The organism is Achromobacter pulmonis (genome assembly GCF_902859765.1).
Taxonomy (GTDB): domain Bacteria; phylum Pseudomonadota; class Gammaproteobacteria; order Burkholderiales; family Burkholderiaceae_B; genus Achromobacter; species Achromobacter pulmonis.
In genome coordinates this window covers 1-101,329 of record NZ_CADIJV010000020.1, presented here as the reverse complement: position 1 = coordinate 101,329, position 101,329 = coordinate 1, and the positions used below count along the sequence as shown (strand labels likewise).

At 65.9% G+C, this 101,329-nt stretch carries 116 protein-coding genes, 1 tRNA gene and 1 pseudogene; 54 read left to right on the top strand and 64 right to left on the bottom strand.

The annotated features are described in order from the left end of the window. The first annotated feature begins 718 nt into the window (after nucleotides 1–718). Nucleotides 719–1,057, top strand: coding sequence for a P-II family nitrogen regulator (locus HV701_RS17220; protein WP_006218735.1), 339 nt, complete (start codon nucleotides 719–721; stop codon nucleotides 1,055–1,057). 31 nt (nucleotides 1,058–1,088) lie between these two features. Further along, nucleotides 1,089–2,327, top strand: coding sequence for an ammonium transporter (amt, locus tag HV701_RS17215; protein WP_175134232.1), 1,239 nt, complete (start codon nucleotides 1,089–1,091; stop codon nucleotides 2,325–2,327). A gap of 175 nt (nucleotides 2,328–2,502) precedes the next feature. Here amt and ptsP read toward each other — a convergent pair whose 3' ends face one another. The 7 genes from ptsP to rfbD form a co-directional block, all read right to left on the bottom strand. After that, on the bottom strand, nucleotides 2,503–4,209 hold the full coding sequence (ptsP, locus tag HV701_RS17210) for a phosphoenolpyruvate--protein phosphotransferase (protein WP_276529852.1): 1,707 nt from the start codon (nucleotides 4,207–4,209) through the stop codon (nucleotides 2,503–2,505). A 109-nt stretch (nucleotides 4,210–4,318) separates the two neighbouring features. Next, nucleotides 4,319–4,588, bottom strand: a complete 270-nt coding sequence (locus tag HV701_RS17205) for an HPr family phosphocarrier protein (RefSeq protein ID WP_175134231.1) — start codon at nucleotides 4,586–4,588, stop codon at nucleotides 4,319–4,321. A gap of 109 nt (nucleotides 4,589–4,697) precedes the next feature. Further along, nucleotides 4,698–5,099: a PTS sugar transporter subunit IIA gene (locus tag HV701_RS17200; RefSeq protein ID WP_054432359.1), complete on the bottom strand. Its 402-nt coding sequence runs from the start codon at nucleotides 5,097–5,099 to the stop codon at nucleotides 4,698–4,700. A gap of 16 nt (nucleotides 5,100–5,115) precedes the next feature. Further along, nucleotides 5,116–6,108, bottom strand: coding sequence for a glutathione synthase (gshB, locus tag HV701_RS17195; protein ID WP_175134230.1), 993 nt, complete (start codon nucleotides 6,106–6,108; stop codon nucleotides 5,116–5,118). Nucleotides 6,109–6,271: 163 nt separating this feature from the next. Further along, a complete protein-coding gene (gene infC / locus HV701_RS17190; RefSeq protein ID WP_175134241.1) occupies nucleotides 6,272–6,823 on the bottom strand; it encodes a translation initiation factor IF-3 in 552 nt (183 codons plus the stop codon). Nucleotides 6,824–6,843: 20 nt separating this feature from the next. Beyond that, entirely contained in the window at nucleotides 6,844–8,796 is a 1,953-nt protein-coding gene (gene thrS, locus HV701_RS17185) for a threonine--tRNA ligase (protein ID WP_175134229.1), read from the bottom strand. A 334-nt stretch (nucleotides 8,797–9,130) separates the two neighbouring features. After that, on the bottom strand, nucleotides 9,131–10,045 hold the full coding sequence (gene rfbD / locus HV701_RS17180; protein WP_175134228.1) for a dTDP-4-dehydrorhamnose reductase: 915 nt from the start codon (nucleotides 10,043–10,045) through the stop codon (nucleotides 9,131–9,133). Between the two features lie 296 nt (nucleotides 10,046–10,341). Here rfbD and HV701_RS17175 point away from each other — a divergent pair, with 296 nt between their 5' ends. Next, nucleotides 10,342–11,076, top strand: a complete 735-nt coding sequence (locus tag HV701_RS17175; protein WP_175134227.1) for a response regulator transcription factor — start codon at nucleotides 10,342–10,344, stop codon at nucleotides 11,074–11,076. A gap of 51 nt (nucleotides 11,077–11,127) precedes the next feature. On the opposite strand, the gene hemN is transcribed toward HV701_RS17175, so the two are convergent. Then, nucleotides 11,128–12,552 carry an oxygen-independent coproporphyrinogen III oxidase gene (gene hemN / locus HV701_RS17170; RefSeq protein ID WP_175134226.1) on the bottom strand — a complete coding sequence of 475 codons (1,425 nt, stop codon included), beginning with the start codon at nucleotides 12,550–12,552 and terminating at the stop codon, nucleotides 11,128–11,130. Nucleotides 12,553–12,748: 196 nt separating this feature from the next. Between hemN and HV701_RS17165 the strand changes: the two genes are divergently transcribed. The 12 genes from HV701_RS17165 to HV701_RS17110 all read left to right on the top strand — a co-directional run bounded on the left by HV701_RS17165 (nucleotide 12,749) and on the right by HV701_RS17110 (nucleotide 26,488). Beyond that, nucleotides 12,749–13,012 (top strand): hypothetical protein, encoded by a 264-nt coding sequence (locus HV701_RS17165; protein WP_175134225.1) that lies wholly within the window; start codon nucleotides 12,749–12,751, stop codon nucleotides 13,010–13,012. Nucleotides 13,013–13,382: 370 nt separating this feature from the next. Continuing rightward, nucleotides 13,383–14,117, top strand: a complete 735-nt coding sequence (locus tag HV701_RS17160; protein WP_175134224.1) for a FadR/GntR family transcriptional regulator — start codon at nucleotides 13,383–13,385, stop codon at nucleotides 14,115–14,117. A gap of 102 nt (nucleotides 14,118–14,219) precedes the next feature. Next, complete coding sequence (locus HV701_RS17155; protein WP_175134223.1) at nucleotides 14,220–15,929, top strand: thiamine pyrophosphate-binding protein; 1,710 nt, start codon at nucleotides 14,220–14,222, stop codon at nucleotides 15,927–15,929. A 17-nt stretch (nucleotides 15,930–15,946) separates the two neighbouring features. Beyond that, a complete protein-coding gene (locus HV701_RS17150) occupies nucleotides 15,947–17,188 on the top strand; it encodes a Zn-dependent hydrolase (protein WP_175134222.1) in 1,242 nt (413 codons plus the stop codon). 18 nt (nucleotides 17,189–17,206) lie between these two features. Continuing rightward, nucleotides 17,207–18,706: an aldehyde dehydrogenase gene (locus HV701_RS17145; RefSeq protein WP_175134221.1), complete on the top strand. Its 1,500-nt coding sequence runs from the start codon at nucleotides 17,207–17,209 to the stop codon at nucleotides 18,704–18,706. Between the two features lie 195 nt (nucleotides 18,707–18,901). Further along, nucleotides 18,902–20,476 (top strand): ABC transporter substrate-binding protein, encoded by a 1,575-nt coding sequence (locus HV701_RS17140; protein WP_175134220.1) that lies wholly within the window; start codon nucleotides 18,902–18,904, stop codon nucleotides 20,474–20,476. A 91-nt stretch (nucleotides 20,477–20,567) separates the two neighbouring features. Then, nucleotides 20,568–21,575, top strand: a complete 1,008-nt coding sequence (locus HV701_RS17135; RefSeq protein WP_175134219.1) for an ABC transporter permease — start codon at nucleotides 20,568–20,570, stop codon at nucleotides 21,573–21,575. After that, complete coding sequence (locus tag HV701_RS17130) at nucleotides 21,572–22,411, top strand: ABC transporter permease (protein ID WP_175134218.1); 840 nt, start codon at nucleotides 21,572–21,574, stop codon at nucleotides 22,409–22,411. Before HV701_RS17135 ends, HV701_RS17130 begins: the two co-directional genes overlap by 4 nt. A gap of 9 nt (nucleotides 22,412–22,420) precedes the next feature. Beyond that, a complete protein-coding gene (locus HV701_RS17125) occupies nucleotides 22,421–24,058 on the top strand; it encodes an ABC transporter ATP-binding protein (protein ID WP_175134217.1) in 1,638 nt (545 codons plus the stop codon). A gap of 57 nt (nucleotides 24,059–24,115) precedes the next feature. Further along, nucleotides 24,116–24,433, top strand: a complete 318-nt coding sequence (locus HV701_RS17120) for a cupin domain-containing protein (protein ID WP_175134216.1) — start codon at nucleotides 24,116–24,118, stop codon at nucleotides 24,431–24,433. 92 nt (nucleotides 24,434–24,525) lie between these two features. Further along, nucleotides 24,526–25,584, top strand: a complete 1,059-nt coding sequence (locus HV701_RS17115) for a histone deacetylase family protein (RefSeq protein ID WP_175134215.1) — start codon at nucleotides 24,526–24,528, stop codon at nucleotides 25,582–25,584. Nucleotides 25,585–25,591: 7 nt separating this feature from the next. Then, the gene (locus HV701_RS17110) at nucleotides 25,592–26,488 is read left to right on the top strand and encodes a DMT family transporter (RefSeq protein ID WP_175134214.1); all 897 of its coding nucleotides are present in this window, start codon (nucleotides 25,592–25,594) and stop codon (nucleotides 26,486–26,488) included. A 14-nt stretch (nucleotides 26,489–26,502) separates the two neighbouring features. Here HV701_RS17110 and gntR read toward each other — a convergent pair whose 3' ends face one another. Next, entirely contained in the window at nucleotides 26,503–27,528 is a 1,026-nt protein-coding gene (gntR, locus tag HV701_RS17105) for an HTH-type transcriptional regulator GntR (protein WP_175134213.1), read from the bottom strand. A gap of 141 nt (nucleotides 27,529–27,669) precedes the next feature. Between gntR and HV701_RS17100 the strand changes: the two genes are divergently transcribed. The 4 genes from HV701_RS17100 (at nucleotide 27,670) to HV701_RS17085 (ending at nucleotide 32,464) form a co-directional block, all read left to right on the top strand. Beyond that, on the top strand, nucleotides 27,670–28,212 hold the full coding sequence (locus HV701_RS17100; protein WP_175134212.1) for a TRAP transporter small permease: 543 nt from the start codon (nucleotides 27,670–27,672) through the stop codon (nucleotides 28,210–28,212). A 30-nt stretch (nucleotides 28,213–28,242) separates the two neighbouring features. After that, the gene (locus tag HV701_RS17095) at nucleotides 28,243–29,523 is read left to right on the top strand and encodes a TRAP transporter large permease (RefSeq protein ID WP_175134211.1); all 1,281 of its coding nucleotides are present in this window, start codon (nucleotides 28,243–28,245) and stop codon (nucleotides 29,521–29,523) included. A 58-nt stretch (nucleotides 29,524–29,581) separates the two neighbouring features. Then, entirely contained in the window at nucleotides 29,582–30,598 is a 1,017-nt protein-coding gene (locus tag HV701_RS17090; RefSeq protein ID WP_175134210.1) for a TRAP transporter substrate-binding protein, read from the top strand. A gap of 84 nt (nucleotides 30,599–30,682) precedes the next feature. Beyond that, nucleotides 30,683–32,464 carry an IlvD/Edd family dehydratase gene (locus HV701_RS17085; RefSeq protein ID WP_175134209.1) on the top strand — a complete coding sequence of 594 codons (1,782 nt, stop codon included), beginning with the start codon at nucleotides 30,683–30,685 and terminating at the stop codon, nucleotides 32,462–32,464. 21 nt (nucleotides 32,465–32,485) lie between these two features. Here the strand turns inward: HV701_RS17085 and HV701_RS17080 are convergent, their stop codons facing one another. Continuing rightward, nucleotides 32,486–32,905, bottom strand: a complete 420-nt coding sequence (locus HV701_RS17080; protein ID WP_217467970.1) for a YbaN family protein — start codon at nucleotides 32,903–32,905, stop codon at nucleotides 32,486–32,488. A 289-nt stretch (nucleotides 32,906–33,194) separates the two neighbouring features. Here HV701_RS17080 and HV701_RS17075 point away from each other — a divergent pair, with 289 nt between their 5' ends. Further along, nucleotides 33,195–33,518 carry a TM2 domain-containing protein gene (locus HV701_RS17075; RefSeq protein ID WP_175134208.1) on the top strand — a complete coding sequence of 108 codons (324 nt, stop codon included), beginning with the start codon at nucleotides 33,195–33,197 and terminating at the stop codon, nucleotides 33,516–33,518. Further along, nucleotides 33,515–33,808: a GNAT family N-acetyltransferase gene (locus HV701_RS26810; protein WP_276512733.1), complete on the top strand. Its 294-nt coding sequence runs from the start codon at nucleotides 33,515–33,517 to the stop codon at nucleotides 33,806–33,808. Before HV701_RS17075 ends, HV701_RS26810 begins: the two co-directional genes overlap by 4 nt. On the opposite strand, the gene HV701_RS26805 is transcribed toward HV701_RS26810, so the two are convergent. Further along, the gene (locus tag HV701_RS26805) at nucleotides 33,759–34,205 is read right to left on the bottom strand and encodes a hypothetical protein (protein WP_244957926.1); all 447 of its coding nucleotides are present in this window, start codon (nucleotides 34,203–34,205) and stop codon (nucleotides 33,759–33,761) included. The genes HV701_RS26810 and HV701_RS26805 overlap by 50 nt on opposite strands. A gap of 294 nt (nucleotides 34,206–34,499) precedes the next feature. Here HV701_RS26805 and HV701_RS26800 point away from each other — a divergent pair. The 6 genes and pseudogenes from HV701_RS26800 to HV701_RS17040 all read left to right on the top strand — a co-directional run. Beyond that, nucleotides 34,500–34,610 (top strand): annotated as a pseudogene (locus HV701_RS26800) (PAAR domain-containing protein); the annotation flags it as partial. Between the two features lie 91 nt (nucleotides 34,611–34,701). Then, a complete protein-coding gene (locus HV701_RS26795) occupies nucleotides 34,702–35,028 on the top strand; it encodes a hypothetical protein (protein WP_236757108.1) in 327 nt (108 codons plus the stop codon). After that, on the top strand, nucleotides 35,025–35,762 hold the full coding sequence (locus HV701_RS17055; RefSeq protein WP_175134207.1) for a VRR-NUC domain-containing protein: 738 nt from the start codon (nucleotides 35,025–35,027) through the stop codon (nucleotides 35,760–35,762). Before HV701_RS26795 ends, HV701_RS17055 begins: the two co-directional genes overlap by 4 nt. A gap of 8 nt (nucleotides 35,763–35,770) precedes the next feature. Further along, on the top strand, nucleotides 35,771–36,868 hold the full coding sequence (locus HV701_RS17050) for a type VI immunity family protein (RefSeq protein WP_175134206.1): 1,098 nt from the start codon (nucleotides 35,771–35,773) through the stop codon (nucleotides 36,866–36,868). Nucleotides 36,869–37,618: 750 nt separating this feature from the next. Beyond that, complete coding sequence (locus HV701_RS17045) at nucleotides 37,619–38,281, top strand: SOS response-associated peptidase (RefSeq protein WP_175134205.1); 663 nt, start codon at nucleotides 37,619–37,621, stop codon at nucleotides 38,279–38,281. 48 nt (nucleotides 38,282–38,329) lie between these two features. After that, nucleotides 38,330–38,623 (top strand): hypothetical protein, encoded by a 294-nt coding sequence (locus HV701_RS17040; protein WP_175134204.1) that lies wholly within the window; start codon nucleotides 38,330–38,332, stop codon nucleotides 38,621–38,623. 7 nt (nucleotides 38,624–38,630) lie between these two features. Here HV701_RS17040 and HV701_RS17035 read toward each other — a convergent pair whose 3' ends face one another. The 5 genes from HV701_RS17035 to HV701_RS17015 all read right to left on the bottom strand — a co-directional run bounded on the left by HV701_RS17035 (nucleotide 38,631) and on the right by HV701_RS17015 (nucleotide 40,977). Continuing rightward, nucleotides 38,631–39,098, bottom strand: coding sequence for a DUF2335 domain-containing protein (locus HV701_RS17035; RefSeq protein WP_165601439.1), 468 nt, complete (start codon nucleotides 39,096–39,098; stop codon nucleotides 38,631–38,633). 67 nt (nucleotides 39,099–39,165) lie between these two features. Further along, nucleotides 39,166–39,387: a hypothetical protein gene (locus tag HV701_RS17030; protein WP_131728378.1), complete on the bottom strand. Its 222-nt coding sequence runs from the start codon at nucleotides 39,385–39,387 to the stop codon at nucleotides 39,166–39,168. A 119-nt stretch (nucleotides 39,388–39,506) separates the two neighbouring features. Next, nucleotides 39,507–40,013 (bottom strand): lysis system i-spanin subunit Rz, encoded by a 507-nt coding sequence (locus HV701_RS26640; protein WP_217467969.1) that lies wholly within the window; start codon nucleotides 40,011–40,013, stop codon nucleotides 39,507–39,509. Further along, nucleotides 40,010–40,501, bottom strand: coding sequence for a hypothetical protein (locus tag HV701_RS17020; protein ID WP_175134202.1), 492 nt, complete (start codon nucleotides 40,499–40,501; stop codon nucleotides 40,010–40,012). The genes HV701_RS26640 and HV701_RS17020 overlap by 4 nt, the downstream gene beginning before the upstream one ends. A 2-nt stretch (nucleotides 40,502–40,503) precedes the next feature. Continuing rightward, nucleotides 40,504–40,977, bottom strand: coding sequence for a hypothetical protein (locus HV701_RS17015; protein ID WP_238912676.1), 474 nt, complete (start codon nucleotides 40,975–40,977; stop codon nucleotides 40,504–40,506). Between the two features lie 96 nt (nucleotides 40,978–41,073). Here HV701_RS17015 and HV701_RS17010 point away from each other — a divergent pair, with 96 nt between their 5' ends. After that, nucleotides 41,074–42,096, top strand: a complete 1,023-nt coding sequence (locus HV701_RS17010) for a tyrosine-type recombinase/integrase (protein ID WP_175134201.1) — start codon at nucleotides 41,074–41,076, stop codon at nucleotides 42,094–42,096. A gap of 2 nt (nucleotides 42,097–42,098) precedes the next feature. Here the strand turns inward: HV701_RS17010 and HV701_RS17005 are convergent, their stop codons facing one another. From HV701_RS17005 to HV701_RS16860, 30 genes are all read right to left on the bottom strand, one after another. After that, on the bottom strand, nucleotides 42,099–42,455 hold the full coding sequence (locus HV701_RS17005) for a phage tail protein (RefSeq protein WP_175134200.1): 357 nt from the start codon (nucleotides 42,453–42,455) through the stop codon (nucleotides 42,099–42,101). A gap of 254 nt (nucleotides 42,456–42,709) precedes the next feature. Continuing rightward, a complete protein-coding gene (locus tag HV701_RS17000) occupies nucleotides 42,710–44,053 on the bottom strand; it encodes a hypothetical protein (protein WP_175134199.1) in 1,344 nt (447 codons plus the stop codon). Continuing rightward, nucleotides 44,053–44,718, bottom strand: a complete 666-nt coding sequence (locus tag HV701_RS16995; protein ID WP_175134198.1) for a baseplate wedge 1 family protein — start codon at nucleotides 44,716–44,718, stop codon at nucleotides 44,053–44,055. Before HV701_RS16995 ends, HV701_RS17000 begins: the two co-directional genes overlap by 1 nt. Then, nucleotides 44,718–46,169 (bottom strand): hypothetical protein, encoded by a 1,452-nt coding sequence (locus HV701_RS16990; RefSeq protein WP_175134197.1) that lies wholly within the window; start codon nucleotides 46,167–46,169, stop codon nucleotides 44,718–44,720. Before HV701_RS16990 ends, HV701_RS16995 begins: the two co-directional genes overlap by 1 nt. A 24-nt stretch (nucleotides 46,170–46,193) precedes the next feature. Then, nucleotides 46,194–46,562 carry a contractile injection system sheath initiator gene (locus tag HV701_RS16985; protein WP_175134196.1) on the bottom strand — a complete coding sequence of 123 codons (369 nt, stop codon included), beginning with the start codon at nucleotides 46,560–46,562 and terminating at the stop codon, nucleotides 46,194–46,196. Continuing rightward, complete coding sequence (locus tag HV701_RS16980; RefSeq protein WP_175134195.1) at nucleotides 46,562–47,260, bottom strand: Gp138 family membrane-puncturing spike protein; 699 nt, start codon at nucleotides 47,258–47,260, stop codon at nucleotides 46,562–46,564. Before HV701_RS16980 ends, HV701_RS16985 begins: the two co-directional genes overlap by 1 nt. Further along, on the bottom strand, nucleotides 47,257–48,174 hold the full coding sequence (locus tag HV701_RS16975; protein WP_175134194.1) for a phage protein: 918 nt from the start codon (nucleotides 48,172–48,174) through the stop codon (nucleotides 47,257–47,259). Before HV701_RS16975 ends, HV701_RS16980 begins: the two co-directional genes overlap by 4 nt. Continuing rightward, a complete protein-coding gene (locus HV701_RS16970) occupies nucleotides 48,161–48,493 on the bottom strand; it encodes a phage baseplate plug family protein (protein ID WP_175134193.1) in 333 nt (110 codons plus the stop codon). The genes HV701_RS16975 and HV701_RS16970 overlap by 14 nt, the downstream gene beginning before the upstream one ends. Further along, nucleotides 48,490–49,110, bottom strand: a complete 621-nt coding sequence (locus tag HV701_RS16965) for a phage baseplate protein (protein ID WP_175134192.1) — start codon at nucleotides 49,108–49,110, stop codon at nucleotides 48,490–48,492. Before HV701_RS16965 ends, HV701_RS16970 begins: the two co-directional genes overlap by 4 nt. An 8-nt stretch (nucleotides 49,111–49,118) precedes the next feature. Further along, nucleotides 49,119–51,590 carry a tape measure protein gene (locus HV701_RS16960; protein ID WP_175134191.1) on the bottom strand — a complete coding sequence of 824 codons (2,472 nt, stop codon included), beginning with the start codon at nucleotides 51,588–51,590 and terminating at the stop codon, nucleotides 49,119–49,121. A 145-nt stretch (nucleotides 51,591–51,735) separates the two neighbouring features. Further along, nucleotides 51,736–52,215 carry a phage tail assembly chaperone gene (locus HV701_RS16955; protein WP_175134190.1) on the bottom strand — a complete coding sequence of 160 codons (480 nt, stop codon included), beginning with the start codon at nucleotides 52,213–52,215 and terminating at the stop codon, nucleotides 51,736–51,738. Continuing rightward, entirely contained in the window at nucleotides 52,215–52,643 is a 429-nt protein-coding gene (locus HV701_RS16950; RefSeq protein ID WP_054432400.1) for a phage structural protein, read from the bottom strand. Before HV701_RS16950 ends, HV701_RS16955 begins: the two co-directional genes overlap by 1 nt. A 15-nt stretch (nucleotides 52,644–52,658) precedes the next feature. Then, complete coding sequence (locus HV701_RS16945) at nucleotides 52,659–54,017, bottom strand: DUF3383 family protein (protein WP_175134189.1); 1,359 nt, start codon at nucleotides 54,015–54,017, stop codon at nucleotides 52,659–52,661. 66 nt (nucleotides 54,018–54,083) lie between these two features. After that, nucleotides 54,084–54,608, bottom strand: coding sequence for a phage neck terminator protein (locus tag HV701_RS16940; protein WP_175134188.1), 525 nt, complete (start codon nucleotides 54,606–54,608; stop codon nucleotides 54,084–54,086). A gap of 125 nt (nucleotides 54,609–54,733) precedes the next feature. Next, entirely contained in the window at nucleotides 54,734–55,039 is a 306-nt protein-coding gene (locus HV701_RS16935) for a hypothetical protein (RefSeq protein ID WP_254595196.1), read from the bottom strand. Between the two features lie 112 nt (nucleotides 55,040–55,151). Then, entirely contained in the window at nucleotides 55,152–55,604 is a 453-nt protein-coding gene (locus HV701_RS16930) for a hypothetical protein (RefSeq protein ID WP_054508236.1), read from the bottom strand. After that, nucleotides 55,582–55,968 (bottom strand): DUF4054 domain-containing protein, encoded by a 387-nt coding sequence (locus HV701_RS16925; protein ID WP_175134186.1) that lies wholly within the window; start codon nucleotides 55,966–55,968, stop codon nucleotides 55,582–55,584. The genes HV701_RS16930 and HV701_RS16925 overlap by 23 nt, the downstream gene beginning before the upstream one ends. Before the next feature lie 2 nt (nucleotides 55,969–55,970). Continuing rightward, the gene (locus HV701_RS16920; protein ID WP_175134185.1) at nucleotides 55,971–56,354 is read right to left on the bottom strand and encodes a hypothetical protein; all 384 of its coding nucleotides are present in this window, start codon (nucleotides 56,352–56,354) and stop codon (nucleotides 55,971–55,973) included. Continuing rightward, complete coding sequence (locus tag HV701_RS16915) at nucleotides 56,354–57,313, bottom strand: DUF2184 domain-containing protein (protein WP_175134184.1); 960 nt, start codon at nucleotides 57,311–57,313, stop codon at nucleotides 56,354–56,356. Before HV701_RS16915 ends, HV701_RS16920 begins: the two co-directional genes overlap by 1 nt. Before the next feature lie 61 nt (nucleotides 57,314–57,374). After that, a complete protein-coding gene (locus HV701_RS16910) occupies nucleotides 57,375–57,833 on the bottom strand; it encodes a structural cement protein Gp24 (RefSeq protein ID WP_254595195.1) in 459 nt (152 codons plus the stop codon). Beyond that, nucleotides 57,830–58,912, bottom strand: coding sequence for a DUF2213 domain-containing protein (locus tag HV701_RS16905; protein ID WP_175134183.1), 1,083 nt, complete (start codon nucleotides 58,910–58,912; stop codon nucleotides 57,830–57,832). The genes HV701_RS16910 and HV701_RS16905 overlap by 4 nt, the downstream gene beginning before the upstream one ends. Before the next feature lie 9 nt (nucleotides 58,913–58,921). Further along, complete coding sequence (locus tag HV701_RS16900) at nucleotides 58,922–59,761, bottom strand: phage head morphogenesis protein (RefSeq protein ID WP_175134182.1); 840 nt, start codon at nucleotides 59,759–59,761, stop codon at nucleotides 58,922–58,924. Continuing rightward, nucleotides 59,703–60,986, bottom strand: coding sequence for a phage portal protein (locus HV701_RS16895; RefSeq protein WP_254595194.1), 1,284 nt, complete (start codon nucleotides 60,984–60,986; stop codon nucleotides 59,703–59,705). The genes HV701_RS16900 and HV701_RS16895 overlap by 59 nt, the downstream gene beginning before the upstream one ends. After that, nucleotides 60,983–62,566, bottom strand: a complete 1,584-nt coding sequence (terL, locus tag HV701_RS16890; RefSeq protein ID WP_175134181.1) for a phage terminase large subunit — start codon at nucleotides 62,564–62,566, stop codon at nucleotides 60,983–60,985. Before terL ends, HV701_RS16895 begins: the two co-directional genes overlap by 4 nt. After that, nucleotides 62,517–62,990, bottom strand: coding sequence for a DUF2280 domain-containing protein (locus tag HV701_RS16885; RefSeq protein WP_175134180.1), 474 nt, complete (start codon nucleotides 62,988–62,990; stop codon nucleotides 62,517–62,519). Before HV701_RS16885 ends, terL begins: the two co-directional genes overlap by 50 nt. A 21-nt stretch (nucleotides 62,991–63,011) precedes the next feature. Beyond that, entirely contained in the window at nucleotides 63,012–63,656 is a 645-nt protein-coding gene (locus tag HV701_RS16880; protein WP_254595193.1) for a putative metallopeptidase, read from the bottom strand. 6 nt (nucleotides 63,657–63,662) lie between these two features. Continuing rightward, nucleotides 63,663–64,283, bottom strand: coding sequence for a formyltransferase family protein (locus HV701_RS16875; RefSeq protein ID WP_175134179.1), 621 nt, complete (start codon nucleotides 64,281–64,283; stop codon nucleotides 63,663–63,665). After that, complete coding sequence (locus tag HV701_RS16870) at nucleotides 64,274–65,395, bottom strand: GNAT family N-acetyltransferase (RefSeq protein WP_175134178.1); 1,122 nt, start codon at nucleotides 65,393–65,395, stop codon at nucleotides 64,274–64,276. The genes HV701_RS16875 and HV701_RS16870 overlap by 10 nt, the downstream gene beginning before the upstream one ends. Beyond that, on the bottom strand, nucleotides 65,392–65,568 hold the full coding sequence (locus HV701_RS16865) for a hypothetical protein (RefSeq protein WP_175134177.1): 177 nt from the start codon (nucleotides 65,566–65,568) through the stop codon (nucleotides 65,392–65,394). The genes HV701_RS16870 and HV701_RS16865 overlap by 4 nt, the downstream gene beginning before the upstream one ends. After that, nucleotides 65,528–65,752, bottom strand: coding sequence for a Com family DNA-binding transcriptional regulator (locus HV701_RS16860; RefSeq protein ID WP_082381503.1), 225 nt, complete (start codon nucleotides 65,750–65,752; stop codon nucleotides 65,528–65,530). The genes HV701_RS16865 and HV701_RS16860 overlap by 41 nt, the downstream gene beginning before the upstream one ends. Nucleotides 65,753–65,941: 189 nt before the next feature. On the opposite strand from HV701_RS16860, the gene HV701_RS16855 reads away from it, so the two are divergent. Then, nucleotides 65,942–66,292, top strand: coding sequence for a hypothetical protein (locus tag HV701_RS16855; protein WP_054508243.1), 351 nt, complete (start codon nucleotides 65,942–65,944; stop codon nucleotides 66,290–66,292). A 34-nt stretch (nucleotides 66,293–66,326) separates the two neighbouring features. Here the strand turns inward: HV701_RS16855 and HV701_RS16850 are convergent, their stop codons facing one another. From HV701_RS16850 to HV701_RS16815, 8 genes are read right to left on the bottom strand one after another with little or no spacing between them, the layout of a single operon-like run. Continuing rightward, nucleotides 66,327–66,956, bottom strand: a complete 630-nt coding sequence (locus HV701_RS16850) for a hypothetical protein (protein WP_175134176.1) — start codon at nucleotides 66,954–66,956, stop codon at nucleotides 66,327–66,329. Next, nucleotides 66,946–67,440, bottom strand: coding sequence for a RusA family crossover junction endodeoxyribonuclease (locus HV701_RS16845; RefSeq protein WP_175134175.1), 495 nt, complete (start codon nucleotides 67,438–67,440; stop codon nucleotides 66,946–66,948). Before HV701_RS16845 ends, HV701_RS16850 begins: the two co-directional genes overlap by 11 nt. Then, a complete protein-coding gene (locus HV701_RS16840) occupies nucleotides 67,437–67,667 on the bottom strand; it encodes a hypothetical protein (RefSeq protein ID WP_175134174.1) in 231 nt (76 codons plus the stop codon). Before HV701_RS16840 ends, HV701_RS16845 begins: the two co-directional genes overlap by 4 nt. Then, the gene (locus HV701_RS16835) at nucleotides 67,664–68,830 is read right to left on the bottom strand and encodes a DUF1376 domain-containing protein (RefSeq protein WP_175134173.1); all 1,167 of its coding nucleotides are present in this window, start codon (nucleotides 68,828–68,830) and stop codon (nucleotides 67,664–67,666) included. Before HV701_RS16835 ends, HV701_RS16840 begins: the two co-directional genes overlap by 4 nt. Then, nucleotides 68,827–69,651, bottom strand: a complete 825-nt coding sequence (locus HV701_RS16830) for a DNA adenine methylase (RefSeq protein WP_175134172.1) — start codon at nucleotides 69,649–69,651, stop codon at nucleotides 68,827–68,829. Before HV701_RS16830 ends, HV701_RS16835 begins: the two co-directional genes overlap by 4 nt. Next, a complete protein-coding gene (locus HV701_RS16825; protein ID WP_175134171.1) occupies nucleotides 69,648–70,256 on the bottom strand; it encodes a hypothetical protein in 609 nt (202 codons plus the stop codon). Before HV701_RS16825 ends, HV701_RS16830 begins: the two co-directional genes overlap by 4 nt. Next, on the bottom strand, nucleotides 70,253–72,172 hold the full coding sequence (locus tag HV701_RS16820) for a DNA cytosine methyltransferase (protein WP_175134170.1): 1,920 nt from the start codon (nucleotides 72,170–72,172) through the stop codon (nucleotides 70,253–70,255). Before HV701_RS16820 ends, HV701_RS16825 begins: the two co-directional genes overlap by 4 nt. Next, complete coding sequence (locus HV701_RS16815; RefSeq protein WP_175134169.1) at nucleotides 72,169–72,768, bottom strand: hypothetical protein; 600 nt, start codon at nucleotides 72,766–72,768, stop codon at nucleotides 72,169–72,171. Before HV701_RS16815 ends, HV701_RS16820 begins: the two co-directional genes overlap by 4 nt. Nucleotides 72,769–72,828: 60 nt before the next feature. Between HV701_RS16815 and HV701_RS16810 the strand changes: the two genes are divergently transcribed. Continuing rightward, nucleotides 72,829–73,020, top strand: a complete 192-nt coding sequence (locus HV701_RS16810) for a hypothetical protein (RefSeq protein WP_175134168.1) — start codon at nucleotides 72,829–72,831, stop codon at nucleotides 73,018–73,020. Nucleotides 73,021–73,050: 30 nt separating this feature from the next. Here HV701_RS16810 and HV701_RS16805 read toward each other — a convergent pair whose 3' ends face one another. Further along, nucleotides 73,051–73,275, bottom strand: a complete 225-nt coding sequence (locus HV701_RS16805) for a hypothetical protein (RefSeq protein WP_175134167.1) — start codon at nucleotides 73,273–73,275, stop codon at nucleotides 73,051–73,053. A 132-nt stretch (nucleotides 73,276–73,407) separates the two neighbouring features. Here HV701_RS16805 and HV701_RS16800 point away from each other — a divergent pair, with 132 nt between their 5' ends. The 19 genes from HV701_RS16800 (at nucleotide 73,408) to HV701_RS16710 (ending at nucleotide 84,869) form a co-directional block, all read left to right on the top strand. After that, nucleotides 73,408–73,803: a hypothetical protein gene (locus HV701_RS16800; protein WP_175134166.1), complete on the top strand. Its 396-nt coding sequence runs from the start codon at nucleotides 73,408–73,410 to the stop codon at nucleotides 73,801–73,803. 58 nt (nucleotides 73,804–73,861) lie between these two features. Next, a complete protein-coding gene (locus HV701_RS16795) occupies nucleotides 73,862–74,287 on the top strand; it encodes a surface-adhesin E family protein (RefSeq protein ID WP_175134165.1) in 426 nt (141 codons plus the stop codon). Nucleotides 74,288–74,417: 130 nt separating this feature from the next. Next, complete coding sequence (locus tag HV701_RS16790; protein ID WP_254595192.1) at nucleotides 74,418–74,771, top strand: hypothetical protein; 354 nt, start codon at nucleotides 74,418–74,420, stop codon at nucleotides 74,769–74,771. 192 nt (nucleotides 74,772–74,963) lie between these two features. Continuing rightward, entirely contained in the window at nucleotides 74,964–75,464 is a 501-nt protein-coding gene (locus HV701_RS16785) for a zinc-finger-containing protein (protein WP_054461113.1), read from the top strand. Next, nucleotides 75,461–75,667, top strand: a complete 207-nt coding sequence (locus HV701_RS16780) for a hypothetical protein (RefSeq protein WP_175134164.1) — start codon at nucleotides 75,461–75,463, stop codon at nucleotides 75,665–75,667. Before HV701_RS16785 ends, HV701_RS16780 begins: the two co-directional genes overlap by 4 nt. Continuing rightward, the gene (locus HV701_RS16775) at nucleotides 75,664–75,948 is read left to right on the top strand and encodes a DUF3846 domain-containing protein (protein ID WP_175134163.1); all 285 of its coding nucleotides are present in this window, start codon (nucleotides 75,664–75,666) and stop codon (nucleotides 75,946–75,948) included. Before HV701_RS16780 ends, HV701_RS16775 begins: the two co-directional genes overlap by 4 nt. Then, complete coding sequence (locus HV701_RS16770; RefSeq protein WP_175134162.1) at nucleotides 75,945–76,142, top strand: hypothetical protein; 198 nt, start codon at nucleotides 75,945–75,947, stop codon at nucleotides 76,140–76,142. The genes HV701_RS16775 and HV701_RS16770 overlap by 4 nt, the downstream gene beginning before the upstream one ends. Before the next feature lie 16 nt (nucleotides 76,143–76,158). Beyond that, entirely contained in the window at nucleotides 76,159–76,959 is an 801-nt protein-coding gene (locus HV701_RS16765) for a RecB family exonuclease (RefSeq protein WP_175134161.1), read from the top strand. A 3-nt stretch (nucleotides 76,960–76,962) separates the two neighbouring features. Next, nucleotides 76,963–77,181, top strand: coding sequence for a hypothetical protein (locus HV701_RS16760; RefSeq protein WP_175134160.1), 219 nt, complete (start codon nucleotides 76,963–76,965; stop codon nucleotides 77,179–77,181). A 2-nt stretch (nucleotides 77,182–77,183) separates the two neighbouring features. Continuing rightward, entirely contained in the window at nucleotides 77,184–78,386 is a 1,203-nt protein-coding gene (locus tag HV701_RS16755) for a hypothetical protein (RefSeq protein WP_175134159.1), read from the top strand. A 57-nt stretch (nucleotides 78,387–78,443) separates the two neighbouring features. After that, nucleotides 78,444–79,130, top strand: coding sequence for a ribosome modulation factor (locus tag HV701_RS16750; protein ID WP_175134158.1), 687 nt, complete (start codon nucleotides 78,444–78,446; stop codon nucleotides 79,128–79,130). A 3-nt stretch (nucleotides 79,131–79,133) separates the two neighbouring features. Continuing rightward, nucleotides 79,134–80,915, top strand: a complete 1,782-nt coding sequence (locus tag HV701_RS16745; protein WP_175134157.1) for an AAA family ATPase — start codon at nucleotides 79,134–79,136, stop codon at nucleotides 80,913–80,915. Continuing rightward, entirely contained in the window at nucleotides 80,912–81,277 is a 366-nt protein-coding gene (locus tag HV701_RS16740) for a hypothetical protein (RefSeq protein WP_175134156.1), read from the top strand. Before HV701_RS16745 ends, HV701_RS16740 begins: the two co-directional genes overlap by 4 nt. Then, the gene (locus tag HV701_RS16735; RefSeq protein WP_175134155.1) at nucleotides 81,274–81,588 is read left to right on the top strand and encodes a hypothetical protein; all 315 of its coding nucleotides are present in this window, start codon (nucleotides 81,274–81,276) and stop codon (nucleotides 81,586–81,588) included. Before HV701_RS16740 ends, HV701_RS16735 begins: the two co-directional genes overlap by 4 nt. 2 nt (nucleotides 81,589–81,590) lie before the next feature. After that, a complete protein-coding gene (locus tag HV701_RS16730; protein WP_054432441.1) occupies nucleotides 81,591–81,995 on the top strand; it encodes a hypothetical protein in 405 nt (134 codons plus the stop codon). Then, on the top strand, nucleotides 81,989–82,996 hold the full coding sequence (locus tag HV701_RS16725) for a hypothetical protein (protein WP_054432442.1): 1,008 nt from the start codon (nucleotides 81,989–81,991) through the stop codon (nucleotides 82,994–82,996). Before HV701_RS16730 ends, HV701_RS16725 begins: the two co-directional genes overlap by 7 nt. Beyond that, nucleotides 82,989–83,363 (top strand): hypothetical protein, encoded by a 375-nt coding sequence (locus HV701_RS16720; protein WP_175134154.1) that lies wholly within the window; start codon nucleotides 82,989–82,991, stop codon nucleotides 83,361–83,363. The genes HV701_RS16725 and HV701_RS16720 overlap by 8 nt, the downstream gene beginning before the upstream one ends. Then, nucleotides 83,363–83,614: a helix-turn-helix transcriptional regulator gene (locus tag HV701_RS16715; RefSeq protein ID WP_054432444.1), complete on the top strand. Its 252-nt coding sequence runs from the start codon at nucleotides 83,363–83,365 to the stop codon at nucleotides 83,612–83,614. Before HV701_RS16720 ends, HV701_RS16715 begins: the two co-directional genes overlap by 1 nt. A gap of 13 nt (nucleotides 83,615–83,627) precedes the next feature. Further along, entirely contained in the window at nucleotides 83,628–84,869 is a 1,242-nt protein-coding gene (locus HV701_RS16710) for a tyrosine-type recombinase/integrase (RefSeq protein ID WP_054432445.1), read from the top strand. Nucleotides 84,870–85,033: 164 nt separating this feature from the next. On the opposite strand, the gene HV701_RS16705 is transcribed toward HV701_RS16710, so the two are convergent. The 9 genes from HV701_RS16705 to leuC form a co-directional block, all read right to left on the bottom strand. Next, a tRNA-Val gene (locus HV701_RS16705) sits at nucleotides 85,034–85,110 on the bottom strand. A 234-nt stretch (nucleotides 85,111–85,344) separates the two neighbouring features. Further along, on the bottom strand, nucleotides 85,345–86,007 hold the full coding sequence (locus HV701_RS16700; RefSeq protein WP_175134153.1) for a phosphoribosylanthranilate isomerase: 663 nt from the start codon (nucleotides 86,005–86,007) through the stop codon (nucleotides 85,345–85,347). 99 nt (nucleotides 86,008–86,106) lie between these two features. Continuing rightward, the gene (locus HV701_RS16695) at nucleotides 86,107–87,201 is read right to left on the bottom strand and encodes a TRAP transporter substrate-binding protein (RefSeq protein WP_175134152.1); all 1,095 of its coding nucleotides are present in this window, start codon (nucleotides 87,199–87,201) and stop codon (nucleotides 86,107–86,109) included. 36 nt (nucleotides 87,202–87,237) lie between these two features. Beyond that, complete coding sequence (truA, locus tag HV701_RS16690) at nucleotides 87,238–88,059, bottom strand: tRNA pseudouridine(38-40) synthase TruA (protein WP_175134151.1); 822 nt, start codon at nucleotides 88,057–88,059, stop codon at nucleotides 87,238–87,240. Nucleotides 88,060–88,062: 3 nt separating this feature from the next. Continuing rightward, nucleotides 88,063–89,784, bottom strand: coding sequence for a type IV pilus assembly protein FimV (locus HV701_RS16685; protein WP_175134150.1), 1,722 nt, complete (start codon nucleotides 89,782–89,784; stop codon nucleotides 88,063–88,065). Nucleotides 89,785–90,050: 266 nt separating this feature from the next. Next, complete coding sequence (gene asd, locus HV701_RS16680) at nucleotides 90,051–91,181, bottom strand: aspartate-semialdehyde dehydrogenase (protein ID WP_175134149.1); 1,131 nt, start codon at nucleotides 91,179–91,181, stop codon at nucleotides 90,051–90,053. A gap of 231 nt (nucleotides 91,182–91,412) precedes the next feature. After that, nucleotides 91,413–92,489 (bottom strand): 3-isopropylmalate dehydrogenase, encoded by a 1,077-nt coding sequence (leuB, locus tag HV701_RS16675; RefSeq protein ID WP_175134148.1) that lies wholly within the window; start codon nucleotides 92,487–92,489, stop codon nucleotides 91,413–91,415. A gap of 37 nt (nucleotides 92,490–92,526) precedes the next feature. Continuing rightward, complete coding sequence (gene leuD / locus HV701_RS16670) at nucleotides 92,527–93,177, bottom strand: 3-isopropylmalate dehydratase small subunit (protein ID WP_175134147.1); 651 nt, start codon at nucleotides 93,175–93,177, stop codon at nucleotides 92,527–92,529. Between the two features lie 22 nt (nucleotides 93,178–93,199). After that, nucleotides 93,200–94,603, bottom strand: a complete 1,404-nt coding sequence (gene leuC / locus HV701_RS16665) for a 3-isopropylmalate dehydratase large subunit (RefSeq protein ID WP_175134146.1) — start codon at nucleotides 94,601–94,603, stop codon at nucleotides 93,200–93,202. Between the two features lie 517 nt (nucleotides 94,604–95,120). Here leuC and HV701_RS16660 point away from each other — a divergent pair. Genes HV701_RS16660 through HV701_RS16640 form a run of 5 tightly spaced genes read left to right on the top strand, consistent with a single transcriptional unit; the run spans nucleotide 95,121 to nucleotide 101,137 of the window. After that, nucleotides 95,121–96,632 carry a TolC family outer membrane protein gene (locus tag HV701_RS16660; protein WP_175134145.1) on the top strand — a complete coding sequence of 504 codons (1,512 nt, stop codon included), beginning with the start codon at nucleotides 95,121–95,123 and terminating at the stop codon, nucleotides 96,630–96,632. Between the two features lie 23 nt (nucleotides 96,633–96,655). Further along, on the top strand, nucleotides 96,656–96,868 hold the full coding sequence (locus HV701_RS16655) for a hypothetical protein (RefSeq protein ID WP_175134144.1): 213 nt from the start codon (nucleotides 96,656–96,658) through the stop codon (nucleotides 96,866–96,868). Beyond that, nucleotides 96,852–99,017 carry a type I secretion system permease/ATPase gene (locus HV701_RS16650; protein ID WP_419761623.1) on the top strand — a complete coding sequence of 722 codons (2,166 nt, stop codon included), beginning with the start codon at nucleotides 96,852–96,854 and terminating at the stop codon, nucleotides 99,015–99,017. Before HV701_RS16655 ends, HV701_RS16650 begins: the two co-directional genes overlap by 17 nt. Before the next feature lie 7 nt (nucleotides 99,018–99,024). After that, complete coding sequence (locus tag HV701_RS16645) at nucleotides 99,025–100,461, top strand: HlyD family type I secretion periplasmic adaptor subunit (protein ID WP_236756904.1); 1,437 nt, start codon at nucleotides 99,025–99,027, stop codon at nucleotides 100,459–100,461. A gap of 19 nt (nucleotides 100,462–100,480) precedes the next feature. Further along, complete coding sequence (locus tag HV701_RS16640) at nucleotides 100,481–101,137, top strand: response regulator transcription factor (RefSeq protein ID WP_175134142.1); 657 nt, start codon at nucleotides 100,481–100,483, stop codon at nucleotides 101,135–101,137. The last annotated feature ends 192 nt before the right edge of the window (nucleotides 101,138–101,329 follow it).

Below are 101,329 nucleotides of genomic sequence, written 5' to 3'. Positions count from 1 at the left end.
GTCACAGCCGCGGGCGGCGTGCTGGCCGCCGGCGGGGCAGCCGGCGGCGTAGCGGAGGGCGCCGGCGTGGACGATGCCGCGGGCGGCGCCACCGCCTCATCGCTCTTGTTGCAGCCGGCCAGCGCGGCGGCCAGCGCCAGCATGATGCAGGCCTTGGCTTGGATCGTCCTCATGCCTCTATCCTTTATTGGTTCTTGGTATTCAGAGAGCCGCGGCGCCAGATCCCAATTGCCGCAACCCGACCAGGCCCGCATACCGCAATGAACTGGACTTGATTCTTCTTCAGCCCACCGTTCGCAACAAGCTCATCCGTGTAAACCCTCGTATCACGCCCCGCCCCCGTTTTACGCCCTGCTCCGACGCATCTGCCGGCTACCGGTCACATCGATATCTGGCACGCGAAGCCCGGCCCGCAACGCTCGGCGGCCGGCGGCCTGTGCCCGGACGCCAGCCGCGTCAACGCCAGCAAGCGTGCCGACATGCGGGCAGGCCGGCATCAACTCGCAACAAATGGCGGCGGCAAAACATATCCCGTTGCATTCCTCACCACAACCGCGCCATGCACCGCATTGATGCTGACTCCTGGTGCATGACGCACTATATTGGTGCAATCAGGCACAACCAAAGCGCCTGCCCGCCCGCCTTCCGGGCGTCACACCATATGGCATGGAATTTGCTTGATGGACGATGCCAACGTGCAACCATGAGAGGAAATGCCATGAAACTCATCATCGCCATCATCAAGCCCTTCAAGCTCGACGAAGTGCGGGTGGCTCTATCCGGGATCGGCGTCCAGGGCCTCACCGTTACCGAAGTGAAGGGATTCGGGCGCCAGAAGGGCCATACCGAGCTCTATCGCGGCGCCGAATACGCCGTCGACTTCCTGCCGAAACTGCGTGTCGAGGCCGCCGTGCCCGACCACCTTGTCGACCAGGTCATCGAAGCCATTGAGCAAGCCGCCCGCACCGGCAAGATCGGTGACGGCAAGATCTTCGCCGCCCCCCTTGAACAAGTGATCCGTATCCGGACTGGCGAAGCCGGCGAAGCTGCGCTGTAGACAAATAAGAAAGACTCATTGGAGCCTGAAAATGGATAAAGCAGATATCTCCTGGTTGCTCGTCTCTACCCTCCTCGTATTGATGATGGCCGTACCCGGTCTGGCGATGTTCTATGGCGGCCTGGTACGCAGCAAGAATGTGCTGTCGGTGCTGCTGCAAGTAATGTGCACGTTCGTGCTGGGCCTGGTCCTCTGGTTCATCTACGGTTATTCCCTCGCCTTCACCGAAGGCAACGCGTTCTTCGGCGGCCTCTCGCGTGCGTTCTTCTCCGGGATGTTCAATCCGGCCGATGGCAAGTACGCCATGTCGAACTCGCTGACCGAACTGCTGTTCGCCTCGTTCCAGGCCACGTTCGCCGGCATCACCTGCGCGCTGATCGTGGGCAGCTTCGCCGAGCGCGCCCGCTTCTCGGCGGTGCTGGTGTTCACGGTGATCTGGTTCACGTTCGCCTACGTGCCGATCGCGCACATGGTCTGGTTCGCTTCGGAAACGGCGCCCGGCCTGCTCAACGCCAAGGGCGCGCTGGACTTCGCCGGCGGCACCGTGGTGCACATCAATGCCGGCGTCGCCGGCCTGGTGGGCGCGTATGTGATCGGCAAGCGCGTCGGCTATGGCCGTGAAGCGATGCAGCCGCACAACCTGCCGATGACGTTTGTCGGCGCCGCGCTGCTGTGGGTCGGCTGGTTCGGCTTCAACGCCGGCTCCGCGCTGGCCGCCAACGAAAACGCCACCCTGGCCTTCTTCAACACCATGATCGCCACGGCTGGCGCCGTGCTGGCCTGGCTGTTCACCGAATGGGCCATCAAGGGCAAGCCCTCGATGCTGGGTGCCGCCTCCGGCGCCGTTGCCGGCCTGGTCGGCATCACCCCCGCGGCCGGCCTGGTCGGCCCGGTTGGCGCGCTCATCATCGGCGTGATTGCCGGCGTGGTCTGCGTGTGGGGCGTCAATGGCCTGAAGCGCCTGCTCCGTGCGGATGACGCGCTGGACGTGTTCGGCGTGCACGGCGTGGGCGGCATCGTCGGCGCCCTGCTGACCGGCGTCTTCAACGCCCAGGTACTGGGCGGCCCCGGCCTGGCCGAACCTGGCATGATCATGGGCCAGTTGTGGGTGCAGCTCGAAGGCGTGCTGCTGACCATCGTCTGGTCGGGCGTGGTCGCCTGGATCGCCTACAAGATCGCCAACGCCCTGTGCGGCCTGCGCGTGCCGGAAGACCAGGAACGCGAAGGGCTGGACGTCACCAGCCACGGCGAATCGGCCTACCACAGCTAATTCCGCCTCGCGCCACGGCGCGGACGGCAACAGCAAGCCCCCTGCCAGCCAGGGGGCTTTTTTTTCGGCCCGCTGGCGGCCAAGCGCCCGGGCCCGCCCTGCTCGCCCCAGAAAAAACCCGGCGCGTGCGCCGGGTTCTTGATGCGGGGCACGGCCTCGCGGGCCGCCGCCCGGGTCACAGGTCCAGGGTATCCAGATCCACCGGCAAGGCCCGGTTCAGGGCGCTGGCGACCTTCACGCGCAACGCATTGGAATGGGCGCGGCGCACCTCCCGCTTGACGTCCAGCAGCTGCTGCGGGTGCATCGAGAATTCGGTCAACCCCAAGCCCAGCAGCAAACGCGTCATGCGCGAATCGCCGGCCATTTCGCCGCACACGGCTACCGGTTTGCCCGCTCTTTCGCCCGCGTTGATGGTGTGGGCAATCAACCGCAGCACCGCCGGATGCAAGGGGTCATAGAGCGACGCCACGTCATGGTCGCCGCGGTCAATGGCCAGCGTGTACTGGATCAGGTCGTTGGTGCCGATCGAGAGAAAATCCAGCGCCTGCGCGAAGGGTTCGATGGCGATGGCGATGGCCGGCACCTCGACCATGGCGCCCACTTCCATGTGCGCCGCGTAGGGCTGGCCGCGCGCATCCAGTTCGCGCCGCGCCGACTCGATGGCCGCCCGCGTCGCCACCACCTCGTGCATGTGCGCGATCATCGGGATCAGCAGCCGCACCGGCCCGTGGGCCGACGCCCGCAGAATGGCGCGCAACTGCGTCGCGAACATCTCCGGACGCGCCAGGCAATAGCGGATGGCGCGCTGGCCCAGCGCCGGATTGGTGGCCACGGTAGCCTCGCCATCCAGCGTCTTGTCCGAGCCGATGTCCAACGTGCGGATGGTGACCGGACGGCCCGCCATCACCTTCACGACGGACGAGTAGGCCTCGTACTGCTCTTCTTCGCCCGGCAGATCCGGGCGCCCCATGAACAGGAACTCGCTGCGGAACAGGCCAATGCCGTGCGCTCCCGAGGCCAGCGCCAGCGCCGCTTCTTCCGGCAGTTCGATGTTGGCATGCAGGACGATGTCGATGCCATCCAGCGTGACGGAAGGCTCATCGCGCAACAGACTCAGTTCGGCGCGCTCGTCGGCATAGTCGGCCTGGCGACGGCGGTATTCCTGCATGATGCGTTTCGACGGATTGACCACCACCGCGCCAGCGGCGCCATCGATGATCAGCATGTCGCCGTCGCGCACCAACTCGCGCACATTGCCCATGGCCACCACGGCGGGCACCCCCATGCTGCGCGCCACGATGGCGGTATGCGAGGTCGGCCCGCCCAGGTCGGTGACGAAGGCGGCGAAGCGTCCGCCGCGCAGGCGCAGCATGTCGGCTGGCGAAATGTCATGCGCCACCACCACCAGCGCCTCGTCGCCGCCCATGTGCGACATGTCCGGCAGGATCACGGACGTGCCCGACAGCACATGCAGCACCCGCTCGATCACCTGGCGCACATCGGCGCCGCGTTCGCGCAGGTACTCGTCTTCCATGGCGTCGAACTGCTGGCCCAGGATCTGGCCCTGCGTGGTCAGCGCCCATTCGGCGTTGTAGTGCCGCTCGGCAATCAGCGCCAGCGTCTGTTCGGCCAACAGCGGATCGCCCAGCAACAGGCTGTGCACATTCAGCATGGCGCCCAGCTCGCGCGGCGCATCGGCCGGCAGGGTATCGGCCAATTGCAGCAGTTCCTGCTGGGCCGAGGCCAGCGCCTCGGTCAGGCGGCGGCTTTCGGCCGGCACGTCCTCGGGCGATATGCGGTAGTGCGCCACTTCCAGCGCCGCCGCCCCCATGACCACCGCGCGGCCGATGGCGTAGCCGCGCGCCACACCCTTGCCGTACAAACAAATAACGGGGCTGGCAGAGCCAGCCCCGTCATGCGTATCGACCGCGGTAGCGCCCGCGGACATGCCGGCCCGGACAATGTCCGGGCCGGCGGATTCGGAAGCGCTGCTATTCCTGTTCACCGAATTTGCTATCGAACAGAGTTTCAATTTCGGAGAGCGCCTGTTCGGCATCGTTGCCGGAGGCCTCCAGTTTGACCGTCACGCCCAACCCGGCGGCCAGCATCATGACCCCCATGATGCTCTTGGCATTGACACGCTGCGCGCCCCGGGAGATGAAGATCTCGCTGGAGAACTTGCTGGCAAGTTGCGTCAGTTTGGCGGCCGCCCGCGCATGCAAACCCAATTTATTGCTGATGACAATGTCTTTATTAGGCATAGGAATTATGATGACCGCGGCATCACACCGCAGTTGGTGATTGCAGCAAATTGTCCAAGCGCTCGTCGGCTTGAAATATTAGCCGAAATATAGGACAAATTCCTGCCCGTCAGTCTACCCGCAATACCCCTTGCACCCCGCCCGCGAGCGCCTTCTCGCGTGTCTCGGCCAACGAGAGATTCCGGTAGGTCAGCGCGCGCAGCAGCATGGGGGTGTTCAGGCCCGCCAGTACGCAGCACTGGATACCCTGCGCCTGCGCGTCGGCCACGGCCCGCTTGGAGATATTCGCGGGCGTGGCACCGATCAGGTCGGTCAGCACCAGCACCCCGCCGCCGTGATCCTGCTCAAGGATGTCCTTGAGCACGGCCGGAGCCAGATCGTCGGGCCGGTCCTCGGGCTGAATGTCGTGGATTGCCAACATGCCGTCAAGGTTACCCATGACGTGGCTGGCGCACTCGCGCATCGCCGCGCCCAGGGGCGCGTGCACCACAATGACGATACCCGTGGTCATGGCTGGTTCCGGCGATTCAGGCGGCGGCCGCGGCATCGGCGGCCGTCATGGCCCCGGTGGCCACGGCCTCTTCCAGCGCCTGGACGAACATGCCGGCGACGTCGAAACCGGTCTGCTCGGCGATCTCCACGAAACAGGTGGGGCTGGTGACGTTGACCTCGGTGACGTAGTCGCCGATGACATCCAGGCCGACCAGCAGCAGGCCGCGCTCGGCCAGCTTGGGCGCGACGGCCTCAGCGATCTCGCGGTCGCGCGGCGACAGCTCCTGCGCCACGCCCCGGCCACCAGCGGCCAGGTTGCCGCGGGTTTCGCCGGCCAGCGGGATGCGCGCCAGCGAATACGGGACCGGCTCGCCGCCGATCAACAGGATGCGCTTGTCACCCTTGACGATCTCGGGAATGTAACGCTGCGCCATGATGGTGCGCGCGCCGTTGTCGGTGAGCGTTTCCAGGATGGCGTTCAGGTTCGGGTCCTTGGGCTGCAGGCGGAACACGCCAGTGCCGCCCATGCCGTCCAGCGGCTTGACGATGACGTCGTGGTGCTTGTCGTGAAAGGCCTTCAGGCGCGCCATGTTGCGCGTCACCAGCGTCGGCGCGGTGAACTCGCTGATCTCGGTGATGGCCAGCTTTTCGGGATGGTTGCGGATCGCCGCACCGCCGTTGAACACCTTGGCGCCCTGCGCTTGGGCGTATTCGAGCAGGTGGGTGGAATACACGTATTCCATGTCGAAAGGCGGGTCTTTACGCATCACCACCGCGCCGAAATCGGCCAGCGGCAGGTCCTGGGAGGCAGACTCGCGCCACCAGTCGTGGCCGTGCAGGTCGGCGCCTTCCACCAGCTCGATGGGCGTGGTGACAGCCTTGACCGTGCCGGCCTCGATGTAAAGATCGCCCTGCATGGCCACACTGAGCGTATGGCCGCGCACCACCAGGGCACGCATCATGGCGACAGAACTGTCCTTGTACGCCTTCAAGAGCGGCAAGGGATCCAAAACGAACAAAACATGCATCGCGACACCCCGAACGTACGCCGCCTTCCCTTTCGGGAAGGCGGCTATCAATGACATCGTAGCGCAGAGCCGCCCAATAAGCGAACCCGCCGAACATGGGCTGGACGGCGGGTCGCGGGAAGGAACGGCCAGGCCTATCCAGAAGGAAAGGCCGGCAGGAGCTTTACGCCGCCGATTCCGGCTTGCCCGCGGGGGGAGCCTTCTTCTTGGGCGCCAGCACCATGACCATCTGACGGCCTTCGAGCTTCGGCATGGCTTCGACCTGGGCCAGTTCCAGCAGATCGTCGCGCACCCGCTCAAGTACCCGCATGCCCAGTTCCTGGTGAGCCATTTCACGGCCACGGAATCGCAGGGTCACCTTGGCCTTGTCGCCTTCCTCGAGGAAGCGGCGCAGATTGCGCAGCTTGACCTGGTAGTCGCCCTCGTCGGTGGCCGGACGGAATTTGACTTCCTTGACCTGGATGACCTTCTGCTTCGAGCGAGCTTCGGCTTGGCGCTTCTGCTCTTGGTACTTGAACTTACCGTAGTCCATCAAACGGCAGACCGGCGGCTCGGCGTTCGGCGCGATTTCCACCAGATCCACGTCGTTTTGCTCGGAAAGACGGAACGCGTCGGCGATCTTGACGATGCCCAGCTGTTCTCCGTCCAGACCTATCAGGCGCACCTCGGGGACGCGGATTTCACCGTTGATGCGATTGGCTTTTTCAGTGGCGATGTTGAAAGCTCCTAGAAATGTTAAGCAGCGCTGCCATCGGGTTGATTGACGTCGCGGCGGGTGGATACGTCTTCGGACAGGCGGGCGACGAAGTCGTCGAACGCGATGGCACCGAGGTCCAGACCGCCCAATCCGCGTACGGCGACGGTGCCGTTCTGCTTCTCCTTGTCGCCGACGACGAGGATGTACGGCACCTTCTGCAGGCTGTGCTCCCGAATTTTACGAGTGATTTTTTCACCGCGCAAATCGGACTCGACCCTAAAGCCTTGTTTTTTCAGGCTTTGCGTGATTTCGGCCGCATAATCGGCCGAAGGTTCGGAAATGCAACACACCACGGCCTGCACCGGCGCCAGCCAGGGCGGCATCGCGCCGGCGTGGTTTTCGATCAGCATGCCGATGAAACGCTCGAGCGAACCCAGGATGGCGCGGTGCAGCATCACGGGCGGACGACGCTGGTCGTTCTGGTCCACGTACTCGGCGCCCAGGCGCACAGGCATGGAAAAGTCGACCTGGATCGTACCGCACTGCCAGTGGCGGCCGATAGCGTCCTTCAGCGTGTATTCGACCTTGGGGCCGTAGAACGCGCCCTCTCCGGGGGAGATCTCGAATTCGCAGCCAGTGCGGCGCAGGCTTTCCATCAAGGCCTGTTCGGCCGTGTCCCAGACCTCGTCCGAACCGATGCGCTTTTCCGGACGCGTGGCGACCTTGTACAGCACCTCGGTGAAGCCGAAGTCGCGGTAGACCCTCTGCAACAGGGCCGTGAAGTCGGCGCATTCGTCCTGGAGCTGCTCTTCGGTACAGAAGATGTGGCCGTCGTCCTGCGTGAAACCACGCACGCGCATCATGCCGTGCAGCGAGCCGGACGGTTCGTTGCGGTGGCACTGGCCGAATTCGCCGTAGCGCAGCGGCAGCTCGCGGTAGGAATGCAGGCCGGCATTGAAGATCTGCACGTGACCCGGGCAGTTCATCGGCTTCAGGCCATAGACGCGGTTCTCGGACTCGGTCGTGAACATGTTTTCACGGTAGTTGTCCCAGTGGCCGGTCTTTTTCCAGAGCGAGATGTCCAGGATCTGCGGCGCTTTCACTTCCTGGTAGCCGTTGTCGCGGTAGACCGAGCGCATGTACTGCTCGACCTGCTGCCACAGGGCCCAGCCCTTGGGGTGCCAGAAAATCAGGCCGGGCGCTTCGTCCTGGAAGTGGAACAGGTCGAGTTCGCGGCCGATCTTGCGGTGGTCACGGCGCTCGGCCTCTTCCAGCATGTGCAGGTAGGCTTCCTGTTCTTCCTTGGTGGCCCAGGCAGTGCCGTAGATGCGCTGGAGCATCTCGTTCTTGCTGTCGCCGCGCCAGTAGGCGCCGGCCACCTTCATCAGCTTGAAGACCTTCAGCTTGCCCGTGGACGGCACGTGCGGGCCGCGGCACAGGTCGATGAACTCGCCTTCGCGATACAGGCTGAGCGGCTCGTTCGAAGGAATCGAGGCGATGATCTCCGCCTTGTACTTTTCGCCGATGCCCTTGAAGAACTCGACGGCGTCGTCGCGCGACCAGACTTCGCGCGTGACGATCTCGTCCTTCTTGGCCAGTTCGGCCATCTTCTTCTCAATGGCGGTCAGGTCTTCGGGCGTGAACGGGCGCTTGTACGAGAAGTCGTAGTAGAAACCGTTGTCGATCACCGGGCCGATGGTGACCTGGGCGTCGGGGAACAATTCCTTGACGGCGTAGGCCAGCAAGTGCGCCGTAGAATGGCGGATCATGTCCAGGCCGTCAGCGTCCTTGGCGGTCACGATGGCCAGGCGGGCGTCGCCCTCGATGCGGTAGCTGGTATCGACCAGCGTGGGGTCGGCGCCGTCAAAGGTCACGCGGCCGCCCAAGGCGGCTTTGGCCAATCCCGCGCCGATCGACTGCGCCACCTCGGCGACCGTGACCGGCCCCGGGTATTGGCGCTGCGAACCATCGGGCAATGTGATCTGTACCATCGGGAGTGCTTCCTGGGGTTCTTGGGGAAAAATCGAAATTCAGAAACGAAAAACGCGGCTGGTAGCCGCGTTTATCTGGTTGTCTTGCTGAGTCCTACCGCTGACCTGACACGGTGAAACCCGACGCACGAAAAACTAACGCGACATAGGGCGAAAGTTCCGGGTCGTAGTTCGTGCCAGCGGGAAAAACATGGTGCCTGGGCCTTGAGGGTGGACTTGGTGCCGCGCCACCGGTGCGATTGAAGCGCGGTCGGTGGAGCTTATCGTTGCCGATTGTAGCACCCTTTGCGCCTATCTCGTGACATTTGCGCGACAGCGGCGGCCCGTGACGGCTTCAGGCCAGATTGCGGCTATCCGCAATCGTGGCCAACGCGTGTCTCACACCGTCCTCCCAATGCGGCGCGAGGATACCGAAAGTGCGTTCCAGCAGCCGGCTGTCGAGCCGCGAATTGGCCGGCCGGCGCGCCTTGGCGGGATATTGGTCAGAGCGCACCGCCACGATGTCGCCTGGCGTCAGGGTGACGGCCAAGCCGGCGCGGCGCGCCTGCTGCGCGATGAAACAGGCGTACTCATGCCAACTGGCATCGCCGGTGGCGGCCAGGTGATACAGGCCGAACGGGAAAGCCGCATGCGCCGGCCGCGCCAGGTAGCGGGCCAGCATCAGCGCGGTGGCATCGGCGATGTAGGCGGCGCCGGTCGGGGCGCCGCGCTGGTCGCTCACCACCCTGAGCGTTTCTGGCTGGCGCAGCGCCAGCAACATGGTCTTGAGGAAGCTGTTGCCAAATACGCCGTAGACCCACGATGTGCGCAACACCAGGTGCGCCGGGTTCATGGCGCAGACCGCCCGCTCGCCGGCCAGCTTGCTGCGGCCATAGGCGTTCAGCGGCGCCGGCGCGTCGCACTCGTCATAGGGACCGGCCTTGGCGCCGTCGAACACGTAGTCCGATGAATAGTGGACGATGAGCGCGCCGCGCTCGGCCGCCAGGGCCGACAGTTCGCCCGCCGCCTCGGCATTGATGCGCATGGCGCGCACGGTGTCTTCCTCGGCGCGCTCGACGGCCGTGTAGGCCGCGGCATTGACGATGATGTCCGGCTTCTCGCGGCGCACCAGCCGCGCGATCTGCAGCGGATAGGTCAGGTCGCAATCGGCGCGCCCGAATGCCGCCACGCGGCCCAGCGGCGCGAGGCTGCGCCGCAGTTCGAAACCCAATTGCCCATCCCTGCCTAGTATCAGAATCTTCTTGGACATGCGCTGCCCACCGCCTTGCCTGTCTTGCGCCACCGGCCAGCGAACGCCGGGCCGGAATATCGACGCGATTTTATTCCTCGCCACGCCAGTCAAAGCATGGCCGGGATTAACGTCGCATCACGGTATCACAAACGTAGTTTTGTCTGATTCATGTTTAGTTTTGGGCAATACGACGCCGTAAGACCATAAGCTTCACACTCGAATTTCGGACTGGTTACGGCGAGTGTGCAGTCCCAGCAGCCTTCGGGCGCACACCCTTTTTACCGACGTTTTCCCGTCCATTCTGTGGAGTCTTGATGAATACTGCCTCAGCGCCGGATGCCGCCGCCTCTGCCGAGCCGCGCTCCCACGATGCAGGTGACCGCCCCAATTCCCGCAAGCACCTGCTGCTGTCGCGGCCGCCCCCTGTCATCCGGGTGGCGATCCTCGATGACCATCCCGTCGTGGCGCTGGGCCTGGGCGCCTACCTGGATGCCCGGCCCGGCTTTCGTGTCATCCACCAGGAAACCTCGGCCAGCCGGCTGCTGGACAAGCTCTCCAGCACGCCCTGCGACGTGGCCCTGATCGATTTCTACCTGCCCCAGGAACCCTGGGATGGCGTCAATTACCTGCGCCGCCTGCGGCGCTATCACCCCAACCTGGCGATCATCACCTTCTCGGCGGGCAATCGCCAGGAAACCCAGTATGCGGCGTATCGCGCCGGCGCCAACGGCTACCTGGCCAAGCAATGGGGCATGTTGCTGCTGCCCGAGATGATCCACGGCGTCCTCAGCAAGAAAGATCCTTTCCTCTCGGTGCACGACGGCAAGATCCGCCCCCTGTCGCCGCGCCCGCCCCACGCGATGCTGACCACCTCCGAGGTCGAGGTCCTGCGCCACATCAGCCAGGGAATGTCGGTGACTCAGATCGCCGCGCGCCTGAAGCGCAGCAAGAAGACCGTCAGCACCCACAAGCGCCGCGCCATGCGCAAGCTGCAACTGTCCGACGACCTGGCGCTGGCCTTGTTCCTGCGCGAGAAATTCGCCGAATAGGCCTGCGCCGCAGTCCGGCTTCGCCGGCTGCCCGCCTGGGCGGCCGGCCCGTCAGATGATGCGCGAATAGCTGGCCGCCGTGCTGGCGTTGCGCAGATAGCCATCGAAGGTCATGGCCACGGCCCTGACGAAATACCAGCCCAGGCCGGTTACGCGTAATTCGCCGGCACGCAGGTTGACCAGGCCGAGTTCGGCCAGATTGGCCACCTGCGACAGCTCCGGCCCGAAATAGTCCCCAAACCGCAAGCCATGCCGCGCCTCGACGCCGGCAAAGTCCACCCTGCCCTGGCACATGATGTCCATGATGACGTCGCGTCGCGCCAGGTCATCGGCATTGAGCGCCAGCCCCCGCTCGACGGCGAAATGGCCCGACTCGATGGCCGCGTAATAGCTGTCCAGATCCTTGGCGTTCTGGCTGTAGGTATTGCCGATGCGGCCGATGGCCGACACGCCCAGCGCCACCAGGTCGCGGTCGGGCTGGGTACTGTAGCCCTGGAAATTGCGATGCAATTGGCCGCGCTGCTTGGCGATCGCCAGGGCGTCCGTGGTCAGCGCGAAATGATCCATGCCGATGTAGGTATAGCCCTGTTTCAGGAACCCCTCGATGGCCGCGCTGAGCAGGCCGACCCGGGTGGCGCGGTCGGGCAGATCCTCCGGATTGATGCGGCGTTGCGGCTTGAAGCGCTCGGGCAGGTGGGCGTAGGCGTAGAGCGCGATACGGTCGGGCCGCAATGCGCTGACCTGCTCGATGGTGCGCGCGAACGACGCCGTGGTCTGCAGCGGCAGGCCGTAGATCAGGTCGACGTTGATCGAGGCATAGCCCAACGCCCGGGCGCTCTGCATCAGGTCGCGCACCTCTTCGAACGACTGCACGCGATGCACGGCGACCTGCACTCTGGGGTCGAAGTCCTGCACGCCGAAGCTGAGCCGATTGAAGCCCAGTGCGCGCAGCGTTGCCAGGCGCTGCGGCGTGGCCGTGCGGGGGTCCACCTCGATGGAGATCTCGGCGTCGGGCTCGAAGCGGAAGGCTGCGCGCAGGTCCGCCATCAGTCGATCAAGCTCTTCATCGGCAAGAAAGGTCGGAGTGCCGCCGCCGAAATGCAGCTGCGACACAGGCATGCCCGGCCCCAACTCGGCCACGTGCAGGGCGATTTCCCGCGCCAGCGCATCCAGGTAGCGCGCCGCGCGGTCGTGATGGCGGGTCACGACCTTGTTGCACGCGCAGTAATAGCAAACCGAATCGCAGAACGGGATATGCACGTAGAGCGACAACGGTTCCGGCGTACAGGCCGCGCGCCGCTGCCCGAGGGCCTGGCGATACTCGGCCTGGCCAAACGCCTGGTGGTAGCGGTCGGCAGTGGGATATGAGGTATAGCGGGGGCCGTTCTTGTCCAGCCGCGCGAGCAACTGGGGGGGAAAGAAAGGTTCGGCGGCGGCCGACGGGTCGGCGACTGAGGGGCTGAGGGTGGCTTGCATACCTCGAATTATTCGCCTGCGCCGACCCGCGGGGGTTGATCTGGCGCAAACGTGGCCGGCGCCTGCTGCGAGGACGCAACGCGCCAGGCGTGACACGGCCGCCGGACCCGGTCCCGCGCCGCCGGCAGCCGCGGGGCGGAACCGAGACCCATGCCCCGTAAAATGCCCACATTTCCCCATGACAAGGACATTCCCCGTGGATACCGAACTCGACGGACGCCTGCTTGCGCTGCGCCAGGCGCTGGCGATCGCCATCGCCCTTTCCACCCGCGGCAGCCCGCAAGCCACCGACATGGCCCTGGAACTGCTGGGCGACCTGAAGGCCAACCTGGACGATGCGCCGTCGGACAGCCCCTTTGAAAAGCCCGAATGGGCGGTTGGCGCGCATGACGAGCTGGAGGGCATCGCGCGCCTGGTGCGCGCTTTCACCCAGACCCCCGAACCGGGCGCTGACGCCTGATCCCTTCGGCGCCGCGTGCGCCGTCAACGCACGGCGCCGCTTGACCTTTGGGCGCCGCGCATGCGCCGCGCGGCCCGCCCGGCGCGTTTCTCTCACTGCCGCCGCGCCGATTCCACCGGGCCGGCCCGCAGGACAAGCCCCCGCGGCGCCGGGTCCTCCGGCCTTGCCGTGGCCCTGCCACGCTTGAACGCCTCCTCCCGCCTCGCATTCGGCCTCATCGATCACCAGACAACTGGCCTGACCACCAGATAGGAAGACGGGAAATCCCTCTGATCGTTTTCCCTTTATTCCCTGAATTTCGCTTCTATTTCAACGACAAGATACCTATATTGGTGGCCTGACCACCTGACCAAGATTTTGCAGTACCGCCATGAGCACCTTCCAAGCCGTCGCCGTCACCCGCCTCTATCGCATGATCGCCGACCAGATCGCCGGGCGCATCCGCGCGGGCGATTTTCCGCGCGGCGGCCGCTTGCCTTCCGAGCGCGAGCTGGCCGAACAATTGCAGGTGAGCCGGGCCTCGATCCGTGAAGCGCTGATCGCCCTGGAGATCGAGGGCTACGTGGAGGTGCGGGTGGGCACCGGCGTATTCGTCACGGCCAGCCGCGAAGCCGCCCCCGCCGCTCCAGGCGGCGCGTCTGCGGCCATCCAGGACGACATCGGCCCCTTCGACCTGCTCGAAGCGCGCATGTTGATCGAACCCGAGTGCGCGGCGCTGGCCGCGCAGCAAGGTTCCCCGGCGCAGATCGCCGCCATCCGCGCGGCCCATGAGGCCATGTCGCTGACCGACGCGCCAGGCTGGCATGACCGCGAATTCCACAGCGCCATCGCCGCCGCCTGCGGCAACGCGGCCTTGGCCGCCACGGTGGCCCATCTGTGGAACCTGAGCCTGGCCAGCCCGGTGTTCAGCCGCATGCAGGATTACTTCGTCAATACCAAGGTATGGGCGGTGGCCCACGCCGAGCACCAGCGCATCCTGACCGCCATCCTGGCGCGCGATCCGATCCGCGCGCGCCACGCCATGCATGCGCACCTGATCGGCATCCTGGCCCGGCTGCGGGAAGACTTCGGCGATGACGACGGGAGCATCCGGCCCGACATCTAGGCCCCGCCCGCCTTCGTCCCGGCGGCGCCGGCCGCCGCTTGCCTTGCCACGAACCCCAGCCCGCGCCCTGCGCGGCCAGCCCCCCCCCCCGGGAGTGTTTGCATGACGGTTGTATCCCCCCCGCTGCGCAACGGCGGCCAGATCCTGATGCAGCAACTGCGCATCCACGGCACGCGCCGGATCTTCATGATCCCCGGTGAAAGTTATCTGCCCTGCATCGACGCGCTGAACGAGCACCGTGACGCCATCGAACCGGTGGTCTGCCGGCAGGAAAGCGGCGCGGCCTACATGGCCGAGGCCTACGGCAAGCTGACCGGCGAACCCGGCGTCTGTTTCGTCACCCGCGGCCCGGGCGCCACCAACGCCAGCATCGGCGTGCACACCGCCTTCCAGGACTCGACGCCCATGATCCTGTTCGTCGGCCAGGTCGGCAACGATTTCTACGAGCGCGAAGCCTTCCAGGAAATCGACTACCGCCGCATGTTCGGCCAGATGGCCAAGTGGGTGGCACAGATCGACCGCACCGACCGCATCCCGGAATTCGTGGCGCGCGCCTATGCCACCGCCACCAGCGGCCGTCCCGGACCGGTGGTGCTGGCGCTGCCGGAAGACACGCTGTGGGGCACCGCCGCGGTGGCGGACATGCCTCGCTACCAGCGCGTCGCCGCCAGCCCCGGTCTGTCAGACCTGGAACGCATGCGTCAATTGCTAGACCAGGCCGAGCGGCCCGTGATGGTGCTGGGCGGCAGCGGCTGGAATCCCGGCGCGATCCAGCAGATCGCCGCGTTCGCCGAACGCTTCGAACTGCCGGTGGCGACGGCCTGGCGCCGGCTCGAATGCTTCGACCAGCGCCATCCCAACGCCGCCGGCCAGATGGGCTGGGGCATGACCGAAGCGCTGCGCGCGCGCATCAAGGCGGCCGATCTGATCCTGGCGGTCGGCACGCGTCTGGGCGAAGCCACCACCGAAGGCTATCAGTTGATCGAGAGCCCGCTGCCACGCCAGGCGCTGATCCACGTCTACCCGGATCCGCAGGAGCCGGGCCGCGTCTTCGCCCCGACCCAGGCGATCGCCGCCAGCGTCGCCGGCTTCGCGCAGGCGGTGGCGACGCTGCAACCGGCCCACGCCACGCCGCGCGCCGCGGCCGTGCGGGCGGCTCACGCTGAATACCTGGATTCGCTCAAGCCCTTGCCAGCGCCCGGCCCGCTGGGTCTGGACGCCGTGGCCGCGCAGGTCAACCAGCGCCTGGCCCCGGATGCCTGCATTACGGTGGGCGCAGGCAACTACGCGCTGTATCCGCACCGCTACCGCCAGTTCACCGGTCTGGGCACCAGCCTCGCGCCGACCGTGGGGTCGATGGGCTATGGCCTGCCGGCGGCCGTCTCGGCCAAGCTGGAGCACCCGGACAAGACCGTGGTCTGCTATGCCGGTGACGGCTGCTTCCAGATGAACCTGCAGGAGTTGGGCGTGGCCCAGCAGTACCGGTTGGGCATCGTGGTGCTGGTGTTCAACAACGGCATGTGGGGCACGATCCGCGCGCACCAGGAGCGCGAATTCCCCGGCCGCCCGATCGCGCTGGGCTTCGAGAACCCCGACTTCACCCAGATCGTGCGCGGCTACGGCGGCTATGGCGAGGCCGTCGAACGCACCGAGGATTTCGCCGCGGCATTCGACCGCGCGCTGGCCTACGCCGAGCGCGAACGGCGCCCCGCGCTGCTGGAAATCCGCTACGACGCCGACGGCATCGCCCCCGGCCAGACGCTTACCGCTATCCGCGAGGCGGCGCTGGCGCGCAACGCCGCCGCCCACTAACCCGAACGAGGCTCCCCATGACTACTACCCTGTCCGTCAACGGCAACCGGCTCTGGCAATCCCTGATGGATCTGGCCGAGATCGGCGCCACGCCCAAGGGCGGCAATTGCCGCCTGGCCCTGACCGCGCTCGACGGCCAGGGCCGCGATCTGGTCACCGGCTGGATGCGCGACGCCGGCCTGACGATCCGCGTGGACCAGGTGGGCAATATCTTCGCGCGCCGCGCCGGCCGCAACGACGCCCTGCCGCCGGTGATGACCGGCAGCCATATCGACACGCAGCCGACCGGCGGCAAATTCGACGGCTGCTTCGGCGTGCTGGCCGGCCTGGAAGTGATGCGCACGCTGAACGACGCGGGCGTGCAGACCGAGGCGCCGCTGGAACTGGCCATCTGGACCAACGAGGAAGGCTCGCGCTTCGTGCCTGTGATGATGGGCTCGGGCGTGTTCGCCGGCAAATTCCCGCTGGAGACCGCGCTGAGCGCGCGCGACGCCAAGGGCCTGACGGTGCGCGATGAGCTGCAGGCCATCGGCTACGCCGGCCCCGACCCCGTTGGCGGCCGCCCGGTGGATGCCTATTTCGAGGCCCACATCGAACAGGGCCCGATTCTGGAACATGAAGAAAAAGTGATCGGCGCGGTGACCGGTTCGCTCGGCCTGCGCTGGTACGACATCACCGTGACCGGCATGGAGATGCACGCCGGCCCCACGCCCATGGGCATCCGCCGCGACGCGCTGTACGCCGCCAGCTACCTGGTGCAGGCCGTCATCGACATCGCCAACGCCCACCAACCGCACGGGCGCGGCACGGTGGGCGAGATCCACGCCCACCCCGGTTCGCGCAACGTGATCCCGGGCCAGGTGCGCCTGACCGCCGACCTGCGCCACGAAGACGAAGCCACGCTCACGCACATGGACCAGCAATGGCGCCAAGCCTGCCGTGATATCGCCGAGCGGTACGGCGTGCAGGTGGACGTAAAGGACGTGCAGTACTTCCGCCCCACCCCCTTCGATCCCGACCTGGTGGATAAGGTGCGCCAGGGCGCCGCGCAGCGCGGCCTGCCGGCCATGGACATCGTCACCGGCGCCGGCCATGACGCCGTCTACATGGCCGCGGTGGCGCCCACCGCCATGATTTTCGTGCCATGCAAGGACGGCATCAGCCACAACGAAATCGAAGATGCGCAACCCGCGCACCTCGAAGCCGGCTGCAATGTGCTGCTCGATGCCATGGTGGCCCGCGCCAACGCCGCGCGCTGAAACGACGAGGACCCTGTCATGACCCTGCATACCCTCGAATACTGGCAAGCCCGCGCCGCCGCGCTGACGCTGCGCGGCCAGGCCTACATCGACGGCGCCTATGTCGACGCCGCCGACGGCGCCACCTTCGCGGCCACCAGCCCGATCGACGGCCGCAAGCTGGCCGACGTGGCCGCCTGTGGCGCGGCCGACGTCGACCGCGCCGTGGCCGCCGCCCGCCGCGCCTTCGAAGCCGGCATCTGGTCCGGCCTGGCGCCGCGCGAACGCAAGGCTCGCCTGATTCGGCTGGGTCAGCTGATCAGCGAGCACACCGAGGAACTGGCGCTGATCGAGACCCTGGACATGGGCAAGCCGATCCGCGACGCGCTGGCCTTCGACCTGCCCGAGACCGCGCACTGCTATGCCTGGTACGGCGAAGCCATCGACAAGCGCTATGACGAGATCGCGCCGACCGGCGCCAACGCGCTGGCCACGGTCACGCGCGAACCCTTGGGCGTCGTGGCGGCCGTGGTGCCGTGGAATTACCCGCTGCTGATGGCCGCCTGGAAAGTCGCGCCGGCTCTGGCCGCGGGCAATAGCGTGATCCTCAAGCCGGCCGAGCAATCCTCTTTGAGCGCGCTGCGGCTGGCCGCGCTGGCCGAGCAGGCCGGCATCCCCGCGGGCGTCTTCAACGTCGTGCCCGGCACCGGCCCGGTCGCCGGCAGCGCGCTCGGCCTGCACCCGGACGTCGACTGCGTGGCCTTCACCGGCTCCACCGCCACCGGCAAGCGCTTCATGAGCTATTCGGGCGAATCGAACCTGAAGCGCGTGTGGCTCGAATGTGGCGGCAAGTCGCCCCACATCGTGTTCGAGGACTGTCCGGACCTGGACCACGCCGCGCTGATCGCCGCGCTGGCAATCTTCTCGAACCAGGGCGAAGTCTGCATCGCCGGCTCGCGCCTGTACGTGCAGGATGCCATCTATGACACGTTCATGGAGAAAGTGGCCCGGCACGCCGCCGAGATGCGGCCAGGCAATCCGCTCGATCCGGCCACGGCCCTGGGCGCCATGGTCGACGAGCGCCAGACGCGCGCGGTCATGGCCCGCATCGCGGCCGGTCAGGCCGAAGGCGCCACGCTGCGCGTCGGCGGCCGCCAATTGCACGGCGACAGTGGCGGCTTCTACATCGAGCCGACCATCTTCGACTGCACCGACGCATCCAGCCCGCTGTTGCGCGAGGAGATCTTCGGCCCGGTGCTGGCGGCGCAACGCTTCCATACCGAGGACGAGGCCATCGCATTGGCCAATGATTCCGCGTACGGCCTGGGCGCCGGGCTCTGGACCGCCAACCTGGGGCGCGCGCACCGGCTGTCGCGGCGCCTGCGCGCCGGCCTGGTCTGGGTCAATTGCTATGCCGACGGCGACATCACCGTGCCGTTCGGCGGCGTCAAGCAATCGGGTTTCGGCCGCGACAAATCGCTGCATGCGCTCGACAAGTACAGCGACCTGAAAACCACCTGGATAGACATCACCCGATAGCGTGCCGCGCATGCACCCAGTCTATCGCCGCATTGGTGCGCGGCGCCGCATCTGCACCCATACGTAGCATTGTTGTAGCAGCTCCACCCCGCAGTTCCCCGAGAAACAGGTGGCACGAGGTTTGCTTATCACTACCGGCACGTGCCGTGTGACAGGCGGCCACCTGACAACCCTCTTCCAGCCTGGAGGCTCGCAGTGAAATCGAAGACTTGGTTCTCCCTCAGCATCGGCGCCCTGGTTCTGGCGGCCGCCTTGCCGGCCACGCAGGCCCTGGCCCAGACCAAGGGCGGTACGCTCAACATGATCGTCCAGCCCGAGCCGCCCGTGATCGTCACGGCCATCAACCAGCAGGGCCCGACGCAATTCGTCGCCGGCAAGATCTATGAAAGCCTGCTGACCTACTCGACCGACCTGAAGCCGCAACCCGGCCTGGCCAAATCGTGGGAAGCGTCGCCCGACGGCCTGACCTACACCTTCCACTTGCAGGACAACGTCAAATGGCATGACGGCAAGCCGTTCACGGCCGACGACGTGGTCTTCTCGCTGGCCGACATGCTGCCCAAGACCCATGCGCGGGCCCGCGTGATTCTCAACAAGTTCGTCGCCTCGGTGCAGGCCACCGATCCGAAAACCGTGGTCATCAAGCTGAAGACGCCGTTCCCGGCGTTCATGCTGATGTTCGAACCGGGCTTCGCGCCGATGATGCCCAAGCACATCTACGCCGGCACCGACTACATGACCAATCCGGCCAACCAGAAGCCGATCGGCACCGGCCCGTTCATGTTCAAGGAATGGAAGCGCGGCGAATACATCAAGCTGGTGCGCAACCCCGACTACTGGAAGCCGGGCAAGCCCTACCTGGACGAACTGGTGTTCAACGTGATTCCCGACGCGGCCTCGCGCGCGGTGGCGTTCGAGCGCGGCAGCGTCGACGTGCTGCGCGGCGGCGACGTCGACAACGTCGACATCAAGCGCCTGCGCGCGCTGCCCAAGGTCGAGTACACCACCGCCGGTTGGGAAATGTTCTCGCCCCAGGCCTACCTGATCTTCAACATGCGCAAGCCGCCCTTCGACAACGTCAAGGTGCGCCAGGCGGTGATGGCCGCGCTCAACCGCAAGATGGTGGTCAACAACATCTTCTTTGGCCTGGGCAAGGTGGCCACCAGCCCCTTCGTGACGACCGAGATGTTCTACGACAAGAACATGCCGCCCCTGCCGTTCGACATGAAGAAGGCGCGCGCGCTGATCAAGGAATCGGGCATCAAGCCCGAGGACTACACCATCCGCCAACTGAGCTTCCCGTATGGCTCGACCTGGGACCGCCTGGGCGAATACACCAAGCAGGCGCTCGAACAGCTGGGCTTCAAGGTCAATCTCGAATCGACCGACGCCGGCGGCTGGGCCAGCCGCACCGGCAACTGGGACTTCGACCTGACCACCAACTTCACCTACCAGTACGGCGACCCCGCGCTGGGCGTGCAGCGCCTGTACATCTCGTCCAACATCGTCAAGGGATCGCCGTTCGCCAACGTGCAGGGCTACAGCAACCCCGAGACCGACAAGCAGTGGGAAGCCGCCGCCTCCGAGGTCGATCCGGCCAAGCGCCAGGCGATCTACAGCAAGCTGCAGACCACCCTGGTCAACGAAGTCGCCAACGGCTTCCTGGTGGACATGGAGTTCCCCACGCTGTATCGCGCCAACGTCAAGAACCTGGTCAAGACGGCCATCGGCCTGAACGAATCGTTCGACGACGTCTACATCGAGAAGTAAGCGCCGCAAGCCGCGGGCGGCGCCACCCGGCCCGCCCGCGGCGCGCGGCCGCGCGACGGACGCCAGCGCCCGTCCACGGAGGATCCAGAGCATGAAATTCCTGTCTTTCCTGGTTTCACGCATCGGCAAGGCCCTGGTGGTCGTGCTGGGCGTGGTCATCATCAATTTCTTCCTGATCCGCCTGGCGCCGGGCGACCCCGCCGCCGTGCTGGCGGGCCAGGCGGGCGCGGGTGACGCCGCCTATGTCGAGCAACTACGCGTCGCGTTCGGATTGGACAAGCCCGTGCTGACGCAACTGTTCCTGTACCTGAAAGGCGTGGTCCAACTGGACCTGGGCTTTTCCTATCGCAACCATGTGCCGGTGCTGGACCTGATCGTCGAACGCCTGCCCGCCACCTTCCTGCTGATGTCCTGCGCCTTCCTGTTCTCGATCGTGCTGGGCGTGCTGCTGGGCGTGGTCGCGGCCAAGGCGCGCTACCGTAACAAGCGCCGCTGGATCGACAGCTCGGTCATGACCGGCGCCCTGCTGCTCTATGCCACGCCGCTGTTCTGGTTGTCGCTGATGGGCATCCTGCTGTTCTCCGTGGTGCTGGGCTGGCTGCCCGCCTTCGGCATGGAAACGGTAGGGGCCGGCCTGACTGGCTGGGCCCGCGCCGCCGACATCGCCCAGCACCTGATCCTGCCGACCGTGACGCTGGGCTGCTTCTTCATGGCGGTGTACGTGCGCCTGACGCGCGCTTCGATGCTGGAAGTGATCGGCATGGACTTTGTCAAGACGGCGCGCGCCAAGGGGGTGAGCCCCGGCCGCGTGATCCGCGCCCACGTGCTGCGCAATGCGCTGCTGCCGGTCATCACCTTCGCCGGCATCCAGCTGGGCCAGATGGCCGGCGGCGCGGTGCTGACCGAAACCGTGTTCGCCTGGCCCGGTATCGGCCGGCTGATGTTCGACGCGTTGCTGCAACGCGACTACCAGCTGCTGCTGGGTATTTTCCTGGTGACCTCGATCATGGTGGTGGTGTTCAACCTGTTGACCGACGTACTGTACCGCCTGATCGATCCGCGCATCAGCGCGGGCGCGCAACAAGGAGCCGCGGCATGAAGCAATTCGCCCGACGCTATATGCGCAACTATGGCGCGGTGGCCGGATTGGCCATCATGCTGGTGGTGGTCATCGTGGCGCTGGCCGCGCCCCTGCTTTATCAGGATTCGCCCTGGATGATGGTGGCCGATCCGCTGATCCCGCCTTTCACCGACGCCGCCTATCCGTTCGGCACCGACATGCTGGGCCGCGACATCACCGCCGGCCTGGTGTGGGGCGCCCGCGTCTCGCTGATGGTGGGCCTGCTGTCCACGGCGGTGGCGCTGGTGTTCGGCATCGTCGTGGGCGCCATTGCCGGCTACTGCGGCGGCCGGGTCGATGACGCGCTGATGCGCTTCACCGAGTTCTTCCAGACTATCCCGCAACTGGCGATGGCGGTGGTGCTGGTGGCGATCCTGGGCCCCTCGATGTATTCCATCATGGGCGCGATCGCGGTGGTGTCATGGCCGCCGGCGGCGCGGCTGGTCCGGTCCGAGTTCATGACCCTGAAACAACGCGAGTTCGTGCAGGCGGCCATCGTCATCGGCCAGACGCCGGCGCGCATTGTCGGCACACAGATCCTGCCGAACGCCATGTCGCCCATCATCGTGTCGGCCTCGTTCATGGTGGCTACCGCCATCCTGACCGAATCGTCGCTGTCGTTCCTGGGACTGGGCGACCGCAACGAGATGAGCTGGGGCTTCATGATCGGCGCCGCGCGCACCATGATCCGCGAAGCCTGGTGGATGAGCGTGTGGCCGGGCGTGGCGATCCTGCTGACCGTGCTGGCCATCAACCTGATCGGCGAAGGCCTGAACGACGCCCTCAACCCGCAACTGCGCAAGCGCGGCGAATAGGAGAACGGCATGAACGCACCCACGCCCCTGCTGTCCATCCAGAACCTCAGCATCGCCCTGCCCCGCGGCGGCGACCGTCCATTCGCGGTGCAGGATGTCTCCTATGACATCCATGCCGGCGAAATCCTCTGTATTGTCGGCGAGTCCGGCTCCGGCAAGTCCATGAGCGCCAACGCCATCATGGGCCTGCTGCCCGACTACCTGACGCCGCAACAGGGCCGCATCCTGTTCCGCGGCACTGATCTGTTGCGCCAGGACGAGGCCACGCTGCAAGGCATGCGCGGCAAGGACATGGCCATGATCTTCCAGGAACCGCTGTCGGCGCTGAACCCGCTGATGACGGTCGGCGAACAGATCAACGAGGTCATGCGCGTGCACAACGCCTACCCCGGCCCCGAGCGCATGCGGCGCACGCTGGAACTGCTGGCCTTCGTCGGCCTGCCGGACCCGGCCACGCTCTACCACGTCTATCCCTTCCGGCTGTCGGGCGGCCAGCGCCAGCGCGTCATGATCGCGATGGCGCTGGCGCTGGAGCCGGCGCTGCTGATCGCCGACGAGCCGACCACGGCGCTGGATGTCACCACCCAGGCCCAGATCCTGGCGCTGATCGCCCGCATCCAGAAGGAAAAAGGCATGGGCGTGATGTTCGTCACCCACGACTTCGGCGTGGTCGCCGAGATCGCGCACCGCGTGGCGGTGATGGAAAAGGGCATTCTGGTCGAGCAGGGCCCGGCCGAGGAAGTGCTGAATCGCCCCCGCCATCCCTACACCCAGCGCCTGATCGCGGCGGTGCCGCACCGCCGCGGCGAGGAACGCGCCGCCGCCACGCCGGAACAACCGGTGCTGGAGGTGAAGGATCTGAAGAAGACCTATGTCGTCGGACACGGCTGGCTGGGCGGCAAGCGCGAAGTGCATGCAGTCGACGGAGTCAGCTTCAGCGTGCGGCGCGGCGAAACGCTGGGCATCGTCGGCGAATCCGGCTCGGGCAAGTCGACCATCGGCAAGTGCCTGCTCAAGCTGGTCGGCATCAACGGCGGCCAGCTGATCTTCAACGGCCAGGACATCGCCACCCTGCCCGAGTCGCGCTTCCGGCCGCTGCGCAAGGATATCCAGATGATCTTCCAGGACCCTTTCGCCTCGCTCAACCCGCGCCATACCGTCGGCCGCATCATCAGCGACGGCCCGGTCGCCAACGGCGTGCCGCGCGCCCGGGCCGAGGCCCGCGTGCGCGAGCTGCTGTCGCTGGTGGGTCTGGACCCGTCGGCGTTCGACCGCTACCCCAACCAGTTCTCCGGCGGCCAGCGCCAGCGCATCGGCATCGCCCGCGCCCTGGCGCTGGAACCCAAGGTGCTGGTGGCCGACGAATCGGTGTCGGCGCTGGACGTCTCGGTGCAGGCCCAGGTGCTGCAACTGCTGCACGACCTGCAGCAGCGCCTGCAGATCGCGCTGGTGTTCATCACCCACGACCTGCGCGTTGCCGCCCAGATCTGCAATTCGGTGCTGGTCATGCACCGAGGCAAGGTGGTGGAATACGGATCGCCCAGCCAGATTTTCGACAACCCGCAACACGCTTACACGCAACAACTCATCGCCGCCGTGCCGGGCCAGCATTGGGACCCGACCCAGGCCCAGGTTGCGGCGGTGTAAACCGCATGACCCGCCGCGGCGCCAGCGCCCGCGGCATCACCCCCCAAGGAGACTTGCATGCAACGCCCGCCCGCCGTGCCCACCGTCCAGATCGACAATGACCAGGTCACCGTCACCGAATGGCGCTTTCCGCCCGGCGGGGAAACCGGTTGGCACCGCCATGGCATGAACTACGTCGTGGTGCCGCAGACCACCGGCCCGCTGCTGCTGGACACGCCCGAAGGCCAGGTCACCAGCCAGCTCACCACCGGCGTGGCCTACTACCGCCCGGTCGGCGTCGAGCACAACGTCATCAACCCGGGCGACACGGAATTCGTGTTCGTCGAGATCGAGATCAAGCAGGCGGGACAGCCCGCCGCCGGCTGTTCGCACTGACGACCCGTCACACACCGACCGTCACGCCCCAACAGCCGGGCATGCCCCCGCCGATCGGCGGGCCCGGTCCGGCCGACGCGCAAAGGAACACCATGAAGGCGTTTTTCTCGGAAGAACAACTGCTACACACGCCGCAGCAGTTCATGCGGCTGGGGCGTATCAGCACCCCTACCGACCTGCCCTCGCGCGCCCACAGCCTGCAAGGCGCGCTGGCGGCGCGCGGCATCGCGGTCCAGGCCCCGCCCGACTTCGGCCGCCAGCCGCTGGAAGGCATCCACAGCGCGGACTACCTGGACTACCTGGAGACCGCTTTTGCCCGCTGGCAGGCGCTCAAGGCCCCCGGCGTCGACCCCGGCCCCGAGGTACTGCCCAACCTGTCACCCTACTACAGCGGCCGGATCGAATCGGCCGGGCGCGGCCCTTGTCCGTCGCCGTCGATCGTGGCGCAGACCGGTTACTACCTGAGCGACCTGTCCTGCCCCATCGGCCCGCACACCTGGCGTTCGGCGCTGCGCTCCACGCACAGCGCGGTGGCCGCGGCCGAACACGTGGCCGCCACCGGTGAAACAGCCTACGCCCTGTGCCGCCCTTCCGGCCACCATGCGCACCGCGACCGCGCCGGCGGCTTCTGCTACCTGAACAGCAGCGCGGCCGCCGCCGCCCGCTTGTTGCAGACCTGGGCCAAAGTGGCGGTGCTGGACGTCGACGCGCACCATGGCGACGGCACCCAGAACATCTTCTACCAGCGCGCCGACGTCATGACGGTGTCGCTGCATGCCGACCCCACCGGCTACTATCCGTTCTATACCGGCTATGCGCACGAACGTGGCCACGGCGCGGGCGCCGGCTGCAACCTCAACCTGCCGCTGGCGCACGGCTCGGACAGCGACCCGTTCCTGCGGGCGCTGGACAGCGCGCTGGCGGCGCTGGCCGGCTACGGGCCGCAGGCGCTGGTGCTGGCGCTGGGCTTCGATACCTACAAGGACGATCCCATCAGCGTGCTGCGGCTGGACATCGACGCCTACCGCGACATCGGCGCGCGCGTGGCCAGCCTGGGCGTGCCCACGGTGGTCGTGCAGGAAGGCGGTTACATGGTGCAGGCCATCGGCCCGGCGCTGGACGCATTCCTGCAGGGCCTGGACCGCGCCTGACCCCGCCATGGCCACTCACCCTGCCACGGCGCCCGGCGCCATCCCGGCCAGTGGCGCGCGCCAGGCCGGCATCCTGCTGTTCTTCGCGGCGCTGCTGGCCTTTGCCACGTTTGATGCGGGCTCCAAGCAGATGCTGGCGCGCTATCCGGCGCCGTTCCTGAACATCATGCGCTATACCGCGGTCGCGGTACTGGCGCTGGCGCTGCTGTGGCGCCAGCGCTGGCCGGACCTGCGCGGCGCCTCGCACAAGCCCCTGCTGATACTGCGCGGCATCATGCTGGCCACGGTCGGCACCTGCTTCATGACGGCCCTGATCTGGATGCCCCTGTCGGAGGCCACGGCCATCTACTTCACCTCGCCCCTGATCATGGTGGCGCTGTCGCCCTGGCTGCTTGGCGAGCGCGTGCGGCCGGCACAATGGATGGCGGTGGCCGGCGGCTTCGCGGGCATGTTGTTGATCGTGCGGCCCGGCGCCGACCTGCCCTTGCTGGGAACCGTGCTGATGGCGGTCTCGGCCATCAGCTACGCCATTTTCCAGGTGCTGACCCGCAAGTTATCGGGCAAAGTGGCCGGGCCGGTGCAATATGCCTACACCGCTTTCATCTGCCTGGCCGTCACCGCGTTGCCGGCGCCCTTCTTCCTGCCGGATCCCTGGCCGGCGCCGCTCGACATGGCCTTGATCGTGGGCCTGGGCGCCTGCAGCGGCTTGGCGCAGATCCTCCTGATCGCCGCGTTCCAACGCGTTCCGGCGGCGACCCTGGCGCCGTTGAACTACTTCCAGCTGTTGCTGGCGGTGGCCTTCAGCACGTTCTGGTTCCAACGTCCGCCCGACGGCCTGGCGCTGACCGGCATTGCCATGATCATGGCCTCCGGCGTGTTCCTGGCGCTACGCCGCGCCGCCTAGACACGGCGCGCGGCTCAGGAGGTTTCGCGCTGCACCAGCGTGAAGCCCAGGTCCACATGGCGCTGCGCGATCCCCTGCCCGGCCAGGTGGCGCATCAGCAGTTGCGCCGCGGACCGGCCGATTTCATAGCGCGGCGTGGCAATGGTCGACAACGGCGGCGTGGTCCAGGCCGTGCCGGCCAAATCATGAAACCCCACCAGCGCCATCTGTCCGGGCACGCTGATGCCCAACCGCCCGCACTGGAACACCGCGCCCTGCGCCAGGTCATCGTTGCAGAAGAACACCGCATCGCAATCGGGATGGCGCGCCCGCAGCGTTTCCAGCAGCGCCGCCCCCAGCGCGATCGACGATTTCTCGGGTGTCATGATTTCCAGCGTCGGGTCATACCGTCCGGCGTCACGCAGCGCCTGCCGGCAACCTTCGCAACGGCGCAGGGAACGCGGATCGAGCTGGGCGCCGACGATGCCGATGCGCCGATAGCCGCGCTCGACCAGGTGGCGGCCGGCGGCGTAACCGGAATCGAACTGCGAGAACCCCACGCTCATGCCTTCGTCGCCGGCCAGTGTCTCGATGGTGTGGACCGTCGGAATGCCCTGCGCCCGCAATAATTCCCAGACCCCAGGGTTGTGGTCGACGCCGGTCAGGATCAGCCCGTCGGGCAGGTGCTGCAGATACTTGCGCAGCAACGCCTCCTCGGCATCAGGCGAATAACCGGTGACCCCGATCAACAGGTGATAGCCCTGTGCGTCCAGCACCTCCTTGATGCCCGTGATGATGTCGACGAACACCACATTGCTGAGCGAGGGAATCAGCACCACGATGGTCTGCGAGCGCGCCGACGCCAGCGCGCTGGCCGCATGGTTGGGGACGTAGCCCAGTTCCTGGCAGACCGCGGCAATGCGCAGGCGCACCGCCTCGGCCACTTTGTCGGGCGTGCGCAAAGCGCGCGACACGGTGATCGCGCTGACCCCGGCGCGGCGCGCGACCTCCTGCATGGTCACGCGTCCGGCGCGGGTGCTGCGGGGCTTGCGGCTGGACATCTGGTTATGCGGGCGCTGTCTGGAGATTGGCGAGCACGTAGTCTGACCGAAAGATCGGGGCTTGCCAAACCAAAAATGTTAGCGCTAACATCCGCTCCACGACATCCATAAGAATTCCGGAAAACGGAAAGGAGACAAAGCATGCATGGTTCCCCTCAGGGGCGGTCCGGCGCTGCCCGCCTGGCCCGCGCGGCGGATTGGTGCACCCGGTTGCAGACCTGGCTGATGGTGGCCTGCCTGGTCGTCATGGTCGTGCTGCTGTTCGGCAACGTCGCCCTGCGCTACCTGTTCAACTCCGGCATCAATGTCTCCGACGAGGTCTCCCGCCTGGCCTTCGTCTGGCTGATCTTCCTGGGCGCGGTGCTGGCACTGCGCGACCATCAACATATCGGCGTCACGATGCTGGTCGATCGCTTCGGCCCGGCGGCGCGCCGGGTTACGCACATCCTCTGCCAATTGCTGGTGCTGTGGACCCTGTGGCTGCTGGCCGAAGGCAGCTGGGCCCAGACCCTGATCGGACTGGACACCCGCCTGCCGGTGACGGCGATGCCGCTGGCGGTGTTCAACGCCGCCGCGCTCTACGCCGCCGTCGCGATGGGCCTGCTGACCCTGCTCGACCTGCTGCGCGTGCTGGCCGGCGGCCCGCTGCCGGCGGAGTCCCGCGCCAAAGACCCGCTGGTCTGACCCCCGTCGCCATTCGTTCGGACCCGCCCCATGATCCTGACCGTCTTCCTGCTGGTGTTGCTGGGGCTCATCGCCCTGGGCATGCCGATCGCGTTCGCGCTGCTGTTGAGCGCGATCGCCATGATGTTCCAACTCGATTTCTTCGACAGCCAGATCCTGGCGCAGAACATGCTGTCGGGCGCCAACAGCTTCACCCTGATGGCGGTGCCGCTATTCATGCTGGCCGGCGAACTGATGAATGCCGGCGGCATTTCGCGCCGCATCGTCAACCTGGCCGGCATGTTCGTCGGCCATATCCAGGGCGGGCTGGGCTATGTCGCCATTTTCGCCAGCGTGCTGCTGGCGGCCTTGTCCGGCTCGGCCGTGGCCGACGCCGCCGCGCTCGGCTCGCTGCTGATCCCCATGTTGCGCGAGAAAGGCTACGACGCCGGCCAGGCTTCGGGCCTGATCGCCGCGGGCGGCATCATCGCGCCGATCATTCCGCCGTCGATCTCGTTCATCATCTTCGGCGTCGCCACCAACATTTCCATCACCAAGCTGTTCTTCGCCGGCATCGTGCCGGGTTTGCTGATGGGCCTGACACTGGTGGCGGTATGGACCTGGATCGCGCGCCGGCATGGCGCCACCCAGGCCACGCCGCGCCAGCCCTGGCCGGCCCGCCTGCGGGCGCTGCGCGAATCGGCCTGGGCGCTGCTGCTGCCGGTCATCATCATCGGCGGCCTGCGCGGCGGCATTTTCACCCCTACCGAGGCGGCAGTGGTGGCCGCCGTCTACGCCCTGCTGATCAGCCTGTTCGTCTACCGCGAGATCGGCCTGCGGCAGTTGCTGCCGCTGTTTGTCAACGCGGCCCGCACCACCGCCGTGGTCATGTTTCTGGTGGCGGCCGCCATGGTGTCGTCCTACATGATCACGCTGGCCGACATGCCGCAAGACCTGATCGCGCTGCTGGAACCGGTACTGGACCATCCCAGGCTGCTGATGTTTGCGCTGTTGGTTCTGCTGACGCTGGTGGGCATGGTGATGGACCTGACGCCGACCATCCTGATCCTGGCGCCGGTGCTCATGCCCGTCGTCACCCGGGCCGGCATCGACCCCGTCTACTTCGGCGTCATGTTTGTCATGGTGGGCTGCGTCGGCCTGCTGACCCCGCCGGTCGGCACCGTTCTGAACGTGGTCTGCGGCGTGGCCCGCATCAATATGGAAACGATCTGCAGGGGCGTATGGCGCTATGTGCTGGCCTACTTGCTGCTGCTGATACTGCTGGTGATCTTCCCCGAGGTGATCACCGTCCCCGCGAGCTGGATGCACTGAAGCCCGCAAACAAGCGCGTCGCTCCGACGCCCCTTAGAAAACGCCAAGGAGGAACATCATGACCCCCCGTTTCAAGATCCGTTTCATCGCGTTGGCCGCGGCGCTGTCCTGCGCTTTTGCCGGCGCGGCCGCGGCCGCCGACGTCAAGCCGCGGCTGATCCGTTTCGGCTATGGCCTGAACGAGGACAGCGTGCAGGGCCGCGCCGCGCGCCATCTGGCACAAGAGCTGGAGAAAATCAGCGGCGGCAAACTCAAGATGAAGACCTTCGGCTCGGCCAACCTCGGCTCCGACGAGCAGATGCAGGGCGCGCTGGTGGGCGGCGCCCAGGAGATGATGGTCGGCTCCACCGCGCCGCTGGCCGGCATGGTCAAGGAATTCGGTGTTTTCGACCTGCCGTTCCTGTTCAACAGCGAAAAGGAGGCCGACGCCGTGCTGGACGGCCAATTGGGCCAGGACCTGCTCGACAAGCTGGAAGCCAAGGGCCTGGTCGGGCTGGTGTATTGGGAGAACGGCTTTCGCAACATGACCAACTCCAAGCACCCCATCGTGCGCGCCGAAGACCTGCAGGGCATCAAGTTGCGCGTGATGCAAAACCAGATCGCGCTGGGCGTGTTCAACACACTGGGCGCGAACGCGGTGCCGATGCCGTTCTCGGAACTGTTCACGGCGCTCGAGACGCGTACCGTCGATGGCCAGGAAAATCCCGTCACCACGATCCAGAGCAGCAAATTCTACGAAGTGCAGCCTTACCTCACGATCACCCGCCACGTCTATACGCCATGGGTGGTGATGGCCTCCAAGAAATGGTGGGACAAGCTCTCGCCCGACGAACAGCGGCTGGTGCGCCAGGCCGCCGTCGCCTCGCGCGACTTCGAGCGCAAAGACAGCCGCGCCGATTCGCTCAAGGCGATGGGCACGCTGGAAAAGGCCGGCATGAAGATCAACACCGTGTCGCCGCAGGAGGTGGCGCGCATGCGCGAGAAAGTGCAACCCGTGGTCGATAAATACACCCAGGAACTGGGCCCCGACCTGATCCAGCGGCTGAACGCCGAAATCAGCAAGGCACGCAACTAGCACGACAGGCGCCGACGGCACGCCGTCGGCGCCTGTCGTACCGGAAGCGGACAACGCCGCCCCCTTGAAGCACACGAGACATCCATGACCGACTCCCCGCGCAAGCTGCGCAGCCAGAAATGGTTCGACGATCCCGCCCACGCCGACATGACGGCGATCTACGTGGAGCGCTACCTGAACTACGGCCTGACGCGTCAGGAACTGCAATCGGGCCGCCCCATCATCGGCATCGCGCAGACTGGCAGCGACCTGGCGCCGTGCAATCGCCACCACCTGGCGCTGGCCGAACGCATCAAAGCGGGCATCCGTGACGCCGGCGGCATTCCGATGGAGTTTCCAGTGCATCCGCTGGCCGAACAGGGCCGGCGCCCGACCGCCGCCCTGGACCGCAACCTGGCCTACCTCGGCCTGGTCGAGATCCTGCACGGCTACCCGCTGGACGGCGTGGTGCTGACCACCGGCTGCGACAAGACCACGCCCGCCTGCCTGATGGCGGCGGCCACCGTCGACATTCCGGCCATCGTGCTTTCGGGCGGCCCCATGCTGGATGGCTGGCACGATGGCCAGCGGGTCGGCTCCGGCACGGTCATCTGGCACGCCCGCAACCTGATGGCGGCGGGCAAGCTGGACTACGAAGGCTTCATGACGCTGGCCACGGCGTCCTCGCCGTCCATCGGCCACTGCAACACCATGGGCACCGCGCTGTCGATGAATTCGCTGGCCGAAGCGCTGGGTATGTCGCTGCCCACCTGCGCCAGCATTCCCGCGCCCTACCGCGAGCGCGGTCAGATGGCCTATGCCACCGGCCTGCGCATCTGCGACATGGTGCGCGAGGACCTGCGCCCGTCCCACATCCTGACGCGCGAAGCATTTGAAAATGCCATTGTCGTCGCCTCGGCGCTGGGCGCCTCCAGCAACTGTCCGCCGCACCTGATCGCCATGGCCCGCCACGCCGGCATCGACCTGAGCCTGGACGACTGGCAGCGGCTGGGGGAGGACGTGCCGCTGCTGGTGAACTGCGTACCCGCGGGCGAACACCTGGGCGAAGGCTTCCACCGCGCCGGCGGCGTTCCCGCCGTGCTGCACCAATTGCTGGCCGCCGGCCGCCTGCATGCCGATTGCGCCACCGTCTCCGGCAAGACCATCGGCCAGATCGCCGCCGACGCCAAGACCCACGATACGGACGTCATCCGCAGCTGCGAAGCGCCGCTCAAGCATCGCGCCGGCTTCATCGTGCTGTCGGGCAATTTCTTCGACAGCGCGGTCATCAAGATGTCGGTGGTGGGCGAGGCATTCCGCCGCGCCTACCTGTCCGCGCCCGGCGACGAAAATGCCTTCGAGGCCCGCGCCATCGTCTTCGATGGTCCCGAGGACTACCATGCGCGCATCGAGGATCCTGCGCTGGACATCGATGAGCACTGCATCCTGGTCATCCGCGGCGCCGGCACGGTCGGCTACCCGGGCAGCGCCGAGGTCGTCAATATGGCGCCGCCTTCGCACCTGCTCAAGCGTGGCATCGACTCGCTGCCCTGCCTTGGCGACGGCCGCCAGAGCGGCACCTCGGCCAGCCCGTCGATCCTGAACCTGTCGCCCGAAGCCGCAGTGGGTGGCGGCCTGGCACTGCTGCGCACCGGCGACCGCATCCGCGTCGACTTGAACCAGCGCAGCGTCATCGCGCTGGTGGACCCGGACGAAATGGAACGGCGCCGCCAAGATCCGCCTTACCAGGCGCCGCCGGCGCAGACGCCGTGGCAGGAACTCTACCGGCAACTGGTGGGGCAGCTGTCCACCGGCGGCTGCCTGGAGCCCGCGACGCTGTATCTGAAAGTGGTCGAGACCCGCGGCGATCCGCGGCACTCGCACTGACGGCGAGCGTGCCAGCGGGCGTCAGGCGCCGGCCCCCGGCCCGTCTCGCCCGCCTGGCACTTTCTGCCGGGGATCCAGGGGTCGCGGCGTGGGCCGGGTCAGCACATAAGCGGCGCTAGCGAGAAAGAACACTCCCACCCCGCTGGCGAGCCACGGCGACGGATGCGCCCCCCACCAGAACAGACCGTATCCCACCGCCATGCCCAGCGAGGCAAACAGCTTGCCCTTGCGCGATACCGCGCCCTGCTCGCGCCAGGCGCGCAGTGACGGGCCGTAAGTCGGGCTGTCCAGCAACCAACGCTCCAGGCGCGGCGACGAACGTGAAAAGCAGGCTACCGCCAGGATCAGGAATATCGTGGTCGGCATCACCGGCAGGAAGGCGCCGATCACGCCCAGCGCCAGCATCACGCAACCCAGGATCAGCCACAGTGCTCTCATCATGATGGGATGCAGGATAACGCAGTCGGCAGATGGCGCCCGCCCAATGGCAGGCAGACTGACCGGCAGACGTCCGAACGCCTTAAGGCCGCAAGGCCGGGCACCCCGCCTGCCTGCGGATCGTTCCCTGTCCCCGGCGCCGGCCAGCACAGTGCTGTAGTCCTAAATTTGGCGCCACGCTCTAGGCGGACTTGCCGAAAGAACCAATCATTTCACGCGGCGATATCGGCACGATTCGCCTATCCATGAACGGGCTACCCCGGCCGATTCCTTGGTTCTTCCCGGAGACAGCATGAACAATCCCGCCATGCGGGCGATGATGTACGACGCCAATCGCAAAAGCGTCGGTGTGGCCTATCTCTTGTGGTTCTTCCTTGGCGGACTGGGCGGACATCGCTTTTACACCGGCAAGACCGGTACCGCCGTCGCCATGCTCGCCCTCACCATCCTCGGCATCCTTCTCGCCGCCTTGGGCGTGGGCCTTGTGCTGCTGCTCGTCGCGGCGGTCTGGGAGATCATCGACGCATTCCTGATTCCCGGCTGGATCCGCAATGCCAATATGCTGTTGGCGACAACGCTCTGCGCCGCCAATACGCCGCCACTCCAGCCGCGGTGATTCCCCGGCGCCGCGGCCCGAATCTCACTCGCGGATGCAAGCCCTACGGGCTAATCGAGAACGTAGTGACGCATGCGGCATTCCGCGGCAGAGGTCATGCAAAAGCGCTACTAGGCCATGCACTAAAAGCCGCTTGGATTGCAGGTTGCTACAAGGTCATGCTAATGACCGGACGAAAGGACGAAGCAACCCTGAAGTTTTACGAGTCTGCTGGCTTTGACCGTCAAGAGAAGCAGACATTTATCGCAAAACAGTCACATGCTCAGTTGCAAACCAATTCGGCCGGCTAACACTCCTTCCCCTGCAAAGGCGAAGCCAGGCCTCATTGACCTCCAGACCCTGGCGCCTCACCTGCGCCGGTATCTGGTCAACTTGCGCGGCTGAATCGAAGTCGATCGGTCGCGCGTGGCCGCAGTATTCAACACCCACCCTGGCCGGGGCCGCGCGCGCCCAGTCAGACTTGAGGCGATCAGAAACAGCATCATCATGCATGCTCGCCACTTCATTCTCCACATTGCGCACCTCCTGGCGAGCCTTCGCCGCCTGTTCGTTAATTTGGTCCTTGCGCTCCTGGCGCTCATCCGCGCGGCCGGCGCTGCGCCCGCGCAGGTAGATCAGCGCCACCGCAGCGACCGCCACCAGGGCGGCGACCGCGTAGCCCCATATCCGTTGTACGAATGCGGGCATGGTCAGACCTCCAAGGTAGCCATGGCCTGGGCGTACAGCGCCGGCTAGCTCTGCGGATGCGGGCGCCCAGGCCGCCAGGTGCGCAGGTACTCGACCCGTACACAGCCTAGTATTCACGCAGGGTTCCAGCCTTATGTTGTCCGTAGGCTGTCATTCTGGAGGGAGGCCATCGGCCGCCTCGCCCTTTTTTTTCGTTAGGTGTGAACCAGTCTCGAAATTCAAGTACCACCCCACTCACCTGGGGCAGAACCACATGCTGGTAAAGTTAAAGCCACCGACTTATGCCGTGGACCTATGCAAAGAGCTGTGATACGACTTGGCGACCGAACGAACCATGGTGGTGTTGTCGTCACTGGCGATCAGACCATCAATGTCTTTGGCAAGCCAGCGGCCCGCAAGGGCGATATGACGACTTGCCCGAAATGCAAAGGGGAATACCCCATTGTTGAGGGCACCCGTTCCACGGGCAGCTCGCAATGGCTCGCGCTGGAAGCGCATGCGCACCGCCTGCGGTGCAACGCTCATTGCAAGCCAATATTTCTGGCGGGAAGCGCTGGCCGAAGGCAACGGGTCTGGCGCGTCGTCCAATGCGCCACCTTCCGAGGTGACCTCGGCGCCCACGGCCTATCGCGGCCGCTTCCAAGCGATTGACGATGCAACGCGTGAATCGGTCGCGGGCCGGCATTACCGCGTAACCTCGATGAATGGCGCCGCACTGGAAGGCACAACGGACGCCGATGGCTATACCGCCTGGATCGAGAGCCAATCGCCCGATATGCTGTCGCTCGAACTGCTTGCCCATGAGCAGGAAGAAGCGTCATGAGCGGCGGAGCCCCCACCACGAGCGGCGGGATGTCCGCGGGCACCGGCACTACAACACCGGTAAGCTCTGGACTGAGCCGACTGGCGCCCCCGGATCAATCTGTGTTGTGCTCGGCGATCTGCAAGTGCCAAGCCACCCCCGGTATCGGCAAGGACGGCCGCAAGCTCAACCAAGTTTGTGTGTCCAGCCGACTCAAGGAACTGGACAAGGTTCTGCAGGGGCGCAGCCCTTACAAGCCCGAGGTCAACTACGACATGACCCAAGAGCCGCCCGAGCCCATCATGAACAGCGAAGACGCCACGCAGCCGCATGGCTGGCTACGCGGCTGGATTGACAAATACTGGGGCGATCCAGATAAGGATCGGCCAGAGTGGAAGGCCAGCCGCGGCTACGTCCGGCGTCCCGATGTAGTAATCGTGAACGATCCGACGATCTCGCCCACCCAGGACAACATCCGCATGGTGGTGGAAATCAAGTTCCCAAATGATGATCCCGGAACCAGTCAGATGAAAGCCTACGAGCGCATCGCCGGTAGCGAAGCTAAGGTCGTTCTTCTCGAATCCTCCGAATGCGACTGCAACCAAGTGGAAGAGCGCGAACGCCAGGCCGAAGAGTTAGACAAGTACGCTGTGCCAGCCAGTCAGGCGCTATACACTTTGCTGCGAGTGTATTTGCGCGGCCGCTTGCCGCCGCTGCCCGGTGGAGTCCCTGTGCCAGCGCCCGCTATACCCTGAGATAACCTATGCCAGAACTTGATCCCAACATGAGCCGCGAAGCTTTCGTGGCCGTACTTCGCGAGACAACTCAAGCTCAGCAGTTTCCCGGGGCGATGCTCATGCCTAAGAGTCGGCACGACTATGTAGGCGCGGTCATTGCCATCACCGGCACCTTATATTTTGAGGGTAGCTACACACAGTCCAAGCGGGAGGCGATCGCCCAGTGCTTTGACGAATACCGGGCTCATGTAGGTGAGGCGCTAACGTGGCTGTGGCGAGAGGAACCCGCGTCGGGCCCGCCATGTATGCCCTACGCCAAGGCCGCACCAATACGTGACTTCTTCAAGGCGCTTGACCAGAACGAGCAGATAGCCCTGCAGTACACAAGCGGCGCCAAGCGCGAGGATGCCGGGCCGTATTCCTTCTATGTCAACGCTGAACCAGCCTGGATCGCCAAGAAGACCGGTCAGCTGGACGTCTTGCAGTTCGCGCTACCCTTCGTCGACATAATAGAGCGGCCCACCGCCTTTCAGGCGATGTTCGTTGAATTTGCGCGTCGGCTCCAAGCATTTCACGGCCATGGAGGCTTCGGCTTTGTGTTGTCCCCTTCCGAATGGAATAGTAACCAGCCTACCGAGGCATTTACCTCCGAACAAGCGCGCGGGGTAGATGTCGGCGCACCAGCATTCTCAGCCGCCAAGCTCAAGCGGAATGCATTCAAGACGGTTTCTTGGTTGACTGCCATCAACCGCGACATGGTGGCGCAAGCCGGTGGGTTACACACGCTGCGCTCAGAGTTGCCACCTGACTGGTTCGCCTTCTATGACTATGGCGCAGGCATCGTCATTCAAGCGGGCAATGAGCCGGACCTCGCCGCGACCGCAATTGATGGCAAACCGCCACAGTACGTTCTTCCCAACGCGGTACTCAAACCTCTGCGTAGTTCAGCATTCTGGTTGCATCTGATCGCCAGTGCAGCTGGCGAGCCCCGTCTGACTGGCCTCAAGGGAGAAGCCTGGATCCAACGCTTTGATGTCGCAGAGGAGGAATTGCTCGACGTTAAAGCTCGACTGCTCGACACGCCTCGGTTGGATGCTGAGCACACGCTGACCGAAAGGCTGTAGGGGAAAGCCGCTACGCTGGCCAGGTATGCGGAGGATTTGGCCAGGCCGAGTTTCCGCGCCTGTTGGTAGATCTGAGTCAGAGGCCGACCCAACGCCGCAGCGATCACCGCCGTGGGCGCGTCAGGGTAGAACTTGCGCAACACGGCGCGCTCGATATCAGTCCATGGCCGCCGGATTTGACCTGGTGTTCGCTTCATGATGGATCGGCCTCCTTCGCGAACGGATCGATGCGAGGAGTCAACGGTGAGTGCGCCATGAGTACGGGCGTACTGGGCATCACCGATTACGGTAGCCAAAGTCTGGCGCGCTAAATTTCTTCCCCCAGCCGATCACGACGTAGCCAAATGGTCGGCTCCACGCCGTCACACCGGCTGGCGGGATCGCGCCATGAATAATCTCGGCCAACTCATAAATGAATCGTCCCGCGGCATCGCCAACGGGGCGAAAGGCGGCATACCCTTACCCTGAGCATTCGTACCCCCAAACGTGCCCCGAAAACTTCCTTTGTGGCACTTGGCAGCGCTTCTCGCGCGGAAAACAAAAAAGCCGCTAAGTCATTGACCTAGCGGCTTTTTCTTTGCCGTGCTTGACAGCACTTTGCAGGAATTTGGTAGGCGGTATTGGAAGCGAAAGCGAAGCGTAATCAGTTGATTTAAAAGGCGCTCCGCAAACCTAGGCCATACCCCTACCCTTATTCCTACCCTTATTCACCTATGCTTGCTCATGGAATGATTGCCTGAGGGCACCCCCATGTGCAGCCACTACCAGACCCTGAAGGACGCCGAGCTGCTGCTCAAGAAGTTCGGCGCGCCCAACAAGCCGGCCGGCGGCAAGTACGACATGTGGCCGCGCTACCCGGGCGTATTCATCCGGCGGCCGGTCGAGCATGACGCCGGTGATGATGCGGTGCCGGAGCGCGAGGCGGTCGTCGGCCGGTGGGGCCTGATCAGCGCCATGACCAAGGCGGACGGCCTGGACAAGGCCGGCAAGCTGTCCACCTTCAATGCGCGCAGCGAGACGGCGCCCAAGTCGTTTACCTTCGGCAACGCCTGGCGCCGGGCCCAGCACTGCATCATCCCGGCCGATGCCATCTTCGAACCCGACTGGCGGTCAGGCGCCACGGTGGCCACCAGGTTCACCCGGGCCGACGGCGCGCCGCTGGGCATCGCCGGCTTGTGGGACCGCTGGCGCGACGCCGCCGGCCAGCTGCAGGAGAGCTACACCATGCTCACCATCAACGCCGACCGCGACCCGCTGTTCCGAGACTACCATCAGGCCGGCAAGGAGAAACGCATGGTCGTCATCCTGCCCGAGGGCGCCTACGGCGATTGGCTCACCGCACCGGCGGATGCGACACGGGATTTCCTGGTGCCCTTCCCGGCCGACCGGCTGGTGGCAACCCCTATGAAATGACCCCGTTTATTGCGGAATATACTGGATGCACAACCAGCATTTTCCGCCATGCCGTTCAAAGCCCCCCTCACCGCCGAGCAACTGCGCGCCATCCGCGAACGCCAGCCCTGGAACCCCGATGTGATCGCCCTGCTGTGGGAGATCAAGCGCCTGCGCGCGACGCTGCTGCGCCTGCACCAGGTGTCCGGCGACCTGAAGCGGCCCGCCAGCCTGATGGGCGAGATCTACGACGACCTGCTGGCCGGCCTGGCCGCCGAGCCCTGTGTGATCGAGCGTGACCGAGATACGGCCGAGCTGCTGGAAGAGCCTCGCAAGCTGCGCAAGGGCATGGCGCCGCGGTAATGGCGCGCTATGTATCAGTTTTGGTCGGCTTGCCGGCGGCCTTTTCGCCGCGAGTTGGCTCAACCCTTCGACGGATTGCCTGGACCATCCCAAGGACGGGGAGCGACACTAGGGCGACGGGGATGGCCCAGTACCAGCGAGACGTGACGCCGTAGATCAGGCCAACAATGGCGGTTGCTGCGGCCGCGAGTAGAGCAATGCACGAAACCACCGCCCCGAGTATCTGGCCGGTCTTATCGCTGGAAAAAACACCATCGATGCGGCGCTGCTCTATGCCAGTCAGGGTTCTGCGGTGCGCTACGTCTGATTCGAGCTGCTGGCGTTCCATCTCGCGGCGATGAGCCGCCTCGCCTTCCGCCATAGTGATAATACGGTCGGCAGCACCTGGAGAAAGCTGGTCGTATTGGCGCAGCACCTCGGGATGAGGCAGCGGTCCCTGATGGATTTCCGCCTGCATCATGGTCTGGCGGCGCACCACCTCTGCGCCTTGCTGTTGCCCAGCTGGCCGCAAAGATGAAGGGGAACTTGGGCGGTGAGACGGCTTACCGCGAGCCATTGTGACGCGCTATCGAACGGCCAAAGTCGTCGCCGATGCGGCGCACGTCGCTACGCAGCGCGTCGTTGGACGAACGCGCCGGGCGATACAGCGGATTGATCTGAGGTTCTTGGACAGTCGGAGCCGAGTAGTTAGAGAACAGCGCCAGCGGAGCGGCTATGCCGCCCCAAAAACCGCCCCAGAAAGCCTTTCTGCTACGCTTTTTCATAGGTGTACCGATGTGTTCCGAGGGATCCGCATTGCACGAAAACTGCCTCACAACAGGCAAAATATAGCAGATGCTAATATTTTTCGCGCCCCTTCGGTCTTATTTGGGGTCGCACTCACCTACCGCCGCCACGCTTGGCACGCCTCCAGTTGCGCCGTTAGCCGCTGGATCCCGGCCCTGAGGGCGAAATAATCCGATCGAGCAGCGGGATCAAGTTCGGCGCGGGCTCCATGATCCACGCCGGCGGCGGCGCTGGCTTCGGGCACTCCACGGCCGGCGGCGGTGCAGGCGGCACGGACGTGCAGCCGCTGGCGCCCAGCATCAACATCAGCCCGCAGGCCATCGTCTTGAATCTGCGCATTGCGCATCCCCCCATAGGCGGCCCACTCGGCACGCCCGTTCCGTTCGTTGATTTCCGCGACGTCCGCATGGCGCCGCGCCAGAATCTCGCGGGCTTGCCGCTGGCCCTCGGCCACCTCGTCCGCCCGTGCCGCGCGCTGCTCTGCCAGTTGCTCGCCGTAGCGCCAGCCCTGCACCGTCCATGCCACAACGCCGCCCACGACGGCCGCCGCCGCGTACCCGCGCCAACCCGCGACCAGACCGGCGGCGCGCGCCAGGGCGGTCACGGGCGCACCTCGGCGGCGGCCTGACGGTACAGCTCCGCCCAGGTCTGCGGATGCGGGCGACCGGGCCGCCAGGTGCGCAGGTACAACGCCCACCCCGCGTCCGCGTCGCCCACGGCCGGCAGCGCCTTCGGATCGGTCCACAGCAGCAGCCGCGCCACACCGGCGGCCAGCACGTCGTCGTATTCGAGCGCGGCATAGATCACGTCCGGATCGCACGCCACGCTGCGGGCCTTGCACAGCGCCGGCAGGTGATCCTTGCTCGCCGCATGCAGGAACACGCCCCACACGCCGCCACGGCTCGCACGGGTGCCCTTCTCGAACTGCCAGAAGCCGCGCGCCGGTCCGCCGATCTGCTGGCGATGCATGAACCGGCTTTCCTGCAGGCCGATGGCCAGCAGCATGACGCACGCCGCCGGCGTGTCCATGCGCGCCGGCAGCAGCGCCAGCGCGGGCTTAATTGCGGCCTCGATGATCGTCTTCGGATCCATGATCAGCCCTCCCCGCCAGGCCGCGCGCCGAGCAACTTCGCCCGCACGTCAGCGATCCATTCCAGAAAACCCTTTTGCCGCATGCTCGCCATCCAGCGCATATAGGCACCCAGCACCCACCACGCCGGCAGCCCGGCCAACAGCATGCACGGCCCCAGCACGTAGAACAGGGCCAGCAGCCTCTCTTCGCCCCCGCCGCTTCTGGCTGCAACCCAGTGCGCCGTTTCCATCAACGATGGGCGCCAGGACAAGACCGCAATCGCCAGGATCGGGCCGAAGATGAAGGAACACGACACCGTGCAAATCGTGCGCTTGACGAACTCCTGCGGCGACCGCGGCGGCATGATGAGCATGCCCAGAATGGCCGCGAGAGCCGCAGGCAGCCCAAACGCCAAGGCGATTTTCACGGCCGCCCAGCCGCCCAACCCTGTGGAACTCGGTTCCATAATCTCCCTGCTCCTGTTGACGGTGTGCATGTCTGCCTCCCGTTACGTCAAAAAAAACCCGCCAGTGGCGGGGGTAGGTACAACAAGAAAAATAGAATTGCGCTACAACCTGGGGCTTTTGCCCCGATGAAACCCTGGTCCCGCCGACAGCCCCGCCGAAAGCCCGCCCCGACCCTTGCCGACGCGCTCACGCGCTATCTGGCCGAGGTTTCAGCCACCAAGAAGGGGCACGTCTCCGAACAATCCATCGCGCGGATCTGGCGCGCGACGCGCCTTGCCATCCGTCCTGTCGATCGCATCCGCAGCTCCGACCTGACGGAATTGCGCGACGAATGGCTCAAGGACCGGGCGCCGGCCACCGTGGTGCGGCGCATGGCCTTCCTGTCGCACGTCTACACGGTGATCCGCAAGGACTGGGGCTTTGACCAACTGGCCAATCCCGTCCAGCTTGTGCGGCGGCCGGCGGTCGACGACGCGCGCGACCGGCGCCTATTCGACCGGATCACGCTGCGAGGCGTCTCCGACGACGACTGCCCGCGCAAAGAGCTGGAATGGATCATTCGCGCCACCCGATCCGCAGAGCTGCCGACGATCCTGACCGTCGCCAAGGAAACCGGTATGCGCCGCTCCGAGGTCGTCGGCATTCAGCGCGAGCACCTGGACCTCATGCACGGCGTCGTCCATCTGCCGCATACGAAGAACGGCCGCGCCCGCGATGTACCCCTAACGCCTCGAGCGCGGGAGGCCCTGCGCCGCTGGGTCACAGGCAAACCGATGCGGGGCCGCATCTTCACGATGCAACCGGGCTCCGTTACCCGCGCCTTCATTCGCGCTCGCCGGCGCGCCCGGCTCCGGTATGAGGGCATCTGCCGGCTTCACGGCCGCCGGCCCAACGCCGCATACTTCCGGGACCTGCGGTTTCACGATCTGCGGCACGAAGGCACCTCACAGCTGGCGACGGTGTTCCAGATCCACGAACTGGCGAAGGTCAACGGCAACGTCGACACTCGCATGCTGCTGCGCTACTACCATCCACACGGGCGCGAGCTGGCGCAGAAGCTGGCCCGCAGTCCACTCGGCCGGAAGCAGCTTGAAGAAATGCGCCGCGAACGCGAAATCGAACTAGAGGCCATGCCGCTGGCTGCGTAGCTCTACCCCTCCGCGTCGGCACCGGCAACTTCGCGAGACGGCTCCACCGTCGTCAGCCAAGCCGGCAACGGCCCCCAACCGGGGTAGCTGACCTGTCCGGATGCGCCGTCATGCTCGCCGCCGATCGAATACGGCGCGCCCGTTTCCACCACCCAAAGAGGCGTGGTGCGATAGTCCTCGACCATGACCCATGCGCCGCCCACGCGCCTCGGCCACTTCCCGCTCAGCGGCATCGGCGGCGTATCCTCGTACGCGCCAAACGGGATATTGAACGCGCCAGGCGTGAGCGCCAGCTCGTTGGCCACCGATTTGTAAAGGTACAGGCCGTCATCATCGGTCTGAAATACGTCTTTCTGCATACTTCGTTCTCCTAGAAAATTGATACTTGCACTGCAAATGCGAGAGCGCTGGCGAGCCGCCAGACCGGTGCATTGCAGGCACATCGCCATCAGCTGCTTGGCTACTTGATGTCGGCGAACCCGGCCGGCGGCGGTCTGTTTGGGCTGAATACGGGCGCGGGATCCGGCACCAGTTCGACGTACATCGGCGAGGCGGGAGGCGCGGAGAACAGGCCCCAGAACACGGCCTATCACCCTCGCATTCATGCATAAAACTACGCATGAATTCGGGGGTAAAAAGCGACGTTGACGGGCCGAGTTTCAAGTGCCGTGCGCGCCACTCTCGCCAGGTCGTAAGAAACGGTTCTGACATTGCCGGACGTTCCGCTGGCGAACGTCGCACCCAGTCCCGCATCTACGGTAAAGGGTCCTGTCCCGGCGGCCACGGATCCGGAGAATACGACAGGGCCAAGTGTGCCAGAGCCGCCCTGGATTGCATCCGTCTGGCGGCTCGCCAGCGCTCTCGCATTTGCAGTGTCAGCGTCAGTTCCGGTGAAACGGCGGAACATATCGCGCAGATCCGGCACGCGGAACTGGGTCGCCGAATAGTCCGTGAACCAATGCGCGCCCCGGTTGGCCTGCCATACGGCCTCGGTCTTGACGAGGCCTTGTTCCTGGGCGTAGCCCCAGAGTGGCGCATAGTCAACTTTCGACAGCAGCCCGCCGATTGCGTCAACCTCGCTGGCCAGCGGCGTCGCGGTGTGCCCATCGAGCGGTCGCCCGCAAAGTGGCGAGCGGTAGCCGGTGAAATATTGGCTCACCGACCAGGTCCAGACCTCGGCGCACTCGATGACGATAATCGGGCCGACGTCCTGGGCAGGAAGCGCGGCGATCGAATAAAGCCGAGGGAAATTCCCGGCCACGAATGCGGTCGTGGCGATCCTGGTGCTGCGATCGGTCGCAGCGGGCGTGGGCGCGGTTGGCGCACCGGTCAAACCGGGAGAGTCCAGTGGCGCGCCGCCAATGTGGCTCAACACCTGGACGGGCGTCTTCGTCGCCAGCGCGCCGCCCCCAGTCCCTACCAGATAATCGCCCGCGGCCACGGCGCCGAGGCCCGTGCCACCGCGCGCCACGGCCAGGACCCCCGCATTCGCCTTGCCCACATCAAGGGCGGTCACGGTCAGTTTCACGTCCCCGGTGCCGTCGAATGCTTGCGCCGCGGCGGTTGCACCACCCTCGACGGAAAAGCTTCGGCTGACGGCCAGCTTCGTTGCCGCCCCCGCAGTCAGTGACGAAGCCGTGCCGGCGAGCCTGGCCACCGGCACGGTGCCCGCACTGAGATTGGACGCGTTGAGGTTCTGCAGCGCGAACGAAATCGCGTCATCCCCTGCCGCGGACAGCGGCCGGCCGGTCAGCGCGGCGACCGCGGCCAGTTGGCGGTAGATCCAGCCCATCTTTTCATCGTTGAGCTGCTGAACCTTGTTGAACTGCTCGACGGTCGGCGGCAACGACCCGATGTAGGTCCAGCCGGTCTTGTACTGCACGTCCGTGATCACATCGACCGTGCCGGCCTGCGCCCAGGTGACGGTGAACAGTTCGAAAAAATTGGTGTCTGCCATCAGTGAATTCCTCGCGCCAGCACGCCGACGCCAAAGCCATAGAAACCCTGCTCGCGGAAGCCAAAGGGCTTTTCCGTCGAGCCAGAGATAATTTGCACGCCGACGCCTGCGGCCTTGGGAACCCATTTGTATGGGTTTGCCATCAGAGGGTCGTTCGGCCCCGGGATGCGGCTCACCCAGATCCGGATCTTGGCGTTGCCCGCGTCCTGGACGATCACGCGCGACACGTCGAAGATCGGCTTCAGGGAGGCGGAGATCTCGGGGGTGGTCCCGTGCCCGTTGTTTAGGGCAATCTTCCAGTACAGGAGCTTTCTGTATTCGGCGTCCATCAATCTGGTCGATCCGGAAACAGGCCGCTCGTTGGCGCGGCGAAGCCTCGCCTGGCCGAACCCGGTGACGTTCGGCTGCCCGGCGAAGCCAAAGAACTGCACATAGATCGCCTCGTCGATGACGCGGGGCAGCCCCACGATCTCGCCGATGCCGTCCAATTGCTGCCCCACGGCCGTGTCCAGCCACCGTTCTTCGTACATTGCGCGCAGCGCGCCCTGCAGGCCGTTGGCGGGCTTCATGAGCGCCTTGACCAGCGCTTCGATGCGCCGCTTCCCTTGAAACTGCCCGAGCCAATGCGACCAGGCAATGCCGGCATGATCCTGTTGTAGGTCCATCAGGTCACCTTGATACGAGATAGGTCGAAGGCCGCCACCTGCGAATCCAGGATTTCAATGTTGGCGTCTACGTAGTCATCCGGGGCCGGAACGAAAGCCGGGTCGGTCGAGAAGGCCAGCCGCAGGTCGACCGAGGAAATTCCGGGCGTCCTGTATATCGCGCCGAACAGGCGCTGCCGGATCACATCGTCGCCGATGGAGAAGCCCTCTCCGGCCGCTGCGAGGTTCGCCGCGATCGTTTCGAACCCGTCAGGCGGAAACGCCTGTTCCGATGGCGGCAGCAGCGTCACAGCGCACGAAACCCACACATAGACCCTTGCGGGGCGGTCGAATCTGATCGGGTGCTTGGCTCCCTCACCATCAGTCACGATCACAAGCACCGCGCCGTGGGTATCGATGCCGCCGCCCTTGACCCGGAAAATGGCCGCCGCGACTTCATCGTCCAGGCCGCCGTCCACCACGGCATGCACAGAATGCGGCGGCCGGCCCGCGGCGTCGACCGTATCGCCATCATTCGAGAAAACGCGCAGCGCGCGCACGCCTGGCACCTTGTCTCGGATGTTGGGCGCCAGGCTCGGCAGTGTGGCGGCTCCGAGGCGGAACAACCCGGTGGGATACCGCGCCCTAAGCGCGGCGTCGTTCTCCGCCAGCCTACCCGCAACGCCGGCTTGAAGGTTATCGACGGCGTCCCAGCCTTCTACCGCCGTCACAATACCGTTCAGGTCACCAGGTGCGGCGCCCTCCTCGGACGCGCCGTCGGACAGCACCAGCGCCGGCGAACCGAGGCGGACGAGCTCGAGCTGGCTCGACCAGGTGAACGCACGCGCGATGCGCCCGTCGGTAGCCGCGCGAATAGTCGCCCCGTCGCTGGACACCGCCAAGCCGCTCGGCTCCAGTGCGGCGACCAAGCCGCCCAGGATTGCCGGAAGGTTGGTGGTGGCCATCGAGGTGTACGAATAGGGCTGGCCATCCACGGTCACCGTGTAGACGGTGCTGGGCGCCGGCGCCGGCTGCAACGTGATATCAGCCGCGGCCCCCGCCAAGATGGCGGTGTCGGCGGCGAGTTCCCATAGGTTTTGGCTCACGCGATGCCGCACACGGGCACCGGCGCGCACCATCGTCCCCGCCGCGCCGTACAGCACCACATATGCGCGGGACCGCTCGTCTGCCAGGCGCCGCACCCCGGTGAAGGACACCGACCGGTCCAGCGACGCGCCGGTGGCCGAGCCGGGGTACATGGACAGGTATACCCCCTCCATTTGCTCCCAAAGGGCCGCCTCGCGCTCGGCAAAGGTGTCGATCAGCAGGCCCGTGACACTATCGGGCCGCGTCTCCACGCTCTGGCTGTAGCCGGCGGCCAACAGCCGCGCGCGCAGGTCCTCAACAATCTCCTGCCGGACTTCCGGCAGGCGCATGCGGACGAAGCCGTCCGGCGTGACGCCGTAAGCCATAGAAAAACCTCAAGATTCAGAAATTTAGGGCGCCGAGAACTCGGCGGTTCCCCTGGCCAGCCCGTAGGCTGAATCAGCCTCAAACTCGACGCTCAATACGCGCCGCGCCCGGTCGATGGCCAGAGACAGCCGGCGAACGCGTGACACGCCTGGCACGTCCAAGATCCGCGCGCGAAACACGGCCTCGATGGCCGCGCGGTCAGGGTTCTTCACCAGGACCTGATCGAAATACGGCACGCCGAATGACGTATCCAGGAACCACTCGCCCAGGAACGCCAGCAGGGTGACTTTGATCTGTTGCGCCACTCTTTCCGCGCCGTCGACAAGGGAGGTCCGGCCGAGCAGGTCCAACGCCAGGTCATGATCGGGAGACAACTGGAGGTCTACGCTCATCAGATGGGCTCCTCCGTCGTGCCGCCCATGCCATTGGGATGCCTATGCGTGTCCCCCACGTTCTTGCCGTTGTGCGTGAGGACGCCGTTGCGGAAGTTGACGTTACCGTCGATGTTGATCGTGCCGTCGCCGCTCCCGCCAGAGCCGTTCATGCCCTGGGTGTAGGTGAGCAGCCCGTTGACGGTCACATTGCTGTCGAAAACCGTCTCATCGGCGATCACGTGCTTGCGAGGCACCTTGATGGTCAGCGCTCCATCCGGGGCGATCTTCATCGACCCCGGCCCGTACTGAATACTGACGTTCTCGGTGTCCGCTTTGCCGGCGCCAGGCCGCACAACCGGAGATGCAAAGGCGTCCGAGAGGTCGAACTGTCGCGGATCATCCGGCGGCCCGTTATCACCGGCCAGCCAGTTTTCCAACGACCTCGCAGAAAAGGACAGCGTGACGGGATCGCCGGGCTTCAGCGGTACAGAGATCAGCGCATGGGCGCCATTCACATCGCCTGAGAACCACCGGACGGGCACTCGCACGATCAACGGCGCCTGCAGCACTTCGCCATTGGCCAGACGCTTGGCCAGCGCCGGCCGCGCGGTGACCGTCACGCCGTCGTAGGACACGACTTCGCCCGGCAGCGTTGTGTAAACGTCCGCCAGTTCCGACGAGATGAGTGTGCGCAACGCGGAAATTGGGTTGTTCATGTCTTCGCCTTGGTTTTTGGCGGCGCGTACCTGTCCACCAGCTGCAGCTCGGTCTGCCAGTTGCCGCCCGCGCTATCGCCCGAATGCTGCAGCCCTTCCACCCGCAGGAAGGCCTCAACGCTCTTGCTTTCCAGCTTCACCAGATCGCCGGGATTCAGGGTCGGCAACAGCAGCGATTGCACGCGCCAGCCGTCGCGCTGCTGCTGGGCGCTGACCAGGTTGACGTTGTCGCCCGTGGTCTGGTCCTTCACCTTCGCCTTTTCGCGCGCCGCCTCCCTGGTGCGCTCGGGGAAGCCGAGTAAGCCCGTGTCGGCGGCCAGCACGACGGCCTGGCGGCGCGTCGTCCCACGGCGCTGTACAACCTGCAGCTGCTGGTTCTGGATCGACCATTCAAGGCCGGTGCCCTGCGTGACCTTGTGCAGCGCAGTTCGAGCCGCCCCATAGAACGAAAAGCCCTGTTGCCAGCGGCGGTCCGGCACGTCGTCAGCCATGACGAGCGGAAGGCCCATCTGGCGGGCAATATCCCGGATGATGGCGCTGGCCTGTGCCCCAGGCCCCAGACCAATCGAGATGGCGGTGTCCCGCACTTCGGTGTAGCCGTCCTTGACGATCAACTCGGTCACCACATCCGGCTGTTCGAACTTGGTGTAGGCGAACACCACGCTCCCTGACGCCATCAGCAGCGGCCCGCCCTCCCCCGAATAGCCCGCGTACAGCACACAGCGCAGGCCCGGCTCTTCCAGGGCGCGGCGGGTAGGCGCGGCCAGGTTGTAGACGCGGATCGTGTGGTCGTTCGGCTCCTCTTGCGTGTCCTTGCGCACGTCGAAGGTGATGCGAATCGGCTGCACGATCTCCACGCCCTTCTGGTTCGGCTTTCCCACCAGCAGCCTGTAAACCCGGTCAAAGCGCGGCATTGGGCACCTCTTCGACACTCACATACATCAGGCCCACCTCCCCACTGGGCAAAGCCGTGCGGCTGATCGTGTTGCGTCTGTCCGGCGCGAGCGCGATCAACTCCCCGGCCGGGACCGGGAGGTGGCGATATTGCGCCAGCAGCGGCGTGTCAGGCACCAGGGCGATTCCCGCAACCACAACCTCGTTGTATGCGTTCTCGATCGACATGGCCCAGGCCTCGAACTCGCTGTTCCAGCCCAGGCCCAGAAAGTACGTAACGCCGTCCAGCTCGACCTCGGTCAAGCTGTCGTTTGCGTCCAGCACCGGAATCTGAATCATTGACCGCCCCCGAGAATGCCGCTCGCCTTCTTGCCTGCGCCACTGGTGGCGCTCTTCAGGTCCGAGACCTCGCGCGGCGCCGCCTTGCCGGCGTTGGTCTTGGTCGCTCCTGCCTTGCCCGTCGCCGAGCCGCTCGTCTTGGCCGGTGGGATATCCGCCTGCCGCAGGGTGACCTTCCGGATCTTCTTGAACTCAGCGGTGATGGAAAACCGTTCTCCGCCATCAGCAGCGCGGCCGATCTCGCACCGCTCCATGACGAAATCGGTGTACACGTCCAGGCCCGTGGTCACCGTGATGGGCAGGCGGTCTGCATGGATCTGCCGCAGCGCGGCCTTGGCGCTGATGAGCTTCGAACGACCGGCTCCGGAGCCGCCCCCGCCAGCCCGGCCGGCGAGGCGCCCGCCGAGCAGCGAAACCTCGGCGGCAGTCACCCAGCCGTCCAGCTGCAGCCGCTCGGATTCCTGCACCACGTGGTCGGTGACGGGCGGCCCATCTTCCACCGGGTAGCTCGTCGCCTGGCTTTCCAGCGATGTCGACTCGCTCAACAGGGCATCCAGCGGAACGACGCCGATGCTGCTGCCGCCGTTCCAACCGAACACCAAAGACACAAAGCTCATGAATCCCCCTATCGAGGCGCTTCGACGCCGGTCGGAAACTGAAAGAACCTGGCCATGGCGTCAGCGCTGCGCTGCTGGGTCGCCTCCATGCCGCGCCGGGTGGCGCCTGCAATCGCATTGGGATCGCCACTCGGCGCGTTGATGGTGACTTCAGCGTGGTTTTGGACCGTGACCGGCCCGCGCCCGCTCGCGCCGGCGCGCATCGCCGCGGCTGGGTCGATCTGGGGGTACGCGTTGCCCATGATCGGAGACAGCCACGGCATTTTCTCCCTCAACCATGCATTGTTCGCCTGCGCGGCCTCGTTCATCGACTTGTCACGCAACATTTCGGGCAGGTAGCTTTCGATCTTCTCTGTGGCTTCATTCCATTTTTTGGAAATCCACTCCGTGATGGCTTTGCCGATGTCCTTGATCTTGGCCATCATGCGATCGCCGATTTCATCAAAGTATTTCCACAGCCCCGAGAAGGCGTTGTGCCAGTGCTTGATCGCGCCATCCCAATCCCCGGTGAAAGCTGCAACCACCCCCTTGAAAATGCCGTCCCAGAATTTCCAGATGGCCTCGATGTACTCGATGATCGGCTCCATGAAGGTGCCCTTGGCCGCGTTGCGGATGCTGTCCCAGGAATCGACGAAGAACTTCACGATGCGGTCCCAGTTCGACCAGATAAGCCACAGCGCCGCGGTAATCACCGCGACGACACGCCCGATCGGCGTCATCGCGAACGCCTTCCACAGCAAGGGCACGGCCTTGGTGGCCAGGAACATGATCAGGCCCCGGACAGGGCTCAGGATCCTCCACAGGCCGTAGGCCATAACGGCAATCGTGCCCCACTTCTTCGCCCAGGGCCCCAGCGCCTGGCCCGTGCCGCCCAGGAAGTCCTTCACCTGGACCAACACGGCCTTCACGGCCTCGATTTCGTTCCTCCAATCCTCCACGGGTCCAATCAGGTCGCCGAATACGGAGTCGCCCCCGCGGAACCACACGCCGATATCGTCCACCAGCAGGTAGATAGTGGCGAGGACCGCCGCCATGCGCAGCATGGGCGCCAAGGTGCGATTCCAGTAAGCCAGCATGCGCGCCGCGCCGGCCGGCCCGCGGCGCAGCGCCATGGCCGAATCCAGGCCGATTGCCGCGCGCGTCGCAGCCACCAATGACCGGACAAGCCCCCCAGACTGGAACGACGCCAGGCGAAGCCAGCCGCGCAGCTTCACCAGCCCCCACGCGCCGCCGCTGATCGCCAGCAGCTTGATCACGGTGGCGATGTTGTCCGCCAGAAACTCGATCGACTGGGTAACGCCCAGCACCGCGGTTCGGCCGAATGTCAGCGTCTTCCCGAAAAACCGCTGGAACGCGTCATTCCAGACGGTCATCGCGTCAGCGATTGTGACCGGCATGTCCTGCGCTTCGACGCGCATTTTTGCCAGCTGGGATTGCAGCGCGGGCAGAAAGGTGTCGGTGGTCAGCTTGCCGGCCTTGACCTGCTCCAGCAGCTTGTCGGTGGTTATGCCCAGGCCGTCGGCCAGCGCAACCTGAAGGCGGGGTGCCGCACGCATGAGCGTGCTGTACTCCTCCATCCCCAGCTTGTTCTGCATGATCGCCTTCGTCACCGAAGAGATCACCGACTCCTGGTCTTGGGCCTTCGTGCTGGACAGGGCCATGCCGAGGGACAGGCCTTCGGTCACGTCGATGGTGTCCTGCGTGGTCTTGCCCAGGTCCGCCATGGTGCGCCGGGTGCGCACGAATAGCTCTGCGCTCGACGAATAGGACTTGTAGGTCAGGCGCGACACCCTCGCCAGTTCCTGATCCACCTCGGCGTACTCCTGGGCGGAACTGGTCGCCTGCTTCATGCGGGCTTCCATCTGGCCCCAGGCGTCGATATCACCAAAAATCCTCTTGACGATCGAAACGCCGAGGACCGCGCCGATAATTCCTCGCAGCCCGGCGAATGCGCCGGCCTGCTCCTTCACCGCGCGGGTGCCCTGCCACTGCGAGCGCGTCATGCGCTCCTGTGCCTGCCGCGCGTCTTGAATACCCAGGCGGATGCCTTCCCAGGTGCCAATCCCCACTTCCCGCACAATGTGAAGGCCGGACCGTGCCCTGGCCAACAACGTGCCGTACGCAGCCTGGACCTGGCCGATCCGAGCGCGAGTCTCAGCGACGTTCACCGGAAAGGCGGCGGCTACGCCCAGGCCGGCCGCGCCAGCGGCCGGGGCGCGCACGGGCAAAGGCAAGCCAGGTTGCGCGGGCCGGGGAAGCGTGGGCGCGGGTGCGCCGCCCGTCGCCCGGCCCGCGCCCACGCTCCATGCGCCGGGCTTGAACACCGCCCCCGTCAGGGCCTGGCGCATCGACTGCACCGTCTTGGCGCTGGCCTTGCGCATGGCCTCCTGAGCGTCCTGGTAGGCGTCCTCGTACTTCTTCAGGCCCGCCTCGTCCACCTGGTACCGCAGCAGGGTGACCAGTTCACGAACAGTAGTCATGTGTTGTTCTTCCTATTCGCCTGCTCCTGGGCCGCATCCCGGGCGTCCATGAGCGCGTTCAGCTTCATGATGTCCAGGAGGTCAACATGCCCCAGGCGCACGGCTTCAAGGCTGACATGACCGGCCAGGATTGGCCGCCAGACGATCAGTTCTCGTTCGAAGGTGGGATCAAAGACCCCGACAGGTTCGCCAGCTTCTCGCGGGCCGGACCAAAGCGGCCGGCCCAGCGCACCAAAGGGCCGGAGAAGTTGTGCATCAGGACGTGGTACATCAACTCCAGGATTTCGGCGAAATCCTGGAACGCCAGCCCGCGGTGGGCGTCGGTCAGGGGCTGCGGCTCCCGGCCGTCGAGCTCGAAGCTGACGTTTTCCGGAGTCACCAGCATGCCGAACCACTTTTTCAGGTCGTCCCCGCCCAGGCGGCCGGACAACTGGCGCAACGCGTCCATGATGGCCTGCTCGTCGCGGGTTTCGCCCGGCTCACTGATCACGGCGCCGAACAGCGCTCCGGCGGACGGGATGACCTCTTTTTGCAGGTCGCCCAGCAGCTTGAGCTGGGTGAGCGCGTCGAACTTCGTGACGTGGAACGTGGTCGTCCCGATCTGGAAAGGCTTGGTGCGGCTCATCAGGTGTTACCCCCCACAATGTTCACGGCCGGGCCGGTTTCGATGACCCATTCGCGGGTTCCCACCTTGGCGGCATACCCCGCGTCGGGCGTCTTCACGATCCACGCAGAGTCGGACGCGTGCAGCGACTTCCCACGCAGGTCGGTAACGGCGACCGGCACCGCGCCATCGCCGTCGGTCGTCTTGTCAGCTTGGTGCAGTGCCGACAACAGGGCGTTGCTGGTGCTGGTCTGCAACAGCGTCACCGTGATGCGCAGGCGCGAATCGCGCGACATCGAACGCGCGACCTCGCCGTCGACGCCGGCGACGGAGGCGATTCCCTCGCCGATCTCGGACACGGTCACGAACGTGTCTTCGGCCAGGCCGCTCAAGGCGATAGCGCCCATCACGATCTTCACCCTGTTGGGTGCATAGGTTTTCACAGCCATGCTGGATTTCTCCGCTTAGAGTTGCTGGTAGGTCAGGTTGCCCTTGATGTCGGCAACGTGGATGGCACCGGCCAGGCGGGCGCTGAACTTGAGGTCGCGCAGGATCCGGTTGGCCTTGTCGTTGGTGGAAATGTTCATCGACAGCGGCGCCGTGATGACGAACCCCGGAATCATCTTTCCGCTGGCGTCCATTTCGTCGGGCGCCACCAGGCCGCGTGACTGGCCGAGCATCAGCGCCTTGCGCACGCCGGTCACCAGGATCTGGATACCGTCGTCAGTGAAGGGCACCTTGCCGTTGGCGTTGATCAGTTGCGTGGCGACCTCGATCTTGATCTGCTCGGCCAGCCAGTCGCGCCCGCGGATCACGTCGATCCACTCACCCGCCGCCACCTTGCCGTTCTGCGTCACGGCGAAGTTGCGCATCTGCTCGAAGGTGTTGGCGTTCTTGGCGCGGGCGGCCAGGGCCTGCCCCTCGCTGAGGTTGTCATAGCTGATGCCCGCCAAGCGCGTGTTGGCCCACGTCTCGCCGCCGGGATAGAAGGTGAAGCGGTTGGCGGTAACGGCGGCTTCCAGCGCCTCGGTGCCGGCCTGGCCATGGAACCAAACGTGGGTCCGGAAATACTGCTTCCGCTGGCACTTCGAAGCCAGGTCGTCCGTGACCGCCGCGTCGATGATCCCGGCTTGGTCGCTCGAAACACCGAACAGGCGCCCATTGGATTCGACCCACTCGGCCGCGTCCAGAACATCCGCTTCGACGCGACTGGCCAGCGCGACGCCATACCAGTCGCCGCTCTCTTTCAGGCAGGCCGAGAGCGCCGCAGTGGGCGTTTCCGTGCTGGTGGGGACGCCCACCGACAGGTTTCCCTTGACCGAGACGGCCACGGCGGTGCCGGCGGTGCTGGCGGTGATGGAAACCTCGGCGCCGACCGACGTGGCGGACACGGGAGCGCCGCTCGCGGTGATCGCGGCTACCAGCCCCACGGCGATGTCGTCAGGCGTGCTTGCCGCCAGGCCCGTGAACTTGGGCGAGGCCGATTGCACCGCGCCGTCCTGGGCACGCCAGCGCAGCGTGACCTCGTAGTCCGCGACGCCGGCGCGCGTAACGGTGACACGGGTCGTGTCGACCTGGCGACGGCCAACGAAGACGCGCGTCACCGTCGGAATCTGCTTGAAGGCGTCGCGCACCGCAATGTACAGCGGGTCGGTCTGGCTGATGCCCAGGTCCAGCAGCTCGGAGGCCTCCGTAACCACCAGGATCCGGTTCACCGAAAGAACGTGCGCGCCCAGCACCAGGATGTCGGAGAAATTCTGCTCTTTGATGGCTGTAGTGTTCAGGGAGATCGCCACATTGACGATCCGATCGAGGTTTGCCATATGTGGCTCCAATGAAAGCGGCCTCCGGGCGGAGGCCATGTAGGGAAAGAACGGGCGATGGCGACGCTACGGCGCGTCGCCATCGGTGACGGAAAAGGTCGTCTCGACCGGCGGCGTCAGCCCACCGGAGGTGACACCGGCCCCAGCCACCGTGGCAATGAAGCTGGTGTCGCCCCCAAAGGATGTGGCGTACCGGACGCCAAGCTCGAGCACCGCGCGCTGCTCGTAGCGGGCGCCATCCCGCAACACGGGGACGTTTTCCAGGCGGCCCAGATCGAACACAGCCAGGCCCAGCGCTTCGGCCCGATCTTCAAAGAGGGGGTGCTGCAGCCGCAGCTGCATGCCGGCCAGCCCCTCGAAGGCGCCGACGCCGTAGCCCTGCAATTCGACGATGGCGTCCGTGTGGTGTGAAACTGCCATCAAGCCGTCGTCACCGACGCTGCCCCGCTCGGCGGGGCCGGCTTGCGACCAGCGCACCGCCATGGCGATATATGGCTGGCGCGGGCGGTTGCCGTTCTCGTTGGCAAATATCACGGGCACGCCAGCGGCGGCCGCCTCTATCAGCTCGAAAATCGCGTCCTCTGGTGCCATGTCTCGTTCCATAGAATTCTGCGCCGATGGGACTATCAGCCAACGCTACAGCGTGGCCGACTCGGCGCTGCCCTCTCCGGTGGCCTGGAATGCCCGGCCGGACCCGGGAAAGACCCTGCGGACGTTTAGCCCCGTCCGCCCCCGTTCCAGGTAGCCGGGGAATCCTGGGCTTGCATCAATTCGTTGTCGGCCAGCAGCACGGCCAGGTAGCGGAAATGCGGGATGACGCCGGATTGCCAGGGCGCCACGCCCACCAGCAGGTATTCGCCCGCCATTGGCGCGGCGTCCCAAACCAGTCGGTCGCCGCCGGTCCAGTCCTGACCGGCCACTGCCAACTGCGCCGTGGTGTAGACGCGAACGGCCGCGCGCACGCGGCGCCCTTCAGGGTTCGCCTGCAGTTGCTCGTAGTCGGCCGCCTTTGCCGGCTGCACTGACGCGGAGATCTGTTTCTCCGGCCCCGGCTCGCCCTCGATCCAATGGCCGCGTTCTCGCCGCCCGGGGAGGCGCGTCCGGACAATATGAGGTTTTCTGAAGCTCATGGACCTACACCTTCTGGTATCTGACGGCGTTGACCAGGAGACCGTCATCAATCAAGGGAACGTCGCTGCCTTTCTTGGCAATGGTCGACTCCGCATTGGGCTTGGCCCATTTCTTGGAGTTGCGGATATGGGCCTTCTGGTGCTTCTCGGCAAACGTGCCGAGCTGGTCCAGGGCCTGGTCGGTGGTCAACCGGCCATCCTCGACGGCGGTCGCCATTCGATCCATGGCCTGCCCCAGCACCTCCCCGTTCTTCTCCGCAAAGTCACGCATCGCCGGCCGCGCCTCGATCGTCTCGGTTCCGAACTCGTTCCAGATCGCTATGTCCAGCAGATCCGCCTGCGTGTCGGGATCCTTGCCGGCATCGGCCTGTATGCCGAACTTCACGCCGCGACCTTGCAACGACCTGGCCAGGCGGGCGTGCAACGCCAGGCCTCTATCGATCGCCTTCACAGACACGGGGATGGCTCCTGACGGTTGCCGCGCCGACGGCGCACACGCGCGCCAGCTGCTGGTAGTGGCCGAGGAAGCCGGCGGGGTCGTCGGCGCCTTCCACGCGCCCGTAGGTACGCTGCAGGTCGCCCTCTTTCTCGCTCACCACTCCCGGCCTGGCCAACACGCCGTCGGCCTCCGCCGACCGCTGCATCTTGATGCCATACAGCAGCCACGCCGCGTACCACAGCTGGGCCTCGTCCTGCTTCTTTTCTGGAAGGCAGGCCGGGCGGTAGCCAGCCGCGAATGCGAGAGCCCGCTCCTTGTCCTCTGGCGGCATGCCGGCCACCGCCGGCGCCAGGAAATCCAGATCGTCGACGGTGGCGGCCATGCTTACGACTCCTGCGAGCCGCCGGCGCCCGGCGTGTCCTCGCCGCCCTGGCCCGCGGCGGTGGCCTTCAGGGCTTCGTACAGGCCCTGCAGCTCCGGCTTCGACGCCGACGGCGAGTACTGGGCGCCCTGCTCATCCAGCCAGGCTTTCAGTTCCTTGACCGTGGACGGCTCCTTGTCTTCGGCAGGCGCCGCCTGGGCGGCCTCGGCGCCCTTCTTCGGCGCCTTGTCCCCTTCCGGCGCCTCGCCCGGGACCAGCAGTTCGCGGTCGATCAGGTCCTGCACCCCGCGGATCTCCGGGTCGACCCAGGCGCCCGTCGTCGGAGCGATCACAGTGTGCCCGCCGATGTTGATGACGGCCTTCGTGGTGTTGACGCAGTACTTCATCAGATTTCCCCCTTCGCCATCGACAGCGGGTAGTAAATGACGACCCCGCCGGCGCGCGCCAGGCACGGCACCACCAGTTCGAGGCCACGCGCCTGCGCCGCCAGTTGGTTGAACGGCATGGGCAGTTCCATGGCGAGGTTTTCCTCGCTGTACTCGTAGGCCAGGATCAGGTCCTTGCCGCCGGCGCCCGCGCCCTTGAACTCGGACGCGGCCATGATCTGCAGGCCAGGGTGCTTGTCCTGGAAGAACTGGCCCACCGTCTTGCCGTTTGTATCGGGCACGCGCCGCGAGAAAATCACGCTGCGCTGCTCCGTCGGCATGACGATGCGGGTGGGCTTGTGCACATCCTTGGACTGATTGGGGACCGCGTCGTAGATCATGTCCAGGTCGGCCAGGATCTGATCCGCCGTCGTGCTCGGGTTCAGCCAATCACCGTGCAGGCCAACCACCAGCGGCACGTTCGGATGGTTCACCAGGCCGTAAAGACCGAACTTCGTGTCGCCGATCAGCGCCATCTGGTTCAGCTTGATTTCGACCGCCTTGCGCGCTGCCATCGACTTGCGCGTCGGCAGGTCGGTGCGGTTGGCCGCGGCAGCGCGCAGTTCCATCACGCTGTAGCCGTACGAATCGCCGATGTTCTTGATCTGCGCGATCTTTTCCTGGCCCTTGACGTCCGCGCGCGGCAGGTCATCGGCGTAGTTCGAGACGATCTTGGCCATACCGACCTCGTCGTACATGGAGTACGTGAAGGTCTCGGCCCACTCGGGCACCTCGGTGGAGATCGGGACCAGCTGCAGCCCGACCATGGGCGGCAGCTTCTTGTCATAGGTGCGCGTCTTGACGTAGTCCAGCTGGCGCGCGGTGTAGAGGCCTTCGTCCTCGCGCATGCCGGCCAGCGCCACGACGATGGTTTTCACGGCCGGCAGGTCGGCCTCGTCGTAATGCTCGTGTTTGCTCATGGTTTTCCCAATGAAAAAGGCCCCCAAAAGGGCCTAGGGTTGTTCTTGAAGGCGCGGGGGATCAGGGCGCCGCGGAGGCCGTTGCGAACGGCGCGTGCAACTCGATCAAGGCGATCTTGCCGCCGGCGGTGTCCACCGCCGAAGAGCGAAAAACCGCATTCGGCACCGGCGTGGCGCCGCCGTCCGAAACCGCGCCGTCGGCGCCGCACTTCACCGGGCCGTCCTTGGTGACGGTGCCGCCGTTGGCAACCTTCGCCCAGCCACGGCGCACGCGCAGCACGCTGACGGCGTCGAACTCGCGGTAGCCGCCATCGCGGGGGATGGTATGCGTGTGCAAGGCCAGGCCGCGGATGCGCGAGCCGGGGCCGGCGACGATACGGTCGTTCGTGGTGTCACCCACAATCACGCCCGGCGCGATGCTGCCGGCCGCGGCGCAGGTTTCGACATCGTCGTAACCCAGGTCCGCCTTCATGCCGGCGTAGGCAACATCCATGCGGTCATCGTAAACGGGGGGCATCATTCGCCTCCTTTGGTCAGGTTCGAAAGGTAGGCCTCGCGGGCCGAGCGGGCCGTCGCCGGCGACTCGGCGCCGTCCGCGCGATGTTGCGCGTTGGGCTGCTGCTGCCCGCCCATCTGCCGGCGCTGGTCGGCGACGGCGTCCGCGCGGGACTTGTCCTCGCCGACTGCGAGGTCGAACGCGGCTTCCACGTAACCGTCCGACTTACCCGCCAGGTCGAACGAGTCGCCGCGGATGGCCTTGATCACGCCCTCGCGCAGCGCGCGGTCGGCGGTGTCGGCCTTGAATTCCACCTTGTGCTGCGCAGCCACCGCTTCCAGCTGCACGCGCGCCAGGGCGGCCCCGTGAGCGTCCGCGCGCGCCTTGGCGACACCGGCCTCGGCCTTGTCGGCGCGGTCCTTCTCGGTGTCCGCGCGCGCCGCTTCGGCGTCAGCCCGGGCCGCCGCGGTCTTTGCCTCGGCGCGCAGGCGCTCCAGCTCGTTCGCCACTTCCGGCGCCGCGTCATACGACAGGCCGGAATCGAGGCGGATTTTGACCATGCTCATGTCATGTTCCTCTTCGGTTTTCGTTACGGCGTCTGCCGCGTCAAGGTTCAGCCGCGCGTTGCCCGCGCGACCGCGTTTCACCACCGCGAGGTGGTTGTATCGGATGTTTCGCTGGATAGCGTCGTAGGGTTCGCCGCCCGGCGTCACGCCCGGCATCTCGTCCAGTTCCAGCTCGTAGCCCAGCGACAATTCCTTGTTGCCGGCGTCGACCGGCGCTGTGTCGAAAATGTGGATATCCCCGAGCATGTTCTCGGGGCCGTCCTGGCGGCCTCCAGACAGGGCCGTGCCGATCATGTGCTGGCGCACATTCTTGGCCGTGACCTTGCCGGGGTGCCCGTCCGTGATCGGCTTGCCGCGCAGGCTTGCCATGGAATCGGCGTTGAACACCTCTTCCGGCGGCCGGTACTCGCGCCGGGTGCGCCCAGCGCCATCGCTGTACACGAAGACGCCTGTGCGGGTCAGCACCGGCGTATCGACGAGATACCCCTCGTCTGTCCTGGTCGCCTTCAGTGGCGCCCGGTCATATCGCATTACCATGGTTTTTCCTCAATGAACGATCATCGCGTCCAGATCGTCGAGCGCCGGCAGGACAGCCTCCGCCCAGCACCTGCAGCGGATGGGCTTGCCTGGGTGACCGTCGGCGGGCGGCTTGTCCCATTCGAACTCTTGACCCTCACGCGCCACATGTTCGTCGCGCTCCCTGTCATCCAGCACGCCCCGCCATCGGTACTTCTTGACGCCGATGTTGGTCTGCCGGTATTCGGTCAGGTCGCCGTTCAGCTTGCCAATCTGGTCCCGGGCGATCAGCTCTGCGCGCTTGCGTGGCAGATCAAAGGTTTCCCGCACCTGTTTAGTCATGTCACGCAGCGACGTTCCCTGACGTACCGCGGCGACCACCCGCCCATGAAGGTTGCTCAGGTACTGTTCCGGGATGGACTTGATCAGGCCAATGTTCTCGGCTTCCCACGGGCGCAGCACGCGGGCCAGGCCGGGCTCGGCCTTGAACACGTCCACGCCGTAGGCACGCCGCAGCATCCGGTGGTACTGCTCCTGGTTGTACTTCTCGACCCGCCGCGCAACGAGCGCGGCCAGGCCCTGCGCGCTGCTGTCGGCCACCACCGCAGCGCCCAGCGCCTCCATGAAGGCCCGGCGCAGCGACTCGAACCAGCCGTCGTCGCCGGCCGGGGTGTTGCGCAGATCATCCTGGCGCAGTACCTGCGGCAACGCCGGCAAGACATGCGCGACGACGGCCGCAATGGCCGCATCCGCCGTGGCCCGCAGCGCCCGGGCATAGTCCTGCTCAGCGCCCAGCGGATAGCGCCATTGCTTAGGTGGACGCGGCGTACGACTTCGCCGACTCGCCGCCGGCGTCGGGGGTGAGGCCATAGAGCCCTTCCTGTTTCATGAATCGGACCGCCTGGTCCTGGCTGAGGCCGTTGTCCACGGCCGCGCTCAGGGCATCCATTTCGCGGGCCGACGCCTCGGCGTTAGCCTTGCGGACTTCGGCTTCCTCTTTCGCCGTGGCCGGCTTGAGCGGCGGCCAGACAATAGACCAGGCCTCGCCCCGCGCGGCACCGTAGCCATCCAGTGACCGTTGCGCCCGGATCAACGACACCATGCGCTCCAGCGCTGGGTTCAGCTTCACGCCGCGCCCCATGGCCACCGTGTTGTAGAACCCCTCAAGGTCACCGTCGCCGGTGGCGTTCAGGCCGGCGGCTGACCGCCCGAACAGGACACTCGCGGGATAGCCGGCCTCAGCCGACACAGCGATTTGGAACTCCGCCAGGGTGTCCTTGATGCCGCCCATGTCGGAGCTGAGCACCTGGTAGTCGTCTTCCGCATCGACGGCTACGCCGTTCAAAGCGTTGCGCGCGGCGTCGACCATTTCCACCCGCTTTCGGATGGCGGCCTCCATTTCGGCCACGATGGCATCGGCCAAGCCCTTCATCTTGTGGACAGCCTGCTGCTTCTTTTCCAGCAAGCGCAGCGCCCAGTGCAGGCCATCGCCATAGCGACGGATGGCGTGGAACGCCCTGCTCACCGCCGGCCGCCCGGCCCACGGGATGCCCTTGCGATTGAGCTTTGCCGGCACCGGGTCCCCTGGAATCTCGATCAGCCGACTTTCGTGAACGAAGAACTCCGCAGAGGGCACGCCCGCGGCCTGCGTGCGTACCCGGTACAACTCGGGCATACCGTAGTTGGCCTCGTTCGGATCCGCATATCGCTTTTCGGTGGCCGACACGTCGTCCAACGTGAAAACCTTCAGTTCGAGCAGCTGATCCAGGGACTCAAGGTTGAGCGGGTCCCTCAGCGCGCCCCCGTCCCTGGCGATGACCACGATGGCGCCACCGCCGGTCAGACGCGCCCATCGCCAGGCATCGGCAAGCGCGGGCAGCACTTTCAGCCGGTCCAACTCGCCGCCCACGCGGTCATCGCCCTCGATCGCCACGCCGCGCGAGACGGCAGTGTCCGGGATCATGTCCACCACGCGGGCAGGCAGGCCGCCTTCGGCGTACATAGCCAGGTCATCCAGCCCGCCGAGGCCGGCGATCGAAGTTCCGAGCAGGGCGTGGCCCAGCACCGCGCTCAGGTAGCCGTCTTGGTTCATCATGTGCTTGCCAGCGCCTGGAAGCGCCCTAGGTTGCTGCCCGCTGTGGCGAGCATGTCGTTGATTGCATCGACCATCGGGTCGACCTGGTCGTCGTGGGCGTGCGTGTCGTCCGCCGTGAAGGCCTCGCACTCGGCCACGAAATCGGCCACGAACGGCGCATCCTTGGGGATGCACACCAGACCGGCCTCGATGTAGCTCTGCACATCCATGAGCCGGGTGAGCTTGTCCCTGTCCCGCTCTACCCCCTTTACGGGGATCTTGCCGTCTGCGCCGATATCTTGGATCAGGCCGGTTCCGCTGGACTTGTCCTCGATGAGGAGCTGCCGCAGCGGTGCCGACAGTTTCGGATTGAACGGCTTGTTCTTGGCCCAGAAGTCCACGGCGCGCCGCTTGAGCTCGGGTGCCTGCCATTTCCCGCGCAGTAGGTCCAGCAGGTAGATCTTGCCGTCGTCGCCCAGTCCCCAGCATTCGAAAACGCTGTAGTCGTTGCGCTCGGCGGTCTTCTGCGCGGTGTCGGCAAACACCTTGCGCGCGAGGATCCGGGGCGGCACTTCGTACCGGCCGAACCAGGCCCCCTTGATCAGGTCGCCACCCAGCGGCGCCGGGCGCTGCTGGTACTGCGCCGAGAATACGTACCGGCTGACGCGCGCGCCCTCCTGGTCCGCCCCGGCGCCCGCCTCCATAGCCAACAGGTCCGCCAGCGGCTCCTTGTAGGGCCAGTAGCTGAAGCGCCCCTTCTCGTCCCGGACGCTGCTGTCGACCTTGGCCTGCAGCTCGGCCGGCAGGCCCGCCACATAGGCGTCGTCGATCAGGGCCGGGATGACGATCTGTTCCCAGTCCGGGCCGAGGTTTCCGGCCTCGATAAAGCCGGTCACGTCCTCCTGCGCCAGGCGCTGCATGATCACGATGATCGGCGTGTCGGGGTTGGCCCGACGGCTTTTCACCGTGGCGATCAGGTCGCGGTTCGCTTTGGCGCGCCGCGGCTTGCTGTAGGCGTCGCCGACCTTGAGCGGGTCGTCGATGACGATGGCGCCCTGCCACCCTTCCGCCATATGGCCGGCGCGAAAGCCGGTGATTTGGCCGCCGAGCGACACCGCGTAGACGCCGCCGGCCTTGCGGCCGTCGACCTCGATGTTCCAGCGCTTCTTGCTCTTCGCGTCCGCCGCGACCTTCAGCGGCCACAGTTCCTGAAATTCGTCTGACTGGACCAGTTCCTTGGCCGTCTGCGAGTTCAGCAGCGCCAGATCGTCGGAGTAGCTGATGTGCAGGAACCGGGCGCGCGGATTCAGCACCAGGCCGCGCGCCATCAGGTTGATGGCGACCAACTCGGTCTTCGACGAGCCCGGGGGCACGTTGATGACCAGGTTCTTGATTCGGCCGTCGATGACGGCCTGCACCTTTTCGGCAATCAGCTCATGGTGCCAGTTGACCCGGAATTTGATCGCCTGGCGGTGCTTGAAAAAGTACCGGCTGAAGAACAGGTGATCCTGCTCGCACATGGCCTTGGCCGTGGCGCGCAGGACCCCCGGGTCAGTAGTCGCTTTGGAGTTTGGCGACGGCGGCGGCGACTTGTGTTTCATCGACCACCACCGTTTTCTGTTCGATCGGACCGCCGCCGACGCCCGTATGCTCCCGCCTGTTCGTGAATGCGCCGCCCACTTCCTTGGCGGCCTGTTCCAAAACGCCGGCCGCGCCGATCACGTTTCCGCGGCTGATGTGCCGCTCGTAGATCTTGCCGAGCTGCCGCAGGCGATACGCCTGGTCAGCGATGGGGATCTCGGCCACTTCCTCGCGGAAGCGCTTGCGCGTGGCTTCGAACAGGTCCCGCCATTTCTTGGCGAGGTCCTTCCCCGCCACCTTGGTTGGGTCGTACTGCGCCACCTGCATGCGCGGCACGTCGATGCCGAACTGGTCGCGCAGCGCCTCCGAAACTTCGGTAGGAGGATCCCAGCAAGCCAGGGCCTGGACGATGAAAGTCTTGTGCGCGTCGGTGAGCTTTGCCATGTTGTCGGTCCTGCCTGGTCGCTATGCCGCCTTCAGGCAGCACCCGCACGCCCTGGAGATGTCCAGCCGGGGCACGGCCGGTGCGGCGCCGGCGGCCGCGGCCAGCCGCCGAACATCCGCCGACGGCCCATACCGGGCCACCACTCCCACGAATTCCTCGACGTCGTGCCCAACGATGCGCAGCTTCGGCAGGCCCACCTTGTCGAACGCCGGTGCGCCGTAGGGATCCGGCGCATGACCGATGTGGTACAGCTCATGTTCCACCAGGGCGCAGAACTCGGCATCGCTGCAGGCGGCGCAGTAGTCTGCCGCCAGGGTGATCAAGAAGGCCGGCACGCGGCCAAACCACTCGATCATCTGCTGTTCCTGGCGCGCCTTCTGCCAGCCGCCGGCGCGGAACATCACCTGTTCGGCCTGGCCCAGCACCACGCGCCCGGCTTTCTGGAAGCCGGACGACGCCCAAAGGAACGCCAGGTCGGCGTCAACCAGGTGGGCATGGTCGGGGTTGTGGAGCGGCCCGTCCGCGGCGAATATCACTCGTTCGATCCATTCGAGCAGCTCAGGCGCCGGCGCCAACAGGCCGCCGGCAGCCTCCGCGCGTGCCAGCCACTCGGTGGGCGGCCCGGGCCGCGCCTGACCGTCCGATCGTGCCCGCTTTCCCTTCATGCTGAATCACCCTGGAAGTTCGGCCAGCTTTGCCGCGCTGAATGCGGGTTCCCACGTGGCCAGGTCTTCATCCTGCGGCCGCCCCGGCAGCGCTTCACCGCGCGCCAGCCGCGCCAGCGCCTCGGAAAAGAGCCGCAGACCCAACGGGGCAAGATCGCGGCGCCACAGCACCGCCGGGGTGTCCCCCGGCCGGACGTGGCACCAGTCCTGCGCGATGATTGGCCCTGTGTCGGCGCCGTCGTCCATGCGGTACAACGTGCCCCCGGTGACGGGCTCGCGCATGTGCAATGCCCACCTTATCGCGTCCCGCCCCCGGTGGAGGGGCAACAGCGAGGGGTGATACCCCAGCGCGCCGTGCTTCGCCCGCGTCCGCGCGGCCGCGTCGATGAAGCAATGCGCGTGCGCCGCCAACAGCACCTCGCAGCCCGCCGGGACGTCGCCCGCCACCAACCGCCCGCGTACCGCGCGCACGGGAATGCCCAACTGCTGCGCGGCGGCGTAGAGCCGGTCGTATTCCTCGTCCACGGCGGGCGGCGCTGCGGCGGCTATCACCTGGTGGCCCTCCGCGACGCATTGGCGGAGCAGCGCCGCGCCCAGCCACTTCTGGCCCACGATCATCACGCGCATGGCGGCTCCCCCAGGTAGCGGAACCCCTGCACGGCGCGGAAGTGGCCGCCGTAGCCGCTGCCGGCGGCCTGCTGGCCCTTGCGCGCGGCGCTCAGGCGCAGCGACTCTGTACACCGTGCCTTGCTCTCGCCGTGCAGGGTGCCCGAGACTTGCGTCCACCGCCGATCGCGGCGCAGCGCCGCGGCCAGGCCGGGGTGGCTTGTGTGGAACAGCGTCCGCAGAGGCAAGCCGTACCGGTTCTTGCCCTCCAGCCAGGCGGCGCAGACCGCATTGAGGAAGCGCATGCCCACGCCGGCGCCCTGCCATTCCGGCATGACCACCAGGCGGCAGGCGCGAGCCTCGATCAGGCCCGGCCTGGTGCTGACGGCCAGGTGCGCGACAGGCTCGCCGCCAATCCAGGCCACGTAATTGTTGGCCGCGATCATCTTGGGCAGCTTCAGATAGTGATGCGGCTCAAAATGGGGCCACCAGCGCCAGTCGGTTTGCTCGATCTCCAGGTCCAGGCGCGGCCGGCGTCGAACCGACCCCCGATCAAACTGGCCGGTGGCCGTGTCGAACACCCAGTCCGGCTGCAGCCAATCCAGCACGTCATAGTGGCAGGACAACAGCACGGCCTGGCCACCAGTGCGCCGCCACGCCTTGGCGAACGCGCCGGCGCCGACGCGCGCAATCTGCCGGTCAACGACCGAGCTGAACTCGTCCACGACCGTCAGCGCGGGCGCCTCGACGACCAGGCGCGCCAGGTTGGCGCGGAACTGCTCGCCATTGGACAGGACGCCGTAGGGCCGCATCCACGCGGGCACACTGCCCAGGCCGACCGCGGACAGTGCTGCCGTCACATCATCGAAGGCGCCAGTGGGCGCGATCGCGTCAATGATGGGCGTGTCCGTCGGCCAGGCCGGCGCGTACAGCGGTGCGATCGCGCGCCCGATGCTGGTCTTTCCCGAGCCGGATGGCCCCACCACGACGCCAATACGCCAGCCGTCGTCATCGATCGCCAGGTCTGCGTCCAGGTCGAAGGCGGCGCCCGACTCCACGTTGAAGAGGGATTTCACGCGCGCCGCGCGGTAGCTTTCTGCTTCCGGGCAGCGGTGTTGGATGGACACTTTCATACGGCCACCACCTTCGGGCGGTGGCCCTGTGCGCGCAGCTCGTCGAATACGCGCTGCTGGTGACCTTCGTCATCGCACAACACGATCACGCCGAAGCGCGGCTTGTACTTGAAACCGTTGGCGCCCGGCTGCTTACGCGCCGGCGCCGTGGTGATATGGCCGTTGGCCTCCATGCCTGTGTTCCTCTGGGCTGGATGCTCGGCGGCATGCTGGTTTGTGGCTCTCGGCGCTCTGGGCGCTCTCGGCCATCGAAAACGCGTTCACGGTCTTGCACCGCGAACATTTGATGCTGAGCCGGGCGTAGCCGGCGGCTTCGGCGAGCTTGCGCCCGCAGTTGACACAACGAACGGTTTCCATGTGAGCTAGTAATTTTGTGTTACCTTAGCCCCCGCCTGTACAGGTGGGACGGCCTCGGGTCGCTCACGGCCTCATTCCGTGGGTCGGCTGTCGGTCGCGCAGTTGCTGCTGCACGGCCGTCGCCGTCTTCTATTTCACACTACCCAATGGCGCGGACCAGTGCGCGCTAGCCTCGATGTAGGAGTAGAGATGACTGTGCGTGTTGTTTGCAAAGACCCGACTGCCCTCGGCCAAGCCGTCTACAGAGCCTTGATGGCCGATGAAATCGGTACGTGGGACCTCACCGGTCCGAAGAATGATCACCGCCTTGAATTCAAGGCTGACCAGTGGAAGGGCGCCGGTGCATTCCGGCTCGTAGCTAAAGCAGGCGAGCTGCATTGTGAGTTCGAATGGAAAGCCCGGCCGGAAGAAAAGCGTGCCCTACATTGCTGGGCGGCCTACCACACTGATTTGGCGCAGATGTTCCTCGTGCATTTTCAGAATGCCGCGATTGACGTCCGCATTGCGCCGCCGACGCAAGAAGACCTGAAGGCAGAATAAAAAAAGCCCCGGAGATTTGGCCGGGGCTTTTTCATCAAGACGTACTTGCTACGAGTCTGGGCGAATTTTGCTCATCTTGATTCACATTGTCAAGCGGCGTAGGCGCCACATCCCCCTCCAGGTCCACCACGATGTCGGCGTCTCGCATGCGAATGTCCAGCCGCTGTAGCGCCGCCCGGCGGGCGCCCTGCACCAGAACCCGGTAAGCGCTCGCGGGACGCTGCAGCGCCGAGTACGGCAGGTCGAACCGATCGCACAGGTCGCGCAGCCGCGGCCGGCCACGCAAGATATGCGTGGTTAGCAAGTCCGTCAGCTCCCGCTCGCGGCTGTCTACGGGCGCGCTCGGGTTCAGCCACTCCGAAACCAGGCGCGCGCTGGCCGCGCCCTCCTCGCCCGTGCCGTACTGCGCCTGCAGGATGTGAAAGCCAATCCCATCGCCCAGCGTGCGCTCCAAAACCTTGACGGTGAACACGGCCTGGGCGTGCCAGTCGTGTGGCGTCAAGCCCGACAGCGCCTTCCGCTCGTAGGTCGCGTCGAACCGCTCCTGGAGGGCCTCGCAGATGAGCTGCGTGGGGTTCTTCGGCTCGATCGGATAGGCCAGCATCAGATAGGCCACGGCGATCGCGTGCTCGGGGCACGAAAACGTTCCGGCTTCACGTTGCATGCTTCTTCACTCCTTGGGCGGGTTCCATGTCCAGGACCGTGACCACGACGGTCACGCGCGGCGTCAGGCCGTAGACCTTGCGCTTGCTGTCCTGCACCACCTGCGTGTCGTCGCGGTACACCACGCCGTTGATGCCGTCCTTGACGGCCTTCTCGACGTTGTCGGAGTCTGGTTTGACGGTAGGCGCGATCTCGCCGGCAGCGGCGCGGCGCTGGCGCACGCCCGACCAGGACGCGGGGATCGGCAGCACGATGTCCAGGTCCATGCGTATCGGCCCGGTATAGGGTTCCCGCCCGCTCATGGCTTTGGCCGCGGCAAGCTTCACCAGGCTCTCGTAGGCCGCCGTTTCCTCCGGCGTGTAATGGCGCGTGAAAACACGCGGGGCGCCAGTCCTGGGGTTGCGGCCGATACGCGAACTCGACTTGGCGCGGCCCTTCCCCCTGGGCGTGCCGGGCACTGTGAAAACGATCTGGATGGGCATCATGCTCCCTCGGCGCGCAGGTCGCGCAGCCATTCGATGCGCGCGGTGGTCTTGCCGCTCGGCGCCGGTTGATGGGTTCCGCAGGTGCGGGGATAGGTGGGGCTGACGAACGTCCCCGGGCGGTCCGTCATGGCGGTGCAGCGGCCCAGGCCCAGGTCGGCATATCTCGGTGCGTCTCGCAGCGAGAACAGCTCACACGCAACGCATTGCACGGTGGTGGTGGCGGTCATACCCGAACTCCGTAATCCGCCAGCAGCCGGCCACGGTCAGCTTCGGAGAGGCCAGCAGCGGCGTGCACCCTCGCTTTGAAATCGGGGAATTGCTCGCCGGGCAACTGCTGGACGCCCAGCTTGGCCCCCTGAGCCTCGATGCCCGAAGCGGTCAACGCCCAGCCGAGGGGGTCTACGCCCTTTGCAGGTGCGCCCCCTCCGCCAACGCCGCTGGCTGCGGTGCCGGGGTGCAGAACTTTGACCAGGAACACATCGACAAAGCCGGAATTGACCGGTCCGGCGTCGCTGCTTTTCTCACGGTCAGCCACGGCCAGGTGGTAAGCCTCGACCAGTTGCGCCCTCGTCACGCCCTGCTTTTCCCAGGCGACCAGCCGCAGGTCTGAACTGACGAACTTCGCCGTCTTGCCCCGGACCTTCTCCAGGCTGTTCAGCAGCTTGGCGTAGCCAGCGGCGCATTCTTCCTGGGCGGCAAGCCAGATGGCTTCCGACGGCGGCGGCGAATTGTCCACAGGGTCGCGGTCGCGCGCGATAGACGCCGCTGCCGCTATATCTTTTTTATTTCCTTCTCCCTGTCCCTGTCCCTTAAGAGCGTTTTCCGAAGGATTTCCGCCGGATTGCTTTTGATTCTTCCGGCCCTTTCCGACGGAATTGATGGGGATTTCCGACGGAAAAAGATCAGCTTCCAGCGGAAAGCCGGCGGCTATCCAATCCTCAAGCGACGGAACGACCCAGGGCGGAAGGTGCTGCTGCTCGCGCAGCTTGTTGGCTTTCCGGACGCGGTCCACCAACTTGTCGTGCGCGTGCTTGTGCTTGGCCTGCCAGGCGTCGCGCGCCTTTTCAGCCACGACGGGGTGATACAGGCGCCCGTCACTGCATCGAACCCAGCCGTACAGCGCGCCGTCGCGGTGCTTGCGCCATTCGGCGAGGACGCGCCCGTAGCCGGCCAGGGCCGCCAGGGCTTTGTCATCGTCCGGCAGGCTTGCCGCCGGCACCTGGTGCCACGACGCGCACCACAGCAGGACCGCCGCACGGAATTCCTCGGCTTCGATTTGGATTGCCAGGTCGCTATCGCGCAGGCGCGCGACGTCCAAGGGCATGAAGGCGAAATCCCGCAAGTCGCAGTCGGGCGGGGTCAGGGGATCGGGCAACTGCTGCTCAGTCATGTGCCCTCCGATGGAAAAAGCGTTCTGGAGGGCACCGACGGCGAAAGCCACAGCGATTCGACCCGCGGGCGCGCGCCGTCGGCATGTGCCCGTCCGTCAATTCGTGTCCAGTCAGCATAGAGCCGGTCATAGAGGTCGCAGCGATACCCGCTCAACACCACCATTCCATTCAGCCCATGCAGAGTGCTGGCCAGCGCCTCGTGCTGGTCGTCCGTCATCTCGTGGCGGTAGCAATGTGACCTGGCTCGAAACGAGCGTGTCGCGTGCACATAGGGTGGGTCCACGTAATGCAGGGTGTCAGGCGCGTCGTGGCGTGCCATGCAGTCGACCGCATCGCGGTTCTCGATCACCACGCCGCGCAAGCGCTGGATGAGGGTCCGAAGGCAGTCCGGGTAGTTCATCCAGTCATGCGCCGGTGTCGTGCCCGAGCGGTTGCTGTTCGCCCGGAATCCGCTCGCCTGGCCAGTGACAGCCGCGGACCCGAACCCCGAGAAGCTGCGGAATACGGTGCGCCGGGCCTGTTCCAGCGGGTCTTCTGCAGGGTTGTAGGCGTCGTCAAACTCGGCGCGCGCGAAAGGCGTCAGCTCGCACACGCGCGCCAGGCGCTCGCCGTCGTCACGCGCCACCCGGAACAGGTTCACGATCTCGCCGTCCAGGTCGTTGTATATCTCGGCGTACGCCCGCGGCTTGCGCAGCAGCAAGCTGGCGCCGCCGCCAAAAGGTTCGACGTAGCAGCGATGCGGCGGCAGGTGCTGGAGGATCCAGGGCGCCAGGCGCCATTTCCCGCCGTGGTAGCGAATCAAGGGGCGTTTGACGATCATGCCGCGTCCTTCTTTTCGAGGCGCGCATAGGCGTCCCACATGCGCAAGCTCGCCAGGCGCGCGATATCCACGGCGGCAGCCGGGCCGATCGGTGGCGCGTCGCCATTCGGTTGGGCACGACGTACGCACTCCACGCGCATGGCTTGGCCGACTGGGCGCGGGTAACCGTCGCGGTCCAGCAGCAGGACGCCGCTCTTGGCACTCGGAAGCGCGGCGAGCAGATCCGGGTTCCAGATATCCTTGGGCAGCGCGTAGTAGTGCTTCCAGACCTTGCGCGGCCAGTCCTTCGGTGTGCTCTTGTATCGGCCGCGCCGGTACTCGCGTTCAAGACGCAGCTCGTTCATCCGCGGGCTATGGCGCAGCTCCGAAACGGTGGGCCAGTAGCCGAGGTGTTCGCGGTGCCACCACTTCTCCTTCTTGGCGTCAGCTTTCAGGTCAGCCCGGCTAATCTTGATTTCGACGTCGATGATGCGCAGGTTCTCTGTCACCACCAGCAGGTCGCATTCGTGGCCGGTCCAATTGCAATTCGGCACCACCACCAGGTACTTCCGGTTGAACGTCTGCCGCACCAGCGCGCGGGCGATGGAATTTTCGGACCAGGTCATGCCGCCTCCCCACCTCGCACGGCCAGCGCCGTGACGATCGGCCGCACCCAGATGGGCGTGCTGCTCAGTTGGAACGATTCGCCGGCGCGCGACAGCAGGATGGCCCGGCCGATCTCCTCGGCCATGGCCTTGGCCGCCTTCTTCGGCACCGCGTTACCGATTCGCTCGCGCCAGGCTTGGTCCGAGTTGCCGTGCAGCACGAACTGCTCCGCCGCTTCGGCGTAGTCGTCTGGGTCGTAGAGGCTTTGCAGCGCCGCCAGATCGAGCGTGGTAAACGTGCGGTGCCAGGTGCCGTCCAACGCGCGGATGACGCATACCAGCTTGTCGGTCGCCTCCGGCAGGCGCCAGTCGGCGACGCTCCACCTGCCGTTGTCATGGCAGGCAGAAGCCGATACGGCGCCGGAGGGCTCCGCCGGGTCGACCACGCCGTAATGCCCGGCGGTCAGGTAGTTGTCGCCGCGACCGCGCTCCATGTTCGGCCGGGGGTCGGCCACGGCATAGGCGCCGTTGGCGTTGCCACTGATGACCGCTCGCGACGCCTCGTCCCACGCGGTCATGCGGTACTTGCCATGCTGCTCCGCCGGCAAGCGGTCCCCCAGGGGGTCCGCCACGCATTGGCCAGTTCCGTGGGCGCCCGTGACAGCGCGGGCCTGCCCATCGAAGGGCACGATGCGGAACTCGTTCGAGTGTTTGGCAGGGCCGGCATGTCGGGGGTCGGCGACGGCCTGGCCGCCGGAACTGGGCCCATGCCCGCCACCGATCACACCAACAGCGCCTTCCCACGCCACGACCCGGAACACGTTCTTATGCGTGTCGGCACCAAAGCCGCGCGGGTCGGCCACGCTGAACGTCCCCTGCCCGGGAGACTTCACGCCAATGACCGCGCCGGCGGTGTCCTCCATGCTCATGACGCCGTATTGCTGATACTGGGCGGCGCCATCCTGCGCGCGCGGGTCCGCCACGCTGTAAGCGCCGTTGGTGGGGCCGCACCGGCTTGAGACGGTGCCGCTGGCGGCATCCCAGCGCTGCACGCCCAGGGAACCATGGTGGGCCTCGGGCACGATGAGGAAATCGCGCAGATGGCCGTTCTCGACCGCCAGCCGGTTGAGGCTACGCCAATCCTTGCCCGGCTCCACGAAGGCCAGGCGTACCCAAGTCTTCCAGTTCAGGGACGGGACGCGATGCATCGGCCCCAAGGCGGGGTCCCCCGGACGGCCATAGCGGCTCAAGATCTCTCCGACAGACCGCAGCGGCCGCTTCGGCGGCTCGTAGATGAAGGGCGGCACCTTCTCCGCGTGGCGCGCGATCAGCAAGAAGCGCTTGCGGCTCTGGGCCAGGCCGCCCAGCTCGCCGCAGTCGTGCGTGGTTTCGCGCACGACATAGCCGTAATGGCGCAGCATGCCAGTGATCTGGTCGAGCAGGTGCCGGCCACGTGTGGCGATGCGCGGCACGTTCTCGAACAGGATGGTGTCGGGCGGGTCGTCGGCCCAGGCTTCCAGCATCAGCCACACGCCGCGCAGCGTCAGTCGGTTGAGCGCCTGGTACTTGGCCGTGGTGCTGCGCGTCTCCGACAGCAGACCGGAAAAGCCCTTGCAGGGCGCCGACAGAAAGACGATGTTCGGCACCTTGCCATGGGCGGCGGCGCGCACGTCCGCCGGCATCGCCTCGACCCAGCCCGGCGCCGGCTCGCGGCCATGGAAATCGCGGTACTGGCTACGGTCGAACAGATCGCGCACGACGCCGCGCACGCCCGTGAATCGGTAGAAGTCCTCCGCGCCGGCCGGGTCGACGTCCATGCCGCCGATGCAGACCATGCGGCCTTGCAGACCCGGGATTTCGGGCCGGGCTTCCTGGAACCCCGCCGCTCCACCACCGAGGCCAAAGAACAGGTGAAAGTGGTTGATATCGGAAGTCATGACGGGTCTGTCTCCTTCGCCGGAATCTGGACGCCCAGCGCGGCCATCTGCCGCTCCACCACGGCACGCGCGGCGCGCATGGCCACGATCGCCTCCGACGTCTCGCGGTGTGCCTGGATCAATTCCTCACGGGTGACCTGACCGTCCAGCAGCGCCGCCAGCGCGGCGCCGGCTTCGGCCTGCTCTCGCAGCACGTTCGACAACAAGGCGACGCACACCTCCGCGCTGCCCTCGGTGGACAAGGTGCGCACGGCCATCCCTAACGGACGCAGCAGGTCATCGACACAGTGGCGCCGCCTGTCGTGGGGCATCGCCGCCAGGACCGACTGCAGGAAATTGGAGGGCAGCAGGTTCGTGTCCTTGGTCTCGTCATCGAGCCAGCGGAACACGCGGTCGGCGTTGACCTTCATGCGCTCGAACGTGTCGCGAGTCTGCGGGTCGAACCGGATGCTGCTGGCGGCCTCGCCGCCGATGGTGCTGTGGGCTTTGACGATGTGGTCGACCATCGTCTCGCGGGACCAGCCTTCGGCCTTGCGCCAGGCCGAAAGGTGATCGCGAAGGATCGCGATCAGCGATTTGTGCGATTCATGTCGCATGCGTTAGGTGCTCCTGACGGATACAGTCCCGCCCATAGCAAATGGAACGAAGGGGCGGAAATGGATGGTGAGAACCCGGCGGCGCAAGCCACGCGCGCGCTGCTGCAGCTGGCGCGCGACATCGCCGTGGGCGTGCTGGGCAGCGCCGACGCGGAAACGGTGAGGGAGGTGTTCGCGCGCCTCTGCTACGAAGCAGACACACGCGCGAACTGCGCTGACGCGGAAGCGGCTGGACCGTCGACTGTGCATTGAGGCGGCGCGCCTCTGGCAAGCCATGGCGCGCTACTGCTTCGGCTCGGCCGCGGCGGGCGGGTTCGCGGGCGCCTGGGCGCCGGCGCCGCCCAAGCAACGAGACACCGCCTCCAACTGGCGCGATCCAGGGTTGGTGATCTTGCCCTGGGCGTACTTGGTCAGCCAGGAATAGGAAACGCCCGCCTCCTCGCAGATGGCGGGCCAGCTGCCCTTGCGTGCGAGCAGCTGCGAACGAACGGTGGTGATCATGGACATGGCGGTGGCTCGTCAGTTGGGAACGCCGCCAATCTAGCATTATGTGGCTAGATATACAAGCACCACAATGCTAGAGGGTCTCTATAAACTCGCACTATGATGCTAGACGTAAAGGAAATCCTCGCCGCGAGCGTGTCCCAACTGCTGGAAACCCGGCGGGATGTGTCGCGCCTCAACCTGTCCAAGCAGATGGACGTGGCTGACGGCACGCTGGGCCGCATCAAGTACGGCAGCGGCAACCCGAACGTCGAGACCCTGGCGCAGATCGCCCGCTTCTTCAAATTCGAGCCTTGGCAGTTGCTTGTGCCAGGCTTCAGCGTGAGTGAACCGCCGACGCTGCGCGCAGGCGACGGGAGCAGCGACAGCGGCCAGTTGGCCGGCGAGGAGGCCGAGCTGGTATCCATCTTCCGGCGCCTGAAAGAACCGGAACGCACCTACCTACTTGCGAACGCGCGCGGGTATGCCGCTTCTGTGGGGGTCACGCCGCCCATTGCACCGGTCAAAAGCCCCGGCGCCAAGGTGGCGTAGCCGAGGTAATATTATCTGGGTAAAAAACTGGAAAAAAATTTGAGGCCCGGGTGACAGGATGAAATTTCAGCTACTAGTTGTGGCCGCGCTCCTTGGCTCTTCGGCCCACGCCGCGGGCTGGCAGTACATCACGCCCGACCATAAGGCGGCGGGCCAGTTCGATGTCGACCTCACCTCGCGCTACGGCCGCTTCGCCACGGCTTGGGCGAAGTTCGAGTACGCCACGGCGCAGACTCTGCCCCGCACCGGAAAGGCATATGACCTGGTGCTTACTCGCTTTCTGTTTGACTGCGAGAGTGGGCGAGGTGGCGTCATGCAAAATCGGATGTACCTGCGTGGGCAGGAACAGGAAGTCCTGGCCATCCCATTCGACGTTGTCCGTAGCTCTATGCTGAACGGCCTCCCCGCCGCATCGCCCATCCAGCTGCTGATGAACACGGCCTGCCGGCGGCCAAGCCAACCCGGCGAACCCCAGATCGAGTAGGCCGCGTCAGCCGCGCCCAACACTAGCCGCCGTCGGGCGGCTTTTTTTCGCCCACAATCTAGCATTTCAATGCTTGACACTAGCATTTTGATGCCTATAATCTAGCACTACATTGCTAGAGAGGCATCGTATGTCACTTCATCAAATGCTAGACGACCCGGCGCGCACCGCACCCCACGGCACCTTTCGCCGCGAGGCGGCGCTGCGCTTCCCGACGCTGACGGACACCCAGATCCTCGATCGCCTGCACGACCTGTTCTCAGGCGCGGACGATGCCGCCTTCGGCAAAGACCGCGAATGGTGGGCCGACATGGTCACGGACGGCGGCCACGACGCGCTGTGCCTGTTGGCCCTGCCCGCGCTGTCGTCCGCGCCGGCGCCCACCGCTGCCCGCCGCGCCCAGGCCGAGCTGCGCCAGGCCTTGGTGGGTAGCGCCCGCGCGTTGCTCGTCAAGGCTTTCAACGAAGGCCAGGAGGTCATCTGATGGGCTTCCTGGTCGTGGGTGCCCTCGCCCTTTACTTCGAAATCCGCGACGCGATCTCCGCGGCGCGCCGGCCGGCCAGCAAATGAGCGCCGGCGACATCCTGCTGCTCGCTGCAGGCGTGTACGCGCTGGCGCGGTGCATCGATCTGATCGCGGCGCACCTGCGCCGCACTGACCCCTGGAGCCCCACCGCATGACGATCCAAGTCTATGGCGTCGACCCTCGCAGCCGGAGCAAGACGAAGCTGCAGGCGCCCGCCCCTCTACCCCATGTGTCGCGCCGCGCCCTGGCGCGGGTGCGCGATCGCATCGCGCCGCCCACGTCGTGCCACTGCTGCGGCGGCCCTGTGAAGCTCACCAACAACCGCGACGTCTACAACGGCCACTCGTTCGGCGACTGGCCCTATGTCTACAGGTGCACCCAGTGCCAGGCCTACGTCGGTCTGCACCCCGACACCGATCTGCCGCTCGGCGTAATGGCCGACCGGGGAACGATCAAGGCGCGCAAAGACGCCAAGGGCGTATTCCAGGCGCTCGTCCAGCAGCGATTTGCGGGCAAGCGCAACGAGGCCTACGCATGGCTTGCGCGTGCGCTGGGCATCTCCCCGTCCATCTGCCATTTCGCCATGTTCACTGAGCAGCAGGCTTTCCGCGCCGCCGAAGTCTGCCGCCTCGCACGCGAGGCCCGAGCATGACCGCCGCCACCATCTGGATCCTCTTTGCGTTCCTGCCGGCCAGCTACGACCGCCCGCCCGTCATGCGCATCGAACGGTTCGACACTGCCGCCGAATGCAAGCGCGTGCGCGCCATCTTCCCGCCTTCGGCCACGACCTTCTCCTGCCTGCCAAGCCGCCAGATTCGCGCCGGGCAGCGCCTGCCCCTGGAGCCCCGCCAATGAAGCCCACCCGCAAGTTGGTCCGCGCCGACGGCACGGACACCGAATTGCACGGCCCGCACGCGCTCACCGATGTCCGCCAATTGATCGGCGCCGACGCCCTCGAAATCGTCAGCCTCGGCCAGCGCCAGCACGCCATGCTCATCGACCAATCGGCCGACGCCAAGGGCCTGCCTGTCAACGCCGCGGCGTCCCACCTCTACCAGGCGGCGCGCGGCGAGCCGCGTCCCATCCACGGCGACGTCGTGATCGTGCCGGACACCGACTACGCGAGGGAAGCATGATCCGCCGCCTTCGCGTCGTCTGGCGCCGCGCGCGCCGCACCGGCCGCGACCTGGACGCCGCGGCCTATGCCGCCTTCGTCGCCGGCGGCGTGTTGTTCCTGGTCGCCTTTACCGGCGCGCTAGGTCCCTCCCTCGACGCGCACGCCGCCCCCCATTCCGCACGCTCCGCCTCCGCGGACCGCGCCACCTTCTGACCCTGGAGTCACAACCATGCAACGAATCATCTCGATCCGGGCCTCCAGCATGGCGGAGCTTTTTGACTGCCCCGCGCGCTGGGAAGCCAAGCACCTGCTGGGCATGCGGATGCCCTCGTCCGGCGCCGCTCGCCTCGGCACCGCCATCCACGCTGGCACGGCCGCCTTCGACCAAGCCCGGCTCGACGGCAATCCCATCACCTCCGACGACGCCGCCGGCGAATTCGTCAAGGCGCTGCACGACACCGACGAAGAAGTCGAGTGGGACGAGGCGAGCCCGAACGACGCCGAGCGCATCGGCCTGGCGCTGCACACGCGCTACTGCGCTCAGATCGCGCCGTATCAGGACTACGTCGCCGTGGAACTCAAGTGCGAGCGGATGGAAATCACTGACCTGGGCATCGCGCTGACGGGCACCACCGACCGCATCCGGCGCGTAGCCACCGGCGAACTGGGCATCACGGACCTGAAAAGCGGGGCGCGCGCCGTCAGCGCCGATGGCACCGTCGCCACCGCCGGCCACGGCCCACAGATGGGCGTTTACGAGATCCTCGCCCAACACGCGATCGGCGAACAGATCACCGCCCCGGCGCAGATCATCGGCCTGCAAACCGGCAAGACCGCCGCTGCGCAGCGCGTCGGAAGCGGAGAGATTTCTGGCGCGCGCGCGGCGCTTGTCGGGACCGAGGACAGCCCCGGCCTGCTCCAGCACGCCTCGCGGCTGATCCACAGCGGCAGTTTCTACGCCAATCCCAAGTCGGTCCTCTGCTCGGGCAAGTACTGCCCGCGCCATCCCACCTGCAAATTCAAAGGCTGAACCATGTCCCTTCACCCCGTCAGCCGCGACGTGTACGTCCGGCGCACCGACCAGGCCGGCAAAACGGTCATCACCCAGCACCTGGCTTGGGACCCGGCCTCGTTTCTGGTCAGCCAGGTCAAGCAGTACGACAAAGACGCCAAGCCCGCGGAGCGCCAGATCGTCGGCATGGCAACCGCCGCCGAATACCACGCCTATCGCAACCAGCAGAAGGGAAACTGACAATGTCCGAGCAAACCACCGTACAAAGCCTGCGCGCGGCGCCGGAACCGCAAATGCCCGTTGTGGCGCCCGGCTTTGACAGCCTGCAGGGCTTCGAACTGATGCAGCGCGCCGCCCGTCTGCTTTCCAGCAGCACGCTGGTCCCTGTCGCCTATCGCCAGACCATCGAGAAGGTGGACCGCTACGGCAACGTCAAGGAAAGCCGCGAGAACCCGAATGCGCTGGCTAACTCGGTCGTCGCACTGAACATGGCGCAGCGCATGGGCGCCGATCCGCTGATGGTGATGCAGAACCTCTACATCGTCGAGGGCCGGCCGTCCTGGTCCTCGCAGTGGATCATTGCCGCGATCAACGGCTGCGGCCGCTTCTCGCCCCTCCGTTTCCGCATCGAGAGCCGCGGTGAGCGCGAGGTCGAATACAAGTCGACCTATTGGGAGAACAACCAGCGGCACACCAAGGTCGAGAAGGTCAAGATCAATGACAAGGTATGCGTGGCCTGGGCGATCGAGAAGGAAACCGGCGAGGTGATCGAGTCGCCGGCCGTGTCGATCGAGATGGCCGTCCTCGAAGGTTGGTACACGAAGAACGGCAGCAAGTGGCAGACCATGGACGAGGTCATGCTGCGGTACCGGACCGCCAGCTTCTTCGGCAAGCTCTACGCGCCCGAGTTGCTGATGGGCCTGCAGACCGTCGAGGAAGCCCAGGACATCATCGAGGCTACCACCGCGCCCGACGGCACCATCAGCGTCAACGTGGACGAGCTGCGCCAAGCCAACCAGCCCGCACAGCGTCAGCCCGCGGCTACGCAGGCCAATGCGACGGACCTGGAAGCGCGCGAGCCTGCCGCAACCACCAACACCGCCCCCACTAAGGCACAAGGCGAGGCCGTGCACCCGACGCAGAGCGCGGCAACGGCCGCCCCTGCTTCCCAGACGCAGCAGGCCGACCAGCAGGGCGTCGATGCCGGCCTGGACCCGGCCAAGGTCGAGCATCAGATCCAGAACGCGAAATCCATCGACGTCCTCGACCTGGCCAGCGATTCGATCGATGGAATCGACGACCTGGGCGAGCGCGCACGGCTGCATCAACTGTATCAATCGCGCCGCCTATCCATGACCGCCGCCGCCCAGCGCGGCGCCTCCAGCGGAGGCCAGCAGGCGGCCGGCGCCCCCGCGCAGCGCCGCAGGATGCAGGCCCCCGAGTAATCCAGCCGCCACCCGCCCGCCGGTGGCGGGCGATCACGCACCGACAAGGAAACGCATATGAACGCCCGTGAACACTTCGACCCCCGCGAGATGACCGCCAACACTATCGGCCGCGACCTGCTGTCGGCCTTGGTGGCGGAACTGAAGCTGTTGCCGCAGCCCTGGGTGAAGCTCTCCCAATCCAAGCAAGACGACATCATCGATCGCCTGCGCGACCGCGTGGACGCCAACATCAAAATGGCCGTGCACCTGATCGCAAGCGAAGGCCGCACCGTGGTGCAAGGCGACCTTGACCAGGTCACGATCAAGGACGGCGCCAAGGTCGTCATCAAGATCGGCCGCGGTGCTGAATCGCTCCACGACCTCTATGACTCGCAGGGCAAGGCCGTCCTGATCGTCGTCGCCGATTCGCAACCCCACACCGGCGGCATGGACCAGGTGCGCGGCGAAGCCGATCAGCGCGCCATGAACCTGGGCAAGGAATACACCGACGAGGACGGCGACGGCATGGACGACGACAGGTCGAACATCGTCGACGCCGAGTTCCGCGAGCTGCCGCCGCCGGCGGCGCCGTCCGGCCCCACCGACGGGCAGTTGGAGCAGGCGCGCGTGGACGGCTACAACGCCGCAGCCCAGGGCCAACCCGAGTCCGATTGCCCCGTCATGGACGGTCAGCTTTGCATCCAGTGGGTGAAGGGCTGGAAGCAATGGCATGAAGAGCAAGACCCCCAAGCGGAGGAATGAGCCATGCGCATCGCCCACATCAACATCGAGAACTTTCAGGGCGCCCGCGCCGTCGATCTCGACATGCGCACGCCTGTCGCTCTGATCGCCGGCCCGAACGGCGCCGGAAAGTCCAGTATCGCCGAGGCCGTGCGCCTCGCGCTGCTGGGCACGCCCGAACGAATCGGCCTGAAGAAGGAGTTCGGCGCGCTGGTCACGGAAGGCGCAAAGGCCGGCGCCGTCGCGCTGGACCTAGACAACGGCGCCGTCGGCATCAGCCTCCCGAAGGGCACGCAGTCGGGCGAGGTGCTGGTGCCGCCGTCGCCGGCACTGCCATACGTCCTGGCGCCCGACCGGTTCGCCGCGGCCAAGCCGGATGAGCGCCGCACCCTGCTGTTTGCCTTGAGCGGAACGAATGTGAAGGCCGACGAGATTGAACGCCGCCTGCTGGCCCGTGGATGCCACGCGACGCTCGTAACGCAGATCAAGCCGATCTTTCGCACCGGCTTTTCCGCCGGCGCAGAACATGCCAAGCAGGAGGCCACGCAGGCCAAAGGCGCGTGGAAGGCCGCCACGGGCGAGCAATGGGGAAGCCAGAAGGCCGATGGCTGGGCGGCTGAGGTTCCCCCCTTCGACCAGGCCGCCCTGGTGGGCGAACGCTCGGCGCTGGCAGAGGTCGACGCCAAGCTGGAGCAGTACACCAAGGCGCTGGGCGCTCTCGAACAAAAGGCCAGGTCTTTCGCCGCGGCGCGAGATCAGGACGCGGCGCGGCAAGCGCAAGCCGCGAAGCTGCCCGCGCTGCGCCAAAAACTGGAGTTCGACCTGGACGAGCATGAAAAGGCGGCCGCCCACGTCGAAGCGTTGCAGGCCAAGGCCGGTGCTGGCCCGCGCGTGGGATTGGTCCACGATCTGGCGCTCTGCCTTTCCCAGCTCTGGAAATCCGAGGCGTCCAAGAACGTGGCCTTCGGCATCGGCCTGGACATAAAGTCGGTGCTGGCGACCTATGAGCGCCAGTACGGCAAAATCGGCGCCGCCGGCGATACGGAAGCCGCCGCGGCGTTGCCCAAGGCCATCGAAGCCCGCGACCTGATGGCGCGCAGCGTCGAGAACGACCGCCGCGATATTGCCGCAGCGGAAGCAGCGGCGGCCCAGTTGCAGGACGCCTCCGCGCCGGAGGCGATCGAGCCCGCCGACGTCGAAGCGGCCCGCGCGAAGGTGACCGCGCTGCGCGCCGAGCGCAAGGCGCTCGACGACCGCGTGCAGGCGCTGCTGAACGCCAAACAGGCCGCCACCAGCGCCGCAGAGCGCACGGCGAATGCTACGCGTTATCACGGCGACGTGCTGGCTTGGCTGGCAATCGCCGACGCGCTGTCGCCCGATGGCATCCCGGGCGAGATCCTCGCCGAAGCCCTGCAGCCATTCAACGCCAAGCTCGCCGATCTGGCCAACCTGGCTGGGTGGTGGGTTCCCTCGATCGCGGCCGACATGGGTATCACCTGGGGAGGTCGGCCCTACCGGCTGCTGTCGGAATCCGAGCGCTGGCGCGTCGACGCTCTGATCGGTGCCGCGCTGGCGGAGATCTCGGGCCTGCGCTGCCTGATCCTGGACCGCTTCGACTGCCTGGACCTGGGCGGCCGCGGCGACGCCCTGGGGCTGGTCGACGCCCTGGCCGCCGACGACCGCATGGACACCATCCTGGTGCTAGGCACGCTCAAGGCCGCGCCGGCGGCGCCGTCGGATATGTTCACAGTCGTCTGGATCGACGAGGGCCAGGTCGGCCACGCCAAGCTCCGGGAGGCCGCATGAAAGCCGCCCGCTACCACTCGGAAGAAATGCAGATTGCGCGCCGCGATGCTGGCGACCAGCTGCGTAAGCTCGGTGCCCCGGTGAAGGCAACTACGACCGTCCTGCAGATGGCCGAAATGATCGCGGAGCGCACTGGCTGGCCCGTACCGGCGGCCACGCCGACGGCCGTCCTGCCCTACCTGGTGCGGTTCCTCGATATCAGCCGCGCCGGCGCAACCCCGCCGCCTTATCGGCCGGTGGCGCGCCGCCCTATGCAGTACGACCTTGCCATGCGCACGGCGGCGGCCCGCGCGGCGGCCGCGCAGCCGCACCTGATCCCGGCGTCCAGCAACGTCATCACCTGGAGGGAACTGCCGCTATGAGCTTCCACCACAACCTCGCGCGCCTGCGCGACGCCGCCGCGACCAGGGTCCGTGGCGAAGCACCCGATAGCTGCCGCGTCCTGCGCGAAGACCTGCGCGCCCTCCTCTACGTGATCGATCGCATGGAGGCAGACCAACCCGCCGCGAACGCGGCGCCGCCCCTGCACGCGGCCGCGGCGCGCCTCACCAGGCTGGCTCAGGAGACACGCGCCATCTATGGCCAGGAAACCAGCGCCGGCGGTGAGCCGGCCTATCCCTCGTGGACCGACGACGTATTCGCGCTCGTTGCCGCAATTCGCATTGGAGCCTAACCATGACCAATACCAACACGCAGCCCGGCGCGGCGCCTGCCACGGGCAACACTGAGAAGGAACAGGAGATGTACGCCGCAGGCCTGGAGATGGGCGAGGCGAACGCCAAGAACAATGCGGCGATCCGCATGGCTGCGGCCCCTGGCGATGCGCCGGGTACGGCGCTGCCGCCCTTGGACGCTGACCTCATCGAAATCCTGGGCCGCCCGAACTTCATGTGCGGCGGTATCGCGACGCTGCTGCGAGCGGATGGCCACGACATCAAGCGAAAGGCCGAGCATGAACAGGCGGCGACGATTCACTTCCTGCTGGGCCATTACCTGAAACATGGGCCTGAGTGGCGCGAAGCCGCCGGCTCAGCGCTCGACGCCATTGCGTCCCAACGCAAAGGGGACGGGAGATGCTGACCATCAAGGAAAAGCCCGGCTCCATCACCGTGGCCGAAATGCGCAAGCACTTCGAACAGGGCATCAACAACACGCCGGCGCTCAAGGAAAACACGCCGCTCGGCATCATGGAAATCAACGGCGATTTCGCCTACTACATGGACTCCGACACCGACACCATGTGGCTGGGCTTCGCGCTCGGTATGCGGGCCGCCGAGCGTGTGGCCCGCGCCGCCCCGGCAAGCGCCGCTGTGGCCTCTGTAGGCGATGCACATGGTCGATGGTGGCACACCAAGGGGGACCCGCAAGAGCGTCATCTGGCGCAGGCCCGCGGGCTTGTAGTTGGGGAGACGCAGCGTCCCTACTGCTATGCGCTTGAATCCCGGGACCGGGAAGGTGTCCTGGTCGATATCGAATACAACCGCGTGGACAGCTTCAGTGGGGGCCGCACGGGAGGCAAGGCACTGTACGACCACGCCGCGCCCCAGGCCAGCGCCAAGGACGGAATGACGTCGTCGCCTGACCTGGCCACGCTGGTGTACTTCATCTTCGATCGCTTCGGCCGCCCTGGAGATGCCGGTGAACTTCCCACTGACGTGGCGGCGGCCGTGCGGCGGCTGGAAGCCAGAATTCAGTCCCAGGCGGACAAGGACGGCGCGCGCGGCGGTGCTGAAACCGGCCCGCGCGATGGCGCCCGTCGGGGCCATAAATCGACCGAGACCCGCGCCAGTTCTGGGCTTGATGGTGTCGCCCAGTTGGCGGATACCGTGGTGCTGCCACCGCTGCCGGCGGAACTCCGAGACACGGAAACCGAATCGCGCGCTTACGCCCGGGCGGCGGTCCTGAACGACCGCCAGCAGCACGCCGGGGAGGTAGAGGCAGCGTGGGCGGAATGCCGAGCCGAAGTCGGAGCAGCGGGATGGACCTTATCCGAGTCGGTCAACTATCACGGCTTCTTCTTGCACGGCTGGCGCGCCGCGCTTTCTGCCGCCCAGCCCGAACAGGGGGGACGCGATGCCTAGCCCCATCCTACCGGCTGGCCATGCCGCGCTCAACGCTGAGCGCGCGGGCCAACCCTATCAGCCATCCAATGGCACCGAGGGCGAATTCTTCTTCGACGCCTGGTGCCGCGGCTGTGCCTGCGACCGCGCCATGCGCGAGGGCGACGACGTCAACGAGTGCGACGACAACGAGGTATGCGGCCTGATCGCGCTGTCCATGGCGTTCAAGCCCGGCGATGCCGAATACCCCGCCGAGTGGCAATACGACAAGACTGGCCAACCCTGCTGCACGGCATTTGTGCCGGCCGGCGAGGCTCTCCCGATGCCGCCTTGCGCGCACACCATGGCGCTGCCGCTGGGCGCCGACATCGACAATAAGGAGATGTGATGGCACACGCAGCCCAACACCAAGCACCAGCCGCTGCCGCACCGGCGCCGATCCATCCGGAGGGCCTGTACCGCTGGAGCCAATTCTCCGCGCTGATCCCCTTTTCGCGCGAGACCTGGCGCCACCGCATCCTGCAGGGCCGCGCGCCGCGGCCTGTGTCCCAGTCTACGAACTGCACCGCCTACAAGGGCGCCGACATCCTGGCTTGGCTGGCTGACCCCGACGGCTATAAAGCCGTTCCGAAAAAGTGAAATCGAGGAAGAAATGGCACGTCAAGTAGTACCACTCACTGACCCCAAATGCCGGCTGGCCAAGTTCAGCCCTTCCGGCGGAAACAAGCTGTTCGACGGCGGGGGCCTGTTTCTGGAACTCCTGCGCTCCGGTGCCAAGAAATGGCGCGTGCGTTACCGCAGCCCGGTTACAGGCAAGGAGAGCATGCTCACGATCGGCGACTACCCGGCCGTGCCGCTGGCCCGAGCCCGCGCCGAGCGCGCGCGTATCGACCAACTGCTGGCGAAAGGGGATGACCCTGTCGCCCAGAGACAAGAAGATGCGCGAGCCCAGAAGGCCGAAGCTGAACGGCAATTCCAGGCGGTGGCCCAGGAACTGCTCGAGCTGCGGCGGCCGGCCTGGAGCGCTGGCTACCATGCGCGGATCTCGAACACGCTCAAGAACGACGCCTATCCATACTTCGGCGCCGATGCGGTGGACGCGATCCCGGGAAAGGTCGTGCTGGATGCCGCCAAGCGGATCGAAGCCCGCGGCGCGCCGGATATGGCCGACCGGTTCATCAGCGCCACCAGCATGGTGTTCCAGTACGCCGTGGGCACGGGCCGCGCGCCGGCGGACCCCACCCAGGGCCTGAAGAAGTTCCTGGACCCGCGCGCGCCGGTGAAGCACTTCCCCCACGTGAGCGAGGCGAGCCTCGGCACGCTGATCGCCCGCGTCAAGAACTATCACGGCCGGCCGGAAACGCGCATCGCCATTCAAATCATGATGCACACCTTCCCGCGCACCAACGAGCTACGCTGGGCGGCCTGGGTCGAGTTCTCCCGCGCTGACGCGCTGTGGCTGATTCCGGCCGGCCGAATGAAGGGGACGCTGATCGCGAAGGAAACGGGTGCCGACCACACCATCCCTCTGTCGCGCCAGGTGCTGGCCCTGTTGGAGGAGCTGGCGCAATACACCGGCCGGTACCGGCTGCTGTTCCCGGGGTTGCGAGATCCGGCCAACACACCCATGAGCGCCGAGACCATAAACAAGGCGCTCAAGATCCTGGGCTTCGAGGGCGAGCAAACCGGACACGGGTTCCGCGGGCTGGCGTCGACCATCATGAACGAGCGCAGCGGCGCGCGGCCGGAAGTGATCGAACGCCAACTGGCCCACAAAGAGCGCAACATGGTGCGTCGCGCGTACAACCACGCCGAGTATCTGGACGAGCGCCGGCAGCTGATGCAGTGGTGGTCGGATTATCTCGACCAATGCGCGGCCAAGGCGGAAAAATGAGGGCCGCGGGGCCTACCCTTATTATTTTTGGCCCTACCCTCATTTCTACCCTTAAATCGCTTGGCGCCACTTGGCAGCACTTGGCAGCGCACAAAGCAAAAAGCCGCGAAGTCAAAGACTTACGCGGCTTTTAAGGCGGTGCTTGGCACCACTTTGCAGGAATTTGGTAGGCGGTATTGGAATCGAACCAACGACCTCCACGATGTCAACGTGGCGCTCTAACCAGCTGAGCTAACCGCCTGCAAAGAAGAAGAATTATATAGTGCTTTTTTAAACTATGCAAATCGTCTTTTCAGATTTTTTGCTGTGTTCATTGCGTGGGGGTTTATCGCCGCATCGGCCAGTTTTTTATCAAGCTATTTTTTTCAGCCTGATCGCCACAGCGGTTTTACCAGTTTGGTTTCACCTGCCATTTGGCGCACTTGCCTTGCAATGCACTCACCACACGCTGCCCACTTGCACCGGCAACTTCTTCCTATTTCTTCGCGTCCGCAGCATGCACCGCAGCAACGAAGACCGAGATTCTATCAGAACTTTTTATTCCTTGCTCGACCTCGACGCCGCTACTCACATCGACCGCCCACGGCCGCACGGCCTGCACCGCGGCCGCGACGTTGTCCGGGTTCAACCCGCCCGACAGGACCAGCGGGCGCGACACCGCATCGGCCTTCACGTCGTCCAGCAAACGGTAGTCAAAGCCATGGCCGCTACCGCCGTAGCCAGCGCTGTAGCTGTCGAATAGCCAGGCGGCGGCCTCACCGTAGGCACGGCAATAAGTGGCCAGGCTTGCGGCCGTTTCCAGGCCGGGCGCGCCGGCGCGGAACGCGCGCAGGTAGCGGCGGCCATGGCGCGCGCACTCCTGCGGCGTTTCGTCACCGTGGAATTGCAGCAACTCGGGGCCGACTTCGTCCAGCACGGCCCGCACCTCGTGCGGCTGCGGATTCACGAACAGTGCGACCACATCAACGAACGCCGGCACCACGCGACGCAGTTGCGCGGCTCGGGTTGGCGTGACATAGCGCTTGCTCTTCGGGTAGAAGACAAAGCCGATCGCATCGACGCCCGCCGAGACGGCGGCATCGATGTCTTCTTCGCGGGTCAGCCCGCAGATCTTGATGCGTGTGCGCATGGCATTCATTGCTTGTGTCGCCCAACGCGACGAATGCGGCCAGTATAAGGGGTGAGCCCGCAACGCAGGCAGACCCAGCCCGCGCCACGCCAGCCCCAGCACCTGCGCTCAAGCGGCCGGCTGGCCGAGCGTGGCCATGAGGGAATCGAAGCTGCCCTCGGCCACGCGGAACCAGGGAATCTCCTTATCGCGAAAGGCCGCCATGCTCTCGTATAGCTTCTTGAACATCGGATCCTTGGCGCTCAATTCCTGGTAAAGCTGGAGCGCAGCCGCATGCGCGGCCTGCAGCACCGGCCTGGGAAATGCCTTGAGCTGGGCGCCGTGCTGCACCAGCCGGCGCAGGGCATCGGGATTGCCGGCATCGTACTTCGCGATCATGTTGGTGGTGGCCATCCGGCAAGCCAGCCCGAGCGCCGCCTGGTAGGACTTGGGCAGTTCGTCATACGCCTGCTGGTTCACGTAAAGCGACAATTGCAGCGTACCCGCCCACCACCCAGGGAAGTAGTAATTCCGGGCGACCTTGTAAAGCGCCAGGTTTTCGTCGTCATACGGACCGATCCAGGCCACCGCGTCGACCCCGCCCTGCTCCAGCGCCGCATAGGTGTCGGCAATGGGCAGGTCGACGGGCACCGCGCCCATGCGCGCGAGCACCTGGCGTGCAAAACCGCCAGCCTTGATCTTCAAGCCGCGCAGGTCATCCACCGTTTTGACCTCGCCCCGGAACCAGCCCCCCATCTGCGCGCCGGTGAATCCGCAGGGAAAATTCAGGATGCCATACTTGTCGAACAGCACACGCGTCAGCGCCAGGCCTTCTCCCTGCAGCATCCAGGCGTTCATCTGCCGGGTATTCAGGCCAAACGGCACCCCGGCGTCGAAGCACAACGCCGGATCGGTGTCGAAAAATCGGGTCGAAGCGGTGTGGCCGCAATCGACAACGCGTTGCTGCACGGCATCCAACACCTGGCCAGCGTCCACCAGCTCGCCAGCCGAAAAGACCTCGATGCGAAACTTGTCGTCGGTGACGTCGGCGACATAGCGCGCCACGTCTTGCGCGCCGGCGAACAGGGTCGGCGACTCATTGGGGAAACTCGACGCCAACCGCCACGACACCGGCGCAGCCTCCTGCGCATGAACCGGGGCAGCGATCACTGCGCCGCTGGCGGCACCCAGGGCGGTTCGCTTCAAAAACGCGCGGCGTTGCATGAGACAGGCCTCCATTGGGCGCCGGCACCCGGCCGGCTAGATCCGGCTAGCTGCCGGCTGGGTAAATGGCGAGAGCAACACCGCCCCGCCATCCAGCTCGTCCAGGCCGAACTCGTCCGGATAGTCGATGGCCGACAGGTACAGGCCATCGGGAGAAAACGTGGGCGCGCCACGCCTGCGGTCGCGCCAGGACAGCAACTGCGCCATCCAGTCGACCGACTCGCGGCCCTGCCCGATCTGCAGCAGCGCCCCCATGATATTGCGCACCATGTGATGCAGGAAAGCATTGGCCCGCAGCGTGAACACCAGGAAGGCGCCGCGTTCGTCGATGTCCAGTTGGTGCATGACACGCACCGGATGCCTGGCCTGGCATTGCGAGGAACGGAAACTGGAAAAGTCGTGCTCGCCCAGCAGGGCGCGTGCCGCCAGGCGCATGGCATCGACATCCAGCGGCTGGTGGCACCAGCCGGCGCGACCGGCCCACAAGGCGGGGCGCACGCGGCCGCGCCACAATAGATAGACGTAGGTACGGGCCCGGGCCGAAAAGCGGGCATGAAAATCGTCAGGCACCGCTTTGGCCCACTGCACGGAAATGCTGGGGGGCAGGAACGCGTTCACGCCCCGGACCCAGGACTCCATGCGCCGCGCCAATGGCGTATCCAGATGAATCACCTGCATCGCGCCATGCACACCGGTATCCGTGCGGCCGGCGCAGATGGTGGGTACAGCCTCCGTCACGCCGCAGAATTGCGCCAGGGCGGTTTCCAACGTGTCCTGCACCGTCTGCCGGTGCGGCTGGGTCTGCCAGCCCTGCCAGGCGGAGCCGTCATACGCCAGCCCCATTGCAACTCTGGACATTGCTCAGATCCGGGAACTGCCCGCCGGGCGCGGTTCGTCCGTGGGCGGTTGATCGAGATCGAGATTGATGGCGTCGAGCTTGCGATTCAGCGCCGCCGTATCGAGCGCCGGCTCGTTGTAGTCATAGGTTTCCTCATCGTCATCGCCGCGGCGGGCGCCTGCGCGCCGCAACAGCCACGCAATGGCGAAGGCGATCAGCGCCAGCACGGCGGTGACGATGATGAGCAGATTGTCGGCCAACCAGGCCGGCATGGAAGAAGTCAAATCCTTATCCTTGTTCTGGGCCGCCGCGGCTCCCGCGGCGGCCTTGTCTTGTTGCGTGGCGGCGATCGACGCTCCCGGGGTGCCCGGCGTACCGGAAGCCCCCGCGGTACCTGCGGCGCCCGTGGCACCCGAAGCACCTGCGGCCCCCGAAGCACCCGCGGCACCCGAAGCACTTGCGGCCCCCGAAGCACCCGCGGCACCCGGCGCACCTGCGGCACCCGGAGCACCTGCGGCACCCGAAGCACCTGCGGCACCCGGAGCACCCGCGGCACCCGAAGCACCTGCGGCACCCGGAGCACCCGCGGCACCCGGAGCACCCGCGGCACCCGGAGCACCTGCGGCACCCGGAGCGCCCGCGGCACCCGGGGCGCCCGAAGCACCCGCTGCGCCTGCGGCCCCTGGCGTACCCGGGCTGCCCGCCGCACCCTGCTCGGCCACGGCCTTGTTCAATTCACTGACGTTGCTCTCCAGCTGATTCACGCGGCCCTGCGCATCCGCCATCGCGCGCTCGTTGGAGACGCGCTGGTCGCCCTGCGCTTCGGCCTGCGCCGCGGCAGCGCCCTGGGCCTGCCCGGAGGACAGGCGCACCCGATCCTGCGGCTGCGTGGCCGTGGCCACACCCGTATCACCGGGCCGGGTCACGGTGCCCGAGCTGGCGTCCTGGCCCTTGACCACGGCGGGATTGGCGCCAGCCGCCGCCCCCAGACGGGCGCGATAGCGGGCGAAGGCCTCGGCATGTTCGTTGAAAATCCGCCGCGCTTCGGCCGGATCGATCGCGCGCACCGTGGCGGCATCGGGGATCGCCAGCTTGCGACCGGCCCGCACCAGATTCATATTGTTCTGGATGAAGGCGTCGGGATTGGCGCGCCACAGCGCCACCAGCATCTGGTAGACCGAGGCGTTGGGCACCGCGTTGCGTCGCGCAATGGCGAACAGCGTGTCGCCCGATTTCACGTTGACCCAGCCGGAGCTGCCCCCCGTCCGCCCCGGCTCGCCCACCGCCGCCGGCGTGACGTCGGCGCCGGCGCCGCGCAGCGGCACCAGGATGCTGACCTGGACCTGCCGCTGGCCGGAACTGGAACTGATATCCAGCAACAGATCGACCGCGCCGCCGGCCGGCGCCTGAGTCGACCGCACCCGCAGGTTCTTGCGGGTTGGGTCCATGCCGTCCTCGACCCGCACCACCAGGCTGGCCAGCGGCGCGGGCGGTTTCAGGCCCGCGCGCTGCCAGGCCGCCTCGTCGGCCACCGACACGCGCAGCGACGCCAATTCGTCGGGAGACAGTTCCTGCAGCCCGACCAGCGCCTGCAACGGCGCGCCCGGCGCCGACACGACCCGCGAGTGTCCGATCCGCATCGCCAACGCCGGGCTGCAAGCGCCCGCGCCGATGGCCAGCGCGACCGCCCACTGCAGGGCCTTCAAACGGCGGGCATGCTTCACTTGGCGCGAACGCTGGGTCATAAGCTGGAATTCCGTTCTTGTCGTCGAATAATCGGGCGCGGGCTGTTCGTGGCGATCGCGTGAGAACAAGCCTCAATTCACCGGAAAAGTGTAATGGATCGAGCGCGTTTCACAAACCTGAAAGGCGCATCGGCGTTGGCTGGCGGGCACATTGCCAGCCGCATCCGAGGCTCTGGCCGTCCCGGCGCAAACGACAAAGGCACCCGCGGGTGCCTTTGTGGATGCGATCCTGTCGCCACCGGGCGGCCCGTGCCGCCCGCCAGGCCTCAGGCTTCGGCCAGCGCGATGCGCAGCATGCGGCGCAGCGGCTCGGCGGCGCCCCACAGCAACTGGTCGCCGACGGTGAAAGCGCTGAGGTACTGCGGGCCCATCGACATCTTGCGCAGGCGGCCCACCGGAATATCCAGGGTGCCCGTGACCGCGACCGGGGTCAGGTCGCGGATGGTATCTTCCTTGGTGTTGGGAATCACCTTGGCCCACTGCGTGCCCTGGGCGATCAGCCCTTCGATCTCGTCCAGCGGCAGGTCGCGCTTGAGCTTGATGGTCAGCGCCTGGCTGTGGCAGCGCATCGCGCCGATGCGCACGCACAGGCCGTCGATCGGCGTCGCGGGCGTGCCGAAGGCGGCGCCGCGACCGAGGATCTTGTTGGTCTCGACCTCGCCCTTCCACTCTTCCTTGGACATGCCGTTGCCCAGGTCCTTGTCGATCCAGGGGATCAGGCTGCCGCCCAGCGGCACGCCGAAGTGCTCGTGGGGCAGCGCCTCGTCCTTCTGCTTGGCCAGGATGCCGCGATCGATTTCCAGGATGGCCGAGGCCGGGTCGTCCAGCAGCGGCTTGACGGCGTGGTTCAGTTCGCCGAACTGGGTCAGCAGCTCGCGCATGTGCTGCGCGCCGCCGCCGGAAGCGGCCTGGTAGGTCATGGTGGTCATCCACTCGACCAGGTCATTGTTGAACAGGCCGGCCAGGCCCATCAGCATGCAGCTGACCGTGCAGTTGCCGCCGACGAAGTTGCGCACGCCGCGCTTGAGCGCGGCGTCGATCACGGGACGGTTGACCGGGTCCAGCACGATGATGGCGTCATCGGCCATGCGCAGCGTGCTGGCGGCGTCGATCCAGATGCCGTTCCAGCCCGCGCCACGCAGCTTCGGGTAGACCTCGGAGGTGTAATCGCCACCTTGCGCCGTCACGATGATCGGCAGTTTTTTCAGAGCGTCGATGTCGTAGGCGTCATGCAGCGGGCCCGCGCCAGTCGCCCAAGTGGGGGCGGCGCCGCCAGCGTTGCTGGTGGAGAAAAACACCGGTTCGATCAGTGCGAAGTCGTTCTCGTCGCGCATGCGTTGCATGAGCACCGAGCCGACCATACCGCGCCAGCCGACAAGGCCTACTGCTTGATTCATTTCAATCGCTCTTTAAAGGGGGTGACAAGGTGTGGTGAAAAAACGTGCAATAACCCAACAATTTATCAGAATGCACGCGTAGATGTTGCGGCGCACCTGGAAAAAACGGGGCCACCATCAGTGCCACCCCGCTTTCGCGGCGCGCCGGCAACGACGGCATGCAAAGGGGCCGCCCGGCGGGCGGCCCCTGGAAATCGGGACCGCGCCGCAAGGGCGCGCCCCTTGCATGCGTCAGGCCAGGGCTTTGAGGACGGCGTCGCCCATGCCCGAAGTGCTGACCTTGGTGGTGCCCGGCTCGAAGATATCGGCGGTGCGCAGGCCATCGGCCAGCACCCGACGGACGGCAGCCTCGATGCGGTCGGCCTGCGGCGCCAGGTTCAGCGAGTAGCGCAGCAGCATGGCGGCCGACAGGATAGTCGCCAGCGGATTGGCGATGCCCTGGCCGGCGATGTCGGGAGCCGAGCCGTGGCTGGGCTCGTACAGGCCCTGGCCGCCGGCGTTCAGCGAGGCCGACGGCAGCATGCCGATGGAGCCCGTCAACATGGCGGCCTCGTCCGACAGGATGTCGCCGAACAGGTTGCCGGTGACGATCACGTCGAACTGGCGCGGGTTGCGCACCAGCTGCATGGCGGCGTTGTCGACGTACATGTGCGACAGCTCGACGTCCGGATAGTCGCGCGCCACTTCGATGACGATGTCGCGCCAGAACTGCGAGGTCTCGAGCACGTTGGCCTTGTCGACGCTGCACAGCTTCTTGTTGCGCTTCTTGGCGGATTCGAAGCCGATGCGGGCGATGCGGCGTACTTCCGATTCGGCGTAACGCATCGTGTCGTAGCCTTCGCGTTCGCCGCTGAAGGCACCGTCCGGCGATGCGCGCACGCCGCGCGGCGTGCCGAAATAGATGTCGCCGGTCAGTTCGCGGATGATCAGGATGTCCAGGCCGGACACGATCTCGGGCTTGAGCGACGAGGCGCTGGCCAACTCGGGATAGAGGATCGCCGGACGCAGGTTGGCGAACAGGCCGAGCGCCTTGCGCAGGCCCAGGATGGCCTGCTCGGGACGGAATTCGCGCGGCAGGCTGTCGTACTTCCAGTCGCCGACGGCGCCGAACAGCACGGCGTGCGATTCCTTGGCCAGCTTCAGCGTGGCCGGGGGCAGCGGGTGCTCGAACTCGTCGAAGGCGGCGCCGCCAACGGCGGCCTGCTTGATGTCGAACGGCACGTCCAGCGCCTGCAGGACGCGCACGGCCTGTTCGACGATTTCGGGGCCGATGCCGTCACCCGGCAAGACTGCGATGTTGTGAGTCATGGAAAAAACGGTCCTGTGGTCGGTATGAAGGGTCGGGTCAGGCGATCGGCCGGCTTTCCAGCCAGGGATGGCGGGCCAGGCGTTCGGCCTCGAAGGCGCGGATCTTGTCGGCGTGGCGCAGGGTCAGGCCGATGTCGTCGAAGCCGTTGAGCAGGCAGTACTTACGGAACGGCTCGATGTCGAACTTCATCGCGCGGCCATCAGGCGTCACCACCACCTGACGGTCCAGGTCGATATTGAGCTTGTAGGCCGGGAATGCCTTCACTTCGTCGAACAGCCGGGCCACTTCGAGCTCGGACAGCACGATCGGCAGCAGGCCGTTCTTGAAGCTGTTGTTGAAGAAGATGTCGGCGTAGGACGGCGCGATGATGGCGCGGAAACCGAACTGCGTCAGCGCCCAGGGCGCGTGCTCGCGGCTCGAACCGCAGCCGAAGTTCTTGCGCGCCAACAGCACCGAGGCGCCCTGGTAGCGCGGCTGGTTCAGCACGAAATCGGGGTTGAGCGGACGCTTGCTGTTGTCCATGCCCGGTTCGCCGTGGTCCAGGTAGCGCAGCTCGTCGAACAGGTTCGGGCCGAAGCCGGTGCGCTTGATGGACTTGAGGAACTGCTTCGGGATGATGAGGTCCGTGTCGACGTTTTCGCGGTCGAGCGGAGCCACCAGGCCTTCGTGAGTGGTAAATGCTTGCATGATGTCGGTACTCGGTGGGCGCTTAACGGAACGTGCGGACGTCGACGAAATGGCCGGCCACGGCGGCGGCCGCGGCCATCGCCGGGCTGACCAGGTGGGTGCGGCCGCCCTGGCCCTGGCGGCCTTCGAAGTTGCGGTTCGAGGTCGAGGCGCAGCGCTCGCCGGGCTCGAGCCGGTCGGCATTCATGGCCAGGCACATCGAGCAGCCCGGCTCGCGCCATTCGAAGCCCGCCTCGATGAAAATCTTGTCCAGGCCTTCACGCTCGGCCTGCTGCTTGACCAGCCCGGAGCCCGGCACCACCATGGCCTGGCGCACGTTGGAGGCCACGCGCTTGCCGCGCGCCACGACGGCAGCGGCGCGCAGGTCCTCGATGCGCGAGTTGGTGCAGGAACCGATGAAGACACGGTCGACGCGGATGTCGGTCAGCGGCGTATTGGGCTTGAGCCCCATGTATTCCAGCGCGCGTTCCATGCCGCTGCGACGCACGTCGTCTTTTTCGCGATCGGGGTCCGGCACGCGCGCGTCGACCGGCAGCACCATTTCGGGCGAGGTGCCCCAGGTGACCTGCGGCTTGATGTCGCGGGCGTTGACCTCCACCACCGTGTCGAACCTGGCGCCTTCGTCGGTGTGCAGCGTGCGCCAGTAGCCCACGGCCTGGTCCCACAACACGCCGGACGGCGCGAACGGGCGGCCACGGAAGTATTCGATGGTCTTGTCGTCGACGGCGACCATGCCGGAGCGGGCGCCGGCCTCGATGGCCATGTTGCAGACCGTCATGCGGCCTTCGACCGACAGCGCGCGGATGGTGCTGCCGGCGAACTCGATGGCGTGGCCGGTACCGCCGGCGGTGCCGATGATGCCGATGATGTGCAGGACCACGTCCTTGGCCGTACAGCCGAACGGCAGTTCGCCCTCGACCTTGATCAGCATGCTCTTGGCCTTCTTCATGAGCAGCGTCTGCGTGGCCAGCACGTGTTCCACCTCGGACGTGCCGATGCCGAACGCCAGTGCGCCCAGCGCGCCGTGCGTGCTGGTATGCGAGTCGCCACAGACCACGGTCATGCCCGGCAGGGTCGCACCCTGCTCCGGCCCGATCACGTGGACGATGCCCTGGCGCAGGTCGTTCATGCGGAATTCGGTGATGCCGTATTTGTCGCAATTGGCGTCGAGCGTGTCGACCTGCAGGCGCGAGATCGGATCGTCGATACCCTGGGCGCGGTTCAGCGTCGGCACGTTGTGGTCGGCGACCGCCAGGTTGGCGCCATTGCGCCACGGCTTGCGGCCGGCCATGGCCAAGCCTTCGAAGGCCTGCGGGCTGGTCACTTCGTGCAGCAGGTGGCGATCGATATAGAGCAGACAGGTACCGTCTGATTCCTGGTGGACGATGTGGGCGTCCCAGAGTTTGTCGTAAAGGGTTTGGGCCATGGATGCGCTCTGCAAATAGACAAATCCGGCTGGTGCCTGACGCGGGGCCCGCAATGGGCCTCGCCGCCGGCCGCTGCGGCATGAAGGCGATTATGCCCACGCTCTCAACCTAGTACAACCACACCAAACATACTAGTACCAACACTACCATGGTGCCACGCTCCTCGCCTGACGGCACAGCCGTGTGACGCTGGCAATAGCGCCAAAATCCGGATAATCAAAAAACCACATCGAAAAAAACAATTTCTATACAAAAGACGTAACCGGATATAATCGCGTTTCAATGTGGCAAAGCAGAAACCGAAATAGTGTGCAATAAAACGCATCAATGGTTTTTGATTAATCCGTCCATATTGAATTTCGTATAAATCACGTCATTTTTCGTGATCTATTGCGGAATAAATTCCGACGGGCCGGCAAATTCCGTCAAGACTTTACAAACCTTGACTCGCCAATTCTGACATTTGCAAACAATATGCCGGCTATGAATCCCACACTTGACTCGCGAATAATCCCTATGGCTTCGTTTCTGCTTAAAACCACGGTTTCCGCCCTGGCCTTTGCGTTCGTTCCCGCCACGTTTGCCCAACAGCCGGCAGCGGTGGATTCCAGCTCCTCCGCTCCCGGTACCACCACCCTGAACCAGATCGTCGAGCAGACCCTGCTCAGCAATCCGGAAATCCAGGCCAAGTACCATGACTTCCAGGCTTCGCTGGAAGGCCAGGCGGTGGCGCGCGGTGCATTCTTCCCGCAAGTCAACGCGATCGGCTACGTCGGCCGTGAATACCGCAACAACGTGCCCGGTGTGGGGTCGCAGAACTGGAACCGCCCCGGTTACAACTTCGAATTGCGCCAGCTTATTTTCGACGGCTTCCGCACCAGCAACGACGTCAAGCAGGCCGGTTTCGACAAACTGGCGCGCTTCTATGATGTGCTGGCCACCAGCGACAGCACCGCCCTGGCCGCGGTGCAGGCCTATATCGACCTGCAGCGCTATCGCGACATGGAGCTGCTGGCCCGCCAGAATTATTCGCTGCACGAGGAAACCCTCAAGCAGATCGGCCAGCGCGCCGAGTCCGGCGTCGGCCGACGCGTCGACCTGGAACAGGCCGGCGGCCGTCTGGCGCTGGCCCAGACCAACCTGATGACCGAAACCACCAACCTGCTGGACGTGCAGCAGCGCTTCCAGCGCGTCACCGGTGCCCTGCCGCCCGAGTCGATGCAGCCGGTGCCCGATATATCCGACAAGCTGCCGACCAAACCCGGCAACTTCAATGAGTCGCTGCGCCGCAATCCCAGCTTCCTGTCCAAACAGGCCGCATTGCAGGCGGCGGAAGCCGGCGTAGCCTCGTCCAAGGGCGCGTTCTCGCCCAAGTTCGAGTTCGTCGCCGCCACCGGCCGCGACCAGAACGACCCCACGCCGGAGAACCGCAATATCCGCAGTTCCAGCGTCCAGCTGGTCATGAACTACAACCTGTACCGCGGCGGCGCCGATTCGGCGCGGGTGCGCCAGACGGCCGCCCAGTCTTACGCCGCCCGCGACGTGCGCGACTACACCTGCCGTAACGTGCAGCAGGACCTGGCCGTGGCCTGGAACAACGTCACCAGCCTGCAGGAAAAGCTGCCGTTCCTGCGCGACCACGAAATGGCCACGGCCAAAGTGCGCGACGCCTACCGCCAGCAATTCCAGATCGGCCAGCGCACCCTGCTCGACCTGCTCAACACCGAGAACGAGTTGTTCGAATCGCGCCGCGCCTTGACCAATGCCATCTATGACCTCAGGCTGGCGCAGTATCGCTGGCTGGCGCTTTCGCATAAGCTGCTGCCAGCGCTCTCACTGCAGCCGGCGCGCAACGAAATGCCCGAGGAAAACGGCAAGCTGGTGGTGTCCGACGACGTCATCCGCCTGTGCAATTCCACGGTGCCCGATTCGGCGCGGCTGACGCCGGTGCGTGTGCAGTACAACGAAGGCACCCTGCCGCCCACGCTGGTGCCGCTGAACGCGCCCGCCACCCAGGCCCGCCCCTGACGCGGCGCGCGCAAGGAGGCCATATGGCTACTGAGGACAACGACTTTTCACGGTTGGATGCGGACTTTGTCCGCGTGTTGGAAGACTTGATCGATGCCTTGATCGCCAATGGCACCTTGCGCATGACGGACCTGCCGGTACAGGCCCAGCAAAAACTCACCCAGCGCAAGCAACAGCGCGCGCGCCTCTCGGAGCATCTGGACCTGCTGGATGACGATGATGGACAAGTTATCTGACGCCGCCGCCCGCGAGTGGCGCGCCGACGCTCGCGCCGCGCACGACGACCCGTTGCTGGATTGCCTGGTCGAGATCACGCGGCTGCATGGCGTGGCGGCCACCGCGCAGGCGCTGACTGCCGGCCTGCCCCTGGAAGAGCACCGGCTGACGCCGGCGTTGCTGCCGCGGGCCGCGGCGCGCGCGCAATTGTCGGCGCGGGTGGTCAAGCGCCCGCTGGAAGGCCTGCCGTCAGACCTGCTGCCGGCCATCCTGCTGCTCAACGGCGAACGCGCCTGCCTGCTGCTCAAGAAAGACGGCGACACCTGTGTGATCAGCCATCCCGAATTGGGCGGCAGCGCCGTCGAGATGAGCGCGGCCGAGCTGGACGCGCAATACACGGGCCTGGTGTGCTTCGTGCGCCCGCAATTCCGCTTCGACGCGCGCGCGCCGGAAGTGACCAAGGTGCGCGAGCGCCATTGGTTCTGGGCCGCCATCATGGAAAACCGGCGCCTGTACCGCGACGCGCTCATCGCCGCCCTGCTTATCAACATCTTCGCCATGGCGATGCCGCTGTTCACCATGAACGTGTACGACCGCGTGGTGCCCAACAACGCCGTCGAGACGCTATGGGTGCTGGCGCTGGGTATCACGCTGGTGGTGATCTTCAACATGATCCTGAGCACGGCGCGCTCGCACGTGGTCGACAGCGCCAGCAAGCGCGTCGACGTGCGGCTGTCGGCGCAGATCATGGAACGGGTGCTGGACCTGCGCCTGGAAGGCCGGCCGGTCTCGGTCGGCTCGTTCGCCGCCAACCTGCGCTCGTTCGAGTCGATCCGCGATTTCATCGCCTCGGCCACCATCACCACCCTGGTGGACCTGCCCTTCATCCTGCTGTTCCTGGCGGCACTGGCGTGGGTATCGCCGTGGCTGGTGCTGCCGCCGGTGGTGGCGATCGTGCTGATCCTGGTGGTGTCGCTGGCGGCCCAGGCGCGCATGGAGGCGCTGACGATGGCGTCGTTCCAGGCCTCGTCGCAACGCAACGCCACCCTGGTCGAGGCGCTGACCGGGCTGGAAGCGGTCAAGACCCTCAATGCCCAGGGCGCGATCCAGCGCAATTGGGAACGCTCCACCGAGTTCATCGCCCAGACCGGCGGCAAGCTCAAACTGATCTCCTCGTCCACCGTCGGCTTCGTGCAGGCGGTGCAGCAATTGGTGTCGATCTCGGTGGTGATCATCGGCGTGTACCTGGCGCAGGAATCGGCCCTGTCGATGGGCGGCATCATCGCCGCCTCGATGATCGCCGGGCGCTGCCTGGCGCCGCTGGGCCAGGTGGCCGGCCTGCTGATGCAGTACCAGAACGCCCGTACCTCGCTTGGATCGATCGACAGCTATATGAATCTGCCGATCGAGCGCCCGGCCGAGGCCGAGTTCCTGCACCGCCCGGTGTTCCATGGGGCGCTGGAGTTCCGCGACGTCAGCTTCACCTACCCGGGCAGCACCCAGCCGGTCCTCAAGAAAGTCTCCTTCAAGCTCAAACCGGGCGAAAAGGTCGGCATCATCGGCCGCATCGGCTCGGGCAAGACCACCCTGGAAAAGCTGGCGCTGGCGCTGTACCAGCCGACCGAAGGCGCGGTCTTGCTGGACGGCGTGGACGTGCGCCAGATCGACCCGGCCGACGTGCGCCGCGCCATCGGCCACGTGCCGCAGGACCCGCTGCTGTTCTACGGCAGCCTCAAGCACAACCTGGCCATGGGCGCGCCCTACGCCGATGATGCCAGCATCCTGGCCGCCGCCAACTTGGCTGGCGTGACCGAATTCGCCAACCTGCATCCCAACGGCTTCGACATGCTCATCGGCGAGCGTGGCGAATCGCTGTCCGGAGGCCAACGCCAGTCGGTGGCGGTGGCGCGCGCGCTGATCAACGATCCGCCCATCCTGCTGCTGGACGAACCCAGCAGCAACATGGACCACCAGAGCGAGGCGCAACTGCGCCGCCGCCTGGGCGAAGCCAGCGCCAACAAGACCATCCTGCTGGTCACCCACCGCACCGCCCTGCTGGATCTGGTCGACCGCCTGATCGTCATCGATAACGGCCACATCGTGGCCGATGGCCCCAAGGAACAGGTCGTCGAAGCCCTGCGCCAGGGTCGCGTCGGACGCGGGAGCTGAGAGCCGCATGGACAATACCACCGCCATCCAGAAACCCGCTGCTTCCCGGCCCGGCCTGCTCAAGCGGCTGTGGCTCAAGCTGCGCGGCGTCTTCATCTATTTCTTCGACCGGCTGCTCGACGGCGCCGAAAAGGGCAAACCCAAGGCGCGCACCGATTACGTCGGCAACGCCGAATGGGTCATCCACGAATCCCAGGCGCGCGGCGCCCGCGTGCTGCTGTGGGCCAGCCTGCTGGCCGTGCTGCTGTTGCTGCTGTGGGCGGGTTTCGGCTACATCGACGAGGTCGTGCGCGGCGAAGGCAAAGTGGTGCCGTCGCGCCAGGTGCAGATCATCCAGAGCCTGGACGGCGGCATCGTCGAGGAAATCCTGGTCAAGCCGGGCCAGGAGGTCGAGGCCGGGCAGATCCTGCTCAAGCTCGACCCCACCCGCTTCGCCTCGTCGCTGGGGGAAAACAACGCGGAATACCTGTCGCTGCTGGCCAAATCCGCGCGGCTGAAGGCACTGGCGACCGGCGAGCCGTTCGTCGCGCCCGAAGAGGTGTTGAAGCAGGCGCCTGGCCTGGTCGAAATGGAACGCAACGCCTGGCAGGCCCGCACCACCGAACTGAACGCCACCGTCAATGTGGCCCGCGAACAGCTCAAGCAGCGCCAGGAAGAGCTGCGCGAAACCATCGCCAAGCGCGACCAGGCCTCGACCAGTTGCAGTCTGACCTCGCGCGAGCTGCAGGTGACCCGGCCGCTGCTCAAGAGTGGCGCGGTGTCCGAGGTGGATCTGCTGCGCCTGCAGCGCGACGTGGCGCGCTACTGCGGCGAACAGAAAGGCGCCGAGGCCCAGATCGGCCGCATCGAGGCGTCGATCAAGGAAGCCCAGAGCAAGATCGAGGAATCCGAGCTGAATATCCGCAACCAGGCCCGCAACGAGCTGTCCGAGACCAACACCAAGCTGTCAACGTTGCGCCAGGGCAAGCTGGCCCTGGCCGACCGCGTAAAACTGGCGGAAGTGCGGGCGCCGGTGCGCGGCACGGTCAAGACGCTGTTCAACAACACCGTCGGCGGCGTGGTGCAGCCAGGCAAGGACATCATCGAGATCGTGCCCAAGGACGACACCCTGCTGCTCGAGGTGCGCATCCTGCCGCGCGACATCGGCTTCCTGCACCCCGACCAGAAGGCCGAGGTCAAGTTCACCGCCTACGACTTCGCCATCTATGGCGGGCTGGAAGGCAAGGTCGAGCAGATCGGCGCCGACACCGTGACCGACGAGAAAGGCAATTCCTATTACGTGGTGCGGGTCCGCACGGACCGCAGCACGGTGGGCGACAAGAACCTGCCCATCATTCCCGGGATGGTGGCCGAAGTCCACATCCTGACCGGCAAGCGCACCGTGCTGCAATACCTGCTCAAGCCGGTGCTGCGCGCGAAGGCCAATGCTTTCACCGAGCGTTAGAGGAGAGCGAGAAGGCATTATGAAATCCGTTCCCGTCCTGTTGATTACGCACGACGACCTGCTGTGGCAGCATTGGCGCGCGCTGGACCCGGTGCGCTGGCTCGCGGCCCGCGGACGCGGCCTGGCGGACCTGCAACGCTGGCGCGAACAGGGCCGCATGCTGGTGGTGCTGGACAGCGACCTGCCGCGGCTGCCGTCCTGGCATGACCCTGCCTGGCAGGCCCAGTTCGCCGGCCTGCGGGTGGTAGTGGCCAGCCCCAGCCCCAATGACGAACAGGGCACCCAGGTCCTGGGCGCCGGCGCGTTGGGTTATTGCCACAGTTATGCCCCCGCCACGGCCCTGTCGCAGGCGCTCGAGGTGGTTGCCTCCGGGGGTATCTGGATGGGACGCTCGCTGGTCACCCGCCTGCTGCGGCTGGTGTCCGAGCGGGCCCAGGATTCCCGCTCATGGGACAACGGCCTGCTGACCGAGCGCGAAGTCACCGTGGCGCGCTATGCCGCCAGCGGCCAATCCAACGCCCAGATCGCCGACGCCCTGGGCATCACCGAACGCACCGTCAAGGCGCACCTGTCGGCGGTCTTCGACAAGCTCGAGGTCACCGACCGCCTGCAACTGGCGCTGCGCGTCCACGGCATTTCGGCATCGGCCGACGCGCGCAGCCAAATTCCCTCCTGAACCTGTCCTTGAGGACAATACCGCCGCGCGCCAGCGCCCTCTAGTATCTGGCCATCTTGGATAACTCCCTGAAACGGAACCAACATGGCCAACTCCTCCCCCGCAGTCGTCACTGAAATCACCGGTCGCGCGTGGATACGCAACAGCGACGGGTCCCTGACCGAGTTGCATCAGGGCAGCAACGTGCCCGCC

Coding starts and splice junctions, on each gene's coding strand:
- HV701_RS17220 (WP_006218735.1), top strand. CDS start 719: ATGAAACTCATCATCGCCATCATCAAGCCCTTCAAGCTCGACGAAGTG.
- amt (WP_175134232.1), top strand. CDS start 1,089: ATGGATAAAGCAGATATCTCCTGGTTGCTCGTCTCTACCCTCCTCGTA.
- HV701_RS17205 (WP_175134231.1), bottom strand. CDS start 4,588: ATGCCTAATAAAGACATTGTCATCAGCAATAAATTGGGTTTGCATGCG.
- HV701_RS17200 (WP_054432359.1), bottom strand. CDS start 5,099: ATGACCACGGGTATCGTCATTGTGGTGCACGCGCCCCTGGGCGCGGCG.
- gshB (WP_175134230.1), bottom strand. CDS start 6,108: ATGCATGTTTTGTTCGTTTTGGATCCCTTGCCGCTCTTGAAGGCGTAC.
- thrS (WP_175134229.1), bottom strand. CDS start 8,796: ATGGTACAGATCACATTGCCCGATGGTTCGCAGCGCCAATACCCGGGG.
- rfbD (WP_175134228.1), bottom strand. CDS start 10,045: ATGTCCAAGAAGATTCTGATACTAGGCAGGGATGGGCAATTGGGTTTC.
- HV701_RS17175 (WP_175134227.1), top strand. CDS start 10,342: ATGAATACTGCCTCAGCGCCGGATGCCGCCGCCTCTGCCGAGCCGCGC.
- hemN (WP_175134226.1), bottom strand. CDS start 12,552: ATGCAAGCCACCCTCAGCCCCTCAGTCGCCGACCCGTCGGCCGCCGCC.
- HV701_RS17160 (WP_175134224.1), top strand. CDS start 13,383: ATGAGCACCTTCCAAGCCGTCGCCGTCACCCGCCTCTATCGCATGATC.
- HV701_RS17155 (WP_175134223.1), top strand. CDS start 14,220: ATGACGGTTGTATCCCCCCCGCTGCGCAACGGCGGCCAGATCCTGATG.
- HV701_RS17150 (WP_175134222.1), top strand. CDS start 15,947: ATGACTACTACCCTGTCCGTCAACGGCAACCGGCTCTGGCAATCCCTG.
- HV701_RS17145 (WP_175134221.1), top strand. CDS start 17,207: ATGACCCTGCATACCCTCGAATACTGGCAAGCCCGCGCCGCCGCGCTG.
- HV701_RS17135 (WP_175134219.1), top strand. CDS start 20,568: ATGAAATTCCTGTCTTTCCTGGTTTCACGCATCGGCAAGGCCCTGGTG.
- HV701_RS17130 (WP_175134218.1), top strand. CDS start 21,572: ATGAAGCAATTCGCCCGACGCTATATGCGCAACTATGGCGCGGTGGCC.
- HV701_RS17125 (WP_175134217.1), top strand. CDS start 22,421: ATGAACGCACCCACGCCCCTGCTGTCCATCCAGAACCTCAGCATCGCC.
- HV701_RS17120 (WP_175134216.1), top strand. CDS start 24,116: ATGCAACGCCCGCCCGCCGTGCCCACCGTCCAGATCGACAATGACCAG.
- HV701_RS17115 (WP_175134215.1), top strand. CDS start 24,526: ATGAAGGCGTTTTTCTCGGAAGAACAACTGCTACACACGCCGCAGCAG.
- HV701_RS17110 (WP_175134214.1), top strand. CDS start 25,592: ATGGCCACTCACCCTGCCACGGCGCCCGGCGCCATCCCGGCCAGTGGC.
- gntR (WP_175134213.1), bottom strand. CDS start 27,528: ATGTCCAGCCGCAAGCCCCGCAGCACCCGCGCCGGACGCGTGACCATG.
- HV701_RS17100 (WP_175134212.1), top strand. CDS start 27,670: ATGCATGGTTCCCCTCAGGGGCGGTCCGGCGCTGCCCGCCTGGCCCGC.
- HV701_RS17095 (WP_175134211.1), top strand. CDS start 28,243: ATGATCCTGACCGTCTTCCTGCTGGTGTTGCTGGGGCTCATCGCCCTG.
- HV701_RS17090 (WP_175134210.1), top strand. CDS start 29,582: ATGACCCCCCGTTTCAAGATCCGTTTCATCGCGTTGGCCGCGGCGCTG.
- HV701_RS17085 (WP_175134209.1), top strand. CDS start 30,683: ATGACCGACTCCCCGCGCAAGCTGCGCAGCCAGAAATGGTTCGACGAT.
- HV701_RS17080 (WP_217467970.1), bottom strand. CDS start 32,905: ATGATGAGAGCACTGTGGCTGATCCTGGGTTGCGTGATGCTGGCGCTG.
- HV701_RS17075 (WP_175134208.1), top strand. CDS start 33,195: ATGAACAATCCCGCCATGCGGGCGATGATGTACGACGCCAATCGCAAA.
- HV701_RS26805 (WP_244957926.1), bottom strand. CDS start 34,205: ATGCCCGCATTCGTACAACGGATATGGGGCTACGCGGTCGCCGCCCTG.
- HV701_RS26795 (WP_236757108.1), top strand. CDS start 34,702: ATGCGCACCGCCTGCGGTGCAACGCTCATTGCAAGCCAATATTTCTGG.
- HV701_RS17055 (WP_175134207.1), top strand. CDS start 35,025: ATGAGCGGCGGAGCCCCCACCACGAGCGGCGGGATGTCCGCGGGCACC.
- HV701_RS17050 (WP_175134206.1), top strand. CDS start 35,771: ATGCCAGAACTTGATCCCAACATGAGCCGCGAAGCTTTCGTGGCCGTA.
- HV701_RS17045 (WP_175134205.1), top strand. CDS start 37,619: ATGTGCAGCCACTACCAGACCCTGAAGGACGCCGAGCTGCTGCTCAAG.
- HV701_RS17040 (WP_175134204.1), top strand. CDS start 38,330: ATGCCGTTCAAAGCCCCCCTCACCGCCGAGCAACTGCGCGCCATCCGC.
- HV701_RS17030 (WP_131728378.1), bottom strand. CDS start 39,387: ATGAAAAAGCGTAGCAGAAAGGCTTTCTGGGGCGGTTTTTGGGGCGGC.
- HV701_RS17020 (WP_175134202.1), bottom strand. CDS start 40,501: ATGGATCCGAAGACGATCATCGAGGCCGCAATTAAGCCCGCGCTGGCG.
- HV701_RS17015 (WP_238912676.1), bottom strand. CDS start 40,977: ATGCACACCGTCAACAGGAGCAGGGAGATTATGGAACCGAGTTCCACA.
- HV701_RS17010 (WP_175134201.1), top strand. CDS start 41,074: ATGAAACCCTGGTCCCGCCGACAGCCCCGCCGAAAGCCCGCCCCGACC.
- HV701_RS17005 (WP_175134200.1), bottom strand. CDS start 42,455: ATGCAGAAAGACGTATTTCAGACCGATGATGACGGCCTGTACCTTTAC.
- HV701_RS17000 (WP_175134199.1), bottom strand. CDS start 44,053: ATGGCAGACACCAATTTTTTCGAACTGTTCACCGTCACCTGGGCGCAG.
- HV701_RS16995 (WP_175134198.1), bottom strand. CDS start 44,718: ATGGACCTACAACAGGATCATGCCGGCATTGCCTGGTCGCATTGGCTC.
- HV701_RS16990 (WP_175134197.1), bottom strand. CDS start 46,169: ATGGCTTACGGCGTCACGCCGGACGGCTTCGTCCGCATGCGCCTGCCG.
- HV701_RS16985 (WP_175134196.1), bottom strand. CDS start 46,562: ATGAGCGTAGACCTCCAGTTGTCTCCCGATCATGACCTGGCGTTGGAC.
- HV701_RS16980 (WP_175134195.1), bottom strand. CDS start 47,260: ATGAACAACCCAATTTCCGCGTTGCGCACACTCATCTCGTCGGAACTG.
- HV701_RS16975 (WP_175134194.1), bottom strand. CDS start 48,174: ATGCCGCGCTTTGACCGGGTTTACAGGCTGCTGGTGGGAAAGCCGAAC.
- HV701_RS16970 (WP_175134193.1), bottom strand. CDS start 48,493: ATGATTCAGATTCCGGTGCTGGACGCAAACGACAGCTTGACCGAGGTC.
- HV701_RS16965 (WP_175134192.1), bottom strand. CDS start 49,110: ATGAGCTTTGTGTCTTTGGTGTTCGGTTGGAACGGCGGCAGCAGCATC.
- HV701_RS16960 (WP_175134191.1), bottom strand. CDS start 51,590: ATGACTACTGTTCGTGAACTGGTCACCCTGCTGCGGTACCAGGTGGAC.
- HV701_RS16955 (WP_175134190.1), bottom strand. CDS start 52,215: ATGAGCCGCACCAAGCCTTTCCAGATCGGGACGACCACGTTCCACGTC.
- HV701_RS16950 (WP_054432400.1), bottom strand. CDS start 52,643: ATGGCTGTGAAAACCTATGCACCCAACAGGGTGAAGATCGTGATGGGC.
- HV701_RS16945 (WP_175134189.1), bottom strand. CDS start 54,017: ATGGCAAACCTCGATCGGATCGTCAATGTGGCGATCTCCCTGAACACT.
- HV701_RS16940 (WP_175134188.1), bottom strand. CDS start 54,608: ATGGCACCAGAGGACGCGATTTTCGAGCTGATAGAGGCGGCCGCCGCT.
- HV701_RS16925 (WP_175134186.1), bottom strand. CDS start 55,968: ATGGCCGCCACCGTCGACGATCTGGATTTCCTGGCGCCGGCGGTGGCC.
- HV701_RS16920 (WP_175134185.1), bottom strand. CDS start 56,354: ATGAAGTACTGCGTCAACACCACGAAGGCCGTCATCAACATCGGCGGG.
- HV701_RS16915 (WP_175134184.1), bottom strand. CDS start 57,313: ATGAGCAAACACGAGCATTACGACGAGGCCGACCTGCCGGCCGTGAAA.
- HV701_RS16910 (WP_254595195.1), bottom strand. CDS start 57,833: ATGATGCCCCCCGTTTACGATGACCGCATGGATGTTGCCTACGCCGGC.
- HV701_RS16905 (WP_175134183.1), bottom strand. CDS start 58,912: ATGGTAATGCGATATGACCGGGCGCCACTGAAGGCGACCAGGACAGAC.
- HV701_RS16900 (WP_175134182.1), bottom strand. CDS start 59,761: ATGGCCTCACCCCCGACGCCGGCGGCGAGTCGGCGAAGTCGTACGCCG.
- HV701_RS16895 (WP_254595194.1), bottom strand. CDS start 60,986: ATGATGAACCAAGACGGCTACCTGAGCGCGGTGCTGGGCCACGCCCTG.
- terL (WP_175134181.1), bottom strand. CDS start 62,566: ATGAAACACAAGTCGCCGCCGCCGTCGCCAAACTCCAAAGCGACTACT.
- HV701_RS16885 (WP_175134180.1), bottom strand. CDS start 62,990: ATGGCAAAGCTCACCGACGCGCACAAGACTTTCATCGTCCAGGCCCTG.
- HV701_RS16880 (WP_254595193.1), bottom strand. CDS start 63,656: ATGAAGGGAAAGCGGGCACGATCGGACGGTCAGGCGCGGCCCGGGCCG.
- HV701_RS16875 (WP_175134179.1), bottom strand. CDS start 64,283: ATGCGCGTGATGATCGTGGGCCAGAAGTGGCTGGGCGCGGCGCTGCTC.
- HV701_RS16870 (WP_175134178.1), bottom strand. CDS start 65,395: ATGAAAGTGTCCATCCAACACCGCTGCCCGGAAGCAGAAAGCTACCGC.
- HV701_RS16865 (WP_175134177.1), bottom strand. CDS start 65,568: ATGGAGGCCAACGGCCATATCACCACGGCGCCGGCGCGTAAGCAGCCG.
- HV701_RS16860 (WP_082381503.1), bottom strand. CDS start 65,752: ATGGAAACCGTTCGTTGTGTCAACTGCGGGCGCAAGCTCGCCGAAGCC.
- HV701_RS16855 (WP_054508243.1), top strand. CDS start 65,942: ATGACTGTGCGTGTTGTTTGCAAAGACCCGACTGCCCTCGGCCAAGCC.
- HV701_RS16850 (WP_175134176.1), bottom strand. CDS start 66,956: ATGCAACGTGAAGCCGGAACGTTTTCGTGCCCCGAGCACGCGATCGCC.
- HV701_RS16845 (WP_175134175.1), bottom strand. CDS start 67,440: ATGATGCCCATCCAGATCGTTTTCACAGTGCCCGGCACGCCCAGGGGG.
- HV701_RS16840 (WP_175134174.1), bottom strand. CDS start 67,667: ATGACCGCCACCACCACCGTGCAATGCGTTGCGTGTGAGCTGTTCTCG.
- HV701_RS16835 (WP_175134173.1), bottom strand. CDS start 68,830: ATGACTGAGCAGCAGTTGCCCGATCCCCTGACCCCGCCCGACTGCGAC.
- HV701_RS16830 (WP_175134172.1), bottom strand. CDS start 69,651: ATGATCGTCAAACGCCCCTTGATTCGCTACCACGGCGGGAAATGGCGC.
- HV701_RS16825 (WP_175134171.1), bottom strand. CDS start 70,256: ATGACCTGGTCCGAAAATTCCATCGCCCGCGCGCTGGTGCGGCAGACG.
- HV701_RS16820 (WP_175134170.1), bottom strand. CDS start 72,172: ATGACTTCCGATATCAACCACTTTCACCTGTTCTTTGGCCTCGGTGGT.
- HV701_RS16815 (WP_175134169.1), bottom strand. CDS start 72,768: ATGCGACATGAATCGCACAAATCGCTGATCGCGATCCTTCGCGATCAC.
- HV701_RS16810 (WP_175134168.1), top strand. CDS start 72,829: ATGGATGGTGAGAACCCGGCGGCGCAAGCCACGCGCGCGCTGCTGCAG.
- HV701_RS16805 (WP_175134167.1), bottom strand. CDS start 73,275: ATGTCCATGATCACCACCGTTCGTTCGCAGCTGCTCGCACGCAAGGGC.
- HV701_RS16795 (WP_175134165.1), top strand. CDS start 73,862: ATGAAATTTCAGCTACTAGTTGTGGCCGCGCTCCTTGGCTCTTCGGCC.
- HV701_RS16790 (WP_254595192.1), top strand. CDS start 74,418: ATGTCACTTCATCAAATGCTAGACGACCCGGCGCGCACCGCACCCCAC.
- HV701_RS16785 (WP_054461113.1), top strand. CDS start 74,964: ATGACGATCCAAGTCTATGGCGTCGACCCTCGCAGCCGGAGCAAGACG.
- HV701_RS16780 (WP_175134164.1), top strand. CDS start 75,461: ATGACCGCCGCCACCATCTGGATCCTCTTTGCGTTCCTGCCGGCCAGC.
- HV701_RS16775 (WP_175134163.1), top strand. CDS start 75,664: ATGAAGCCCACCCGCAAGTTGGTCCGCGCCGACGGCACGGACACCGAA.
- HV701_RS16770 (WP_175134162.1), top strand. CDS start 75,945: ATGATCCGCCGCCTTCGCGTCGTCTGGCGCCGCGCGCGCCGCACCGGC.
- HV701_RS16765 (WP_175134161.1), top strand. CDS start 76,159: ATGCAACGAATCATCTCGATCCGGGCCTCCAGCATGGCGGAGCTTTTT.
- HV701_RS16760 (WP_175134160.1), top strand. CDS start 76,963: ATGTCCCTTCACCCCGTCAGCCGCGACGTGTACGTCCGGCGCACCGAC.
- HV701_RS16755 (WP_175134159.1), top strand. CDS start 77,184: ATGTCCGAGCAAACCACCGTACAAAGCCTGCGCGCGGCGCCGGAACCG.
- HV701_RS16750 (WP_175134158.1), top strand. CDS start 78,444: ATGAACGCCCGTGAACACTTCGACCCCCGCGAGATGACCGCCAACACT.
- HV701_RS16745 (WP_175134157.1), top strand. CDS start 79,134: ATGCGCATCGCCCACATCAACATCGAGAACTTTCAGGGCGCCCGCGCC.
- HV701_RS16740 (WP_175134156.1), top strand. CDS start 80,912: ATGAAAGCCGCCCGCTACCACTCGGAAGAAATGCAGATTGCGCGCCGC.
- HV701_RS16735 (WP_175134155.1), top strand. CDS start 81,274: ATGAGCTTCCACCACAACCTCGCGCGCCTGCGCGACGCCGCCGCGACC.
- HV701_RS16730 (WP_054432441.1), top strand. CDS start 81,591: ATGACCAATACCAACACGCAGCCCGGCGCGGCGCCTGCCACGGGCAAC.
- HV701_RS16725 (WP_054432442.1), top strand. CDS start 81,989: ATGCTGACCATCAAGGAAAAGCCCGGCTCCATCACCGTGGCCGAAATG.
- HV701_RS16720 (WP_175134154.1), top strand. CDS start 82,989: ATGCCTAGCCCCATCCTACCGGCTGGCCATGCCGCGCTCAACGCTGAG.
- HV701_RS16715 (WP_054432444.1), top strand. CDS start 83,363: ATGGCACACGCAGCCCAACACCAAGCACCAGCCGCTGCCGCACCGGCG.
- HV701_RS16710 (WP_054432445.1), top strand. CDS start 83,628: ATGGCACGTCAAGTAGTACCACTCACTGACCCCAAATGCCGGCTGGCC.
- HV701_RS16700 (WP_175134153.1), bottom strand. CDS start 86,007: ATGAATGCCATGCGCACACGCATCAAGATCTGCGGGCTGACCCGCGAA.
- HV701_RS16695 (WP_175134152.1), bottom strand. CDS start 87,201: ATGCAACGCCGCGCGTTTTTGAAGCGAACCGCCCTGGGTGCCGCCAGC.
- truA (WP_175134151.1), bottom strand. CDS start 88,059: ATGTCCAGAGTTGCAATGGGGCTGGCGTATGACGGCTCCGCCTGGCAG.
- HV701_RS16685 (WP_175134150.1), bottom strand. CDS start 89,784: ATGACCCAGCGTTCGCGCCAAGTGAAGCATGCCCGCCGTTTGAAGGCC.
- asd (WP_175134149.1), bottom strand. CDS start 91,181: ATGAATCAAGCAGTAGGCCTTGTCGGCTGGCGCGGTATGGTCGGCTCG.
- leuB (WP_175134148.1), bottom strand. CDS start 92,489: ATGACTCACAACATCGCAGTCTTGCCGGGTGACGGCATCGGCCCCGAA.
- leuD (WP_175134147.1), bottom strand. CDS start 93,177: ATGCAAGCATTTACCACTCACGAAGGCCTGGTGGCTCCGCTCGACCGC.
- leuC (WP_175134146.1), bottom strand. CDS start 94,603: ATGGCCCAAACCCTTTACGACAAACTCTGGGACGCCCACATCGTCCAC.
- HV701_RS16660 (WP_175134145.1), top strand. CDS start 95,121: ATGGCTTCGTTTCTGCTTAAAACCACGGTTTCCGCCCTGGCCTTTGCG.
- HV701_RS16655 (WP_175134144.1), top strand. CDS start 96,656: ATGGCTACTGAGGACAACGACTTTTCACGGTTGGATGCGGACTTTGTC.
- HV701_RS16650 (WP_419761623.1), top strand. CDS start 96,852: ATGGACAAGTTATCTGACGCCGCCGCCCGCGAGTGGCGCGCCGACGCT.
- HV701_RS16645 (WP_236756904.1), top strand. CDS start 99,025: ATGGACAATACCACCGCCATCCAGAAACCCGCTGCTTCCCGGCCCGGC.
- HV701_RS16640 (WP_175134142.1), top strand. CDS start 100,481: ATGAAATCCGTTCCCGTCCTGTTGATTACGCACGACGACCTGCTGTGG.